This window comes from Polynucleobacter meluiroseus, assembly GCF_900205755.1.
In the GTDB taxonomy this organism is placed as follows: Bacteria; Pseudomonadota; Gammaproteobacteria; order Burkholderiales; family Burkholderiaceae; genus Polynucleobacter; species Polynucleobacter meluiroseus.
Genome location: NZ_OANS01000002.1, coordinates 1 through 115,343, shown reverse-complemented (window position 1 = coordinate 115,343; position 115,343 = coordinate 1). Strand labels below are relative to the sequence as shown.

Genomic DNA, 115,343 nt, shown 5'->3' with positions numbered 1-115,343 from the left:
AAGTTCATCGAACATCACGCGAATATATTGCGCGCGCAAGGGCACATCTACTTGGAGTAATTTTTCAATGGCGAGCACATAAGCGTGCTCATTGACCATCATTGAAACGTAATCTAAGCGATCCATGTAAGGAACGTTTTGAATCCAAGTACGAGTCTCTGCTAATTTTTCAGTAGCGCGATGCAATAAACCAATATGCGGATCGGCGCGTTGGATCACTTCGCCATCTAGCTCAAGCACTAAACGCAATACGCCGTGCGCCGCAGGATGCTGGGGGCCAAAATTGAGAGTGTAATTTTTAATCTGTGCCATGACTTAGACCGAGCCTCCATATTGCTCTTCCCGCACAATGCGCGGAGTAATTTCACGAGCCTCAATGGTGACTGGCTGATATACGACCCGCTTCAATTCAGGGTCATAACGCATTTCAACATTGCCAGTGATTGGGAAATCTTTTCTAAATGGGTGTCCGATAAAGCCATAGTCCGTCAATAGGCGACGTAGGTCATCATGACCTTCAAACAGAATGCCGTAAAGATCAAAAGCCTCACGCTCAAACCAGTTAGCTGAACTCCAAATGGGGGTAAGCGAAGCCACTAAAGGATAAGTATCCTCAGGAGCAAATACGCGCACGCGCAAGCGCCAGTTGTGCTGCAAAGAAAGTAAATGGGTCACAACAGCAAAGCGCTGTCCATGCCAAGCACCATCACGAAAATCTAAATAATCTACGCCGCATAAATCAATCAATTGCTCAAAAGCCAAAGAAGGATCATTGCGTAACAGCAAAGCAGACTCAAGATACGTATCCGCATTCACAATCACGGTCACCTCACCTAAGGCGACATCAATTGACTGAGCGCGCTTACCCAGTACTTTTTCAAGATTAGCCGCTAACTGAATTAAACGATCTGACATGGTTTAGGCCTTCCGCGCAATCGTGCTGTTACGGGCAATTTTTGATTGCAACTGAATAATTCCGTAAATTAAAGCTTCTGCAGTGGGAGGGCAACCAGGCACATAAATATCAACTGGTACGATGCGGTCGCAACCGCGCACAACGGAATAGGAGTTATGGTAGTAACCGCCGCCATTGGCACAAGAGCCCATAGAAATCACCCAGCGTGGCTCAGGCATTTGATCGTACACCTTACGCAGTGCTGGTGCCATCTTGTTGCACAGAGTGCCGGCGACAATCATCAAATCAGATTGACGGGGGGATGGACGAAACACTACGCCAAAACGATCCAAGTCATAACGTGCGGCGCCAGCATGCATCATTTCAACAGCGCAGCAGGCTAAACCAAACGTCATGGGCCACAAAGAGCCATTACGCGTCCAGTTGATCAACTGATCCGCAGTTGTAGTAACAAATCCTTCTTCGAGAACGCCTTCTAATGCCATAGCTATCACTCCCAGTCGAGAGCGCCCTTTTTCCAGATGTAAATAAATCCCACAATAAATTCCATGAGGAAAATCACCATGGAGGCATAACCAAACCAGCCAATATCACGCAACGCCACACCCCATGGGAATAGGAATGCGGTTTCTAAATCGAAAAGGATAAACAGGATCGCAATGAGGTAGTAGCGCACGTCAAACTTCATGCGCGCATCTTCAAAAGCTTCAAAACCGCACTCGTACGGGGATAGTTTTTCTGCGTCTGGCTTTGAAGGAGCCAAGATCTTCCCAAGGAACATGGGGGCCAAACCCACCCCAATACCTACGAGGATAAAAAGTAAAACAGGAAAGTAATTAGCGAGATTCAAAATAGTCCTGAGTCGTACATTCAATAAATTCTTAAAAGATCCTAATTTTCAATTACTCAACTATTTATGACATTGATACAAGTCAGAAATATGCCACATTTCACAATTTGGTGCCGACGGCGAGACTCGAACTCGCACGACCTAAGTCACTACCCCCTCAAGATAGCGTGTCTACCAATTCCACCACGTCGGCATCTTGTAAAAACATGTTGATTCTACTGCATTGCACATCTTTGTGATTTCAAAAGCTGCGTTTTATGCGCACCTTAAAAATCTGTTTTATTTCGGTACAGCCGGTTTCGTTGGATCCTGCACTGGAGCTGCTGGAGCTGTAGCTGGAGCAACCACGGGAGCAACGGTACCGCTAAGGATTCCAGGGCTCACTTCTTTCTTATTGCCAAGCCAGGTAATTCCTAGCGTGCAAAGAAAAAAGACGCCAGCGAACACTGCAGTGGTGTGAGATAAAAAGTTAGCGGAGCCGCTCGCACCGAACAAACTGCCAGATGAGCCTGAACCAAATGCAGCCCCCATATCGGCGCCCTTACCTTGTTGTAGTAGCACCAACAAAATTACCCCTAAGGCAGCGATTACCTGTAAAACGATCAATAATGTTTTTAACCATTCCATGGTTTATCTCCAAATAAAAACTAAGCCCGAGCAATCGCGAGGAAATCAGAGGGATTTAATGATGCTCCCCCAATTAACCCACCATCAATATCTGGCATTGCAAAAAGTTCTACCGCATTGTCGGGCTTCACGCTCCCGCCATACAAAATTCCCACATGAGAAGCGACATCCACATCGAATTCAGCTAATTGCAAGCGAATCGCATGGTGCATGTCCTGCGCAACTTGCGCACTAGCCACTTTGCCAGTCCCAATGGCCCAAATAGGTTCGTACGCTATTAAACAATCAGCCAATCGATCTTGCAAAACAGCAACCTGTTTGGCAATTTGACCTCGAACCACCTCTTCCTCGCGACCTGAATTACGCTCATCAGCCGTCTCGCCCACGCAAATGACGGGAGTCATGCCGCTGTCCAATACTTGCAAGGCCTTTTCAGCAACCTGCTCATCTACTTCATGATGAAATTGTCGGCGTTCAGAATGCCCCACAATCACATACTTACAGCCTAATTCCTTGAGCATTGACGCTGCAACCTCTCCGGTATGAGCCCCCGAAACATGAGCCGATACATCTTGAGCACCTAAGCTCAAGAAGGCGAGTGAGCAGTCTGCAATCAGCTGACTGCATTGTGCCAAATAAGGTGATGGCACGCATACGGCATATTGCCGACCTGCTGGCATACCCTGCTCCATGCCGCGACAAACGGTTTTGATCCAGTCAGCGTTCTTCGCTAGACTGCCGTTCATTTTCCAATTCCCAATCACAATCAATGGCCGCATGACTATCTCAATACACCCTCATTAGACCGTCAACACAATTTTGCCAACATGCTCAGAAGACTCCATCAAACGATGTGCGTCAGCAGCTTGGTCTAAACCAAAGGTCTGGTAGATCACAGGCTTTAATTTTCCGGCATTGAGCAAAGGCCAAATGCGCTCATATAACTCATGGGTAATTCGCTTTTTGAAGGCTACTGGGCGAGGACGTAAAGTTGAGCCGGTAATCGTTAAACGGCGCCGCAGAATCTGACCGGTATTCACCTCAGCCTTCGATCCTCCCATGATGGCAATAATCACAATACGGCCATCATCAGCCAAGCATTCGATTTCGCGCTGCACATAAGAACCTGTCACCATATCCAGAATGACATTAACGCCTTTACCGCCCGTTGCCTTTTTTACCTCTTCGACAAAATCTTGGGTCTTGTAATTGATTGCGAGATCAGCGCCTAAGGCTAAGCACGCAGCACACTTCTCATCAGTACCGGCAGTGACGAAGACGCGGTGACCCAAGGCCTTGGCAATCAAAATCGCAGTCACCCCAATACCGCTGGAGCCACCTTGCACTAATAGTGTTTCACCTTCAGCAAGCTCACCACGCATAAAGACGTTGCTCCATACGGTATAGAAGGTCTCAGGAAGCGCAGCTGCCTCTAGGTCAGTAAAACCCGTTGGATAAGGTAAACACTGCGCAATAGGAGCGGTACACAACTCTGCATACCCGCCACCTTGCACTAAGGCACAAACTTTATCGCCCACCTTGAGACCGAGTTCATTATCAGGATGTGATAAATCGCCGCCAACAATTTCACCAGCAACTTCAAGGCCGGGAATATCGGATGCGCCAGCAGGCACTGGATAGTGCCCCTTACGTTGCAGAACATCCGGACGATTAATCCCAGCTGCAAGGACTTTGATCAAGACCTCGCCCGTTCCAGCAGCCGGAGCGACTGGGTCGGGTCGAGTACCTGGCACCAACATTTCTGGTGGGCCAAATTCTTTGATTTCCATTACACGCATGAAAACGATCTCGCTAAGGTGGTGGTTAAGCTTGCCTTGTCAGTCTCTTAAGCGGTTTCATCAGTTGTTGGTGCAGCTGGAGCTGGAGTTTCAGCCACAACTTGTTCAGTCGCCTCTGCTGGGCCAGCTAAAGGAGCGATCGTGCCGCCCTCATCTGCCATGGCAGCTTTAAGGGATAAACGCAAACGACCGCGCTCATCTGCAGCCAATAACTTCACACGCACAACTTGACCTTCTTGCAAATAATCTTTGACTTCTTTCACACGCTCATTGGAAATTTCTGAGATGTGTAAGAGGCCATCTTTACCTGGCAGAATATTTACCAAAGCGCCGAACTCTAACAACTTCACTACCGGGCCTTCGTAGATCTTGCCTACTTCAGCTTCAGCTGTAATGCCTTCGATGCGGGCTTTTGCTTCAGCCATACCTTCAGCACTAGTTGAGGCGATGGTAACAGTGCCGTCATCTTTAATATCGATACTGCAACCAGTTTCTTTGGTCAAGGCCTGAATGGTAGCGCCGCCCTTACCGATCACTTCACGGATCTTGTCTGGATGAATCTTGAAGGAAACCATGCGGGGTGCGTGTGCAGACAGTTCAGTACGCACAGAACCCATTGCCTCTTGCATATTGCTCAAAATATGCAAACGCCCTTCTTTAGCTTGAGCCAATGCTACTTGCATAATTTCTTTAGTAATGCCCTGAACCTTGATATCCATTTGCAAAGCAGTAATACCATTAGCAGTACCGGCTACCTTAAAGTCCATATCGCCTAAGTGATCTTCATCACCCAAGATATCAGTCAGAACAGCAAAACGATTGCCATCCAAAATCAAGCCCATTGCCACGCCAGCTACGTGTGCCTTGATTGGTACGCCTGCATCCATCATGGCCAAACAACCGCCACAGACAGAAGCCATAGAGGAAGAACCATTGGACTCGGTAATTTCAGAAACAACCCGAATACTGTAAGCAAAATCTTCAGCGCTTGGCAGTACAGGAATTAAAGCGCGCTTCGCTAAACGACCGTGGCCGATTTCGCGACGCTTTGGGCTACCTACACGGCCAGTTTCGCCAGTGGCAAAAGGAGGCATGTTGTAGTGGAACATAAAGCGATCACGGTACTCACCTTCGAGGGCATCAATAATCTGCTCATCACGGGCGGTACCCAAAGTAGCGATGACCATAGCTTGGGTCTCGCCACGAGTAAATAAAGCAGAACCGTGGGTGCGTGGCAATACGCCGTTACGAATTTCAATTGGACGAACAGTGCGGGTATCGCGACCATCAATGCGTGGCTCACCATTCAAAATCTGGCTACGAACAATCTTGGCTTCGATTTCGAACAAGATATCGTTCACGGCAACGCCATCAACTTCACCTTCTTCTGACAACTTTGCCATCACTGTTTTAGTAATTTCTTTGAGCTTGTCTGAACGAGCCCCTTTTTGGCGAATCTGATACGCCTCACGCAATGGCGCTTCAGCCAAGGCAGTTACCTTTGCAATAAATGGCTCATCTTTGGCAGCGGCAGTCCAGTCCCACTCAGGCTTACCAGCCTGCGCAACCAAATCATTGATTGCATTAATAGCCGTTTGCATTTGCTCATGGCCATAAACCACTGCGCCCAACATGATTTCTTCAGACAATTGATTGGCTTCTGACTCCACCATCAATACCGCCGCTTGTGTACCAGCAACAATCAGATCGAGCTCGCTAGTCACTTGCTCTGAACGGGTTGGGTTCAAGAGGTATTGACCGTCGGTATAGCCCACACGAGCCGCGCCAACTGGTCCGCTAAATGGAATGCCAGAGATCGCTAAAGCAGCGGACGCAGCAATCAAGGCTGGGATGTCTGCAGGAACGTCTGGGTTGATAGAAAGCACATGCACCACAACCTGAACTTCATTCAAAAAGCCTTCAGGAAACAATGGGCGTAATGGACGATCGATCAAACGGGAAATCAAAGTTTCACCTTCTGATGGACGACCTTCGCGACGGAAGAAACCGCCAGGAATTTTTCCTGCAGCATAGGTTTTTTCGAGGTAGTCAACTGTCAATGGGAAAAACGATTGGCCTGGTTTAGCTGACTTAGAGGCAACTACAGTGCCCAACACCACGGTGTCATCGACATTCACAATCACTGCACCGCCGGCTTGACGGGCAACTTCGCCCGTTTCCAAAGTTACCTGATGATTGCCCCATTGAAACGTTTTTACTGCTTTATTAAACATCGTCATTCTGATCTTCTCCAAATTGTCTACGCAGACTCCACATGGAGTTCACGCTTGCCGTGGGATAAAGCAGTGTCACGGCAACACTGGAGCGAGGGAAGATTACAAGGGATGCCATTCCAGTGAATCTCTGAAATGAACTTCAGAAACCCATTGGAATGACACGATCCCCTACACAAATAATCTTGAAACGCTCAAATAAACATGCCATCTTTAGGGAATTGAGTCAGAAAAGAATCAATCCACATCAAGATGGCATTGCAGTACAAATGAATTACTTACGGAGACCTAATTTCTCAATCAAGGCGCGATAGCGACCCAAATCTTTACCCTTGAGGTAATCCAAGAGACGACGACGGCGTGAAACCATCTTCAACAAGCCACGACGGCTGTGATGATCTTTCGCATTCACCTTGAAATGGGGGGTTAATTCATTGATACGGGCTGTAAGCAAAGAAACTTGAACTTCGGGGCTACCCGTATCATTTTCGCTACGTGCATTGTCTTTGACGATTTCCGCCGTTTTAATATCAGCTACTGCCATTTTCATACTCCTTACTTGCGAACACATGAGCTTTCACCCAATTTGTGTCGTGCATACGTTAACAAAACAAAAAAGCTTTATAAATCAAAGCCATTGAATTGTAGCAGACCTTAGGGCAATTCCTTAGAACTGACAGTGAAATTTGCTATTCTGTGGGTATATCAACCGCACGCTTTAAAGCCCAATTCCCATGAAACCCTTCCTACGCCTATTCATTACCACTATTTGCCTCTTTTTCTGCCTAAACCAGACAGCTTTGGCGCAACTTTCCTCCGTTTTTGGGCCGGATAAGACTGTCGCTCAACAGCGCCAAGCGATTCTCGATAAGAGCGAGTCGATTTTGAAGCAGCTCTATCAGGCGCAGCCTAAATCAAAGGACTTAATCGCAAAGTCTGCTGGTTATGCCACTTTTAGTAACTTCGGCATGAAAATTCTCATTGCTGGAGGCGGAACTGGCTCTGGGGTGGTTGTCAATAAACGCACCGGCAAGAAAGTCTACATGGATATGGCCGAGGTTCAAGCGGGACTTGGCTTTGGCATTAAATCCTTCCAAAACATCTTTGTTTTTCAAAACGAGGCTGCCATGAATGAGTTCATTAACTCTGGCTGGACCTTTGGAGGCCAGGTGACCGCAGCTGCCAAATATGAATCTGATGGCGAAGCCTTTCAAGATGCCACCGTGGTCTCTGCCGGCGTCTTGATGTACCAACTCACCGATTCGGGCCTCGCCGCAGAAATCACCGGCAAAGGCACTCGGTACTACAAAGACACCGACCTGAATAAATAAATCCCCTTGATGTGACGCCCTAAATACAGCTTAGGGTGTCATCTGGGCATTCATTTTGGCTAAGCTAGGATCGTGCAATTTATTCAAGGCCGATAAATAGGCTTTTGCTGAAGCGGCAATGATGTCTGGATCGGTCCCTACGCCATTTACAATTCGACCGCCCTTTGTCAATCTGACGGTAACTTCACCTTGTGACTGCGTGCCAGAGGTGATTGCATTGACAGAGTAAAGTAATTGTTCAGCGCCGCTTTTAGCAATCAACTCGATCGCGTTGAGGCTGGCGTCGACAGGCCCATTTCCGTCTGCCTCAGAAGTCACTTCCTTATCCCCCATGCGAAACGTCACGCGGGAAGTGGGCCGCTCGCCCGTTTCTGAATGCTGGCTCATGGAGAGGAAATGGTAATGCTCGCCCTCTTCCGCTGCCGCAGAATCGGACATAATCGCAATGATGTCCTCATCAAAGATTTCTGCCTTCTGATCCGCCAAGGTTTTGAATCGAACAAAGGCCTCATTTAAATCAACCTCTGTCTCAATCGCAATACCCAATTCATGCAAGCGTTGCTTAAAAGCATTGCGGCCTGAAAGTTTGCCGAGCACGATTTTATTGGTAGACCAGCCCACATCTTCTGCGCGCATGATTTCATAAGTCTCGCGATTTTTTAAGATGCCGTCTTGATGAATTCCAGACGCATGCGCAAAGGCGTTGGCACCTACGACTGCTTTATTGGGTTGCACAACAAAGCCAGTAATTTGCGAAACCAATTTTGATGCCGGCACAATTTGAGTCGCATCAATACCGCAGGTTAAATCAAAATAATCCTTACGAGTCCGCAAGGCCATGACGATTTCTTCCAAGGCAGTATTGCCGGCTCGTTCGCCCAAACCATTAATAGTGCACTCGATCTGACGAGCACCGCCAATTTTGACTCCAGCCAAGGAATTCGCTACCGCCATCCCTAAGTCGTTATGGCAATGCACTGACCAAATTGCCTTATCGGAATTTGGTACACGGGTACGTAAGGTATGGATGAATTGACCGTAGAGTTCGGGGGTTCCATAGCCTACGGTATCGGGAATATTGATCGTGGTCGCTCCTTCATTAATTGCCGCTTCCACTACGCGACTTAAGAAGTCCATTTCTGAGCGATAGCCATCCTCAGCCGAGAATTCAATATCATCGGCCAAGTTTCTGGCAAAGCGCACCGATCTTTTAGTCTGCTCCAAGACCTCTTCTGGAGACATGCGCAACTTCACGGCCATGTGCAATGGGCTGGTAGCCAAAAAGGCGTGAATACGCTTAGCTTTTGCTGCCTTCAAGGCATCAGCAGCACGGGTAATATCTTTTTCATTGGCACGGGCAAGCGAGCAAACAACAGAATCTTTAATGGCGGCTGCTACAGCAGAAATCGCCTGAAAGTCTCCCTCAGAGCTGGCTGCAAAACCCGCTTCAATCACGTCTACCTTAAGGCGCTCTAATTGACGGGCGATGCGGACTTTTTCATCCTTGGTCATCGAGGCGCCAGGAGACTGCTCACCATCACGTAAGGTGGTATCAAAAATGATTACTTTGTCACTCATCACTATTCTCCAATTCAATAAAGCGAAATTAGTATTTCAATTCAATATTTCTAACATCTTAAAAGCAAAAACCCCAGCAAATTGCTGGGGCTGGTATGAAGTGGTTAATGAATCAATCTTTTTTCATCAACTCAGGCCTTACCCGCCCCAAGCTTTAGGCCTAGCGCTAGTAGCAGTAAAGCAAGAAGGGGTGTAGTACGCATCAACATGACTTCAATATAACCTAAATTTTCTAAATTAGCTTAAACGGCGGCTTCTTAAATACTCCCAAGCCCAAATAACATACCCAGAAATGGCGTACACCACAAATACGCCAAATAAGGTGAGAGGTGGATTGGTGGAAATTAAGACAAAGATCATTAACATCAATACCGTTACCCCAAATGGGACGCGGTAGCGCACATTCAAGGCTTTGCCGCTATAAAAACGGGCGTTGGAAACCATCGTGAGGCCAGCATAAACGGCAATAAAAAACATAATCCAAGGAATGGCGGTATCGCGCACGGGGAGCTTATTGTCGTCCGCCAGCCAAATAAAGCCAGCCATCAATGCGCCTGCAGCAGGACTAGGTAAGCCCTGAAAGAACTTCTTATCCACCACCGAGGTATTTACATTAAAGCGCGCTAAACGTAAAGCGGCGCCAGCACAATAAGTAAATGCGGCTAACCACCCCCACTTACCTAAGTCCTTTAGGGCCCACTCGTAAGCCACTAAGGCAGGGGCAACGCCAAAGGACACCATATCGGCTAAAGAGTCATACTGCTCGCCGAAGGCGCTTTGGGTATTGGTCATACGCGCAATGCGGCCGTCCATACCGTCTAAAACCAAGGAGGCAAAGATTGCAATGGCGGCGATTTCAAACTGGTGGTTCATTGCATTCACAATCGCAAAGAATCCACTAAACAAGGCCGCTGTAGTAAATGCGTTGGGCAAGAGATAAATACCTCTATTGCGGTGACGCGGCTTTTGCGGGGCTATTTCCTCGACTTCATAGTCGATGGGATCGCCAAACTCTTGCGCCCAATCACTTTGGGTGCGGTCCTTTCGAACGCTGGGCAAACGACTGCGATCAATGCGGCCACGACGACGAAAGGTGGTCATAGCGCCTCCCCGTAAATGCGGTGCATTAATCTAAACCCGGTATGCGGGCTAAAGCGGTGTTGGTAGCAAATACCTTATCACCCACACTGACCAGTGGTTCAGCGGTCAAAGGTAAATACACATCCACCCGCGATCCAAAGCGAATAAATCCATAGCGCTCACCCGCTTTAAGGCGATCGCCCACATGAATGTAGCAAAGGATTCGTCTAGCAATTAAGCCTGCTACTTGAACTAAGGTAATGGTCTGGCCGTTAGAGTCAATCACCACGGCATTACGTTCGTTTTCAGTAGAAGCTTTATCCAGATCAGCGTTCACAAACTTGCCCGGAAAATACTGAATCTCTTTCACAAGACCATTAACCGCACTGCGATTGGAATGCACATTAAAGACATTCATGAACACACTGATTTTCAATGCTTCACGCTCGGCGTAAGGGTCATTTGTGACTTCCACAACGACAATGCGGCCATCAGCTGGGGAGAGTATTAAATCGCGCCCCATAGGTGCAATGCGCTGCGGATCACGAAAGAACTGCAGAACAAAAATAAAGATAATCCACAGTGGCCAAGACCAAACTAATCCACCAAAAAATTGGACGAGCAAGGTAAGTGCCCCCACCATAGCCAAATACGGCCATCCCTCTTTAGCTATTATGGGGTGCGGATACATCATCTCTGTTCTGAGCCTTATTCAATAAATGCGATTGTGATTACGCTTCAGTATTTATTAGTTTTTCGTTTGATCAACTAATTTATTTTTTGCAATCCAAGGCATCATGGCACGCAATTTAGCGCCAACGACTTCGATGTCATGCTCTGCATTTAAACGACGGCGAGAAATCAAGGTAGGTGCACCGGCTTTATTTTCCAAAATGAAGCTCTTGGCATACTCACCAGTTTGAATGTCTTTCAAACACTGACGCATTGCATTCTTGGTTTCTTCAGTCACAATGCGTGGGCCAGTTACATACTCACCATACTCAGCGTTGTTTGAGATGGAATAGTTCATATTGGCAATACCACCCTCGTAGATTAAGTCTACGATCAACTTGAGCTCATGCAAGCACTCGAAGTAAGCCATTTCTGGCGCATAACCAGCTTCTACCAAAGTCTCAAAGCCGGCTTTAATCAATTCCACAGCGCCACCACACAGAACAGCTTGCTCACCGAACAAGTCCGTTTCAGTTTCTTCACGGAAATTGGTTTCGATGATGCCGGCACGACCACCGCCGTTAGCTGTTGCATAAGACAAAGCCAAGTCGCGCGCTGCGCCAGACTGGTCTTGATACACAGCAATTAAATGCGGTACACCACCACCTTGCGCGTAAGTACCGCGAACAGTATGACCGGGTGCTTTTGGTGCAATCATGATGACATCTAAGTCAGCACGTGGCTGAACTTGGCCGTAATGCACATTAAAGCCATGCGCAAATGCGAGGGCCGCGCCCTGCTTAATATTGCCATGCACTTCTGACTTGTAGACATCTGCAATTTGCTCATCAGGCAAGAGCATCATGACGATATCAGCGTCTTTTACAGCCTCAGCTACTTCTTTAACATTCAAGCCAGCATTTGCTGCTTTACTCCAGGAGGCACCATTCTTACGCAAGCCAACAGTGACATTCACACCAGAATCTTTGAGATTCAATGCATGTGCGTGACCTTGTGAACCGTAACCGATGATGGTTACTTTTTTGCCTTTAATGAGGGATAAATCTGCGTCTTTGTCGTAAAAAACTTTCATGCTCTTTCCTTGTATTGAAATAGATAGTTAATGCTGTAATACGTCAGTAAAAAAATTACACCTTCAAGATACGTTCACCGCGACCGATTCCAGAACCGCCCGAACGCACGGTTTCCAGTATGCAGGTACGATCAATCGAATCAATAAAGGCATCCAATTTGGCACCATCACCTGTCAGCTCAATGGTGTAACTCTTATCAGTCACATCGATAATGCGTCCGCGGAAAATGTCCGTAGTGCGCTTGAGTTCTTCACGCTCTTTACCAACAGCACGCACCTTGATCATCATTAGCTCACGCTCAATGTGCGGACCTTCAGTCAAGTCAAATACCTTCACCACTTCAACTAAGCGGTTCAAATGTTTGGTAATTTGCTCGATCACATCTTCCGACGCGACCGTCACGATGGTGATGCGCGATAAGGAAGAATCTTCAGTAGGTGCAACGCTTAAAGTTTCAATGTTGTAGCCGCGCGCCGAGAAAAGCCCAACTACCCGAGATAAAGCACCAGGTTCGTTCTCAATGAGAACAGAAATAATATGTCGCATCAGAGTTCCTCGCTACCCAACAGCATTTCGGTAATGCCCTTACCCGCCTGCACCATTGGCCACACGTTTTCTTCGGGATCGGTCTGAAAGTCCATAAACACAGTCCGATCTTTTAACCGAATCGATTCCTTCAGGGCATCTTCGACATCCGATTTCTTCTCAATCTTCATGCCAACGTGACCATAGGCTTCTGCCAATTTCACAAAATCAGGCAATGAATCCATGTAAGAGCTCGAGTAACGTTTGTTATACGTCAATTCCTGCCACTGACGCACCATGCCCAAGTAACGATTGTTCAATGACACAATCTTGACCGGCGTATTGTATTGCTTGCAAGTAGAGAGCTCTTGAATACACATTTGGATTGAGCCTTCGCCAGTAATGGCAAAAACATCTTTATCCGGAAAGGCCTTCTTAATACCCATGGCATAAGGCAAGCCCACGCCCATTGTGCCTAGCCCGCCTGAATTAATCCAACGACGAGGCTTATCAAACTTGTAGAACTGAGCTGCCCACATTTGATGCTGTCCAACATCGGATGTGATGAAGGCATCACCATGCGTTAACTCCCACAGTTTTTGCACAACATATTGTGGCTTGACGATTTGCGACTGCTCGTCATACTTCAAGCAATCTTTTTTACGCCATTCATTAATTTGGTCCCACCAAGCTGCCAATTTGGCATCATTTTTACGTGGTTCGGCTACTTTGAGTTGCGCAGTCATCTCAAGCAATACTTCTTTGAGATTGCCTACGATTGGCACATCCACCTTCACCCGTTTTGAAATCACTGAGGGGTCGATATCAATATGAATAATCTTGCGGGGATGGCTAGCAAAGTGCTGGGTATTGCCAATGACACGGTCATCAAAGCGTGCGCCAATCGCGATCAACACATCACTGTGTTGCATCGCCATATTGGCTTCATACGTGCCATGCATACCGAGCATGCCCACAAACTGAGGACTTGTACCGGGGAAGCCGCCTAAGCCCATGAGCGTGTTAGTCACTGGATAACCCAGTAGATCGGCAAATTCTTTTAATTCAGCAGCGGCATCCGCCAAGATCACACCACCACCGGTGTAAATATAAGGGCGCTCTGCTTCTTGAAGTAAAGCAACTGCCTTGCGGATCTGACCGCTATGCCCTTTGACTACAGGGCTGTAAGAACGCATCTCCAAGGTTTCGGGATACACAAAAGGTGCTTTCGCTGCCGATACGTCCTTAGGAATATCGACCAATACGGGTCCAGGACGGCCGGTACGGGCAATATGAAACGCTTTTTTCAGAACTAATGGCAGATCGCGCACATCCTTGACTAAGAAGTTGTGCTTCACCACTGGACGGGTAATACCTACAGTGTCTGCCTCTTGAAACGCATCTTCACCAATGGCATAGGTTGGCACATTGCCACTAATAATGACCATGGGAATTGAGTCTGAGTAAGCAGTAGCAATGCCGGTGACGGCATTGGTAACGCCCGGTCCCGAGGTGACCAAAGCGACACCTACCTTACCAGTAGCACGAGCATAGCCATCGGCTGCATGAACGGCTGCTTGTTCATGGCGCACCAAAATGTGCTCAAACTTATCTTGCTTAAAGATTTCATCGTAGATGAACAGAACGGATCCGCCTGGATATCCCCAGACAAATTCAACCTCTTCAGCGTGCAAGGCGTGCACGAGCATCTCTGCACCGATCATTTCGGGAGGTGCTTTTACTGAACTAGGGGGTGTTGTTTCTTTGCTAGCTTTGCTAACTAAAAATTCGGCGCTGCTTGTATTCATTTTCTTTCGTCCTTTGCAATTTTCGGCAAAAAATTGTTTGGTCTGTTCTGTCTCCTGCTTGTGGCCTGAGTTCGAACGGCGCTGCTACCGGAAAAAACCACTTCTTGAATGAAATTCTTGGTAGTAAGCCTGCCATTCTATAGCAATCCCCTAAAATAGACCAAATGCATCCCAATCAGGTCTAATAGAGCACATGGCATCAGCCCAAGAACTATCTGACTTTTTGAGCAGTATTGAGCGGCGCGCCTTTAAGCAGGCAGTCTATGCCGTCCGTGACGACGACGCGGCGATGGATATCGTGCAAGATGCCATGATCAAGTTGGCCGAAAAATATGGTGACCGCCCCGCTGCTGAGTTACCGCTGGTATTTACTCGAATCTTACAAAATCGTATCCATGATTGGTTTAGACGGCAAAAAGTTCGCAATACCTGGGTCAGCCTGTTTTCCAGCATGGGCAAGAAATCCGATGAAGGCGATGATTTTGACCCTCTAGAGTCCCTAGCGGCGCCAGAGGATAGCGAAATTCACCAAGATGGGGCATTTAAACTAGAGCGGACTCAGCTTTTAGAGGCTTTGGAGTCTGAAATATCAAAATTGCCAGCTCGTCAACGAGAAGCCTTCCTGATGCGTTATTGGGATGAGCTCAGTATTACTGAAACCGCCCTAGCAATGAGTTGCAGCGAAGGAAGTGTCAAAACGCACTGCTCAAGAGCCACTCAGGCTTTGGCTAAAGCATTGAAATTAAAGGGAATTACGCTGTGAATACGAAAAACGAAGATCAATTCAGCCCGTCTGCTGCCAACCAATTTGGTTTGGCCGCCGCTGCCCTGCTTCGCCAAGGCAGCCAATCCCTGCCTCCTCAAATCAAGGATCGTCTTTACGCGGCTCGTTTAAAGGCCCTTTCCCTCAAAAAACCTGAAAAAGCCTTTGTTCACAGTTTTTCCTTGGCAAATGCGCCTCGCTTTGGTGGGAGTTTTTTCCGGACAGGCTCCCTATGGGACACCTTTGGTTGGTTAGCTCCCTTGGTGGTCTTAGTATTTGGCTTAGTCGGCATCGCTCAATGGCAAGCAGACTCACGCATTAACGACATCGCTGAAGTGGATGCCGCCCTATTGACCGATGATGTTCCGCCAGATGCGTATGCGGATAGTGGCTTTTTGCAATTTCTCAAAAACGGCTCAAGTATTGATGGGAATTCAAGCCCTAGTCACACTCTAGACGCTTCGCCTCGCAGTACTAGCTAAGTGCGAGTCAGTTAAGCCTACATATGCAAAAACTGTCAATGCGCTCTATTGGGCTTGCCACATTCAGTTTTTGCTTATTTTTAGCAACCTTGACTGGGTTTGTAGCAAGCGCTCAAGCCCAAACTGCAACACCTTCTCATAGCAAGCCCACGGGCATGCCCGTGAAAACCCCTGACGGCACCTGGGAGGGGCTGAGTCCCAGCCAACAGAAGATTTTGTCCCCACTTGAAAGTGATTGGGATTACACACCTCCTGAAAGTCGCAAGAAATGGATTCAGGTAGCCAACCTTTACCCCAAGATGACTGGCGCAGAACAAGAACGCCTGCAATCTAGAATGGTTGCTTGGGCTAAGCTGCCGCAGAGGGATCGACGGGTAGCGCGTGAAAATTACTTAAGCAGTCTAAAGTTTCCTGCCGATAAAAAAGCCGAAGCATGGAGTGCCTACCAAAAGCTCAGCGACGAGGAAAAAAAGAAGCTCGCCGAAGCTGAAGTCGGCAAGAAAAAACCGACTGCAGCCAATGCGCCCACGATGCAACAACACCGCATCAATCCAACGATGACCTCGCAATTGCCCGCGCGCGTTCCGAAGGGATCGACCCCACCTGAAAATATTCCAGTACCGCCTCCCACAAGCACTTCAGATAACCCTGACAGCGCTTCCTCCTCGAACTAAATAGGGTATGACCCCAGCAGAATTCAATGCATTGCCCGCACCCCTATTTTGGCGGCGCGTTGCCTGCGCACTCTATGAGCAACTAGTGTTATTGGGCGTCATTGCGCTGTGCTTTTTACTACCAAACCTTGCCTTAGGCATGCTATTTGGCTTAGCTTTGCCTAGCTGGCTTAGCTTTTGTTATCTTTACGCGGTGCTAGGCATTTACTTTGTTTGGTACTGGACTAAGTCCGGCCAGACGCTGGCCATGCAAACCTGGAACCTGCGGATCATCGGGCCAGGTGGATTTAATCTGACGCGCAGATTAGCGCTGCGTCGTTACCTTCTGGGTTCATTATGGATTTTGCCCTGTATCGGCCTACAAGCGATCCTGCACCTAAAAGAATGGCAGATCATTGAAATGCTCTTTGTCACCTCTTTATTTTTTTGGCCGCTGAGCATCTTCATTGATCCTAAGCCTACTGGCTTGCGCCAAGACGTACCAGATCGGATTGCTGGCACCCGCATTGTGCAAATTCCTAAGAGCCTTGTAACGCTTTCTTAAGCGGCGTTAAATCTCTCGAAGACAGGTCACTGCGGTGGCATTTTGAATTTTTCGTTGGAAATAATAGCCCGCAAGAAGACAAGCTACTACCCCTAAAACTACGCCTAAGAAAAGTGCTTTGAAAAACGCCATGAATTCTATTTCGAGGACGTAACGACCTAAGGCCCACGCCGCACCGCCAGCGGCAAGACCTGCCAAGCTTCCCGCCATGAGGCCAATCATCACAAGCTCTGCATTGGCAATCTGTGACAAAGTTTTACGGGAGGCACCAATAGCCTTTAATAAAGCAGCATTACGAAAGCGCTCATCCTGCGTAGCAGAAATGGATGTCACCAATACCAAGGTGGCCGCCACGATCGTAAATGCAAACAACAGACCTAGCGCCGAAGCCAAATGATTTAGCACCTCCTGAATTTGCTGCAGAGAGGCAGCAACATCTACAACGGTCAAATTAGGATACGCCTGCGTCAACTCAAAATCTAAGGTCGCTTGTTGAGGGGCTTGATAGTAAGCAGTGATCCAAGACTGCGGCAGTGTTTGTAATTGCGCAGGAGGCATGATGACAAAGAAGTTCACGCGCATTGATCCCCAGTCGAGTTTACGCAGTGAAGTTACAGGCGCAGAGATTTTTTCTCCTGCTACCTCGAACGTCATGACATCACCCAATTGAAGTTTGAGTGTTTTGGCAACGCCTGTTTCTAAAGAAATTTGTGGCTTACCCCCCTCGAGCCAATGACCTGCAGTAATGCGATTACCAGGGGGTAACTGCTGCGCATACGATAGATTGAATTCGCGGTCAATTAAGCGCTGGGCATTGTCATCCGCGTAATCTTGCGGGGTGATATTGCGCTGGTTGACTGCAATCAAGCGGCCACGAATCATCGGATAGAAACTCGGGTTCTCAATGGCAGCAGCAAGCAAGGTTTGAGTAATCCCCTGCTTTTGATCTGCTTGAACGTTAATCATGAATCGATTAGGTGCATTAGCAGGAATGCTTCCTTGCCAAGTCATCAGCAGATCTTGGCGCAATAAGAAAATGAGTAAGAACGCCATAATGGCGATGCCCAACGCAGTGACTTGAATAATCACAAATGAAGCCCTGCGCGCTTGCAGAATCAGCGCAAACCTCACCGCAAAATGCTGCACATGTAAGCGGCTCAATAAACGCAAAGCCAACCAGGCTAATCCAGAAAATAATAGTACTGCCGCTCCAAAAACCAAACCCACCCAAGCGGCCAAGCGCCAATCACGCGCAGCAATCAAAATTAAAACAGCACAAGTAGCGATACCGAATACGGCAACCCAGATTGCCTTAATAGATACACCATCAAATTCTTTACGCACTAAACGAATGGGTGATACCGTCACTAAACTCATTAAAGCCGGCCCAGCAAAACCCACTAGGAGGCACCAGGAAAATAAAGTGCTCCAGACAATGGGCCAAAGAGAAGCTGACGGTAAGGACGCGATGATTAAATTGCCTAATAAACGGATCAGTATTTCTTGGGCAACATAACCAAGCGCCACCCCAGATAGAGCAGCTACCACCCCTAAGCACGCCAAAGTGTTAATTTGTCGCCTCAAAATAGCTTGTTGGCTGGCACCGAAGCATTTCATCACTGCGCACACGTCAGCCTGCTTTAAAACATAGCGCCGCGCGGATAAAGCAATGGCAACTGCTGCCACCATTGCGGTGAGCAAGGCTACTAAAGATAAAAAATGATCAGCTCGCTCTAACGTTTTGCGCATCAGGGGCTGGGCATTTTCTAAAGTCTCAATCCGTAAACCGCGCAGACCTTCAGATTCAATGACTTGCTTAGCCCATTGCGCATAATCTTGAATTGCTTCATCAGGACCCGCTAACAATAAGCGATAGGTGACCCGACTTCCAAAACCGATTAAACCAGTAGAGGCCAAGTCCTCATCAGACATCATCACGCGTGGCGCAAAATTCATGAAGCCTGCGCCCCGATCAAGCTCTCTAATTAAGACCCCATTAATTAAAAAAACTTGGGTGCCTAAACTAATGCGATCGCCCACATGGGCATGCAAGCTATCCAGTAAGCTCGGCTCAACCCATACAGCCCCCTTGGACGGACCGCGAGAACTCAGTTGCGCTCCCGCTCCAGACATGGCATCCACAGACAATTTGCCACGTAATGGGTAGTTGCTGCTAACGGCTTTAAGTGAACTGAGTTTGCTATGCGAGCCAACCGTGGCCATGCTGGGGAAAACAACTGTTTGGGCTATTTGCAATTGGCGCTTTTGCGCCTCAGCCAAAAAACGGGGTGGCAGCACTTGATCACTGACTAACAATAAATCAGCAGCTAACAATTGGCGCGCATCGAACTGAAAAGCCCGTTGCAAACGATCCGTTAAAAAATTGACACTAGCCAGTGCGGTGACCGATAAAGTCAGCGCGACAAACAGCCAAATCAACTCGCTAGAGCGCAGATCCCGTTTGAATTGTCTGTAAAAGCGAATGAGCACCTGACTTAAATCGCTTGTATTTGACCGCCGTCGACACGAATGACTGAACCAGTAATAAATGAGGCCGCTTGACTCGCCAAAAAGGCTGCCGTGTCACCGTACTCTTGAGGGTCGCCATAGCGCCCCATCGGGATTTGTTTCAGACTCGACTGCACTACAGCGTCGTAACTAATGCCCTCTCGTTGCGCCCTTGCTTCATCTAATTGACGTAAGCGATCTGTCGCTACACGGCCAGGCATGATGACATTTACGGTAATTCCGTCTGGGGCTACTTCAGCAGACAAGGTTTTAGACCAAGCTAATAAAGCCGCTCTTAAAGTGTTAGATATGGCTAAGTTTTTAATTGGGGCAATGGCACCGGAAGTCGTACTCGTAATAATCCGTCCCCAACCCCGCTGCCGCATACCAGGCAATACTCGATCTGTAATGCTAATTAAAGATAAGACCATATCGTTAAAACTTTTTTGCCACAACGCTGGGTCTTGGCCAGCTGCAGGCGTGGGTGGTGGTCCACCGGTGTTATTGATCAGAATATCAATTGGTCCAAGCTCTTGCTCAACCCTAGTAATCATTTGGTCGATGGCTGATTTGTCTGCCAGATCCCAAGTCAAGGCCAAAGCGCTCCCCCCAGCCGCCTCGATCAATTTCACGGATTGTTGCAGACCGTCCGCATTGCGCCCGGTCACGGCTACCTTCACCCCTTCCCGCGCCAAAGCGACCGCGATTGCCTGTCCTAATCCGCGGCTCGAAGCCAACACCAATGCAACCTTACCCTGTATTCCTAAATCCATAACTTACTTAATACCCGTTGTTGAGCTTATTTAATTTAACTTTAATCTAACTGCAATTTTTGCGTTGCCACGACTTCTTTGTAGATCGCGTACTCTGCAGCAATTTCTTTTGTAAAAGCTTCTGGCCCATTGACGTTAATCAAGGAACCAGTATCTTCAATTCGTCTGCGTATGGCGGGCTCAGCAACCGCTTTTTGAAGGCTGGTATAGATCTTTTCCACCACGTCTTTGGGCATCCCAGCGGGACCAATCAGACCATAGTACGCCATCCGATTGACTGGCGCCAAACCGACTTCGGCGAAGGTTGGTACGTTTGGCAATTGCGTCAAACGCTTAGGCGCTGCCACAACAATTGGAATGAGCTTGCCGTCTTTAATAAAGGGAAGAGCCGACGGCAAATTATCAAAAATCATAGGGACTTGACCGCCAACCGTATCCGCTAAAGCCGGGCCACCGCCTCGATAGGGAATGTGCACTAAGTACACCCCCGCTAAACTTTTAAATAATTCTGTCTGCAGATGACCAATACCACCCGTGCCTGAGCTAGCATATGAATATTGACCAGGGTGTGCTTTTAACTCGGCCAAGAAGGTTTTGTAATCCTTTGCCGGAAAGGCAGGGTTAACGGCAATCACATTCGGGGTAGCAGCAATATTACTAATGGCTGTGAGATCCTTCAATGGGTCGTAGCCGGTCTTTGGGTTAATTGCAGGGTTGGCAGCAGTGGCGGATACGGTCGCCATGCCAATGGTATAGCCATCCTTAGATGCGCGAATGACTTCAGTGGTACCTACCGTGCCACCACCACCAGGCTTGTTTTCCACAATCACCGGTTGGCCAAGTTGCCGACCAAGTCCATCCGCCACAGAGCGCGCAATGATATCCGTGCTACCGCCTGGGGCAAACGGCACAATGAGGCGTATAGGCTTAGTTGGATAGGTTTGCGCAATGACTGGCAAACAAACGCTCAGACCGAGCAGCACAACGAAGATCTGGGATGCATCTCCGCACAAAATACGACGAGTAAACCATTTCATAATTAACTTCCCATAGGAGGTGGCAGGTGCGCTGTGTACTTGTATAGATCTACTTCGTATTGTTTCAGGATCTCTGCTAAAGCTTCCTGCTGACCCAAAACAAGCGCTGCTGGACTATTGTCCCTCAAGGTGACGCGCTTGGAATAGCGGTTTACCCCAATAATCGGATTCGTTTTTGCGCCGTTTGTCGCCGTCAGAAAAAACTCTACGGTAACCACAGCCTCAGGGCGCACGCGATAGTCCCCATAAAACTCCTCAACCGATGCCTGTAGGGTGTAATAAGGGAAGAAGCTATTGCCCTCCCCTACCGTCATCGCAAATATGTTCGCATTATTCACCCACTGACGGGTTGCATTAGCGACCATCTGGTTAGGCAAAACAGAATACACATTATAAAAATCTTTGACATAGCGTTGATCACCTAAACGGTAGACTAAAGATTTGCCATCGAAAGGTGGAGTCACAGCAACCGCCCCCATCTTTAACCAAATGTCCGTTCTGGGCTTAAAAGGGGTGCCCGCTCTTTGAGGCGCCACCAACCAACTTTCGGGCTCAACTGCAGGTCGCGTAGGCAAGGAACAGGCGTTCAGAAGTAGTAGAAGTGCAAGGCCTAGCAGTGGCTTTAAACTCAATTTCGTTTTCATCATGGACGTGCTCATTTTTGCTCCCCATTCATTGGTGGCGTAATCCGAGGGGGCGGCTCGCCCCAGATCAAACTTGCAGGAGATTGGCTAGCAACCCGAGTTAATTCATTTAATTGCTCGGTAGCTAATTTAATGTTCTCCATGCTCGCTGTCGTGTCGCCCTGAACAGAGCCCAGGGTCTGGCGTAAAGTAACCATCGTGGCTATAAGTTCACGCATCAATATATTTAACTCACCTTTGTCAGTCACTTTCGCAATGCGATCAAGCAAGACATTTAAGTCACGCACTGATTGAATGATGCCTTGATTGTTCTGCCCGTCGCCAGCCATCACCTGATTCAGGTTGCTTAATAAAGTATCAAACTTTTTTTGCGTCCCGGCTAAATCTGCATCGCCCAGTGAGGCAACAATTTTTTGAATGCCTGAAATAATTTCATCCGCTTGATTGGGCAACGAAGGAATCACTGGATAGTCTGCGTTCCAATCGTAAGCTAAGGGTTGGTATGTTGCGATACTAGATTTTCCCGCAAAATCGAATTCAATATAATTGACGCCTGTAATACCCATCGATTTAATGCGTGCGCGTAAGCCATCGCTAATATATTTGCTGAGATGCTCTTCCTCTACTTTGGAAGCAAAAATCTGCATCCGCACCACCACATATTCATGCCGACTTGCCATTGGGACATCCCGCTCATAGATGTTTCCGGATAAGCCAATAGATTTCACCTGACCAATCTTGACGCCCCGAAAGCGCACTGCTGCGCCAGTGTCCAGGCCTGTAACCGATTGCTTAATGTACGTTTCCACAATGAATGAAGATTTAAATAACTGGCCGGAACCAAAAATTAAAATCACGGCGATCAATGCGCCAATGGCACCCAGTACAAATAGGCCAAGGCGGAAATAATTCGGATTGGAGTTATTACTCATGCTGCTTCCTTGCTCATGATGCGATTAAAGAATTGATGCACTCTAGGATCTTGACTGGTATCTCTTAATGCCTTGGGATCGCCTTGAGCGATGATGCCCTTAGCCCCTTTATCCAACATGATGACGGTATCGGCAATGGCATAAATACTCGCTAGCTCATGCGAAACAATGACAAAGGTAAATCCTAAATTTTTAGATAAATCTAAGATGGTGCGATCTAAATCCGCAGAAGTAATCGGGTCAAGTCCCGCAGAAGGTTCATCTAAAAACAAAATTTTTGGATCTAAGGCCATGGCTCGTGCAATAGCTGCCCTTTTTTGCATGCCGCCACTGATTTCACTCGGCATATAACTCTCATACGGTAAGAGTCCAACCAAATCCAATTTGCAACGTGCCAGTAAATTCATTTGGTCTTTAGTGAGTTGGGTGTACTCCTCCATGAATAGCGTCACGTTATCCAACAAATTCATGGAACCAAATAAAGCACCCTCTTGGTACATCACACCAAAACTCGTCATGATGCGTTGGCGCTCAGCACCCACTGCCTTTGTAATATTTTGGCCTTCAATCAGCACATCGCCTGCAATGGGTTGATATAAACCAAATAAGTTTTTTAGCAGGCTGGACTTCCCGCAACCCGAACCACCGAGAATGACGAAGATCTCTCCACTGGTCACCGAGAAATTCAAATTCTGCAACAAAATCTGATCGCCGTATCCAATCGTGAGATTTTCTACATCAATGGCGGTGCTAATAGGATTCAGGGTATTGGCGGTGTTCATCAAAAGCCTGTTATGTAAGAAATATAAGCAAAGATGCCGTCCACCAACACAATCATCACAATACTGCTGACCACGGCTCGGGTTGCTGAAATACCCACCGCCGCTGCGCCAGTGCCAGTCTGCATGCCCCGTAAGCAACCCATTGCAGAAACCACAACACCAAATAAGGTGGCCTTCACTAAGCCAGAGAAGACGTCTTCTAGACCCACCGCCTCCAACATCCCGTTATAGAAATTAATAAAGGGAACACCGTAGAGCAACATCGTGCACATGGATGCAAAAATACTCACCACGTCAGCGAAAAGAGCAAGGATGGGCATAACCAAAATTCCTGCCAGTACCCTGGGCACTACCAAAAACCGAATGGGGCTCAGCCCGCCCGTGATTAAGGCATCCACTTCACTGTTGACGGTCATGGTGCCAATCTCAGCAGCAAAGGCGGCAGATGAGCGTCCAGCGAGCAAGATCGCCGTAATTAATGGGCCCATCTCGCGCACAATACCTAAAGCAGCCAAAGGTCCTACAAAAGACACTGCCCCAAACTGCTCCATACCTATGGCAGCCTGAAACGACAAAATAACGCCAATTAAAAAGGAGACTAGCCCAACGATGGGCAAGGCAGCAATACCTGCCTGAACAGCTGCATTAACAAAGTCACCCCAACGCACCTGCTTTATATGTAATAGAGACCAAAATAAATCAGCCCCAAGATGCCCCGTAAAGCTCACCAAACCATACGCGTCATCGAGTAAATTTTGGGTCGCCATCCCAGTACTCACAATAAAGCTGCGCTTAGGTTTATTCGTGGGCGTAGGGAAAAGCTGATTAATCGGCTCAAACTCTTTCAAGAGCGGCCCATACTTGGGATCTAGCCCCTGAATCTCAAATTGACCCCCTGCTTTTTTTTGCGCTTCCTCTACATCGATGAGAAATGCAATGCCGGCTCCATCTAAGAAGCTCACTTTGGAGGCGTCAAACACGAGTGACTGGTCGTTACTGCCACCTTGCTCAAGCCAAAGCGCTTGCTTCTGAATAATATCCGTCCAAACTCCTGCCAGGGTATAGACATTAATCTGCCCGCTCAAGGCAACTTGAGCTTGCTTTGAGTCCTTTTGCTGCCAGACGGCAACTGGGGCTGATTGAGCCTGTATTGAAGGGTCCTGACGTACCATAGGGGAACTATAAGGGATCTTTCAAGGGACGCCTTAAAAAGCCCCAAGAGAAAGAAAAAGAGATGGGGAGATAGAGCCTTGGCTGACCGCGCCTAGGCTCAGGCTTATTAAACTGCAATGATGCAATTTGCGTTATTTGGTTACCTAGGGGCTGCCAGAACAAACTGGTTCTCCGCATTGGACAGAATTACTCTACATATCCCATAGGTATGCCGTATTTATAGTGGGTCAATATGACTAAGCGGTGACATTTTTTATAACTACTCAAGCCAAAGTCTCTTGTAAATTCTTCATATACCTCGCTAAGACTTTGTATTACATGGTGAATCTATTTTTCTTCTTTCATAATAAAAAAACCGCTCACGAGCGGCTAATTTTATTGCACCAAGTTGGGATGCTTAATCAAGCGCTAGAGGCGGTGTTTTCTCCAAAGCCCAAAGCCACCTTAACTTTTTCCAGCTCTACATCTAGCGCAGAGATATTGTCAATCAGCTTGACCTTAAGCTCAGGAATACCCGCAGCAAAAACTTTGCCATCGTATAACCGCAAGGGGGAGTTCGGGAAACGCCGCGCTGTAATTGGGCGGATTCCCAGTAAGTGAATTTCTCGATGCCGTGGGTCTTTCTGAATCCGCCCCCAAAGCTCCTCTACCGCACTTCTTCCACCTTCTAGTAACTGCCCGAAGTGGCCGTTCTCGTAAAACAATACGCTGGTGAGCTGGTGCGCAACATTCCAGCGATACGACGATTCACTCAGTCTCATGAGACCAAGCGTGCCGATATCGTTACTAGATACGCTGCGATAACTCAGCTCTACTAAGCCGTTTTCAAGCATGCATCAAATAGCTGCTGATGTCACACTCAAAAAGTTGCACGATATTGGCTTGAGCTCAAGCAGTAAGGTTTGCGTCCGGGTTCTTTTGCAACTCGGTCAATAGATTGTCTTTCAGGATCACCTTTCCGTCCTTATAAGAAGCGAAGGGGAGATTTTGATAAGGATATCCTTTGTCGCTAGCATGTAATTCATAGACGATATCTAATAAACGAAGTGATTTGTCTGCGTATATGTCCGCGAATGTTTCTGCCTGATTCATGGTTCGTCCTATTTGATTGCACACACTACTAAGTGACTCAATCTTAAGAACGGCTCAGCATTCGGTCTGTCTGTTAACGAACAGAAAAAGCAAAAGCCAACCGAGGGTGGCTTTCATGATGCAGACTAGACTAGAGAAAACGTCAACTCTATATTTAAGTGTTAGGTTGCTTAACAATCCGCAAATAAGGCTTCAGCGCTTTCCATCCATCGGGGAACATTGTTTTTGCTTCTTCATCAGAAACAGAACCAGCAATGATGACATCGTCGCCATTAATCCAGTTCACTGGTGTGGCTACCTTATGACCCGCAGTCAATTGAATGGAATCCAAGACGCGAATAATTTCATTGAAGTTACGACCAGTTGTCATTGGATAGGTCATCATCAGTTTGATTTTTTTATCTGGTCCAATAATAAATACTGATCTCACAGTAGCATTAGTTGCTGCGGTTCTGCCATCAGCTGCCACGTCGCCTGCAGGCAACATGTTGTACAGCTTCGCTACAGCTAAATCGGTGTCGCCGATCATGGGATATTTAACAGCGTAGCCTTGGGTCTCTTCAATATCTTTGGCCCAATTGCTGTGATTCTCTACTGGATCAATGGAGAGTCCAATAAGCTTCGTATTACGCTTAGTGAATTCTTCTTCAATTTTGGCCATGTAGCCCAATTCCGTTGTACAAACCGGCGTGAAATCTTTTGGATGAGAAAACAAGATTGCGTAATGGTCGCCAATCCATTGATGGAAATCGATCTCACCTTGAGTTGTCTTAGCCGTAAAGTTAGGCGCAATATCATTGATTCTGAGGGACATTTCTACTCCTATGGGTTTTGCTGAACGATTACTCTACTACAAAAAAAGGGGCCTAATGAAGATCACTTTATACAGAAAAATACTTCCTTATGGCGATCTAGGCCATAAAAGGTAAGGGCCTCCGAGTGGAGGCCCTTATAGTTGGTGCGGCTGGCAGGAATTGAACCCACGACCCCTTGGTTCGTAGCCCCTACATCGGAGTGGCATAATATCTATATAAATCAATGAGTTACAGACTTGAGATTGTGCAATAGAATTGAGTGCTGATCGCCTGTAACTCCTTGTTTATATTGGTTTGGCATAAGTTCTATTGCACAAATTTAGGGTCGAATTTTCTCACTGCCTTCGAGTAAGTGATTGCCGGATTTAAGAATAATTTTCAGCTTCAATCTCGCCATTAATCTCTTCGACAAATCACAGGTGCGTTGGACTCCTTTGAGTCTCAAAGCGATCTGTCGGCCTGCTTAATTAAGGATGACCGTGTCCGACCCAAAGCAGTCAGTGACTCAAACTCAAAACTACCTTTGATTTTTATTCGGAAAATACCACTTCCCATTGCGAATCGGCAAGAAGCTGCCATCATCAACACCTACTTCTTGTGCAATTAAATCATTGGTCAACTTATTCATCGCCATAATGAGTTCAGCATTCTGCTTAGGATTCATTGCCAAATTATTCATTTCAGCTGGATCATTTTGTAAATCAAAGAGTTCCAAATCATTGTTAGCTATCAACTCCTCAAAAGTAGTTGGCGTATTAAATTTCAATGGTGAGAAATAACGAGAAAAACGATAGCGCCCATTTGATGCACTTCTCATCGCTGAGCGTGTTGAGAAATTTGGCTCATTGACTGTCAGAAGCTTTATTTCCTCTTGGGTTGGCACATGGCCACTAAACATCCAAGGGTATGTTCTTCTAGCCCACTTTACATCAACAAAAGAGAGCATGTTGAAGTTATATAGTGCGCCCGGTCTGAGGGACTCGAGATCAGCCTTCTCAGGATTTTTTAATAGCGGCACTAAATCCCGACCTGGAAGACCATCCGCTGCCTTTTTCCTGGAGGCAGCATCTTTACCAGTTAATGAAATAATTGTTGTAGCCAAATCTACTTGTGATGTGACCGCTTTGCATTCCTTGCCACCGGGGTAAGCCGGATGAATAATCATGAGCGGCAAATGATTTTGCTCTTTGTAGGCTGTAGTTCCTTTGCCCCGCATTTGATGGGAACCACCTAATTCACCATGATCGGCAGTAAAAATAACGATAGTGTTATCTTCCATTCCACTATCTTTAAGCCCCTTCATGACAGCAGCCACATTTTCATCGCTATCACGAATGCAATTGAAATAATAGTTCAGCAAAGATCTCCAGCGCCGATCTTCATTTGGCCAATTGCCACAGACTGCATTCCAGGCTTCCTGATAAATCTTATGAGCAGCAGGTCGACCAGGCGCATCTAATGCCTGCTTGCGGCTTTCTGGTAACGGGTAACTATCCCAAGTCGCCTTGTATAAATCATCTGTTGGCGCTCTTGGCACTGGAATAGCAGCGCTATTTTGTTGTTGAGTTTCATTGGGCAAGTCAGAGTTGTAATATGCAACATCATGAGGATTCACAATATTGACAGCTAAATACCAGGGCTGTTTTTTTGCTTTTAATTTCTGTCCTTGATTGCGAAGCCATGCTACAGCAGAGGCAACGTTAGCTTTATCAAAGGTATAACCGCCCCACTCTTTATCGCAAATATCTCCAAAACCTAAAAAGTCATGAAAGCCATATCCTTCAATGATCTTGCGGTAAGTATCTAGTGGCGCATTGTAAGCATGCTTGGCTTGATCCATGTTGTAAGAAAGATGCCACTTACCTTGATAAGCGGGATAATAACCGAGCTCATTGAGACGATGCCCAATGGTTTTTACTTTTGAAGATAAATCAGGTTGCCATAAAAAATTAAGGTTATCAAATATTCCAGAATGTTGAATATGTTGACCCGTATATATCACTGAACGTGCTGAAGAGCATTGAACTGATGCATTTTGATGATTAACAAATGTTATCGCTTTCTTTTTAATAGCTTCTCTAGCGGGAACTGGAATCGGCCACTTATTAAAGAAATGCTCCTGGTCCACCAAAACAAAGAGAATGTTGTAACCAGCTGGAGCATCAACCTGAGGAAGCTTATTGGAGCTGGATTGAGCCTGTGCATTTTGTACACCGGCAGGCAAGAGCGTACTACCTATAACGGCCGCTCCTGATGTTAGTAAATCACGGCGAGACTGATTTTTTGGTTCAATGTTAGATGGAGTTTTCAAATTGATTCTTCATTGTTTTATTATTAGAAGTAATAATATCAGGTCCATATGAAAGTTTCCTGGTTACTTGCACTCCTTTAGGGCAGTGAAAAATCAGATTTTTTGACTAGACCTCATCGGCCAGTCAGGCCTTTGGCCTGCCCAGCACGATTCGAACGTGCGACTACGCCTCAGAGGGGAGCTAGCTCTTTCCATAGGCCGCTATTGGCCGAACTGAGACGGTCAATGACCCCAAAATCTCTTTCTTTGAATGTCTGAAATGGTCCGAGAAGCAGACAAATACTCTAATTGGCCAAATAATTCAGTAGTACAAGCAAACAGTGGATTTCGAAGAATAGGCCCTTATAGAATATGGCCTAGCTGGCGGTAATATAAACTCAAATACTCATTCAGTAGTACAAATGTAGTTCAGTAGTACAAATAGAAAGGGCCTCCCGTTAGGGAGGCCCTTATGTAGCTTGGTGCGGCTGGCAGGAATTGAACCCACGACCCCTTGGTTCGTAGCCAATACGTCTGATTGATACTTTACCTATATAAATCAATAGCTTATAGGAAATAATTTGCATAACAGGATTGATGCTTTGGAGCTCCTAAACTATTTGGGGCTAAAAAATAAAATCACAAACGTTCCTATAAGGAACATTGCAACTATTAAATATAGCCACTAAATCAGCATACTTCTAGCATCAGAAGAAATCAGGTCAGAAATGGGTTTAAATCATCGTCGTAAGTAATTTTTGATTAATTTCAAATAGCTTCATGAGTACTGATTAAGCTGCTTTGGTATTAAGCCAGCCCACAAGCACCTGAACTGCATCACTACTGGTACCTTGCCACCGCTCTGGATCTACCCTGGGGTCGCCAATCACACTGATCAGTTTTGCACTCATTGCTGCCTTCAAATCCTCTGGCGGCTTTACCCCTTTCCAGGCTAACAGCAAAGCATCATTAAATAGCGCCTGAACCTGGGGATAGCGAAATTGATTTTGGCTGTCTATACCCCAATCAAAGACCAGATGGATATAGTCTGTTTGCCGTCTTTTTTCTGTTGGAAATTTAAGCAGTTCAATAAAAGCGGCGTGAGCAAAAGCAGTACCTGTAAATCCAGGCCATAGATCAAATTGATTGATCCACCCCATTAACCCTCTTTTTGTTTTGAGGATGGACTCTGCAATGAAACGCGGCCCCTCGGATGCATTCAATAAATTTAAATCATGGGTCAACGATTTCAGTGGAGAGCCTAATTTAATAGCGCTACTGGTAAAAAAAAGTTGTGCTGTCTGAGCCAGCTTTTTAAATACAGGGTCATTAGGCTTAAAGTGATAGAGGTAAACATAGAATAAGGGCTCAGCCCACTTCATTGCCCTTTTGGCAATCTTGAGAGAGCGCGGAAGATGGATCTCAAAGTACTCACTTAAGTAATCCGTGCGCGCAGATAAACTACGTTCTGGCTCAAGCCAAATAGCATAGGGAAAATAACGCCAATAGCGTTGGTCAACTTGATGCCCTGATAGCTGTGCCAATGAGAAACGAATAAAAGTACGCTCACCAACCGCAAAAATATCCGGCGGCAAACCTATTTTTTCAATTGATATCGATTCTGAGGAGATTTTTTGCGCAGCACTTGCTAGCAGAGGAAAATCTTCTGGTAGCGTTGCTAGGTTCATTTTGGCGCTGTAATAGGTTTGCTGTTAGGACTTTGTATTACATTCGCTCCAGGCGTCACAACAGCCGCAGCAGCGGTTGGAGCACCAGCAGCATCTAAAGCCTCTCTAGCTGCTTTACCTTTTATGGAGTCGGGCTTAAATGCCAAAATGAAGCGCAACTCAACTCGCCGGCTTTTTTCTGCATCCTCTAAACCAAAACTTTTGATTACGCGCTTATCAGCATAAGAGCTAATGCCAAAGACGTCTAACTTACGTTCATTTTGATAGGACTGGGGCTTGCCTTCGGTCAGAACTTCATAAACCGCACGGGCACGATCTAAACCCAGGTGCCAATTAGTGTAGTTGCCTTGTTGAAGGGGCTTAGAGTCAGTATGCCCTTCAATAAAAATTGTTTCGATTTCTGCTTGCTCATCATTTGGTGGGCAGTCTAATGGTCTAGAAGCTCTTTCAGAATGAACATAACAAGGCAGAATCTTAATCAAGGACTCTCTAGCTTTTTTTAATGTTTGAGTTGAATTTTCATTCAAAACTGCACTATTAAATCCAAATAAAGCATCAGCCGGAAGGCCTATAACCCCGGATTGCGGATCAATCACCACATTTAAGCCAGCTTCCTTAAACTTTTGCCCAATGATCAGTACCGCGCTTGCGAGTGGGTCGTTAACGCTTTCTCCTCTTTGAATCGAATCGACCCTTTGAGAAAGCATTACTACCATGATGATAAAAACAAACAATAGACCTATCATCAAATCACTTGCAGAAGCGAGATAGCCCGCTTCCTCAACCTTTTCAGATTGTTTATTGTGGCTAGACGGTAAAAAAATCATAGTGATGTTTTAGTCTCGGCGAAGATATCCAATTAACTCTTGGGAAGTGACTCAACAAAGTCATCCATCGTTTGCTCTAAGGTTGTGATGGTTGTATGAATAGAAGAAATAGCCTGAGCCAGTTTTTCATCTAATTTAAAATGTAACTGCACCACCTTATTAGAATAATCCGACACACCACTAGTCAAATGATTGACGGTTTGATCAATAGAGGTCTTGGTTGATTCAAACTCAATCCTCAAAGAACTGAGCGCCGCACGAGAAGCATCGGTGCCTAGTTTAATTTCATTAACAGCGTCTTTGAGAGCACTGGACATGGCAGAAATGCCAACACCAAACTCTTTACTGATGACTTCTTGTGAAGCTACTGTCGTATCTAAACTGCGGGCTATTAAGCCTAGTGACTCCGTACTCGATTGAATTTTTTGCACAAAGGAATCAACATTAACAATCACCTTGTCGATGCCGTTGACTGAACCAATCAATCCACCCAAGACAAACTCTAATTTAGTAGCGCCTTCGCTAGTGAAGTCTTTTGCTCTTTGGAGCCCAGACTCTAAGCCAAGCATGGTTTCATTGGTTTTGGTAACCGTCTTTTCTAAGGCGCTTATGGCACTACCAAAAGAATCTCCTGCTTGGGCAAGAGAGACTCCAGCCCCTACTCCAGCAGTATTGAGTTTTTCAGTCACCTCTACTAAGGTTTTTCTGAACTGCTCCATCTCTTTTGCGGAGTCACCTTTAATCGCCTCTAAGAATTTCTCCATAATGTTTTTAAGAGCTTCTTCATTAATACGGCTGATACGCTCGGTTAATTTATCGAAAGCATCAATGAGTTTTACGCTAAGGTCATTAAATAAAGGCTCGAGTGCATTGCCGATCGCCTTGGATATGGATAGCGCAAAGTCCGTTTCAAATCGTTTTAATTGATTTACTTGCTCATGGTTTTGCGACAGCATTTCATGGAACATGCCAAGTTGCGCTTGGATAACTGCTTGCGGACCATTATCGGGAACAATTGCCCTGAGCTGAGCCTGCAATTCATCTATAGCAGTTTCCAATTTTTCAAGTGTAAGCTTAGCAGCCCAGTTCCAAACTAGGGAAGTTAACAAACCAGCAATCGAGGTAATAAACTTGCCGCCCGCTGTAGCAATCAAACCCTTAAGGGCGGCATCACGAGACTCTTGGTTACCACTCATAGACTGACCAGCATCATTTAATGCTAATGCCAGAAATATAAAAGTAAACATCAAACCTACACCGATCAAAATATTCGGCATAGTTTCATACAATGAGAGATTAATTTTTCCAGCTAGTATATTTCTAGCAGTCCAAATATCAGAATACGGTTTAAGACAGTATTGCTTAGACCCAGAATCCCCTCGAATGTCGATGAGATTTCTTTTGCTCTCTTGGAGTAAATCAATGATTCGAGCATTGGTAGTCGACCCGATAGCTGCCGTAAAAATATCCCCGCCTGCTGCCTCTTTACCATTGAGCTCACCGCAAAGGTCTTTAATTTGAGCGCTCGATTGGTAAATAACTTTTGACCAAGACCAATACAAAAAAGCGGCAACAAGAAGAATTCCAATTGCAATGCCAATGGGTAGATATAGATTGACTGGAGTTTGCATGTTTTAGCGGAAATAAAATGAATAAGAAAATGGTGAAAGAATGATTTTTCGGGGAAATTGAAGTTTATATTGCCTAATTCTATACATCAGACGCCCTTACAGACACGTTTCATCACAACCAAGCCTAAAGTGCCTTCTGCTACAGGGGCAAAGGGGTATGGTTGCTTATCTTGATAGGCTACATTGCCCTCGCCCATTGGTTCAGAGAACCATTTAGTAGACAGTGCTCTTTGAAGCTCTTTCTTGCAGTTGTACTCTATGTAAGTTCTAAAGGATTGATAAGGATGCCTATCTTTATCAACGACTAATTCTTTAGCTTCATTGACCAAAACTTTAACCTTCACCAAGCCTTTATTTCTTTGAATTGCCTGGGCATCTATGTACACAGAAATATCTTGATTGGCCGTCACTTTAGTCCAATCAGCATACGCCTGACTAGTAAATAAGATTGCCCAAAGTAAAACAATTGGTTTAATCATTTAGCAATCTTTCTGCTAGGCGATTGCGGATTGCAGTGACGATACTAGTGATATCGGTGATAGAGGGCATTCTTATCAACTTAGGAAAAATGAATATATGGGCTGAGTACCCGATACCCGATGCCGAGGACCGCAAGCAAAATTAGTAAAAAGACAATACGCTTGAAGACTGATTTAGGTCCAGTGGCATAGGTCACCTCAATGCCTTGGATTGGCAATTGCATAGAGGTTTTCTTGCCAATAATCTTTTGAATCAAGCTGGGCTTTTCAAACTTGATCTCGTTGATCATTTTTTGCGCCAGCATGGCTTCGATCTCATTGAATTCTTTTTGCTCTCTTGAGACTTGAATATCTCCATCGAGCATTGTTTCGCTTGCATCAAAAGCTTGCTCTTCGGGTAGCCCCAGAATTTTGGCTACCTTTTTAGCGCTCGAATATTTGATGTCTGGGGAATAGAATGCGCCCTGCTCATTGCCTTCGATTTGCCGAATTTGGCTGTTGGAAAGAATCGCTTTATTTGCTAATTCCTCAATAGATAAACCCTGCTTTTCCCTGGCGTCCCTAAAGCGCTCACCCACTATTTTAGGTAATAGATTTTTCTGCTTGTCGGACACCAAATCTCCTTAAAGGGTGAGCAAAAAAATCGACTGCTTGCCCAGCGCACAATAGCAACACTAATCAATATTGAATCATTTTTTAGATGCTACAGACCATGAGAAGTAGGCCTTGAAAACAATAGCCAACTAAACATTGCCTATAATAAACATGAACTTAGGATAGTGTATACACTAATTGTCACAATGCAAGTATTTCAATTCCATGACAATTTTTTTAACCAATCTAACCCAGATCTGTAAGAGCTGGGCGGAACCCGTTAGCGCTCTTGACCCACATCGCCTGATTGGCCCTTAGGCCAATTCTTCATTCGGTGAATCTGCAGCATCCCAAACGTCCTCTTCTGGTGCAAACTGGGTTTGAGCCACAAAGTTTTTAATCGCCAATAGGGAATCTTGAGCAACATCGTCTAGGCTTACCGTCTTCAACTCATCAGAGCACAGATGACGGCACTTCTCCAAATCACCTACTTCTGCAGCCTCAGCCAGTGAAAGCAATTGCCCCAAAATACCGGAGCGGTCGACAATGGCATCTACGACAACGCTGGGAAGGTTAAAGTGAGAAAGTAATTCGCGAGCCGGCTCGTCAAAAAGATTATCAATTAAGGATAGCCCGCCAACCAAGAAGGCTAAATCACTAGAACCCAAGCCTCCACCCGCCCCCAATTTGGTTGACAGAGATTCCATAAAGAAAGCTCGGACACAAACAAGCTGCAATAAAGGTGTGGCATCTAAGGCTACTTTTGCCTTGGTATCGGCATAGAGCAGGAGTTGGGTCCATCGCGTAATGCGCTTAATGCCTGAAATTACAGCAGCATCACGAATATTCTCCGGCTTTTCACGCTTTCTCCGTGAGTCAATCTCAGCGATCACCATGAGGTGTTTAGAAACTACCGGATTAGCCTCCACTGCAGTTACCAATTCTTTTAACTCAGGGGAAGATAGTAGCAAAGTTAATAACTCTAATAACTTACGATATTCATCACCGCGATGCAATGACAGTTCAGGATCAGATTTAACAAAGTAAAAACCTTCAAACGCATCGCATCCAATATCGCGCGCATGATGGTATTCTTCTGGGGTATGTACGTTGGACGCAATAATTTGCAATGTTTTGCTACCATCTTTGGATTTTTCATCGCGTGGCAAAGGAATGCCTTTACAGTAATCAATCAGGCTGAATGGTTTAGTGACCTTTTGAAGATCTAACTTCACATAACGAAACTTTGTCAAAATATCATCCAGGCCATCAAAGACTTCAGTCAAACCCGTTAATACGAATTTGTAACCTACGCTTCGCAGTCTTTCAAGCTTTTCTATAATTTCAGGAACCCTAGGTTCTCCAGAATCCTCAAAATCTTTTTTAGCTTCAGCATTGGTCTCGAGATCTTGTTCAGCCTCTTTAGCAATTGCAGCTTCAGCTTCAATCGCGCCTAGAATTTCTGCAAGATCAATTTGCAAGGGAAATTTTATTGCCGGAAATCCGCGCAACTCATCACCCAATTGATCGGCACGAATATTAATAAAACCTAAATGTTGACCCAGGGATTGAGTAACCCCTTTTGTCTTTAGGGAGTAGAGGATTTCAGATAGAGTTACCTGAGTCACCTCCTTACCATCGTCATCCCTGAGATTGGCATCGGTCACCTCCTCTGGGTAATTCACTTCGGCTTTGGGATCCTCGGCTAAGCGCTTAGCAATTTGCACCATAACATCATTACGGTCGTTCAGTCGTTTAGCTTTAAGCGTGGTACCTGGTCGAAAGAAAAGCTCATATCCAATGATCGTCTGCTCTCTATTAATGATAGGCTCACGTCCAAGATAAGGATTTTCTGGCACAATTTTTTCAGGACCTCTAGGTGCCTGAATCGGTGCAGCTACGGATTTTTTCTTAAAGAGTGCCATGGCTAAGAGAATGGAAAAAACAGGTCAAGGACGTCCGCAATTTTACTGTATTTGATCTGATGCAGCCTCGCGCTCGCTTTCATGGAGCTCTAATGCAAAAACCTGACCGTCTTTTAAGCTCTAAAACACCCCAAATTCAGAAATCTGCATTAATCATAAAATACAGAATAGAATATTTCGAGTATTAAACACTGACTGTAAATGAAAGAACTTCAATGAAAAAATTCACTGCAATCATCCTGTGTTGCATTAGCTCTGTAGCAATGGCCAATTGGCTCGAGCTTGGAAGCAATGATACTGCCGTTGTAAAGGTAGATACCAGCACTATTAAACGAAACCCATACTCAATCGAAGCATGGGTTTTATTTGACCTTAAAAAACCAATGCAAATTTTTGAGGGCGATAGAGACGTATATTCTGGGGTGGCCTACTATGAATATGATTGCACCGAAAACAAAGCGCGTTTTTTAGAGAAATATGCCTACACTGAAAAAAATGGCCAGGGCGATCGCATCTTTTCATCTAACAAGCCAGAGAATTGGCTCAGTATTCCACCTAATGTACTCAATTTTAAAGTCTTCACTTATTTATGCAGACCCAAATAAGCCGCAAGGCTTATTTCGACAGTTTTTACTTACGGCGCTCTTTCACTATTACTAAATCAAAACTGAAGGTTGAGCCCCGCCCTTCGGTACTATCAATATTTAAAGTACTGCCCATCAACTCCAAAATTCGGTTGCTAATAGTTAACCCCAGTCCAGTGCCTCCAAAACGTCGTGATATAGAGCCATCAGCCTGAGAAAAGGGATCTAATATTTGCTGTTGAGATTCTGGAGAGATGCCTATTCCCGTATCTTTAACAGAAAAATGTAAGGTGAAGATGGAGTTTTCTAGCTTGACTTTCTGAATTGAAAGGTCTACCGAGCCATGTTCTGTGAACTTAATCGCATTACCAATGAGATTGTTAATCACCAGGCTGAGATAGAAAAAATCACCGATTAGTTGTGTGTTGGGTTCTAAGTCGCAAAAAAGATTGAATTGCAAACCCTTCGCTTTAGCATTTTCTAAAAATAGACTACGCACCCTGACAAAGAGATCTTCAATTGAAAATGGCGCAGCATTGATACGCGCCTTATTCGCCTCTAATTTAGAGAAGTCGAGGATATCATTGACAATCTCAAGTAATAATTTGGCTGAAGATTCGATTCCCAGCAGATATTCACGCACCACTGGGCTTAAGGGCTCATACAAGGCCAAGGTAGACAGGCCAATAATGCCTGTCATCGGCGTACGAATCTCATGAGACATGTTCATTAAAAACTGTGTTTTCACATTGAGCGCAGCTTCAGCATCTACCTTAGCGCTGATGAGGTCAGTAATATCCCAATTAGTACCGACCATTCGGAGCGGTTTATTGTCCTCATCTCTCTCAACAGTCGCTAGACCTCTGATGACACGAACACTTCCATCTGGCCACAGGATTCTGAATTGAGTATTAAATTCACTAGCACCTTCAAGAGCTTTGGTTATAGCCGATTCAGCTGCGTCTCGATCTTGAGGATGAAGAGCGCTAGCCCAGCCATCATATGAACCATTAAATTGGTCTCGCGTGATGCCATACAATTTACACATTTGGTCATCCCAAACCAAACGATTATTGAAGAAGTCAAAATCCCAAATACCAACAGAGCCTGCTCGAGCCGCCAACTGCAGGCGATTATTCGTTTCAAATATCACTTTTTCAGCTAATTTACGCTCTGTAATATCCCGCTGAATTGAAACCCAATATGTAAAAGTGCCCGCTTCATTGGCAATGGGAATAATATTCAGCTCCTGCCAAAACTCTTCACCATTTTTTTTATAATTTAATATTTCTTCGCGTACATGCTTCCACTCGCCAAGGGCTTTGAAAATCCTACTCTTGGTTTCTGGGTCGGATCTTGGGCCCTGAAGCATTCGAGGATTTTTCCCCAACACGTCGCTAAGTGAATAACCGGTCTCTCGAATGAAGGCCTCGTTTACATAAACAATGCGTGGCTCTTGATGGTCGTTTGGAACATCGGTTATGACAACAATATCATTGGCATTAGCAATGACTACCCCAGCTAGCTTCAAGAATTCATCTTGTCCAATCACGGAGAAAGACTCATCATTCCCCGACTGCGCTAGCTGCCCCTGAATGCCTGGGGAGTGATTGGTATTCGTCATATGCCCAAATTATAGAATTAACTGAATAATTAGCAACGCTTGATTCTTAGGTAAAAAATCAAAACTAGGTCGAAATATTGGCTTATGCAACAGGATTTTCTAGTGTGGATGCGATAGTGCTCAGAAAATCTCTAAAACCGATCGGTTTTTCTATAAGGGCATTAAAACCGGCATCCATAATGGCCTGCTTGTCTTCTTGCATAACAGAAGCTGTAAAAGCAATGACGGGAATGGCGGCGTAACGATCATCGGCGCGCATAAACTTCAAACAATCAAAGCCGCTCATACCGGGCATTTGAATATCCATCAAGATGAGATCTGGTACCTGCTTTAGAAGTTGTCCTTGTAAATCCTCACCACACTCTATTTCACTAGTCTCATAACCAGAGGATTGCAAAATATCCTTTGCTAGAGCTGAATTAAGAATGCTGTCATCGACAATCAATATATGGGTCAATCTGCACCCCCCTTATCAACCTTGGGGATAAAGATTGTGAAGCATGTACCCTCACCTAATGCTGAATCCAGTTTAAGCCAGCCACCTTGAAGATCTATTAGACGTTTAACGATTGCTAAGCCCAGGCCAGTTCCCTCTAATTTTCTGGTGTAGTTATTTTCTACCTGCTTAAATTCTTCGAAAATTCTCTCTTGATCTTTTGGATCAATCCCTATTCCCGAATCCTTGACAAGGATCTTAACGCCAGCTTCAGTACTTTCAGCCTGAACTCTGATCTCACCACCCTCTGGTGTGAATTTGACAGCATTAGTCAGTAAATTCAGGAGTATTTGTTTCATTTTTCGCTCATCGGCATAGATGAGATTTTCGCCTTCACTGATGTACACATGAAGCTTTAATTTATTTTTCTTAACTCGCTCAGATACGATGGCAACACAAGATTGAATAACTTTATTCAGAGAAATAACTTCTCTGAATACATTGACTTCACCAGATTCAATTTTGGAGAGATCTAAGATATCGTTGATTAAATCGAGCAAATGTTTACCTGAGTTGAAAATATTTTTTACATATTCTGTCTGCTTAGCATTTATTTCACCAAAAATCTTTTCTTTCAGAAGCTCTGAAAATCCAATAATGGAATTGAGCGGTGTTCTGAGTTCATGTGACATATTGGCTAAAAATTCAGATTTATGTCGATTAGCACTTTCTAACAAGAGATTGCTTTCTTGCAAACGGGCTTGATTTTTCTCAAGTTCTAAAGTGCGGTCACGTACCTTATTATCAAGCTCCATATTCTGCTTCTCAATAATTAATTGAGACTCTCTTAATGCACTCTCAGTCTTGCTAATTTGCACTAGCTCATTATGGATTTGCTCGTTACGATTCAGAATCATTTTGATAAAAATAAATAGCAAGACTAAATTCAAAATTGCAATAAGCCATATCGCATAAAGCGACCGTAGCCAACTATTGAGGTAAATGTTATCTGCAACTACTGGCGTAACAATGAATGGGAAATTAGTTACTTTTCTGGGGGCAACAATACGAGTTTCAGATAGACCGTCCTGAATAGCTCTTGGAGTACTAACCTCTGCAACAGCATGATCAATATTCTGATCTGACATCAGTTTCTTGATACTACTAGACAAAATCTTCTGACCAATTAAATCTTCCTTAAAAGGATAGGCAGTCATTAAAGAAAAATCATTTCGATATAAGGAAACGGAGGCGCCCTCACCTAGATTACTAATTACTTTTTTATAAAATTCAGAAAAGTTTGCTGCTGAAACACCAACTTGTAGGGTTCCCAAGAACTCACCAGCTGGGGTTTGAAGTCTTTTGGCAATATAAAATACCCACTGGCCAGTGCCCTTATTTTTAACTGGCAAACTAAAAAAATTCGTACTTAACGCGTGATCTCTGTGTTCTGTAAAATAATCTCGCTCGGATAAATTAATCGGTGGTGGCGGATAGGATCTTGAAAAATTAACTAAACGCCCATCTTCCAAAGCGATAGACGCCACATCAATCAAGGGGTTTGAGGCAATCTTTTCAGCAAGCAGCTGATGCACTGCTTTTTGAGCAGCGTACTTCTTAAAAGCGGATTCACTCGAAAAGCTGCTCTGCGGTAGCGCGTTGTAAATACTATTCAGTGCAACTTCTGCAGAAATAAACGTTTGCGCAGCGTGCTCAGATAACGTAAACGAAACATTATCTGTCTGCTTCTTCCAATCCGATTCAGCATTGAACTTCAAGAAAAAACTAGCGGCAATAGCTATCGCAACAACCAATAGGCCCAACGCAACACCTGAGGCGATAATAATTAAACGATTATTTTTCAATGGGGTGTTCGCAATTTAGAAAGATTTCCAGCCCTAAGCCTTAGCTTCCAAAGTGGGCTTGTAGCTCTTGCTCTACTACCAGTGCAAGATCTCGGAGATGATCCAACTCTTTTTCTGAAAAATTTCTTGGCTCAATATCAATGATGCAAAGAGTACCAACCGCCAAACCACCTGGTAAATGCAATGGAATACCCGCATAAAAACGAAGAAATGGTTTTCCAGTCACTAGTGGGTTATCTTTAAAGCGGCTATCTTCTAGCGCATTAGGAATCAGAAAAATACCCTTACCTAAAATAGCATGTCCACAAAAAGAAATATCACGTGGCGTTTCTGAGGCATCCAAACCGCAGCTTGACTTAAACCACTGCCGATCTTTATCTACTAAAGAAACCAAGGCAATTGGTACATTAAATACAGAGCGTGCTAGTTTGGTAACGCGATCAAAACGCTCTTCAGGCTCAGTATCCAGAATCTCAAGTTGGCGTAATCCCGCCAGTCTTTCTGATTCATTAATTGGGTTTTCAGGTTTCTGCATCTATTAACTCCTAATCAAGCGGATTGAAGTGAATTTTTACTGTGCAATTTTGAATGCCTCAATGGACTTATCGATATCTTTAAACATAATTGAGCCACGGGGTTTAGCACCAGAATCTGCATTTAAGCGTGACTGAGTTCGCACATCCATCAAAATTTCTCCAGCCTTAGCTTCACGGCATAGCCTTGAAACAATTTCAGTGACTGCACCAATTGCGGTATAGTCTTCACGCCCCTCAAAACCCATCATACCCAAGGTAGCAAATCCAGTGGCAACACCAATCCCAAGTGACAAAGATGGGTTATAGCCTTTTTGACTCCAGCGAACTTTGAGATTGGCGAAAGCTGTTTGAAACCGTTTTGCCAGGTTAATAGCCTGCATTGGAGCGTTATCAACCGGTATCGGGTCATTAAAAAAGATCACGATTTCGTCGCAAGAAAAACGCTGCACAGTGCCATTAAATTGACTAATGAGTTTTCCAAGAATTTGATGAAACTCGCTCAGAATGATCATGACTTCTTCTGGCTCTCTATCCATCACCAAATTACCAAAGCCACGCAACTCAAAAAATGCAATGGTGATTTCTTTGCGATGAGGTTGCAGGAGACCCTCTTGTTTATCAGCAACAATCTTGGTGGCAACATCAGCAGGCAAAGATCGTTTGAGCTTATTAAGACTCTCAATTTCCTCAACTTGTTGGGCAACCTTTTTTTCTAGGTCTTGATTCAGTTGTAACAACTCTTTATTTTTATCGGCAATTTCCTTTTGAAGGCCGGCGATACGCAGCAAAGAATCTACTCGCGCTAACAGTTCTGCCTGATTAATTGGCTTACTTAAAAAGTCATCTGCGCCAGCCTCTATTCCTTTGACTTTTTCACTGGAAGGATCCAGCGCTGTGAGCATAACTACTGGTAGTAATGCAGTTTGTGGTTTTTGACGAATGGCCTGACACACCTCATATCCGGACATCTCAGGCATCATGACATCTAGCACCACGAGATCAGGCATAGACTCTTCGATAGATTTGAGGGCTTCGGCGCCACTAGCAGCTGTTTTAACAGCATAGTCACGACTCTCTAATACAGCCTTTAATAGATCAATATTTTCAGCGGTATCGTCAACAATTAAGATGTTTGTGGGTTTCATGGCTTAGTGACTGATTTATATAGGTATTTTTGATAAATTAAGAGATTTCCGCATTATTCTATTATATTATCCTTAGGGCACTCTTGAATGTTAAAAGGTCGAACCAATCTGGTTACTGGAGATCACATGGAAAAAGTATTTTTGATCCGCGCAGAGTGGGATAACGATGCGAGCATTTGGTCCGCCACCTCCGATGATGTATTGGGATTGGCAACTGAGGCTGACTCTATTGACATCCTCTTTAATAAGCTCTCTTCCATGGTTCCAGAGTTAATACTTTTAAATAAACTTACGGAACAGCCTGAAATTGTGTATGAAGTGCTAGCCCGTAAGTCGTCAGTAGCTCACATACCAACTGAGGCTTAATCATGGCAAAAGTGATCGGGTCTTATCGTGGTAACTCTTTTTCTACAGATTTACTAGTCATACTCAAAGAAGCTGGTTGTAACTATCATGCGCCAGCCCACCGGGGCAATCACGACATTTGGTTCTCACCAATTACAGGGATCTACTTTCCGTTCGATAGTAAAATCCTCTCGCACCACACTGCTAATGCCATTCTCAAGATCGCAGGCCTGCCCGAACAGTTTGAGGCCCATCAAGATGAAGAAGCGGAAGAAAATGCCGGTAAGTAATTACCTAAAGATCGACAGAATGGAAGCAGAGGCTGTATTCATCTGCGCAACTACCTGAAAATCTAGACTTTGTTGGGTACTCAGAGCCTGCAGACTTGCTTGCAAGGCTGTCAAATCAATGTTCTGAATTGCATCTACTGTTTTCTGCGAGCTTGTCGCTAATTTTGTACTTTTATCAAGAGCGCCGTTCAGATCCGTACTCGCAGCCGACAAAGATGCTTGGGTAGATGAGATCTCTGAAATGAATTGATTGATCAAAGCAATCGCCTTAGGCGCATTGTCTTGACCCGAAACCATTTGACTAGCAGTAACAGTAGCCATCGGCCCGTAGGCTGTTCCAGTTAAGGTCAAGGTACTTCGAGTACTTTCGCCAGTAAATCCACCAACAAATGTCCCGCCGAAAACCCCGAGATTTATACCTGGATCTCTACCTGTAGTAATTTTACTAGCAAATATCGAAGCCACTTCAGAGGCAGTTAAGTTGGTATTGGCCGTAAGCGTCAACCCACCAATCGTGGCGCTATCGCCAGAATTAAGATCGCGAAGAGTAACCGCCTGTTTAGCGTAGACACCCAACACACCATTAGAGCCTACAGCTTGAGTAGTGACATTAGACGAAGATATGGCGACTCTAGGAATCACACTGCCGCTCACGCTCACTGTACTCATCGGTCCAAATGAAGTGCCGGTTAAAGTCAATGCATTTCCCGTACTAGAACCACGAAAACCACCGATAAATATACCGGTAAAGATTCCATCGCTAGCCGATGGATCGCTTGGTGATGCAGCAGTCTTATTTGCAAAAATAGTCGCAACCTGGGCCGCCGTTAGATCAGCTGCGGCCGTAAATATTAACCCACCAATCGTGGCACTATCACCAGCGTTTAGAGCATTCAGACTGACTGTTTGCTGTGCGTAGACACCTGCAGTTCCATTAGAACCTGCGGCTTGAGTAGTGACATTAGACGAAGATATGGCGACTCTAGGAGTCACACTGCCGCTCACGCTCACTGTACTCATCGGTCCAAATGAAGTGCCGGTTAAAGTCAATGCATTTCCCGTACTAGAACCACGAAAACCACCGATAAATATACCGGTAAAGATTCCATCGCTAGCCGATGGATCGCTTGGTGATGCAGCAGTCTTATTTGCAAAAATAGTCGCAACCTGGGCCGCCGTTAGATCAGCTGCGGCCGTAAATATTAACCCACCAATCGTGGCACTATCACCAGCGTTTAGAGCATTCAGACTGACTGTTTGCTGTGCGTAGACACCTGCAGTTCCATTAGAACCTGCGGCTTGAGTAGTGACATTAGACGAAGATATGGCGACTCTAGGAGTCACACTGCCGCTCACGCTCACTGTACTCATCGGTCCAAATGAAGTGCCGGTTAAAGTCAATGCATTTCCCGTACTAGCGCCATTAAAACCAGTTAATGAGCCCACAAAGGATCCCTCTGCATTAAGGGGATCATGCGGACTGCTAGCAGCAGTCTTATCTGCAAACATTTGTGCTACTTCAGTTGCAGTCAAATCCTTAGCAGCCGTAAATGTTAATCCGCCAATCGTGGCACTATCACCAGCGTTTAGAGCATTCAGACTGACTGTTTGCTGTGCGTAGACACCTGTGATACCTGCAAAACCAGCGGCTACAGTTGTAACGTTAGATGACGACAAATAAGCATTACTCGATGGAATGCTACTTGAACTTCCACTAACTGAAATTGCGCCTTGTGGTCCGTAATAAGTACCGGTGATTGATAAAGAACCACTTGATATAGATCCTGGGGCAAAGTTTGCAGAAAATGAGCCGCCAAAATATCCGCCTGCAGGTGAGCTGGTATTACTAGTCATCCGCGCAGAGAAATTATTTGCCACTGTAGCTGCATTCACGAAAGTATTGGCGTAAAAGGTAAGGCCACCAACAGTAACGCTCTCACCAGGAAACAGATCATGAAACTGCACAGTTTGCTGCGCATAAGCGCCGGCTTGACTTGCAGTTCCGACAGAAATTGTTGTCACATCAGACGCGCTCAGCGCACTATTACCACTACCTCCGGTCACAGTTCCAGATGCGGGTAGCAAATCTCTGGGGCCTGGACTAGAAGCATTTGCAGACAGTTGTCCAAGGGTTACGTTGTAGTTATTTAAAGAGAATTGCGAGCCATAAGTAAAACTAGTGCCACCAAAGGAGCCAGCACTTGAAGGTGGATCTGAGTTGTATTGCTGTTTATTTAAAAATGCAATCGCCACATCTCTTGCCGTCATATTTGAATTTGCGGTAAGAGTAAGACCTCCTAAAGTTTCAGTCTCGCCAGCAGATAAGGCCCTCATCTGAATCAACTGCTGAGCATAGTTGCCTGAGCTAGAGTAATTGCCTGTCACAGAAATAGACACATCTGAAGACTGGATAATGGTTGGGCTTACAGTTCTACCGCTAACCTCCATTGTTCTCGCACCATTTGAAGTTCCGTTGAGAGATAGATTTCCCATCCCAGATGATGTTGCAGCAAATCCACCCGAGAACGCATTCAAAAATGTCCCTGAAGAACTATCTGTATTCGAATTAATTTTGGCTGCAAAAATATCGGCAACTTGAGTTGCCGTTACATTTGAGCTCGCTGTAAATGTAAGACCTCCAACTGTAGCAGTTTCTCCCGCTGCCAAGGAATGCAATACAACTGAAAACTGGGCTGCTAAAGAAGGGCTTCCGGCAGCAATAATGGTTATGTCACTTGCACTTAATGCAGGTCTAATAGAAGAAGACAAGGTAGAGCTTACGACAATTGCGCTCATCGGCCCTACTGCATTTCCATTAAGCGTAAAAGTACCGTTGCTATTGTCAACAGCGCTAAAACCACCTATAAAGCTACTCGTAAAATTACCGCCTGCTGGAGTACTGCTTGGGCTATTGATCTTTTGTGCAAAGGCTGCTGCCACTTGCGCTGCTGTTAAGCCAGTGGTGGCAGTTAGTATTAGGCCACCGACAGTAGCAGTATCACCAGGCGCCATAGCATTTAAGCGAATGGTTTGTTGTGCATAAGATGGTGCCACATAGGCCACCCCAGTGCGGTTGCTAGCAACATTCGCAGAAGTGATCGCTGTTGTTGCGCTTGTAATATTACCGCCAACCCCAATCGAGTTTGGACCGGTTGCCGTTGCAGTAAAGGTCACGGCATTTCCAGAGCCCGGGCTCGTTAGGTTATAACCACCTTGAAAGTTATTGGTAAAGTTACCAGCAGCGCTATTGCTGCTATTTGCAATCTTTTGATAAAAAATGCTGGCAACCTGTGACGCCGTTAAATCACTATTTGCAGTAAAAGTTAGCCCACCTACAGTAGCACTATCCCCTCCAGCCAAACCATTAAAGCTGATGGTTTGCTGAGCATTAGTAGGCGCTACATAGGTCACTCCAGAGATGTTGCTAGTGATATTGCTGCTAGTAATTGGAGATGTTGCGCTCGTAATGTTGCCACTGACTGCAACTGGATTTCGAAAGCCTAAAGGATTACTCGTCAATCTAACTGAACCATTGGCAAGGTCAGTAGCATCAAGGCCGCCTATAAAACTATTCGAAAAATTACCACCTGCTGGAGTGCTACTGGGGGTAGTGATCTTTTGAGTAAAGGCTGCTGCCACTTGCGCTGCACTTAAATCGCTAGCAGCAGTGAATGTTAAGCCACCTACAGTCGCGCTGTCACCTCTCGCTAAACCATTAAAACTAATAGTTTGTTGTGCATTAGTAGGGGCTACATAAGCTACTCCAGGGATGTTAATGGTAATGTTGCCACTAGTAATTGGAGATGTTGCACTAGCAATGTTACCGCTAACGGAAATAGATTGTGGTCCAGCGATCGATCCCGTAAGGATCACTATGCCACTACCATTATCAGCAGCAGTAAAGCTACTTGTAAAACTATTCGCAAAGCTACCGCCTGCAGGAGTACTGCTTGGGTTATTGATCTTTTGTGTAAAGGCTGCTGCCACTTGCGCCGCCGTTAAATCTCGAGTGGCTGTAAAAGTGAGCCCGCCTACAGTTGCACTATCGCCATTTGCCAAACCATTAAAGGTAATCGTTTGTTGTGCGCTAGTGGGGGCACTAACAGTAGGTACACCATCTACTATTGTAGTTGGCGTTAAATTTTGAGAAGCTACAGCAAAAGTAATGGCATTCAGAGCCGCTTGTAGGCGGGTGATATCTATACCCTGAATGACAGTAGTTTGGTTATTCACACCATCGGTACCGCTCACTACTGATAATGTCTGGTTACCAGTAAGTAAATTATTGCCATTTAAGCTAGTTGTCGCAGCAATTTGTCCAATTTGTTTATTAAGGCTAGCAAATTCAGCAAACAAATTACTCTGATCAACGGAGTTAAATAAACCATTAGACACTTGCGTGGCCAAACCTTGCATTTGGGACAAAATCGATGAGATTGAACTTAAGCCTGTTTGTGTAATATCGATGATGTTGTTGGCATTAGTAATATTGCCTTGAACAGCATCTTGGCTAGTGGCCTGATTAGATAATCTAGCAACGACACTAGCATCTTGTTTTGAGAGAGGCTGTTTACCGTTGGCAATCTGTGTTTGCGTTTTATCAAGACGTGCCTGAACATCATTGACTGCACTTTGCAGACTAGATGCTAAGGAAGTGATTGAATTATTCATACAAACTAAAAAACACAATAAAATTAATGGCTTAGGTTACTAAGCCATATTAATTAATTACTGTTTTTTTAATGGCTAGAAAAAAGGCATTTAATAGCCTTAATTCCTAGACTCCGCTAGAAATAGCGTCTGGAAAGAGATTTATAACAGGATAAAACTGATTTGAATGATGGGCTTTGAAAGCTTAGGCAGCAAGTAATAATTTCTTATTCTTCTGATACTTGCCCGCTCTTGAGGGCACATTACACAGATTGCACTCATATTCTTCATGTAAGTCATACACATCAACAACAAACTTCCCTTTACAGCATGAACAAGTTTCAGTTTTCAGGAGTTTTTGCTCTACAAAACGAATCAGAGTCCACGCACGGATCAAACTGATGACTGGCTCATCGCTGACAGGATGGTCGTCAGCCTGCTCAATGATGTGATATTGCTCAAGATAAAGCTGATAAGACTTAATTAACGCCTGAATACCAGTAACACCAGTATTTTCTTTTAGGAAATTGTAGATATTGAGAAATAAGGAGGAATGAATATTCGGTTGCCAGGTCAAAAACCAGTCAGTTGAAAATGGCAACATCCCTTTTGGAGGCGAGATACCTTTCAATTCCTTATAAAGCTTAGTCAAACGCTCGCGTGATAAAGAAGTATGCGACTCCAGCAACTGCAGGCGAGCACCTAAATTAATTAACTGAATTGCTAACTGAAGCTGCTCGGTCTCACCAACGATGCTTTTAACTTTCATGATCTAAATTCCGCTTTCTTTATGGGTATTGCAGAAATTAGGCAATAGCTTCGGCTTTTTGGCCGGCCATCAAAATTGAGCTGTGGACGATGGATTGGGATAAACCCTTAGTATTCTTGGTCAACATACCCAACATAGCAGCATCATCAAAGCGAAAGCGCATCAGCATCATGTTGGAGCTGGCCAACTTGATCAGCTGAGAATTACTTAAATCCCCAATTAAATCAGCGATATCTTGACTCACACCAAGGCGGAAAACAGCTTGATCCTTGTCTGCTTGAATCATCTGTTGAGCCAGCATTAAATAATTCAGATTCGCTTCACGAATTTCTGTCATAATGCTTTCTTGTGATTTATCAATCAGTTGCATGTTCTATCTCACTTAATTTATGCGATTTAGTACTTTCGCGATGAATGTAGTTTGCCCGACCCATTTTTTTTCTAAATGAGATAAATGCTACAAATTTAGTAGGCAAAATACTTACAAAATGAATAAAATGTTTTTGTGTTGCTGATAAAACAGTCTCAAAATTACTTATTAGAGCCAGGTAATCAGCGAAGAAAAGCCATTCGAATGGTTAGCAGAAGCCCGATTTATAAGGCTTAAGCGTAAATGGAGACCAGATTTTGTATACGCCGCGAAGCTTCCAAAAATTAGGCAATGCAATGAGCTTGACTCCGCCCTCATCCCACCCTACTGCTCTCTCACTCAATTTAGATATTAAGATTTCTTGTGCTCAGTTCACAGAATTTAGAGCAAAACTGTGGCTATAAACAACACAAGCTCTATGGGGAGCCAAACAAATGGCTGCCACCCGGTATTAGCAACGGCTCAAGTACTCATTGTTGAAGACAACCTTATTAATCAGGTTGTCATTAAGCAATTTCTGGTGCGCGCTGGCGCGCGTATCGACGTGGCTAACAATGGACAAGATGCGCTAGAGCTCTTAAAGACCAAACAATACGACGCAGTGTTGATGGATATTCAGATGCCAGTATTAGATGGCTTACAAGCTTGCAAGCAAATTCGCGAACAAGCGCATTTGAAGTCTTTACCCATCATTGGGCTTAGTGCAGGTGTATTCGCCGATGAAATTCAACAGTGCTTTGATTATGGAATGAACGACTTTATTAGTAAGCCCATCGATCCAAACAGACTATATCAAACAGTGGTCAATTGCATTTTGCAATTACGACCCCTTCGCGAGCATCTGAAATCAACCAATACAGATATTACCGATCCCCAAAAGCTATCCGATACAGTACTAAAGGACTTGCCCGGCTTTAACATCAATAAAATTGCATTATTGATGAATGATGTTGCTTTGACTTTCAAGCTACTGAACCTATTTGTAGTGGATTGCAGGGATTGCAGCGTAGGCCTGCAAAATGAAGTTGCAATGAATGATTTCCAGGCAGCACAAAAAAGGATTCATGCATTTAAGGGGTCTGCATGCACCATTGGAGCCGATGCAGTATTTGCCGCAGCACAGTTTCTAGATGCAGACTTAAGACTCGGCCAGCTCCATGCTGAAAACTATCATGATTTTTTAGAGGTACTTGCAGAGGCTAGGATTCATTTAAAACAATATCTTGATAAGTACGAATCACATCATCACAAGCAAAGCACTCAACAAAGTCATCAAGATAGGCCGCTGCAAGATCTTGTCATTCTGTTAACTGAAGACAATGCTATTGCACAAGAAGCGCTAAAGGAATTCTTAGAAATTTTTGGCGCGCGTATCGACGTAGCAAACAATGGACAAGATGCGCTAGAACTCTTAAAGACCAAACAATACGACGCAGTGCTGATGGATATTCAGATGCCAGTATTAGATGGCTTACAAGCCTGCAAGCAAATTCGGGAACAAGCACATTTGAAGTCTTTACCCATCATTGGGCTTAGCGCCAAAGTGTGTGCAGATACCTCTCAGCAATGCCTTGATCATGGAATGAATGGCTGTATTTCTAAAACAGTAGATCCTAAAGAGCTAGTAAATCAAATCACTCAATGGATTAGATAGTATTGCTACTTGTCGAGTCTTAATTTACCGCCACTACAAGAATAGTTCAACTCTCGCACAATCGCAGCGCTAATAATTTGATTGCTGGGATCAATGGCTTTGACATTAATCACTAGCTTGTTGGGCAAATTGAGGTAAGTTCCAACAATCACTTGACTAGCTCCAACCTTCGTATTGCCAGCCTGACCAATCTTGCGAGTTAAAGACACAATGCCGGTATCGCTGATACGAATATCTTTACCAAACTCTACTTGCACTACCTTCTTCCCGGGTATGCGCGCAAGATAACTCCGCATCATCTCGCTCATGACTAGGACATTAGGCTCTGTTTTGAGTGTGTTGACATTGACAAAATCAGCCACGAGTAGCACACCGTACTCATCTGGGCCATTGGGATCAAATTTAGGTAATGAGGTATTGAGCTCAGTTGCCATTCCCGATACCAGCACAGTTAAATCCGTTGCTTGCAGCTTGTCTTCAAAGGTCAGGCACTGTGCATCACTACGACTAGTGGTACCGCAAGCGGTGAGCCCTAAAAGCCCAATTAGCAAAACAATAGCTAAAGGAAAGTAGGCTGAGCGAGAAGTAGGACGAATAGACATATCGATTCAGAATATCAATAAAAGTCGTATTCTACTAGTGGGGACTAGTACGATTAATTAGCAAGGTTTAAGACTGGCATAGCTGGTGGTCTTGGAGGGCCATTCAGCAAATGCGAGATAAGACGATCTTGAGGTAACTTCACTTGTGCTGTGGATACCACTGCACCACTGGTGACTTGAATCATTCTGACATTCAGAATGAGTCCCTCAGCGGTGTTCACATATGTGCCAGTAATAATGCTACCGGTTTGTGCTGGCGGCTTCAGTTGCTTGACATCCCTACTCAGAGAAAACTCGCCGCTAGCTTCAATCAGGATATTTTTTCTGAAAGTGATGTCTGTAACAGACCAATTTCTCAATTGCATTTCATGCATCAAGTTTTGCGCCAAGAGCCGGCCTAGCTGAGAAGTCTCATTCAAAGTACTGAGATCAACAAAATCTGTTACTACCAATGCACGGCTTCTCATTTCCGGGGAAAGATTACGCTCTAACTGCTCAGCGATAAACATCGAGGCTATATTTAAGGCACCAGAAGATGAGGTGCTTGGAATGAGGGAAATGGTCTCATAACGAAATGGATAAGGTGAAACAGTCTTCTCTAGACTTGCTTGTGTCTGGGCGTGCGCACCCAAGGAAAATACTGCGGAAAACATGGCGCATGTGCTTGCAGCGCGAACTAAGAATACGAGAGGATTCAAATGCAATTTCATTGGGGTACCGCTCTTGAGCTCACTGCCTCGGTTGGCATCACCTTGCCCAGCTTCGTATCACTCTCAGGAACCCGGACACGGTAGCTCACTGGAAAATCACTAGATATACCAGGTTGAATAATCATCACTGAGTAGTAAGGCTGAGCATTGCAATTTTCACAATTGACTGCATAGGGCGAGCTCGCAGAAGTACATCCTGAACAAATCAGAAGACTCGCAATCAATAATGAAAGATAATTTAAACGCAACATATCCCTAGCCCGTAAACCCTTAACTGCCTCACTTGAATAATTCAATACCCACAAACGTTTTAATGCAGCCCGCTTGAATGGATTCTTATGCTTTCTTTATCCCTTTACGGCTCAAAATTGCAATTGATGAGGATTTACTCAAATGATTTTTAAAAACTGAAGTTTTGATGGCAAAGTATTTTGGCTTTAGCAAGGCTCCGCCCGCTCTCATTGCCCTACTTGTTCAGGGTATTGCTTTTGTTTTGGCTTCCACCTTATGCTGGCTGTTAATCCAACTGGGCTTTCATTTCTATAAATGGCTACCCGCCCTGGCATGCTTATTAATAACGCAAGGTATATGTGCCTATTTTTTAAGCGCTCAATTTAAAATGGCTCACTGGTGGCGCTATATCCACCTTGTTTTCCCGCTAGCTATTTGGGTGGCATTAGAACTACACATTCCCACGAGCTACTTTGTAGTGGGCTTCATCCTGACTGGGGCCCTCTTTTGGTCGGTTTTTATCACTCAAGTACCTTTTTATCCCTCCAAACCCGAAGTTTGGACTGCAGTTTCTGAACTTTTACCAGGTAAAAAACTCAGAATTCTGGAAATTGGCAGCGGTCTGGGTAATTTTGCAATCCGCATAGCCCAATTGCGCCCAGAATCTCAGGTTGAGGGCATTGAGATAGCACCTTTGCCCTGGCTTATAAGTGTTGTACAAGCCAAATTCTTGACTTCTAGGGTTCGCTTTCGTCTAGGCAACTATGAAAAAGTGAATTTTTCCGACTATGACCTGATTTTTGCCTATCTTTCTCCTGCAGCGATGCCCGAACTCTGGGACAAGGCCCTTCTGGAGATGAATAGCGAAAGTCTCTTAATTAGCCATGAATTTCCCGTCCCTGGCATTGATGAATCACAGAAAATGCGCTTTAGCTCAGACCAGCGTGAATGCTTTGTCTATTTCATTGGCCAATATCGCCCTACTTAACGGGAAGACAGGCACCATAATCATGCTTTATTCAGGCAATTAAATGTCGTAATTACAGGTATTCTTCTGATATTCAGGCAAAAAGGGGCTCATTGTGTTTGTCATCATTGGTTATGTAGTCGTTATTTTCTCAGTCTTCGGTGGATTTGCGATGGCCGGCGGACATCTCGCAGCCCTCCTCCAGCCAATCGAATTATTGATGATTGGGGGCGCTGCATTTGGTGCTTTTTTGGTCGGCAATGACATGAAAACCATTAAAGCAACAGTGAAAGCTTTGCCAACTGTGATTGCTCCATCGAGCTACAGCAAAGCCCTCTATTTAGATTTGCTGGCAATGATGTTTGAGTTTTTGACCAAGATTCGTAAAGACGGCATGATGGCCATCGAAAAAGACGTTGAGAATCCAGAGAACAGCGCCATCTTCACCAAATACCCAAAGATTATGAAAGACCATCATTTGATGGACTTTTTATGCGATTACTTACGCATGATGCTCTCAGGCAATATGGAGCCGTTTCAAATTGAAAACCTCATGGATGTGGATATTGAGACACATCACAATGAAGGACATGCGGTGTGTCATGCAGTTGCAAAAATGGCTGACGGTATGCCAGCCTTTGGTATTGTGGCCGCCGTGATGGGTGTGGTCCACACAATGTCCTCAGTTGGACAAGTTTCGAACAATGAGTTGGGCGTCATGATTGCACATGCGCTAGTGGGAACCTTCTTGGGTATTTTGCTTTGCTATGGATTCGTTGGCCCATTAGCTACCATCCTAGAACAAAAACTGAATGAATCCTCTAAGATGCTACAGACTGCTAAGATCATTTTGCTTGCCAGCTTAAATGGTTATGCGCCAACGATTGCAGTAGAGTTTGGACGTAAGGTATTAAATTCTACTGAGCGCCCTGAGTTTCTGGAACTCGAAGAATATATTAAAGGCGCCAAGACGCGTTAATCCATGGCTACTAAAGAAGAAAAGCCTCTCATTGTTGTAAAACGCATTAAAAAAGTGGCTGGTGGGGCACACGGAGGTGCATGGAAGATTGCTTATGCAGACTTCGTAACCGCCATGATGGCCTTCTTCCTTTTGATGTGGCTTCTAGCGTCCGTCTCCAAGGAGGACTTAAAGGGTATTTCTGAATACTTCAAGATGCCGATTGAAAAAATCGTATCTACCGGACCTAGCACTACTGGTTCAAGCGGTATTTTCGTTGGTGGCGGTAAAGATCTGACGCGTAAAGACGGTGAAGTTTCTAAAGCAGATGACAACAGCGATAAATCTCCGCAAAAGATGCTGGATGAGGAGGGCCTCAAGCAACTGAAAACCAAAGTGGAATCTGTTATTCAAGATAACCCACAACTGCAAAGCTTGAAAAAACAAATTCTCATTGATATTACTGATGACGGTTTACGCATTCAGATTGTGGATAACCTGAAAAGACCCATGTTTGCCTTATCCGATGATGAACTCCAGCCTTATGCGCGGGAGATTATGAAAACAATTGGCAAGTCACTCAATGGTGTTGAGAACAAACTTACTTTGTCTGGTCACACCGATGCATTGCCCTTCCCTAATAAAGAAAAGTCTTATAGCAACTGGGAACTGTCTGCCGACAGAGCGAATGCTGCCAGGCGAGAATTGGTTAATGGCGGTATGGACGAAACTAAATTACTCCAAGTGATTGGTCTTTCTTCTGCAGTTTTATATGACAAGACAGATCCACTAAACCCCATTAATCGCCGCATCTCCATTATTGTGATGAACAAAAAAGCGCAAGAGCGCATAGAGAAAAATATGTCCATTGAAGCTGGTAATGCTGAAGGGGTACAAAAAGGTATACAAGCTTCAGGCCCTAAAAGCGCCCCAACTTCAGCCCCTGAGGCAAAGCCAACCACTAAGGTAGACGCCAAGCCAGATGTGAAGCCAGCCGCTAAGACAGAAGTTAAACCCTGAGGCTTTGCCACTTCAATTGAGTTATTTACCCTTCCGTTTATTTGTAATAATGTAAATCATGATCAAACTCAATACCGGACTTTCGAAACTTCCTTACTTGCCAGTCAAGGTTAGCCTGCTCGGCATGTTATTGACCGCGCTTGTTATGGCAGGCTTGCTCTTAATCAATACCCAAAGCTGGACTCCAGAATTCAAGATAACTTTAAAGTCGTCAAGCTCTTCATCATCAACAAACACTGCATCTGAATCACCAAAAGCGGATACGCCTGCACCTGTTGATTTAAATAAGCTCAAAGAGCTGATTGCACAAAATCGTATCTTCTTAAATACCGCATACGCAGAGAAAAAATCTCCTGATCCCGTCTCAGAGGAAGTGCGTAATCTAGCGGAACGCGTCACTCAAGATCTTGCACAGATGAATGCTATGTGGCAGTCCTTCTTAGCGCAGCCTTTAAGCGCTGAAGAAAAAACGGTAGCAAGCCAATTTACAAGCGATTTTGACAAGCTGGTTAACCAATCTATCAAACCTGCCGTTGACCTTTTGCAAGTCAATTATTTATCGCAAGCTAGCGCATTACTCGCTCGCACTCAAGGCTTGCAAACGCAAGTGATGACAGATCTAGATGCCCTTATCAAGGCACAAGCGAGCGCAAAACTAATTGCCTTACAAAAGAAAAGTGTTACTGAAGTGAATCCTGCAGCCCCTTCGGTTCCCGTAACTTCTGTAAGTGAGCCAGCCAATGGGCCAAAAGAAGCTTCCTTAGATACTCCCTCAGCAAAATCAAGCGCCCCCTCTTCCAACAACAGCTTGCCAACGGACAAGCTGATGATTATTGCTGTCGGCATGCTAATCATGCTGAGCCTGGCTGCTCAAATCTCTCGAACTCTCAAACATAGTTTAGGCGCTAGTCCTGAAGAATTAACGAAGGCTGCAGGCTATATCGCTAGCGGCCAATTAGATTACCGCATTGCATTGAGTGCAGGTGATCATAGCAGTGCAATGGCAGCTATCAAGGCGATTCAGGGCGAGTGGAAGCAATTCATGCTAGATACCAGCATTTTGAATACCGCCCTGCAAGACGGCAAGCTTTTAGGTCGTCGAGATGCAGATCAACATCGTGGCGCTTTTTATGAGTTCGCTCAAGAACTCAACACTACTATTGATCTGGCAATGCAAAAAGGTCAAGCATCTGAATCTGCGCAGCGCACTATTGAGCAAGCACTCCAAAAAGCTTTAGCGCAAGCTCAAACCATTCCAGCAGCGTTGCAAAACCATGATCTAAGTAAACGGCTATCCGTTGATAGCGAACTGGAAGAAGTCAATTTACTCAACAAGACCATGAATCAACTGCTCGATAAGATGGAAGAGTTCAGTAGTATTGCCCAAGTTCAAGGGGTAGAAATTCAGAAGCTAGCTAAGGAATTAACGCTTTACCATGCAAGCCTGATCAAAGGCGCACAAGAGCAGGCTCAAGTCTTGCAAACCTCCAACCTGAAGATGCAAGGTTTGGGTGAAAGCACCAAACAAAATGCTGAAAACGCTAAGCAAGTTCGGCTCATGGCAGTATCCAGTACTGAAATGGCTAACGCCCTAAGTACCGAAGTAGCGCAAGCAGGCATTCCTTCTGAGAAAATAGATGGCATTAATAAGGTCGTTGAGCGTATTGCCAGCTCCACGCAATATGTTGCTGATATGAGCGCCAACATTACGACCGCCTCTTTAGATCAGAGCCTGAACCTCTACGAGGTGAATGGCGCCGTATCCCAGGTCGAAAAAATAGCCCAGAAAAATGTCGAAACCATGAAAGATACGGCTCTCAGCGGGGAAATGCTCTTGCAACATGCCAATGCTTTAGCCGAGACTTTTGGTCATTTGATAGTTTCAGCACCTCAAAATACCCCCGTCAAGACTGCTTCACTTGATGCGCCAAAGAGTCCAGAACTTGAAAATCCCGCAGCAAATCCTGCTGAAAAAGACCCTGACTGGAAGCTGTTTTAAGCCTCATTTAAGGTCGTCGCTATACCCAACAGTCACTCTAAATCCGATGTTTTTGGCCTTCCATTGCCAATAAACTGGGTTTTAGAAGCTTGAATTAAGGGGGGTTCACCCCCCTTTTCCAGCAATTCATTTAAGCCCCGCTCGCTGAAAATCATTTATCAGCAATTTAATCCCTTTTTAAGGTTTAGCGGTGGCAGAAGAAAGCGATTTAGAAAAATCAGAACAGGCCTCGTCGACGCGACTAGAAAAAGCGTACGAAGAGGGTGACGTTCCTCGCTCCAAGGAATTGGCGACTTGCGTCTTGCTGTTTACTGCCGGCATGTCAGTCTGGGGGTTGGGTTATCACCTTAACTCCGCCTTAAAAGATCTACTCAGTAGTGGACTAACTTTTGATAGCAAATTGGCATTCAATCCAGAAGCTGGTCTTAGCCGCACATCAGACCAGGTAATTGACTTATTAATCGCCTTTGCACCGCTTGGCTTTGCACTAATGATTGCCGCCCTTGCAGCGCCAGTATTGGTTGGCGGCTGGAACTTTAGCACTCAATTACTCACGCCCAATTTAGAAAGACTTGATCCCATCAAAGGTATGGGCAATCTCTTTTCTAAAAACTCCTTAGTGGAGCTCGTTAAATCCATTGCCAAGGCAACACTCATTGGTGTGGTGGCTTACTTTGTGATTTCTGCGGATTTTCCTCAACTCATTACCCTATCCCTGGTTCCAGTTGAAGTAGGTCTTGCAAAGACTGGCTTATTTCTTGTCAAGGCATTCATTTTTATTGTGGGTGCTTTGGTAGTCATCGCTTTAGTGGATGTGCCCTATCAACTCTATCGCTATGCTGAAAAGCACAAGATGAGCCGCCAAGAATTAAAACAGGAATCTAAAGAAGGTAACGGTAACCCTGAAATCAAAGCCAAGATTCGCCAACAACAAAGAGAGATGTCACGTCGCCGCATGATGTCGAATGTACAAAAGGCAGATGTCATTATCACCAACCCTACGCACTACTCTGTTGCCATTCAATATAAAGAAGGCGATATGCGAGCTCCGATGCTCCTAGCTAAAGGGACAGATACCTTGGCATTACGTATTCGAGAAATTGCTAAAGAGCATGAAATTTTGATATTGGAATCACCTAAACTTGCGCGTGCTATTTACGCTAATACTGAACTTGATGCAGAAATACCAGAATCTCTATACCTTGCTGTTGCTGAGATTTTGGCCTTTGTATTCCAAGTCAAGAACTTCAACGGTCGCAGCGGCGCTTACCCAACTCAACCACACAATATTGTTGTGCCAGATGAATTAGATCCGTTATCTAACACTAAGCAACTTGAGCTTGCATCATGAACTTCACACAATTTTTAGAATCTCTTAAAAACCTCAATAGCAAGACGATTGCGGGTCCTATCATCATCGTGATGTTACTGGCCATGATGATTTTGCCGATTCCGGCAATTGGCTTGGATCTCTTATTCACCTTCAATATTGCCCTGTCCATCTTGGTTTTGATGATCGGACTGCAAACTGCTAAGCCGCTGGATTTTTTAGCCTTTCCGACAGTACTTTTAGTCACCACGATGCTACGTTTGAGCTTAAACGTAGCCTCTACCCGCTTAGTATTAACGGAAGGCCATACAGGCCCTGCTGCGGCTGGTAAGGTCATCGAAGCTTTTGGACACTTCCTGATTGGCGGTAACTACGCTGTTGGTATTGTGGTTTTTATCATCTTGACCATCATTAACTTTACAGTAGTAACTAAAGGTGCTGGCCGTATTGCTGAAGTGGGCGCCCGTTTTACCTTAGATGCGATGCCCGGTAAGCAGATGGCAATTGATGCCGATCTCAATGCAGGCTTAATCGGTCAAGATGAGGCGCGTAGCCGCCGTGCAGAAATTGGTCAAGAAGCTGAATTTTATGGCGCCATGGATGGTGCCTCGAAATATGTTCGTGGCGATGCGATTGCCGGCATTCTAGTCATCGTCATTAATATTCTGGGCGGTCTGATTGTCGGTATGCTCCAGCATGATTTAAGCTTTAATGAAGCGGTTAAAAATTACACCTTACTAGCTATTGGTGATGGCTTAGTAGCCCAAATTCCATCGCTCATCATTTCAGTTGCGGCCGGTATTGTTGTATCACGCGTTGCGAATAATCAAGATATTGGCACGCAGTTAACCAAGCAACTCTTTACCAATCCGAAGATTCTTAATATCACGGCCATTATCATTGGTGGCATGGGCCTCATTCCCGGCATGCCGAATTTGGCCTTCCTGTTACTTGCAGCCACCCTTGCCGGTATTGCCTATTCCTTAAAGAATCAAAGTAAAAAATTGCTGGAGTCAGAGGCAAATGCAAGTCAAGAAGTGGCTCAAGAGTCTATTGATGCCACTTGGGATGATGTCATGCCAGTCGATGCATTGGGTCTTGAGGTAGGCTTTCGCCTAGTTCCTTTGGTTGATTCACGTCACGGTGGTGATCTCATTAAACGCATTAAGGCACTACGTAAAAAGTTTGCACAAGATGTGGGTTTTTTAACTCCACCTGTGCATATTTGCGACAACCTGGATCTCAAGCCATCTGCCTATGTCATTAAGCTTAAGGGCGTAGAGGTTGCCAAAGGAGAATCCCACTACGGTCAATTTTTAGCCATTAATCCTGGTAACGTGACTGGTGAACTACCAGGCCCGGTGACTTCTGATCCTGCATTTGATTTACCTGCAATCTGGATTGATAATTCACTACGCGAAGACGCCCAAAGTAAAGGCTATACCGTAGTCGATGCAAGTACAGTAATTGCTACTCACCTCAATCATGTGATTGGTATGCATGCCTCAGAATTACTGGGACATCAAGAGGTTCAGCAATTAGTCACTCTACTTGCTAAAGAATCGCCAAAATTAGTTGAAGACCTCATTCCCAAGTTGCTGACGACATCAGTAGTACAAAAAGTACTGCAAAATCTTTTGGTTGAAGGTGTCACGATCCGCGATATGCACACCATCATGGAAACGCTCATTGAATATGCTCCCCATACACAAGATCCCGCCGATCTGACTGCAAAAGTCAGAATCAAATTGGGTCGCGCAATTACGCAACAGCTCTTCCCTCATAGCAATGAGATGTCGGTGATTTCATTAGAAAACAACCTTGAGCGTTTATTGATGCAAGCAGTGACTGGCTCTGGCGAAAACAGCTCAATTGAGCCTGGCATTGCTAAAACCCTTGCCAACGAAGCGAATGAAGCAGCTAAAGCACAAGAGAGAAACGGACATTCCCCAGTATTGCTCGTTGCCTCACCCTTACGCGCGACCTTAGCCAAATTTTTGAAGAGAGTTACGCCTAATCTACGCGTGCTCTCTCATGAAGAATTACCCGATTCTAAAACTATCCGTGTTGCCAACTTAATTGGAGGTTCAGTATGACCATGAAAAAATTTCTAGCCAAAACGACTCGTCAGGCTTTGATGCAAGTCAAAGCAGAGCTTGGTGAAGACGCTACCATTATTTCTAATCGCTCGATTAACGGCTGGACAGAAATTTTGGCGCGCAGTGAATCGAGCGTTCTTCCTGGCTCAAACCTGCTGGGCAGCGTGTCTACCGCTAAGGAACAAGCGGAAAAAGCCTTACAGGCCAAAAAGGTACAAGCTACTGTCGATTTACTCAATGGTAGATCTAGTTCTAAGGTAGCTGCCCCTGTTGTCGAGTTGACTACTACTCATGTAGAAGTCATAGCGCCTAAGGAGCAGCCCGTTGAGATCATCAATCATCCTCAGATTCAGGGGATGCTTAAAGAAATGCGCGAAATGCGCAATCAGTTCCAGGCACAACTGGAGACTCTCTCTAATAGCACTCTTGAGTTCAGCCCTAATAAACGGGATTTGATGAGTCAATTTTTATCTGCTGGCTTTAATCTAGATCTGGCTAAACGCGTGATTAGCAAACTCCCTTCCGATTTTTCTTCTAAAGAAGCCAAGCCTTGGGCAATGAATTTACTGGCTAAGAATATGCAGGCCCTAGAAAATGAAGCGGAAATCATGAACCAACATGGTATTTATGCTTTGCTTGGGCCTACTGGTGTCGGCAAAACTACGACGATTGCCAAAATTGCCTCACGCTTTGTCCTTAAACATGGCAATCAAGACATTGCCTTGGTAAGCACTGATACTTATCGTATTGGCGGTCATGAGCAATTGCGTATTTATGGCAAGATTTTGGGTGTTGAAGTGTTTGCCGCAAAAGATGCTCAAGAATTGCAACAGACCCTTGAGAAATTACAAGACAAGAAGCTCGTCCTCATCGATATGGCTGGTTTAAGCCAAAAAGACAAGATGGTTAGTAGTCAGCTTGATATGCTGTGCGAGGCATCACGTGATATCAAAAAAATCATTTGCCTAAATGCTAGTGGCACCTTGGATACGCTCAATAATGTGAGCAAGGCGTTTGCTGGCAGAGGTTTGGATGGCTGCATTATCACTAAAGTAGATGAAGCAATTGGTTTGGGCGGCGTTATTAATGTGGTTCTGCAAAATAAACTGAAAGTCCTGTATCTCACCAATGGTCAACGTGTTCCAGAAGACATTACTCTAGTCGATAAAATCGCTTTGATTGAAGAGGCTTTCAAACAAGAAGACTCTAGTGATCACCTCTCGATTGTCAGACCAGAAGACTTGCCTGCTTTTTTCAGCAAATCTACAGAGATAACCCAAGGGCATGTTCAATATGCTTAATCCACGCGATCAAGCAGAAGGTCTTAGGCGAATTTTGATGCCTACCAAGGCTTGCCCAATTAAAACCTTAAGTACAAAACTAGCCCAAGGCAAAGGTCAACTCCTCCAAGATCTGACCAAGGATATCGGTGGCCGCGATATCCACTTTATCGACATGAGCCTAGACCAGGCTCAGGAGCTCCCCTTGGCGCTCTTGAATCAACACGAAATCGTACTCAAATTGGCGCAAAGCTCTGAGTCTATAAAGCGGGCTTTTGGAATCATTAAATTGCTGGCCAAAAGTCCTGAAAACCGGGTTTTTGGCATCATCGTCAGCGCCCAAAATGCGGAGACAGTAAAGACGGTTTTTCGTAACTTAAAGCATGCCAGCCGGACTTTTTCACAGATTCAACTGGAACTCATTGGTTTTAGTACACTTAATAACAATTGGGTAAGTCCTGTAGTTTTTGACTCATACCCAGCAATGACGCAAACGATCACTAGAGACCCTATTTTTACCTCACAATTTGGTATAGCCCCTACTCAATAAGATCATGTACAAGGCCGACGGAAAAACAGACCAGAAAGAAACCCTGGTCCACCAATACGCCGACCTGGTCAAAAAAATGGCTTATCAAATCAAGGCCAAGTTGCCGGCTAGCGTTGAGGCAGATGATTTGATCCAAGCAGGCATGATGGGTTTACTAGATGCCGCCGGTAAGTACCAAGATAACCAAGGCGCCCAGTTCAAGACCTATGCGACTCAACGTATTCATGGCGCCATCATGGATGAACTTCGCAGTGCCGACTGGTTGCCGCGCAATATTCGCAAACAGATGCGTGATGTTGAAAAAGCGATTGCCAGCTTACAACATAGTCTTGGCAGAGCCCCCTCCGAAAGCGAAGTAGCTAAAAAGCTCAAGATCGACATTGCCGATTATTTCCAGATTCTGACTGACTGTGGTGGACACCAGCTAATCTACTTTGAAGATGTTCATAAGAATGAAGAAGAAGATCACTTTCTCGATCGCTTTATTCAGAATAATAAAAGTGATGTCATCAACGGCCTGCTGTCTAGGGACTTTAAAGAGGCTCTGAGAGAGTCGATTGATGCCTTGCCAGAACGTGAAAAAATGTTGATGGGTTTGTATTACGAACAAGAACTGAACTTAAAAGAAATTGGCGCTGTGATGAGCGTCACCGAATCTCGTGTTTCCCAAATGCATAGCCAAGCAGTCGCTCGGATACGCGCAACCTTAAAAGAGAAATTATGGACTGGGCCAGCCTAGGCGGTATTGCACTTGCACTAATCGGAATTTTGATTGGTCAATCGATTGATGGCGGCAGAATAGGCTCACTCCTGCAGCCCTCAGCCTTTTTCATTGTGACCTTTGGTACATTTGGCGCAGTCTTACTGCAGAGTCGCCCCGTGAACTTTCGCAGTGGCATTGCCAAACTCAAATATGTCTTTGTTGAACCTGTTGATCAACGTACGGCTTTGGCTATGGAGATTTCACACTGGAGCATGGTGGTCAGAAAAGAAGGTGTCTTAAAGCTCGAGAACTTTATGGTTGAGACTCCCGATCCTTTTGTTAAGAAGATCCTACGTTTAGCGATTGATGGTGCGCCACCGCAAACCATTAAAGAAATCGGTGCTAATGATATTTACCAATACGAACTTCATGAGCGTAATGCCATCAAGATTTGGGACTCTGCTGGTGGTTATGCGCCTACGATTGGCATTTTGGCTGCAGTTATGGGTCTAATCCATGTGATGGAAAACCTCTCTGACCCAACCTTACTGGGAAGCGGTATTGCCATTGCCTTCGTTGCGACGATTTATGGCGTGGGTTTGGCCAACCTGGTTTTCATTCCGATTGCCAACAAGCTCAAAACGCTATTACAGCTTGAAGTTTCCAAATACGAGATGCTTGTTGAGTCTTTAGCATCCATAGCTTATGGCGAACACACCAAGGTGATAGAGGACCGTTTGTCTGGATACCTCCTTTAAAAACCCACCCCTCAAGCGACGTAAGCGCCCAGAAGATCACGAACACCATGATCGCTGGTTGGTGTCCTATGCCGACTTCATTACCCTACTCTTTGCGTTTTTTGTCGTGATGTATGCCAGCTCCAGCATTAATGAAAAAAAGTATGACGCCTTATCTAATTCTCTAATATCCGCCTTTGCACCATTGCAAGCCACCGAAGGGGATAACAAGATAGCTAGCAAAATGAAGTCTAACGGCGATATTGCAGGGACTCAAACTGACGCAAGCCCTATCCTCATTGACCCCTTGGGTCTAATTAGACTCAAACGTGATATGGCCTTTATCAAGCGCGAGAAGATGAATCGGGTTGAAAAAGACCTAACTAAGGCCTTAAAACCACTGATAGAAGACGGCAAAATCGGAGTAATGCAAACCTCTAAAGGGGTGCGTATTGACATCATTGATAGTTATTTATTTAGCCCCGGCTCAGCTAGCGTCACTAGCCCTGCTGCGCTCAATACGCTTGCACAAATTACCCCCATTCTGGCCAAAAGTGATCAAGCAATTGATATTGAAGGTCATACCGATAACCAACCCATCAATACCAAAGCCTTTAACTCCAACTGGGAGCTCTCCGCTATCAGGGCTACTACTGTTCTGAATATCTTGAATCAAAAAGGCATTAGCGAATCACGTTTAAGTGCAACCGGTTTTGGTTCATCCAGACCTATAGATTCAAATGACACTGCGGTAGGGAAAGCAAAAAATAGAAGGGTTTCTATTTTGCTATTGAACGATTCTGTCCAACAACCCGGTTCCGATATTGCACCAGCTAAGTTAGTGCAACCAGCGGTGCAGCCCCAGAATCAGCCTATGGAAACGAAGAGTCAATAAAATTGATTTGAGTGCCGTCTGTAACCAACTAAACACACTGACGCTATAATCTCACCCTATGTCATTCCTTGATCTACTCGGCCCCCTCCTCTTTATTATCCTGATCATTATGGTGATCGGGATTGCTGCTTTCGTGGTCAAGTTGAGTGATGCGATTGATAAGCAAGAAAAAGTCATTAAAACTTTATTTAGAATCATTGAAGAAAATCAGGCTGAAGCCCGCAATGCAATTGATGCTTTTGAATCGACCCGCGAAAAAGTGGTCAGTGTCAGCACCCGCGTAGAAAGTGTCGAGTTTGAACTCAAGGGCATGCGGGATAAAATGAAAGAAGTGGCTTTAAAAAAATAGCTTGGATGTTAGCTATTTATTTTAAATATTCAGCCGCAATCAGCTAACTCACATTACCAAAACTTGATAGGCAATAAGTAGCCGTCAATCTCTCTGCTGAGGGCTTGTTTTGATGAATCCGTAGTGATTTTTTCTTTGACCAAATGAATCATCATATCAATCACGAGTACTCTAACCTCATCTGGGTGCCAAACATTCATACGATCTGTGAATGAGGACAAAAAATTCTTGCCATTCAGACCGCGTAAACCAGGGTGCAAGCTTTCTGAGAGTTCGATAGTCGTAGCCAGAGATTGCATGGCATTACGGTTGCCAGAAAACTGAGTATTAAAGGTTCTGCATAATCTTTCAATTAGCTCGGATTCGGTTAAGGCAGCCATACAGGGTCCAGTTTTAATAGTTTTGAATACAATACATCTCAATAGTCATGGCATTATGACATCCTCTAAAATGAAGCGGTATCCTGGTACGTTATAGCCCAAATCCCTTGAAAACCAATACCTCCAAAATCAGAGTAGCCGACAAAAGAGCTGCCCGACTGCTGTGTCAGGCTTTTAATGACGGCATGCGCAGTGGGGCTGAATATACAGTCGCTTTAGTGAGGATGATAGATGGTCAAAAGAGTCAAATTCCAGAACTAAGATCCCTTGACTCTAAAAGCGTCCTAGCCGCCTCGAATCTGCAAGTGAACGTCATGTTTCCTCATGAATTTCGTAAAAATGCCATTCAAATGATTGTTTTTCTATTATTCAAGCACATCAACCCCAATCTTAGTGGTGCCGATCGCTTCGTAATGGAAGCATTTATAGACGAACAATTAGTACCCCTCAAAGAGTGGGTGCAATAAACCTAGCGGGTTAATTTACCCGAACCCACTAAGAGGGATTGCTCACCCGCTTAATCACACTAGCCAACTTCTTGGCGTAATCCGGATCCGTTGCATACCCCGCTTTTGCCATTGCGTCAGCATAGCTATTAATGTTACCGAGGTTATTAAGAACATTCTGGTAGCGTGGATTACTTGAAATCAAGTTTGCAAAATCTTTAAATGAGTCTGCATAAGAATCGTAGGCTCTGAATTTTTCGACTCTTTGTTGCTTTTCACCATTGATATATTCAGTAGTGACTGCAGAAACAGTTTTACCAGTCCAACTGCCGCCTGCCTTAATGCCAAATAAATTATTACTCTGGGTGCCATCAGCCCCTTTAATTTCTTTCTTACCCCAACCTGTTTCTAAAGCAGCTTGACCCAGCATAAAGTGTGCCGGTAGTCCAGAAGCATTACTAGCCTGCTGTGCATAGCTAGCCATTTTGTTCGTAAAAGAACTAACCGCTTCTTTTAGAGTGCTACCCACAGAAGAGGCCATTGCCTCACCTGCATCTTCTAGCGAAGTAAAGAGTTTGGAGACCTTATCCATGAAAGACGGGCTCGCTTTAGCACTAGACATAGATGCCATTGAGGTATAGGCAGCCACTTTTGAACTAGTATTGGGATCAAAGCGATTCAGACCTAAAGCTTTGGAGGTAATAGGCTCATCCCCTGGCTTCAGTGAATCCGTTGGAATGCCCGCAGACTTACTCAATTGCTTCACCAATACATCAGCCAAGCCAATACCTTTGCCCGATGAGAGTTTTTGGCTCAACTGCTGATCAAACATCGAAGTGTAGAGTTTGTTTTGCTCAGTATTAAAAGGGCCGTCCTGTGGACTGGCTTCACGCATACTTTTGAGCATCATATTGATAAAGATCGCCTCAAATTGCTTAGCAACGCCTTTGATAGCCTCAGGGGAGTTCTCTTTGGCAGATTTTTTGAGACTAGATAGGCTATTAGTATCCAATGCCAGTTGATTGCTGACATCAGACGCTGAAATAGAGTTACTAGGCAATGCCATGGTGGTGTTGCTTAAATAATCTCAAGCTCAGCACGTAGCGAACCAGCTGCTTTGATGGCCTGCAAGATGGCGACCAAGTCTTGTGGTGTGGCACCAACGGCATTCAGCCCACGAACTACATCAGATAAGGATGCGCCACCGGCCAACTGGATTACATTGCCTGGATCTTGGTTCAAGCTCACTTGAGATACCTTCGCCTCAACCGTATTGCCCGTATTCGAGAATGCACTTGGCTGACTGATTACTGGTGTTGTACTGATCACCACAGTCAAGTTACCGTGCGCTACTGCACAGTTCTCTAGCTCAACCGTTTGATTAAGCACAATCGAACCTGTTCTTGCGTTAAGAATGACCTTCGCCTCACCCTTGGCTGGAATGACGTCGATACTTTCTAAGGCAGCTAAGAATTGCACTCGATTACCGTTCTCGACAGTATTCGGATCAATTTGAATCACTCTAGAGTCTTGGGCAAAAGCAATGGGCTTGCCAAAACGCTTATTAATGGCCGCAGTCACAATGCTGGCAGTAGAAAAGTCTGAGCTTCTTAACTCAAGACTGACCATTTCCATACCCAATAAATTATTAGGAATGGTTCTTTCAACAGTCGCCCCCGCAGAAATACGACCTGCATTGAGCTGGTTAATGGTTGCGGAGCTACCGTTAGCGGATGCACTTGCGCCACCAATCACGACGTTACCCTGCGACATGGCATAAACCTGTCCATCAGCACCTTTTAGAGGCGTTAATAGGAGTGTGCCGCCACGTAATGTTTTTGCATTACCCATAGCAGAAACAGTCACATCTAAGTTTTGACCAATTTGTGCAAATGGTGGCAAGTTGGCAGTCACGATTACTGCAGCAACGTTCTTCAACTGAATTTGTGAATAAGTACCCGGAGGCAGAGTAACCCCTAAGGACTGCAACATGTTCAAGGTACTCTGGAGGGTGAATGGAGTTTGCGTAGTTTGGTCACCAGTTCCATCTAAACCCACTACCAAGCCATAACCAATTAATTGGTTACTACGAACGCCTTGGATATTTGCTAAATCTTTAATACGTTCTGCATGTGCAGTAGGAGCAATCACCATACTTGCCAAAAATCCAGCGCAAACGACCAAAAACACCACAAGACTTTTTAGCCACTGAGGTGATTTGTCTGCTCTAAACAATGAAAAACGATGGGTTCTGTTTAGCAATAACATAAGCAATTAGAAAGGCAACATGGTTTTGAAAAAACGGGTTACGGAACTCGCCATATAAGAACTATCAATGGTGTTATTGGTACGATACTCAATGCGCGCATCTGCAACGGTATTGGAATCAACAGTATTATTAACAGTAATCATTTTTGGATTAACCGTTCCTGAGAAACGAATAAACTGTGCACCTTCATCAAAGCCGATTTGCTTCTCGCCTGCTACTGTTAAGTACCCATTAGGTGATACTTCGAGCACAGTTGCTGCAATGCTGCCTGTAAAAGTATTGTCTTGCTGCCCCCCGCCCTTGTTCTCATTTGAAAGACCATTAGCCCAGCTCCAAGTTGGACTGACCGTATTACCAAACTGGTCTTTTGCAGTAGCAGTAGATGATGCAGTCTTAGATGACAAATTATCTAAAGTCGTTTTACTCTGAGTACTCTCGGCCACCACAATTGTGACAGTGTCGCCTACGGCACGGGCACGATTACCTTCAAAAATGGGTCGATAGCTCCCAGTGCTATAAATAGTTCCAGGAGCAGCTTGTCCAGCGTAAGAACGGGTAGTTCCTGGGCCCGGATTTTGCGTAATTGTCGAGGGCGTTACTGCACAAGCTCCCAAGATTGATAGCGCCGAGATGACACTGATCATCTTGATAGAGGAGGAGCATGACAAAGCGCTCCAGCGAAAATTAAACGGTAAATGCATTTGTATTAACCACCCAATTGAGCTAAACGTTGCAACATCTGATCTGATGTTGTAATCGCCTTACTATTGATTTCATAAGCGCGTTGCGTTTGGATCATATTGACCATTTCTTCAACGACGTTCACGTTAGAAGTTTCCACAAAACCTTGTACCAAAACACCGGTGCCATTGGCGCCAGGGTTCGATGGGTTTGGTGTACCAGAGGCTGCAGTTTCTGCATAGAGGTTCTCACCTTTTGCACTCAAACCTGCTGGATTAATAAAGGTTGCCAACTGAATTTGGCCAATTTGCGTTTGCGCAACAGTATTTGGCAAAGTGACAGAAACCACACCGTCAGCGGCAACAGTCACAGTCTGAGCATTAGCCGGAATTGTAATCGGCGGCTGAATCGTATAACCACTTGAAGTGACCAGCTGACCAGTGCTATTAATCTGGAAGCTGCCATCACGGGTATAATGGGTTGTGCCATCTGGCATCAAGACCTGATAGAAACCGCTACCGTTAATGGCGATATCAGTGTTGTTGCTAGTTTGCTGCAAGTTACCTTGAGTAAAGATGCGCTCAGTAGCTACGGGCTTTACACCGGTACCGATTTGCATACCAGAAGGCAATTGGGTCTGCTGCGATGATTGGGCGCCAGGCTGACGTAGGGTTTGATAGAGCAAATCCTCAAACACCGCACGTGATTTTTTAAAGCCAGATGTACTCACGTTCGCCAAGTTATTGGAGATCACATCCATTTGGGTTTGTTGTGCTTCTAGGCCAGTTTTTGAAATCCAGAGCGAGCGTATCATCTTATTTCCTTTAATTTAGGTGCATCTTGACACATAAAGTCTTAACTTAAATTGAAGAGCTGAGCGGCATGTTGGTCGCTATTCTCAGCATTCTTCATGAGCTGCATTTGAATATCGAAGCTACGGGCCAAAGAAATCATATTGACCATACTATGAATCACGCTCACGTTGCTATCTTCTAAGGCGCCATTGACCACCTTCACAGCGGGGTCTGCTGTAAAGCCAGCGCCAGTAGAAGATTTAAATAGGCCATCGTCTCCACGCACTAAACTTTTTTCATCAGGATTAGAAAGCTTTATGACGTCAATCGGAGTAGAAGGACTTCCACTCACTGCAGGATCCACGCTGGAAATCGTGCCATCAGCACCAATGGAGATATTCACGTTTGGGGGGATGGTAATTGGGCCACCACCACCTAGCACATTGCGTCCACCAGCAGTTTGCAAAATACCATTCTCACTAATCTTGAATGAGCCATTGCGGGTCAAACCTTCTGATCCATCAGGGCGTTGCACACTAAACCAGCCCTTACCTTCAATCGCCACATCCAAGGTGCGACCTGTTTGTTTAATAGCGCCTGGGCTAAAGTCTGTACCGCCAGATGCGTTGACTACAAAAGAGCGCGTATCTAAGCTACCACCCTTAATCGGCACAGATAAGAAGGAATCAATCTGCGCTTTAAATCCGGTAGTCGATACGTTCGCCAAATTATTGGAGTTCGTCGCCTGCTGGTCCAAGATGTGTTGGGCTCCAGTCATTGCGGTATAAATAATACGATCCATAGATTCTCCTTAGCTTTCAGCTCTCATCATCTATCCGTCTTAACCGTTCATACCAATCAGGGTTTGATAGATTTGATTTTCAATTTTGACCACTTGAGCACTGGCTTGATAGGCCTGCTGTGCTGCTAGTAAAGCCACCATGTCTTGTGTTTGATTCTCATTGGACCCCTCAAGTGCAGAACCTTGCATCTTGCTACCAGCCAATTGCACCGTACCTAGCGCAGGTGTACCTGATTTTGAGCTTTGTACCCAAGTATCGTTACCTACCGCTTTTAAACCGGTGTAACTAGGAATAGTGGCCACACCAATTTGCGCAATTTTGCTAGTGAGGCCATCGCTGTAAGTACCAATAATGGTGCCAGTTTCATCAATAGCCATGGTATTTAAATGGGCTACAACTGTTCCAGGAGTCTTAGTCTCGACTAGCGGATTAGATCCTGTCAGGAACCCAGATGCAGTTACATTAATTGTTGGCTGCGACCCAAATCCGGTATAAGTTGCCTGCACCCAACTGGTATTTGCTTGCTGAGCGGGTGTAATATTCTGACCTAAATAGGTTGTCGGAATATTAGCCGGCACTGCAGCGAGCGTGTTGTAATTACTTAATACACCAGCGAATAGGCCAGTACGCACTGGTGCTGCATTAGCAACACTGGGAGTATTTCCATTCGAAGCACTTACTGGTAATTGTATATTGGTAGTGTTATTACTATTGGTAAAAGCAAGAGCGCCATTACTGACTTGTGCGCCGGTAGTATTAACGCCAGTTAAAGTGCCATTAATGACGCCATCAGTCACGCTCACACTATTTTTAACAGTGCCATCCGCTAGACCGGCAAAGGCTGCTGCCACATTCGCTGCTGTTGCGCCTGATGCACCAGCGGTAAATGTCATCCCTGCGACAGTAATGCTCTCATTGGCGGCGAGATTATTAAAGCTCACCGTGTTATTGGCAGGCGTAAATAGTGGGTAATTATTCGTAGCAGAATTGCTAAAGCGAGCTGCAATCGTATCAGGTGTATCACCCGCTTGTAAGCCGCTAAACAAGGATGCAACTTGCGCAGCAGTCAATGTTTTGCCATCGGTATTGGTGTAGCTTAAGCCACCAAAAGTAACCGTGCCATAAGGAGATAGTGGTGAATTAAAGCCAATCGCATCTACCTGATTGGTATTGGCTGAGCCAGGGCGAATATCATTCGGTGCTAATGGCAATTGAATTGCCGTACCAGTGATATCTAAAACCTTAAACCCAGAGCCATTTACTAAAAATCCAGTATCACTCTCGGTAAATTGTCCATTGCGCGTATAAACTGTCTGACCCAAAACAGGATCTTTCAATACAAACATTCCCTGGCCAACAATGGCTGCATTAAGTGGTGCTGTAGTTGTATTAATCGGACCCTGTGTAAAAGACTGCATCACATTGGATGCCAGCACGCCACCACCCGTTTGTACTGGTGATCCAGAATTAGCAGCATTCAGATGGCTTGCGAGTACGTTGGTAAAGTCAACACTCGAAGTCTTAAAACCCACAGTTGCACTGTTGGCAATGTTATTACCTAACACGCTCAAATGTTCTGAGGCCGCATTTAAACCGCTTAATCCTTCGACGAGTGACATGTAAATCCTTTTGTGATGATCAGTATTATTAGTGGATATTTAGCGTGCAAATTAACGAATCTGTGCCACGTTAGAAATATTGGTAGTCGTGTTGTTATCCAACATGATCTGCGTACTAGTATTTGCTGTAGGATTCAGAATGCCAGTAACGCTTGCCACTGTTAAACCAGTTGGGTTCACATTTTGTCCAGCAACGTTAGCTGCTAACTGGAAAGTGTATTTACCATCAGGCAATTGATTGCCAGCAGCATCTTTACCATTCCATGAAAGTGGCACTGTGCCAGCAGGCTCAGCACCATAAGTCAACACATTGACAGTTTGACCAGCAGCATTTAACACATTGACTTTGAGTGAACTTGCGGGTGCGCTCAATTGCACACCAAAGTTTGCTTGACCCTTAGTCAAGTTCAAAGTATTGCCAGGAACCATGACACTCTTACCAACCATACTGGAAGCTTGATAAGCTTCATTGGTTTGCATTTGTGTTAATAGTGAATTCATGGAGCCATTGAGTTTATTCACGCCATCGACTGTTGAAATCTGCGCCATCTGACTTGTCATCTCGGCGCTGTTCATCGGATTGGTTGGATCTTGATATTTCATTTGCGCAACTAACAAGGTCATAAACTGATCCTGTATTTGTGAGGCAGAGCTAGCAGAGGCACTAATCGCTGCACTTGCACTACCAGCGGCACTCGAATTATTAGTCGCACTTGGCAATGTAGTCACGCTGGGATTATTTTGGATAGTAGTCATGGTCTGGTCCTAATTAGTTTTGGCCAATGGTTAAAGTTCTTTGCAACATCGTTTTTGCAGCGTTCATCGTTTCAACGTTGTTTTGATACGAGCGTGATGTAGAGATCATATTCACCATCTCTTGGGTAGCATTCACGTTAGGCATTGCTACCATGCCATCTTTATCGGCTAATGGGTTAGCTGGGTCATACACCATGCGAGCGGGTGTTTGATCTTCAATCACCTTATTGACCTTAACGCCCTGATGACCTGATGTGCCAACCGGTGTTGCTTCGAAGATAACTTGCTTGGCCTTGTAAGGCTGACCACTAGAACTTGTCGCGCTATCCACGTTGGCTAAGTTACTGGCAACGGTATTTAAGCGCTGAGACTGTGCGCTCATCGCTGAACTAGAGATATTAAAAACGTTTTGTAAGGAGGACATAGTTATTCCGTTCTATCTAAATTAATTGCCAGAGTTCAGTGCTGTGGTCATATCTTTAATCTGAGCATTGAGCATCGTGATATTGGCTTCGTAATGAATGGCGTTATCCACGAACGCCGTTCTCTCCACCTCACCATCAACCGAGTTGCCGTCTACACTTCCCTGAATGAGGGGGCGATACAGCAAGTCAGCTTCACTGAGGCCATTGCCGCCCGGAATATGTTGGCCATGAGTAGTAGTAAGCGACATATTGCCGTTGGAACTCACCGCAGCATTATTTGCTGCACTAGCCACATTGGCCTCGAGGGCTTTTTTGAGGGATGCAGCAAAGTCGATATCCCGTGCTTTATAGTTCGGGGTATCTGTATTGGCGATATTGGCCGCTAAAATTTCTTGGCGTTGAGCTCTCACCCGTAGGGCGGTTGCATTAAAATCAAAGAGCGCGTCTAATTTATCCATTTATTTCTCCAATTTCCCTAAAGAAATCCTCAAGTCAGCCGTAATAGGTTATGTAGCATTGCAAATACCTATTAATGGCATTTTCACTAATGTAATTTGCCCGCCCCTTCCTTGATTTGCCAATAAAAGGGGTAATAGTTCGGCTAATTGAGGCATTGACTGGCCCCCAAAATCCTAAAATCATGGTTTCGCCATCCTTTTGGACTGGAATTAAACATGCATTCCTCATACGAAACCCCCTTAGAGTTCAAGAAAACAGCCCAAAAGCCCCTTTTCGGGTCTTTTTTGCAAGGTTTTGAGACCCTGATCATTGGCATCATTGCTAGTGTGTTGATCTCTTTTTTGGTGCTCTACCCCAAAATCAGCTGGGCGCAGGCTCCGGCATCTAATACAGCTGTCAACGCAGGTAATCCCCCTACTTTTCAAAACCTACGCATCATTAATCAAAAGGTGAAAGACTTTTTGACGACCCAAAGTGCTGGTTCCCCAGGCAAGGCGGAAATTACCGTCACCCCAATGGAAGAAGGCACGCAATTGACCTATTGCCCTTCTCCAGAAGCCTTTTTTCCTCCAAATAGCGCTGCTTGGGGCAGAACGACTGTGGGCGTGCGTTGTGGTCAACCTAAACCTTGGACCGTGTATGTCCAAGCGAATGTCAGCATCATTGCCAACTATGTTGTCGCTGGAGCCCCGATTGGCCAAGGTCAAACTATCTCCGCCAATGAATTACAGCTTCAAAAAGGCGATCTAACCATCCTGCCAACCGGCATTTTTACGGAATTTAACCGAGTGATCGGTCAAACCGCCCGAATGTCCTTGGTAGCAGGCACCGTCCTCAAAAAAGAAATGCTCAAAATGCCCCTGATTGTGCAAAAAGGGCAATCTGTGAGGGTTGCTAGTGGCGGCAAGGGATTCTCGATCAGTACCGACGGCCAGGCCTTAAATGAAGCTTCAGAAGGTGAGATAGTCAAAGTTAAAGTCAGTAATGGCAGTGTTGTCACCGGAATTGCCAAAGAAAATGGCATAGTTGAGGTAGGCGGCCAGAGTAAGTAGTCTAAACAGATAATTTATATTCCTCTTACGCGCCAAGGAAAGCCGGATTTAGCTAAAGTTAGGCTAGATAAAGCCGTTAGAGAAGGTGTAGGAAAAGCATCAGAAGAGAAGCAAGTTTTATCGTGTTTTGATAGTTTGATAGAAAACTGAGAAACTAGCAGCACCTAAATTAGGCTAAAGTGTTCCCATGAAAATTAATGATTCTTTGAAGACCGCGCTCAACACCGTAGTGGAAAAACCCGCTGCGAGTGAGAGCAATCCCACTTCAACGATTGGACCTAGCGCTAATTCAGTCAAGCCACCTGCTGCTGACATCACTACACTCTCTAGTCAGTTGCAAGCATTACAAGCGACTATTGCTAATAGCCCAGTGTTTGATTCTAAAAAAGTAGATATGATCCGCAGTGAAATTGAAAGCGGTCAGTTTACAGTTGATACTGGCAAAGTTGCTGATGGCATGATTCATGATGCTGTTGCATTGCTCAAAAAAAATAATTAGACGTGTTACGAATTTTTCGTAACCCACCTAACTAAAGCAATACAACTTAAAGCAATACAACAAAAACCTAGGCAAGATCAGACATCATCATGAGTATTGCCAAAACCAATTTAGTCAATACTTTTACAAACTATGTAAAAGATTTTCAGACAAAAATAAATACGATTAATACGCAGTTAAAGAATGGCAAAGCTACTCTTACAACTGCACAGCAAGACGAAGTCGCCAAACTTTCGACGGCAGCAAAAAGTTATGCAACCCCGCAAGACAGTATTGCGAATGCCCAGAAGACGATTGGTGTAGCGCAAACAGGGATTACTTCTATCTTAAAACTGATGCCTCAGTTGCAACAACTGGCATCTCAGGCCAGTAACCCTACTTTAGGCTCTTCTGATAGTACTAACTACAACTTTCGTTTTCAACAATTAGTCACAGAAATTGGTAAGCTAGCCACTAGTGCCAGTTTAAATGGCACCAACCTGCTCTCCGGTACTGCTGGCATGAATGTCATCATCGGTACCGATAAAACAGCTGCATCACGCTCTTTTATTAATAGTGTCAATATCTACGGCATGATGACTACTGGTCTTATGAGTGGCATCAAACTCGATACACCAGAAAATGCCCAAGCAGCAGTGAATGCTCTCAATAGCGCGCTAGCCCAGATCAATAATGGTCAATCCTTGCTCAAGATGACATCATCTAGGCTGACTGCACAGGCCAATAAACTGACTGGCCTTACTACCACTGCCAATAATTCAATTAACGCGATTCAGAATATTGATCCAGCAAAGCTTAAGGCGCAGCTAGCCCAATTGCAAAGCCAACAAAACGTTGACTATCAATTAATTAGCCAGTTAGACCCAAATGCCTATAAGGCATTGATTGTTGCTAACGCTAAGGCAAACGCCGGATAATCAGCACAAAGCTCGCCATACTTCTTGGTAATTTGCTGCACTTCTTGATTGGTAAAAATCAAGATTTAATTCAAAAGATACTTAAGTTTTACCAAGCTCCTCCGTTAAAGAATATATAGAACGAAGACTTCTTCGGAAGTTTTCAAATAGCTGATGTCATAGTCAGCGCCAAGCTCTGTTGATGTGGTCTACGCACTGCGCACTGATGCTTTTTCGTAAGTTGGTTTGTTGTTATGCATTTCGCGTAACCAGACCGTTTATTGCAATCCATTGTGGATGCATAAATTTAACTAAAGGAAAAGAATCATGCCAATGCCATTATCAGGTTTAGCACAGACCCTATCAAATTCTGTTGCAACAGTTCAATCTCAAATTGTTGATACACAAAACCAATTAGCTGCTGGTGTCAAGACACTTAATCCAGGTCAAGCTGGTGTAGTTACTCGTTTATCAGCTCAAGCTTCAGGCTACGATCAAACTCTAACTAACATTGGTTCTGCACAAAGCGTCATAGCAGTAGCACAATCATCCCTAACCTCTATTTCTCAGATCTTGACCCAAATGCAAGCTTTGGCAAATCAAGCATCTAGTGCAAGTCTTTCTACAAATGATAGAAATAGTATTCAGGCAACTTTTTCTAACTTAGCTAATCAGGTTAAGACATTGGGCACCAGCTCTTCCGTCAATAGTAATAATCTTTTAAATAGTGCAACGGGTATTACAGTTACAACTGGAATTGGCGGTGCTTATTCAGATAACACAAGCGTTTCTGGTGTAGATATTGCAACTTTAGCAACTACAGTTGGCAACCTATTGGTGAATAGCACTTACGCGACTCCAACAGACGTCACAACTGCAAACGTTAAGCAAACAGATACTGTCACCTTTGCTGCAACTCCAACTACTGGTGATACTGTTACTGTATCGGGATTAACATTTACTGTAGGAGCATCGGCCCCGAGCGTAACCGCACTGGCGACCGCTTTTGCTAACTACATCACAGGCGCCAGTACCACATCCACATACGGAACGTTTTCAGGTGCCTCAGTAGCAACAATGCAAGCACTGTATTCAGGCGCAACTTTTGCTGCTGGCGTTTTGACTCTAACTGATGCAGTTGCAGGTACTCAGTCATACACTGTGTCATCCGCTACTGGTAGTCACGTAACTGCTGTTGCTGCTGTTGCGGCAACAGCAGCAGTAAATCAGATCGATGCCGTTACTTTTAGCAGTGCTACCCTTAGTGCAGGCCAGACAGTTTCCATTGATGGACTTGTTTTTACAGCTGGTAACGCAGGTGCGACAGGAACTCAAATCGCTACGGACTACGCAAGCTACATTACATCAGGAACCTCAGTCAAAGGAACGTTTAGCGGTATCACGAGAGCATCAATGCAAGCCTTATATGCAACTGCAACTCAGGCTGGCGCAGTATTAACACTAACAAAAGCAGCTAGCTTGACTGGCGTTCAACCTGCACCAGTCATCATTGATGCTGGAGCGACAAATGCAGCAGCAGCAGTAGCATCTTTAACGACTCAATTGCAGACAGTATCCACAGGTCAGTCTACTTTGGCAGCCTCAGCTACTGGCTTAACTGCTCAGGCTTCCGCTAATAATGCCCTGAAAACAGGCTTGACTAACACAGTAAACTCAATCCAAAACATTGATGCTACTGCAATGCAAGCGAAGTTACAGCAATTGAACAATCAACAATCGATCGATTATTATTTGGTTAGCCAAATGAATACAGAAGCAGCAGCGATTTTGTCGATATTCCGTTGATTTAACTAGTGTTTTAGCTGTTTAAGCTTAGAAAAGCCGGGTAATTCCCGGCTTTTTTAATGGATTCAAAGGGATGATTCCCTTATATAGTTTCCCTAATTATTGATTTTTGTCGTGTATAGGGCCAGGATTTTCAAGAATTTGTACCTGTATTTTACATAAAAAGATTGGATATTTAAGGAAAAAATATCATGAGCAATACTATTACTTCGCTAGCTTCAACACTGACACAGTCTGTTAATGAGGTTCAAAAGGGCATTGTTGAAACACAACAACAACTTGCCTCTGGTAAGGCAACATTGAATGCCGCCGAGACTGGGGTTGTGAGTCGCATGACCGCTCAAGTTGCAGGCTATGGATCAGTTACTAAAAACTTGACTGATGCCGGTAGCGCAGTTGATGTAGCTCAGTCAGCCTTAACGTCAATCTCGACGATTATGAGTCAGCTCAAGGGCTTGGCCACCCAAGCCTCAAGCGCGGGATTTGCCTCTACTGATCGAGATAGCTTAAATCTGACCTTTCAGAACTTAACGAATCAAATACAACAGTTGGTTACTAGTGCTAGCGTGAATGGCGCCAATCTACTCAATACGGATTTTGGTCTACAAGTGACTACTGGTATTGATGGTACCCCAGCTTCTCAAACTCTAATCAATGCGACCAATGTGGGCAATTTGGTTACGGCTCTAAAGCAGCTATTAATTACTGGCATGCAAATTACCGACCAGACCTTTGCAGCCACGAATTTAACTACTCCTGTGAGCACGATTGTTGGATCAGCCATTGGAACAGTAGCTGGAGCTGTAAATAACTCCACCGTAACAGCACCAATCGTAACCTTTCCAGCATCAGGTCTAAAAGCGGGTGATTCTTATTCAATTACGATTAATACACCTTCTCCAGTAACTATTACCCTTGCAGTTACAAGCGATATGACTGCCGCCCAGTTAGCTACTGCTTTTTCAGCTTACATTAGTTCTGGTACAGCAACAACCTATGGAAATTTCACTGGAACCTCCCCAGCTACTACTACGTCAGTCTCTGGCAGCGCGCTTACCCTGACAGCAACTGGTGCAACTTCTGCATCAACTGCCACATTCACAAATCCGGCTAGCAGCCAAACTCAAACGATTACCCTTCCAACTACTAGTATGGCTCAGGGCAACTCTCTAACAATTGGTAATTTAACCTTTACTGCAGGTCCAGGACCAGGCACTACTGCTGCTGGTATATCACCATCGGCAGTTAGCAAGGCATTTGCTAATTACATTAATAATGGCGTTCAACCTGATCCAAGCATTGGAACATTTACCACTACAACAACTGCAGTTACACAAGTTCAAACGATTACATTCCGTGATTTAGCGAGCGGCGATAGCTTCTCCGCAGGCGGCTTAACATTTCTCGCAGGAAGTGGTGGAGCGACTGCAGCTCAACTTTCAACGGCATTTTTGGCCAAAATTGGTAACTCCGCATCGCTGAGTCAATATGGTACTTGGAGTGGCTCCAAAGTAGGCGGCCTTGGCACAGCAGTTAGCGCTGGGGGCTCCACAACATCAATTGCCTGGAGCTATAGTTCGGCTGGTGGTCAGTTAACCAATCTTTTGACTACTGGCACCACATCCACCGGTCTTGCTTCATATACCCTTTCGGGCCAGAGCGCTGTAGCAGTGCCTTCAACTATTACAAAAATTGGTATGAACGCTAATACTGGTACGAAGATTACCGGTGGCTCCGCCTACGGTGTCAGCGCAACTGTTACTTCAAGCAACACATTTAGCCTAACAACAATAGATCCACTAACAACAGGCAGCGCTCCTGGCGGAATTGCCTTGCTGTCTCAAAACAGTAATACCACCACCAGAAATACCTTAACATTCACCAACACTAATTTATTGGCTGGTACTGCCAACTTATTTCCTGGTGACAGCGTCACCATTAATGGGCTCACTTTTACTGCATCACAAACTACAACGCCTCAGCAAGTTTTAGACGCTTTCAAGAATGTGATTAATAGCGGCGATACAGGCAATCTATATGGCACCTTTGCCAATACCGATGTTGGTGGTGGCTCTTTAACTGGTAAGGTTTCTGAATTCACCAATTACTTCACTGCGATTGACTTAGGCAATAACGTTTTAGCAATTGATAACAAGCCTGGCAATACCTCAACTACCCCACCGACGATTGCCTGGAATACCCAAAATGCTGCCATTGCTAATGCCAATAAAGCAACACAAGTGATTACCGGTCAAATTGATACCGTTTCTACTGCACAAGCATCTCTTGCTGCAGCAACAGCTGGTATTCAAGCGCAATTGAAAAATGCAACCAATATCAAGAATGGTATGCAAAAGACAATCGATGCAATTGCCAATATTGATCCGACTGCTTTGCAGGCTAATCTACAACAATTGAATACTCAGCAAAGCGTTGACTACTATTTGGTAAGTCAGATGAATACCGCAGCGGCTGCAATTTTGTCAATATTCCGTTAATTTGAGCCCTGATACCCCTTGATTTGTACTAATGATCATTTCATGATGAGTTCATATAAATCAGAGGGTTTTCAGATAGAATGATTCTAATAAAGAACACGAAATAACGGATAACGAGAGACCATCATGTTTAATAGCAAAAACGCCATTAATGCTTATGTGTCAGTAGATAACAATCTGACTGGTGCTAGCTTTGAAAAACGCTGGTTTGAATCTGTCATCAGCATCATTAAACGCATCATGGCAGGTGAATTCGATCCAGTAACCAATCACAAAAGACTATTAGAAATCGCTGAAGGCTTGCAGTGGGTACAAGAGAATCTCAATGAGAAATTACATTCTCAACACCGCACGATGCTCAAGACGATCTATAGCACCAATATTCAGATTCTCAATGGCGCCATTCAGTCACAGAATTTTGAGTATCTTCCCCTGGTCATTGCATCAATGGAAGTTATCTTAGGCCCTTACAACAAGGGAACGGCTGGAACCATAGCAGCACCAGCTGAGGCTGCAGAGCCAATGAAGCACACTGCTTAATTCTGTAATTCTCCATTCGATTGATATTCAATACACCTAAGCAGTAGCTTAGGTGTATTGCTTTGTGCTATGCATTAATTATCTTGCTCAGTTGTATTGAGTAGACTGCTTTAATAGCGGTACCAGATCATGGCGGATTTTATCTAGTGGCGCATCCCAAACGCCCTGCTGCTCTTGTCGGTAAAGCCTTAAGCTGGGATACCATGGGCTTAAAGTCACCCCAGATAACCAGCGCCATTGTGGCGCTTTAGGTAATAAGACCCAGCAGGGAACATTAATAGAGCCCGCTAAGTCCGCAACGATGTTGTCAGTAGAAATCACTAAATCACATGCACTGACTAGCGATGCTAAGTCATCAAACTCCACTGATTCGTTAACCTGCTTATATCCATAGATCTGAACCATCAACTTGGACTGAAGATCCGCAAGCTCTCGATCAATAATGCCCTGTTGCAAGTGAACAAATTTGATTCCCGGCATATTTAAGGCTGATGCCAACCGGTTCAGTTCAATATTTTTTGATTTGTCGTGCGGATTATCTTCATCCCTCCAAGCAATACCGATGAGTAACTCATCTGACCTCGCTAGCGCCTCTCTAATAGCAGCTCTTTGCTCAAATTTTGGCTTGAGGTACTGAAGTTTGACATTCAGAAAGTCATCTAAATCATTTCTGAATAGGCCGGGTAGATCTCCTAATGCCAGATGGGCATCGTAGAGTGATTCATCTACTGTTTCTGTTGCAGCATAGAAGGTGATTTCTGGCATGGAGCGCTCAAATAACGGAATGAGGCGTTCATCAACTTGCACCAGTAAATTAGGCGCTAATCTTTGCATCTCTAATAGCAAGCCGCCAAAGAGAATGTGCTCGCTAGCGCCCTGCTCTGCCCATACCAATACTCTTTTAGCTGGGCTATCCTTTTGCCATTTTGGATTGCTAGTTTTAAGCGCTTGGGTCTTGAGACCACGACCCTCCCAACGCCAGTGATACATACCCCAACCTGATTGAAAATGGCCATTCAGTAAATGGAGCTTTGCCAGATTATCGCGCGCAGGCCCCAAATGAGGATCTAAAGCGATGGCTTTTTCTTGACTCTCAATGGCTGGGTAAATCAGGTTCAAAGCTTGATAAGTTAGACCTCGATTGACATAAAAGGTAGCGTCCTCTGGGTCAAGCTCAATGGCTGTCTGAAACTCTAGTAAAGCCTGTTCGTGCTGCCCTAACTCTTTAAATAGATTACCGCGGTTTGAATAGAGTTTAGCCATGGTTGGCGCAATACTGATGGCTGCATTAATCGACGCCAGAGCATCCTCTTGGCGCTGCAAATTACGCAATGCCTCAGCCGCGTTAGCATAGGTTGTCCAATTACCTCCTTCAAGCGCAATGGAATGGCGGCAGCACTCTAAGGCTAAGGCATGCTGTCCTAACTTCATCAGTGCATTGGCGGCATTATTAAAGCACTCAGGCATTGTTGAATCGATTTCGAGCGCCTGAGAAAGCAGTTGCACTGCTCTTGAAGGATCTAAATCGGTAATGGCCACTCCCAACATATGTAGGGCGTCAAAATGATTGGGGTCATTTTGAAGAATATCTTCGTAAAGCAATTTTGCTTGCTCTACTTCACCTTGTTGGTGAAGTATGAAGGCTTTTTGGAAGGATGTATTCATATTCTATATTGGGCGATTGCTAATCCGGCTGTTTTAGAGAGGGTGTAATCATTCCGGTAAATCAGCCGCTCTAATTTCCTTCATAACGTCCCTGAAAACACCATCAAATTCTGGAAGAGCACTCATCTGATGCGCTAGGCGACCTGTCCAGTTACGCTTTAGTCGCTCGCTTTTAACAGCAATTGCTTGCTCAAGGCCATTTACAAATCTATTACGATGCGCCAACTTGCGCTCTAGTTCGGGGCGCAACTCTTGAAGCACAATTGAATACTCTCCAAATAAATGCCAAAGGTCATAAAGATCTCTAGGTTCATTTCTAGCCCGATCACTTAGTGCCGCGACCTTTTCAATCACAATTTCTTCAATGGCATATACATTTAGCATTGATCCTCGTGGGATCTTCGAATGCATCATAGGTTTGGAAAATAGGCTTACTTTCTGTGGTGAAACAAAACACCTCATTAATCGTGATGTCTACCTTGACATCATTTGATGCTGGCAACGGCCCTTGATATTTGAGGTAAAAAGTATAGCTATTTTGGTGGCTTGCCCGATCTTCTCTATCGAACTCTATCTTTAATCCACACTCTCTATATACGTTATGAAATATCTCATTTAAGCCAACTAATATTTCTGAAAACTCAATAGGTTTCGTTAAAGTGAAATCCAGGTCTTCTGAAAAGCGATAGTGGTCAATCCAGCAACGTCGAAGCGCTGTTCCACCCTTAAAGATCAATACCTTACCCAAAGGGTGATTGGCAAGTCCAGTCAAAAACCAAGCCAATACATAGTCACGCTCAATCACGGACTCGGGAACACGTTTACCCCCCTCTCTTAATAATTGATTGGAGATCAGGGAAATATTTCTTTGCGGAATCATTATCCAAACCTCACAGTTTCAAGCTCTTCTTGACTCACATTAAGTTGTAATTTCCACCTAGAAAGAAAGGGTCCTTCAGGAGGCAATTGTGGATCTAGGAGCTGATAGGTTGCACTTAAGTGCTTTTGTAATTCTTGCAACATATTTTCATCTGCCAACCCATATCCCTCCAATAGATATCCGAGGCGCCGGATTACCGCACCTACGCCGAGCTCTTGAGCATATGCAATGAGAGTTCTAACATTAATCGCCTCTTTTTGCATCCATAAACCCCTAGCCACCTCAGTAATTCCTCCAACATACTCTGGGTGCTTTAAGCCATCAATCAGCGTTCTTTCTAAATCACTGATGAATACAAAGCGCTCTTTATCTACCCAGTATTTCTCTATCCCAAAGACCTGTTCATCCCTTATATTTACAAACTTGAAGTCATATCCTCCAACAGTCTGAGGACGTAAACGCTTAGTTGATGAAACATATGTAGTGAATATTGGCTGTGTGACCATCCGATGCAACTCGAATGCAGTTCCATACGATAAAAAATAAGGCGCCATCCCTACAATCTCTCTCGCGATAATATAAGGACTATCGATATGCTCCGACACATCCCCCAACTCAAAAGGCACCAAGTTGAATAGACCGGGCTTTAGTCGCGTAACGAGCCCGCGTTGCTGCGCTTTGTGCAATAAGTTACTTACCGCAACTGGCGATAGTCCCGTATATTTAACGGCGTCAGCTACCCTAAACGTCATGAGTCCTTTTTCATATAGGTGCGTAATTAATCCTGCCATACGAGAACCTAGGGTTTTAGATGATTTATTATAATTTATGTTCATTTTATATACCATAAAGATATAATTAGCACATTAAATATAACATTATTTGATCTAGTTAGCACTACTTTTGAGCATGGGGCGTACTGAGATGGCACCTAAAACGACCATTTAACTTATTAATCGAATTCACTAGATCTCCAAGTAAGCTTTTTCCAAGAACGGTATCACCTTCAATAAAGGCAGACATTGTCTCTTGGAATAGAGCCTCTCTAAAAGCAGGATCACGCTCAACCCGAGCTGTTACTGTATCTTGAAATAACTTCGTTAATGGCATTGTTATTTTCTTTTTTCTTTTAGATCGCTAACCTGAACTACTAAGGCCCAAGATGAGCTCAGGCAAATACCACGCTAGTGTGGCCATCAACTTGCGAACGTGATCCTCTGCGGATCACAATTTGCACATCTCTACCTAAACGATTAAGACATTCGAGCATTTTGGTTTCGCTAATACCTCTAAATTGACCGCGAAGTAAGCCGGAGAGTTTCGGTTGGGTCAGCCCCAAAAGCTCAGCAGCCTCAACTTGAGTCAGACGGCGCTGCTTGATAATTTCCCCAATCTTATAAGCTAGGCGAGCTTTAACCAACATTTCTTCTACCTGGCTATCACCCAGGTCAGCATAGACATTGCCGCTGCTGTTTTCAACTTTGGTCATACTCTATTTCCTTTTAGCATGTTCTTGAGCAACTTTTAGACGCTCATGAATTAAATCCATATCCGGTTTTAGAGTAGCAATACCGCTAGTCGATTTCTTTTGAAAACAATACAACGATCTTAAGTAATTCGACATGTCCATATAATACCTATATAGGTATAAAGTAAAATATCTTTTAAACCTTAATCCCTATAAGCGTCCGGGATTTGTAATATTGCAACCACCTTTAATTTGCCTAAAAATAACTAAGCCAATTCTTACCTCAACTTCAACATATTTTTACTAGCCTCAATCCCCTGCTCAATCACGATTTGATAAGGAGCGGCTAAGGTAGGCAGCATCAACATAATCACCAAAAATCCTACTAGCAGAGTGAGCGGAAAGCCAATACCAAAAATATTAAGCTGGGGTGAGGATCTAGTCAAAATACCTAAGGCAAGGTTGGTAATGAGTAAAGTCGCCACAATGGGTAGTGAGAGTTGCAAAGCGATGCTAAACAGTTTAGCGCCCCACAGAGCAATCATCATGCCATCTATCATATGGGCTTGCGTAGTGACAGGAAAGTCATAGAAGCTCTGTAGTAATGCAGAAATCATGATCAAGTGACCATTCATACTTAGGAATACTAAGAGCGCCAAGATACCCATCAGTTGGCTGATCACTACCGTTGTACCGCCTGACTGAGGGTCGTAATTGGTAGCAAATCCAAAGCCCATGGTCATACCACTCACCTGACCCGCAAACTCAATCGCACTAAAGATAAGCTGCGCCATAAAACCAATTGCCAGACCCACAATCAATTGCTCGGCAACAATCAACGCACCGCTCAAGGAGAGTAAATCAATATTCGGCATTGCTGGTGCTGCTGGTGCAATCACCATCGCAAGCAAAATACCCATCGCTACTTTAATCTGCAGTGAGATCGCTTGATTACCAAAAAAGGGGGCGACGGCTACAAAACCTAAAATACGCGTAAGCGGTATTAAGATAGTAACAACCCAAGCTTGGATGAGTTCGCTATTGAGCGTTAGCATGGGTGAGTGTGAACTGTTTTAGCCCATCAAGAGCGAGAAATTACTGAACATACTGCGCATATAGGTCACTAGTACGGAGATCATCCAAGGCCCAGCTATCAGCAGTGTTAACAATATACCCAGCAGTTTTGGAATAAAAGACAAAGTTGCTTCGTTGATTTGTGTTGCTGCCTGAAATACCGAAATGATCAAACCCACCACTAGCGATACTAAGAGCAACGGTGCACCAACCATGAGGGTTGTCTCCATTGCAAGGCGTCCGATATTCATTACTGATTCTGGTGTCATGACTTTTATCCTAGTCTTATTTTTCTATATTTCTATTGTTTACTGCGCAAAACTGGCTGCTAAGGAGCCCAGCAAGAGCTGCCAACCATCTACCAATACAAACAGCATGAGCTTGAACGGTAATGAAATAATTGCTGGTGAGACCATCATCATGCCCATGGCCATCAACACACTGGCAACCACCATATCAATAATCAAAAAGGGTATAAAAATACTAAAGCCAATCTGAAAGCCTGTTTTTAGCTCGCTGGTCATAAAGCTAGGCACCAAAACACTCATCGGAATGTCCTCCGGTGAAGCGACTTTCTTGCCAGACATATTTAAGAACAAAGCCAAATCAGTTTCGCGGGTTTGCTTAAGCATGAAGTCTCGAATCGGTACGGAACCTTTTTCTAGAGCCTGCTGCATGGTGATCTTGTTGTCGTTGAGCGGTTGATACGCCTCGTTATAGACTCGATCGAATACTGGCCCCATCACAAAAAAGGTTAAAAATAAAGCTAAGCCCAATAAGATTTGGTTAGGTGGGGTTGCCTGTGCACCAATAGCCTGACGCAAAAGAGAAAGCACAATAATGATGCGCGTAAAACTGGTCATCATTAATAAAACGGTTGGTAAAAAAGATAAGGAAGTGAGCAGAATCAGAGTCTGCAGACTCAAGCTGTAGTTTTGGCTACCACCAGGCCCAGCGGAGCTAGATAAAACATTTAGAGATGAATTATTCGCTGCATAACTTGGAATTGTGTAAAAAATACAAGCCAAGGCAAAACCTAGGCATAGCGCCCAAAAAATTGTCTTTGCATTAAGAGAGATGGGTTTGAATTCTGTTAAATCACTCATTGCCATCACCCACTTTTAAGATTTTTCGTAAAAACCGTTTCACATTCTCTTTATGAAATTTAGTAGCATTGGTTTGTGGTTTAAAGCTGCTTTGCATATTGCGCGGCTCTTCTTGTAATTGAGACGAAGGAGGTGATTGCTCTTCATCAAACTCTGATCTGAATTGAAAACGGGGTTCTGGTTGGCGTTGCGCACGACTGCTCTGCTGAGGGTTTGGCATAGGCTCATCTTCATAGAATGGCGTCTCTTCGTAACCATCACTAAAATCAAGATCCGATACCTTGAAATTAGCCAAGCTATTGACTTGACCTGAGGCCACACCGACAACCACCCAATTGCCACCAATTTCAACAACTACCACACGCTCACGTGGCCCCACACTCACACCGCCAACAATTTTGGCGACGGATTGATTACCGATCTTGGCATGATTAAGTTTTTTCATTGCCCAAGCCAAACCCGCAATCAAGGCTAGTACCAATAGCAAACCCAGGATTACTCTAAAAGGACCACCATCCGACTCTGGAACGCGGGTGACCTGAGCCATTGCTACTTCAGCAAAGAAGAGGCTTGAGAGAATTGTCCAGTAACGTATTTTCAGGATGGTCATCTTGTGCTTTTTTGGCTTATTGAGCTTATTTAAATTAATTGTTTATTGATTTATTTATTTAATTTACGAATGCGCTCAATTGGCGTAATGATTTCAGTCAGGCGAATACCGAACTTTTCATTAATCACCACCACCTCGCCTTTAGCAATCATCGTGCCATTAACCAGAATATCCATCAAATCACCTGATGCGGCATCTAACTCAACGATAGAACCCTGGGTTAACTGCAGAAGTGTCTTAATTGGAATTTTTGTGCGGCCGATTTCCACAGACAACTGGACCGGAATATCTTTAATAAATTCCAAATCCTTTTCCTGTGGCTGGGACTTATCATTCCCTTCCAGCTCATTAAATACTTCGGCGCCCTCTTGATTGCCGGATTCAATTTCATTTGCCATCATTGGCTCCTTTAATATATTCAGATGCGTCGGGTTTTAAGAGTTTTTCAACTCGCAAAGAGTATTGGTTGTTGTATATCCCATAGCGACAGGACAATACAGGTACGTTATCTACTGTCACAGGAATTTCTGCTAAATAAGATAAGGGGATAACGTCGCCATTCTTTAAGGCAATGATTTCTTCCATCAACATGGTTTTATTGCCCAAATTAGCAACTACCTCCACCTCAACTGCTTGTACCTGCTCTAGCAAGCTCAGTTCCCAGATATGATCATGCTCAGACACCATGCCCTGAGTCTGAGATGTCAGAATATCCATGATGGGTTCGAGCATCATGTAAGGGACACACAGCTCAATCTCGTAATTCGCTTCGCCAATGACGAGTGTGAAAGTGGTGGTTGACATTAACTCGCTAGCCATCGCAATGTTGACGAATGACAAATTCATTTCTGAGCTAACGTGTTCACATTCTATAGGGTACGCTGGGGCCCATGCTTCTTTATAGGAACCAAAGAAGGTTTGTAATAACGTACCTACAATCCGCATCTCAGTAGCCGTAAATTCACGACCTTCGATGGAGACTGGAAAACGTGCGCCACCACCAAAAAGGTTATCAACGGTGTACAACACCAAATTGGGATCCATAATCAATAAACCTGTACCGCGCAGTGGTTTCAGTTTGATCAAATTAATATTACTAGGTTGGCTATGCTTAGCCAGCAACTCGCCATACTTACAGGTTGTAGTTGCGCTTGTTTTTACCTCAATAAGCTGGCCAAATAAATTGGAGGCCGTAATTCGTAGCAAACGGATAAAACGCTCATGTACTGTTTCGATCGTGGGCATACGGCCACGAACCAGGCGCTCTTGGGTGCCTAAATTAAATGCCTTAACTTGTACGCCCTGCAGGCTTTGCTCCTGCACTTGGACATTTTTTTGCTCTTCAGTTAACTCAACGTCTTTTAACAGCTCGTCAAGTTCACCTGCGGTGAGATTTTCATCTGCCATGATGGGCTCGTGCTTACTGAATAATGAAAGAAGTTAAATAGACGCCAGTAATTTTTTGTTCTGACTGACTACCGCTAAAAGGTTTTTGAAGTTCCTCAGTAATTTCAGTGATCAAGGTATTTTTACCTTCGACTGAGGTGATTTCAGAGGCTTTTTTATTGGTGAGAATAAATAAAATACGACTTCTCAACTCTGGCATATGAGCCTTTAAATTGGCGCTCATCTCTTCAGAAGGAACTTGAAGATTTAAAGTCGTTTGCAAATACTGTTGAGGCTCAGTGCTCTCTGGTCGCAAATTCACGGTAAATGCTTCCAAGGGAACAAAAATTTGGAGATCTGGAGTCTTTGGTTTGGAGTCGGCTGCATGAGAGTCGGCCTTCATGACCAAGAAATAGTAGGCTGCTCCACCACCAATAGCCAATGCGAGCACAACGCCTAGGATGATGAATAACATCTTTTTGGATTTAGGCTTCACTGCCTGTTCGTTCTCTGCCATTTACCGCTCCATTGTGAAAATGATTCCTCATTATCGGGGGAAATCATGACACTAGATACTCAGAAAAGAGGTAGAAACACCCCTTATAAAGGCATTTAGATAGTGCTTTTAGGTTTGATTCGGAGGGGTTTACTTTGGAAATCCCAATCCCAAGGGAGGGATTATTCTGAAAAAGCTTATGCCGAAGTAATAAAACTGGCGCCTGGCAAGGCAGCTGGCTGAGCTTGATAAGGGTGTCGTGGCAACATTTGACCTGCGGCGGCAGTCATGCCAGCTAATGAACTCTGGTCAGCTCCGGGTTTACTGCTGCTGAGTAAGCCATGTAAAAGCGTGCTTGCAGCGGCATCACCCAGCTTAGAAAGGCCCAGGGAAGCACCAGGCAAAGCAATTGAACTACCAAGAGATGCAAGCGCAAGACCGCCAGATAGTGTTTTACCCAAAACACTACCTAAACTATCAACAAAGCTAGATGAAGAACCCTCTACAGCGGATGCTTGCCCCCCTTTAGGGCCATGGAATTCAGCAGAAACCCCTTTAGCCAGAAAGCCGGGGTTCAGAGAATTGCCAAAAGAGGTAGGTAAGCCTAAATCAGTCATCGTTCGATTTTATAGGGGGTGCAGAGATTCAATTCGAAGAATAAAGGGATTTTTCGCCCTTAGTTCTGGATTTTGAACCGGTTTCACAGCTTATCCTGCCACTGAATCGGCGAGCCAACATGCTCGTATTCCTCAGTTTTAGGGTTATAAAAGGTCATTGCCCAGCTGGGATACTCACGGGTACTAATTTCACCCTCCTGAATCACGCTTACTAGGGTATGACGGGAATCTTGCTCTATTTTGCTAAACAGCGCTTTGATAGCAGATTCTTCCCCTTCCAGAACCTCCATGAAATTACCGTCTTTAAATACCAACATGCCGGTTATACCGACCTTGGTATTTTCACTACTCATCAGAAAAGCCATATCCAGAAACTTTTCTCGAGTAAAAGTCTCTGTTGCAGAGCTGACATAGATGAGTTGATAAGTGGCCATAAAGAATTACACGAATACACTAACAATGCCATCGTACTGCATCGGCAGACTTGGATCCTGAACTTTCCCGCCCTTCGCCGCTTGCTCATTGAGCAGCTGGCTAAGCGCACTGTGATGCTCAGATGAAAGACTTGAGCCAGACTGATTTTGGGAAGCGAGAACGCTAGCCTGACTTTCTTCATAGCTAGTACCAGTGCAGACATTCGCCTGCTCCAAAATGAGATCAGCTTGGCTCATTGAGCCCCGCAATTGCTCCATACCATCTTGCAAAGCTTGACGCACATCCGCATTGTTCGACACAAAAGTCGCATTGACTTGTTGATCTTTAACGGTAATCACAATTTTTAGAAGTCCAAGATTGTCAGGATTGAGATTTAAAACGGCTAAATGCATATTAGCACCAACCATCAAAATCATTCTCTGGGAGATCTCTTCACTCCACTGTAAGGAACCAAACTGGGCATGGACTTGGCCATGCATCGTATTGGCCTGAATTGGTGCATTACCAAACTCTGATTCGCCACCACTGCTAGCTTGACCACCTTGACCATGATTTTCTGATGCAGAAATTCCGATAGCGGTAATCGCTTCGCTTTCAAGATTTGCGTTCTTCTTGGGCGCTAGCGGATCTTTGCCTGGCATCTCCATTGTCGCGTTCTTGGATAAAGCTTGAGAAGAGCCTAAGCGTCTAGCCTGAGCTTGCAGAATCTCAGCATCAGAAGTGAACCCTGAGCCCTTTGAAATAACGCGCATATTTTTGGCTTGCGCTTGCATTTCCGCCAGTTTGGCAAAAGCAAACTCTGTATGAGCCTGCTTCATGTTTGTGCTTTGCGTTGCTGGTGCTTGAAATGAATTAACTTCGCCTGATTTAGAGATATTCACAAAGGCATCTGCCTGCCTTGCAACCGCAGCCCTTACCTCCTCTTGATGGGGATTATCTTTCGCCTGTAATTTACTGGCTTGGACAATATTAGGCGATAGTAGCTGTGCGGTGTTCACTGTATTTTTAGCGTCTAGCTCTTGAAATACTTTTACTTGAGAAGAAAGTAATTGACTAAAAATAGGTAAAGCTGAAGCGTTGGCAGCATTGGAGTTAGACTGCATTCCAGGCTCCTGCCCAACACTGGTGTTGAGTAAAGATTGCGCTTGAGCTTTGAGATCGATATTCATAGCAGTGTTTTAAGCGCTAGAATTATTGGCAGATAAAAAGCGGCGTTGATTACTGCTGAACTCATCCATTTGCTTTTGCTCGCGTCTAGCTGCCAGCTTTTGCATTTGTAATTGATTTCTTTCAATAATAACTTCGTATGATCTTTTTTTAGCCTGACATTTTTGCCAATAGGCTAAGTGATGCTTAACGATTTCATCATATTGATGAATGGCACTACCCTGACTAACAATCGCTTGGTCTAAATTCTTCAAAAACAGTATGTAATTTTGCAAATCGGTAGCAGTAACACCCTCCAGCGATAACGCATTTCGCTGATCAATATATTCACCACGATAGTTTTGCAAATGCTTTTCTTGATCACGTGCCTGTGCAGCATCCCGATTTGCTTTAGCCAATCTTTCGGCAGCATTATCTAGATTACGTTTAGCAAGTTCTAAGAGGGTATTCATACCATTAAGGATATTCGCCATGATTAACCTTGCTGCGTAATAATCTGATTAAGCTGCTCGATACTTTCTTGGGTGTTGCACTGTGTCGCAAAATCTTGTTGCAAGAAGTTTTCAATACTTATACGTTTCTGAATCGCCTCATCCAAAACAGCATCTGCTCCAGGGACATAAGCACCTACATTAATCAGATCTTGGTTGCGACTGTATTTAGAGCTGAGCTGTTTGAGCTTGCGAGCCGATTGCTGATGCTGAGTATCCACAATACTATGCATCACCCGGCTAATCGACTGCTCAATATCAATCGCTGGATAGTGGCCTGCTTCCGCTAGAGTTCTATCCAGCACAATATGACCATCCAAAATGGCTCGTGCTGAATCAGCAATCGGATCTTGCTGATCATCGCCCTCGGTTAAAACAGTATAAAAGGCAGTAATCGATCCACCGCCGACATCACTGTTACCTGCACGCTCTACCAACTTGGGTAGTTTTGCAAACACTGAAGGCGGATAACCCTTGGTTGCGGGTGGCTCACCTAGAGCTAAAGCAATTTCACGTTGCGCCATAGCAAAACGGGTTAACGAATCCATAATAAGTAAGACATGCTTACCTTGACTGCGGAAGTGTTCCGCAATCGTAGCTGAATAATTAGCGCCTTGTAAACGCATCAAAGGCGATGCATCTGCAGGGGCTGCAACCACTACTGAACGCGCTAGACCAACCTCTCCCAAAATGTGTTCAATAAATTCCTTGACCTCGCGACCACGCTCACCAATCAAACCGACCACGATGACATCAGCATCGGTATAGCGAGCCATCATTCCAAGCAGGACACTTTTACCCACACCAGAGCCCGCAAATAGACCCATCCTTTGACCACGCCCTACTGTGAGCAGACTGTTAATGGCCTTCACACCAACATCCAAAATCGTATCAATGGGTGCGCGCTTTAAAGGATTGATTGGTTCAGATTGCAAAGGAGCAAAATGATCTGCTTGCAGGGGGCCTAAATCATCTAAGGGCACGCCTCCTGCATCGAGAACACGCCCCAGCAGATGATCTCCGACAGGTAAACGGGTAACCCGACTTTCATTCTGTGGGGAATCATCATTGTGATCAAACGGCTTATGAAATTGTGAAGTGCGAATAGGCATTGACTTCAAAATAACTTTAGCAGATGGAGCAATTCCTTCAATACTACTTTGGGGCATCAAAAAAAGGCGCCCATGATCAAAGCCAACCACCTCAGCCTCAACCTGCTGTCCGTCACCCATTGGAATCACACAAACACTCCCAATGGGTAAATATATTCCGCCAGCCTCGATTACTAAACCCGTCACTTTTGTAACGCGTCCAGCAACTTCAACATTATCTACAGTGGAAACTGCACTAGAACAATGACGTAAGTAGTTATTGAGAAGCCCATCTAGATTCAGGTGGGATTGACCAATGCCGAGCAAATCTGTTTGGTTGACAACAGTCATGATTTTTCTGCCAGCCAATCATGATTTTGACCCAAAGAATCACAAATTAGACGCCAGCGGTTCTCATGCGTGGCGTCTACAGTATTACCAGATGTTTCGATGATGCAAGAGCCACGTTCAATGCAAATATCTTCCTCTATTTGCCAATGATTTAATTCTGCTTGGAGATATTTCTGCACAATCTGTACATCTTCAGGATTTAACCTCAGATGGAGTGGCCCTTCGCTATCAATGAGGCTATTAGTGGCCTGTCGCAAAATAGGGAGGATTGCCTCTTGATTAATCTTAAGATGCTCTTTAAGCATTGCTTTGGCGATATCGAGAGATAGCGCTAATACGTCTTCACACAAGACCTTACTTTTTTCCTTGGCAGTATTAGAAAATCCGTTCATGAGATTTTTCAAATCGGCTTGTTCAACTGCCAATTTTTCATTTGCCATATTCATGCCGGCTTCGTGACCACTTTTCATACCTCGGTCATAGCCATCCAAATAGGCTTTATCTAAGATTTCTTTAATTTTCTCAGGAGAGAAGCTAATAGACTGTGAAGTACTAGACTCCGGCTTCACTGCGGGCTTAGTCGGAATGAGATCAGTAAAAAAAGATTCGCCTATTGCTTTAGGCCAAGCACGAGAAGTTTCCATATTAGAGGTAATCCTCACCACCTCCGGCACCCGGCAACATCACCGAGCCATCCTCAATTAAGCCCCTGACCACAATCAGGATTTCTTTTTGTTGCGCTTCAACTTCAGAGAGTTTTACAGGGCCTTTGTTTTCTAAGTCATCGCGCATCATATCGGCTGCACGAGAAGACATATTCTTGAAGATTTTTTCACGCAATTCAGCACTTGCACCTTTGAGGGCTGTAACTAATGCATCTGATTGAACATCGCGCAAGATGGTCTGGATTCCGCGGTCATCAATATTGATAATGTCGTCAAATGTGAACATTTCATCGTTAATCTTTTCTGCAATTTCAATGTCGTATTCTTTGATGCGATCCATTAGAACTTGTTGTGGAGCTTGGCCTATATAGTTCATGATGTCTGCAGCGGCACGAATACCACCAATTTGTTTTTTAGTGGAAGTCTGTGCCCCACTCAATAATCGGGCAAGTACCACATTTAATTCTTGGAGCGCTTGAGGCTTAACTTCCTCTAGGGTAGCTACCCGCAACATTGTATCTTTGCGCAAGTCTTCATTGAACAAGGTCAAAATTTGTGAGGCCTGCTCTGGCTCAAGATGCACCAAAATCGTGGCAATAATTTGTGGATGCTCATAACGAATTATATCGGCGACAGCTGTGGCATCCATCCACTTCAAGTTATCAATACCTTCAGAGTCTTTATTCTCTAAGATACGCTCAAATAAGCCGGAAGCGGTTTCTTGGCCTAAGGCCTGGGTTAGAACATTCCGAGTAAATGAATCAGTATCAATATTAAGAGATGCGCCCTCACCGGCATAACTAAAGAAATCACGTAAGGTGTCAGCTACTGTAGCCTGCTCAACCCTGCGCAGAGTTGTCATGACAGCACTCAGCTTTTGCACGTCTCGTGGCGAGACGTGTTTCATCACTTGAGATGCACCCTCTTCTCCGAGAGCCAGCATCAAAATAGCGGCTTTAAGAACACTGCTCTCGTTTGGATTTGTTGCCATTAGCTATTTCCCACCCAACCAGCAACCACGTCAGCTACTACTTTTGGATTTTCCTTGGCCAAAGCCTGAACGGCCTTGAGGTCCTTTTGATACGGAGTTAATTTTGGTATAGGTCTGCCATTTTCGTCAAGATTATCGTCAAATTCAGCAGGAGCCTCATCTGGCGCCAGTAAATTGGCCAACATCGGTTTGATTGCCTTACGATACATCACAAATAGCACGATCAAGCCTAGAACAATTTGACCAATATTCTTAGCCATTTCAATATTAACCGGGTCTTTCCAGATTGGTAATTCAGATACATCAGCTTCTTTAACTGGGGTAAACGGTGTATTCACCACGCTTACGCTATCACCCCTAGCTTCATTAAAACCCATAGCTTGTTTAGCTAAATCCATAATTTGCTGTTTTTCAGCATCGTTTAAAGGACGTGTCGTTGGTTTACCTTCAGCATCAACGTCAGCTTTATTGTTGACTACGATTGCTACTGAAAGACGCTTCACTCCGCCCATCGATTTTTGGGTAAACAAAATCGTTTTATCAATTTCATAATTCGTAATCGAATTTCTTTGCGTGCTCATCGGATTTTGAGCAGCGCCAGCTGCACCAGCAGCACCTGCACCAGCAGCAGCCCCGCCTGGAGCAGCATTGTTAGTTGTATTTAAAGGTGCAGTTGCATTTGCAGGGGGTTGATTACTCAATGCACCTGGTACGCCACCATTGTTTGAGCCTGAAGGCACAATAGACTCATTAGTCTGCAAGCTACGAATGACAGCAACTTCAGGCTTTTGATTTGGCTTGTAAATTTCATTAGCCTCTTCAGTGTTTGAAAAATCGATTTCTACATTAGCCTCGGCGCGCACATTCTTCTCTCCTACGATTGGAGTAATGATTGCCTGAATTCGCGACACAATATTTTTTTGCAAATCTTCAACATATTTGAGTTGATTTGCATCTAAAGTTTTAGAGCCGCCCTTGTTTACGTCTGAAAGCAAGCTACCATTTTGATCAAGGATATCAACATTGCTAAGGCCTAAATTTGGCACGCTACTAGAAATCAAATGGGCTATTGCACTTACTTGATGTTGATCTAGAGTGCGGCCTTGCATTAATTTCACTAAAACCGATGCCGTTGGTTTTTGCGCATCACGAACAAATACTGATGATTTAGGTATTGCCAGATGCACTCGAGCGCCTTCTACTCCAGAGATCGATTGAATACTACGTTCTAGCTCACCCTCTAAGGCGCGTTGAAAGTTCACCTGCTCTACAAATTGAGAAACTCCAAATTTTTGATTTTCAAGAAGTTCAAAACCCACATTACCGCCCCTAGGTAAGCCCATAGCAGCTAATTTAAGTCGGGTCTGATACACCAAATCTGCTGGTACCAGAATGGAGGAGCCGCCATCAGCTAATTTATAAGGAATATTTTGCTGTTCCAAAACAGCAACAATGGCCCCGCCATCCTTATCATTGAAATTGGAGAACACGACCTTGTATTTAGGTCCCTGACTCCAGATCCAAAAGACCGCCATCACGGCAACAACCGCAGCGATCCCTGCTGATAGAAGCACTTTTTTACTAGTGCCCTGCAAATTTAAGCGCGCTAACAAGCTTTCCATAGCAATTTTCCCAGCTAATTAGTGATATGAAAAGGCAGATTGAAGATCACTCTGGAAACTGATAAGATCGGTTTTTTGCATGATTTCTCCAATACGCCCTAAATAAATATGATGTTTAACCGTCATTATGAATAGGGAAATTTCATTTCAATTGAAGGAATAAGGCCTTTTTTTCCTTCTTATTGCCAAAACTGCTGCTGTTCTTTGCTGATACATTACTTCCATTGTTCAGTTTCAGTGAGGAGTTCCATCATGAGTGTCGGCGCTATAGATTCAGGGCGTATTCAAGCAATGTTGGCCCAATTAAAGGCTGCGTCTTCTGCCGCCCCCGCAAACCTTGCTGCACCAATTCAGGGTCTAGATGGCATTAAAGGTATCACCAACGGGGATGGCCCTAAAACTGCCCCTTCGATTGATTTTGCAACTGCCCTGAGGTCATCACTTGATCAAGTAAACCAACACCAGGCTAAAGCGGTAGAACTGGGGAAAAACTTTGCCTTAGGCGATGACAGCGTCAACCTCTCCGATGTCATGGTGGCCACACAAAAAGCGAGCCTGTCATTTCAAGCCACTGTACAGGTTCGTAATAAGCTCGTATCTGCTTATCACGACATTATGAATATGCAGGTCTAGCGCTCAATCACAACCGCAATAGTGATAATTAGCTAGTAATTTTTTGCTGGGTTACTTCAATCAACTCAGAATGTGAGTATTTGGAACCCACAACGTCGCCCACTAGGTAGACAATCACATCCACTGCAAAGTTTCGTAACTGCGCCCTGCTGGTAAAAGTTTTACCCATGGCTAATAAAGCCAACACCTCCTTAGGATTCACTGATCTGAGCTTGGGGTGTAAAGAATTACACATCTCCATCATGTGCACTAGGGCTTCGCCCGCATTTGCATTTTGCATAAAATGCGCGTTATAAGCAGCGCTCATTTCCAAAATGAGCGTACTTTCAATAGAAACTGACATATTTTCAATTCATGCAATAAAGGTTTGAGACTCAATGACTTACTTAGCTAACGATATTTCAGCAATCCACTGCATTACTGTATCAGGTCATTGCCTAGGCCTGCTTTTCTAGCTGATAAAGCCAAGCCAATATTTCTGCTACGGCTTGGTATAAAGCAGGGGGAATATTCTCATCAAGATCGACCTGCATGAGCAAGCCTACCAGGTCCTTAGATTCATGGATATAAATATGATGCTCTTTAGCCTTGGCAATAATTTGCTCAGCTACAAGGCCCTTACCGCTAGCTAATACCTTTGGTGCAAATTCGCCTTGCTCATATGTCAAGGCTACTGCTTGCTGCAAAATCTTGGCCTTATCCATGGGTAATGACCTCCATTGCTTTGAGCTCTTGGCCATTAGCGTTAAAGGTACTTTTAAGATCTGAGATTTCTTGTCTAAAGAGATTTTCAGTCTGGGGCTTTTCAGCCTTCAGCTGAACATTTAACGCATTGCCACGCAGGGTCAAGCGCGCCTGCACTTTACCCAACTGGGGTAAATCCAATTCAATCACACTGACGATCGCCTTATTAGTATTGTCATCATGGGGCAATGAGGAAGATTGCTCCTGTTCATATGCTACCTGCCAATCCATTAGTTGGCCTGGCCAGACGTTTCCATTCCAGCGGATGGTTTGATTTTCTAAGGCATCTAACTGTTTATTAACGATTTGCGAAGCATTGAAATTAGGGCGATTTTGAGGCTCTTTCATCAAAGCATTTAAAGGCCATTTGCCTTTAGCAAAGTTAGCCAAATGCGATTCATAGAAGAGCCCGCTCATCACGATAGCGTTTTGTAATTGAGCCGCAGTAAGCTGAGAGTTTTGGGGGTTTTGTAGCATAGGAGGCAGCAAACTCTCGACCTTTGAGAGCTGTCCTTGTAACTGCGCTTCATCTTGCAATTGGGCAATCAACAAACTCGTACCGCTCAAAATGACATTTTCAAACGCGGATTGATTGGCACCCGCACTTAATAAGAGAAAGGTAGGGTTTGGATCGCTGCCGAGAAAGCGAAAATGCAGCACATCTCCGACTGCAAAATTATTGCCCAGCTTCATACCAAACACTTGGTCACCAATTTGCACTTCCGCTATTCCAGCAGGATCAAAGGAGATAATTTTTCCGACATACTCCAAGCCAACCCTTAAGGAAGCCTGACTAGACTGCCCTATTCCCGCTGGAGCGACCGTTGGATTGATACCACCAATCGGATTCGTGGGCATACTCTATCTACTTATTTCTTGAAAGACTGACCACTCATGATGTCTGACAAGCGCAACATCCAAGGCTGCATTAAATCCATAATTTCTTTATCGTTTGAGAGGATGGTTTTGAGGCAAGCAATTTTTCGCTCAAGGGCTTCAGGCGTTAGGGGAGCTTGCTCGCCATGTACCGGAATTTGATGAATATAACCCTGACATAGAATTTCTAATTTACCGTAGCCATCCCAATCTTTTTGACGAGCAGCTTGTAGCATCTGCTGACTGATTTCAGTCACAGCTTCATATAGGGAGAGCATATCGCTATTGGGCATTAAATTTTGACTTGTAAAAGCGATTGCTGTGATCGTATGAAAACCTTGTTTATCCAATATAGATACTACAAAACTTTGAGCCCAAACAATTCCAACATAAGACCTGTAAAAGCGGTTTAACTAAATTAATTAAGTGGGCTTCTAGTAACTTTTATACTGCAAAGGCCTGAATTAAGCCAATAAATTGTTTTTAATCGCGTAATGCACTAATTCTGCGTTTGTTTTCATACCCATTTTTTTAAGCGTACGGGTACGGTACATACTGACAGTTTTAGGGGAAAGACTCAACTTTTCGGCAATGGCATTGACGGTAAGGCCGGTAGCGACCATCATCATAAACTGATGCTCACGATCAGATAGACATTGATGTGGATCAGCAGCAGTCTGGGCATCGCCAAAACGCTCTGCCAAAATTTCAGCAACGATTGGGCTGATATATTTTGCGCCAGTAGCAACTCGACGTATCGCCAAGACCAATTCCTGGGTGGACTCGCTTTTGGTAATGTAACCCAAGGCCCCCGCAGACAAGACCCGGGCGGCATATTGCGAAGGTGGGTGCATTGATAGAACCAGAATAGGCAACTTTTGATTATTGCGGCGAATAGATTTAATAACCTCAATGCCATTTCGGTCCTGCAAATCAATATCGAGCACCAAACAGTCGAGCTCAGGGTTATCTGCTAGCTTAATAGCCTCTTTACCAGACTTCGCCTCAGCCACTACCGCTATACCAGGGTGCGTATTGAGCACCTGAATGAGCCCCTCACGGATGATCGCATGATCATCTGCAAGTGCAATACGTAGGTGCTTCATTAATGTCATAAAAGCTGTCTCAATTTAGTTTTATGACATTCTAACGAAATCTATAGAATTGCCGAAAATGACAAATATACCCGTGAATCAGCCCTTCATCGAGCTCATTTGGCGATCAAGCTCGTTCGTCCAGGCAATAGCCTGAAGCTGCAAGTCTGTTAAGGACTGTGCAGAAATTCCCAAATGGCTTCTAGAGGCCTCCATACGGCTAAAGTCAGCCGCCTCAATGGCATCAGTCAAGACCAGCAGTTGACCCAAAATCCCTTCGTGGTGCAAGAGGGCATTTTGTAAATGTTCTGCAAGATGAATGTGCTTGAGGACTTCTTCCATAGTTTGGCCAGTCACCTTATGCGCCAAAGAAAGGAGTCCCACTACAAAAGCCTGGTCACTTAATCCAGGCTGAGTGATATCTTCATGCTGCGAGAGGAGCTCAATTAAGCGGGCACGGTTTACCACTCGGCGCTGCAGCTCTGAAGTAGCTGCATTACCAGCCTCCGTATAAATTAACAGCAGCATCCATTGCAAGAGTTGCTTTTGCCCTAAAGTAACTAATGCCTGACGTACAGAACTAATCTGTAAATGCCCTGCCACACCAACGGAATTTACCAAACGAAACAGGCCTAATGTGAGATCAGGATTAGCCTTAAAAAGAGGCTCTAAAGTCGCAATACCCTCATCTTTAAATAGCAGTCCTACAATCTTCATAAGACTCACCTGCAATGCTTGCGGTTTTTTACTGCGCATCACCAAAGGCTGGGAAAAATAAGGGCCGCTAAATAAGCTAAAGCCCTGCGCTTTACAAGCTGCTAAATCTTCGCCTGTCTTAACTTGCGTTGCCCAAAAAATCGGCTTTGCCAATAAGCGAACACGCTCAATTAAACGTAGAATATCTTCTGGAGAAGTTGTTTTTAAATTTACTTTAATAATGTCAATTAAAGGCAAAATAGAATCAACACCCTCTACCGCCCCCTTTGATTCTGCTGCGTCGCCCAAACTAGAATCTACTAATGCAATCCGAAAACCAGTCGTTTTTAACTCTTGCAAACGTTTAAGCATTTCTGAGTTTAAGGAAACGTCAGGCATGATCTCGAGAATGATGCGCTGAGCAGGAAGAATCTCTAAGGTATTGCTCATGAGCAACTTCTCAGTCACATGAATAAAACCATCAGCAGAACCAAGCACTCCCTCTAAACCAAAATGACTCATCGAATTGACGATCACCTGGGTGCTAGTTGCTAAATCATCAGGACGCCCTTCATCCACGCTTTCACGGGAACGAAAGAGCATTTCATAAGCCATCACCCTACCCGAACTATCGAATACGGAATTGCGCGCAAGAAAAATTTCGGAGGTACTTAAATCCGCAGAAGACGCAGTTGTCGCAATCATATGATCCTTGTTTAAAGGGGCCCCAGTCAGCAAATGGACGGACTTTGGCTATCCTGATAAATAAGCTACCACTTTAGGGGAGTGAGGGGATTTTCAAATTGAAGAATAAAGCGACTTTTTGGCCTTATTCTCAAAATTCCAGGCCTAATCTGAAGCTAAGCCCGATGAGCTTACTATTAAACCTTGATATTGACCAAGGTGCCTGTACCGGAAGCAGCCATTAGTTGAATTGGCATAGGGTCTTTTTTGGCGCCAGGCGCTTTTTCAGTAGGGTTATATTGATCTGTTTGGCCAGTTTTTCTGTACTCATCCAAAGCCAAAGATGCGGACTTGATTTCATCAGAACGGCTTGTTTTAATTGAATTATCAATTTTCTCAAAGAGGGCATCAGGGCTAACGCCACCGCCAACACCACGCAACTCAATTAAGGCCTGTTGAGCAGCAACCACATCACCATTACGCAAAGCAGAAGCCAAAGCGCCCAAGTAACCTTGGCGCGCCTGTGATTCGCTGGCTGATGAATAACTAGAAACAGCAGCAGATGGAGTTATTTGCATATTCATATAAGCTCCTTTAACCTGGCTATCCTTTCAAATCTTTGCAATGAAACCGTGAGGTTTCGACCCGGACCTACATAACTTACAAGCCCTCACCATCTTTAACGGCCCTCAAACTAAAAACTTGAGCCCAATTTCAAGAAATTCTGAATTTTATGATTAATAAATATTAAGCAATTGATTTAATTGACTATTTTTTTATATCTAACTTTCCTAGCTGAGCTGCAATATCCATAGATTCTTGGCTTGCATGCAAAATAGCTTGGATTTTTTTCTTGCTGGCATCTGAACCAGATTCACCAAGAGAGTGCATTAACAGCTCAGCATTTAAGCGAATAGCCAACAAAGGCTGACCCAAGTCATGCAAAAGGGCCTCCATTTGAGTTCTCTGGTCCATTACGCTGTCAATTTTTCCAGCTAAATCTAGTTACAGGTCTTTTTGTTGCCCTGCACCACACAATTTGAGCCGTTGGAATAAATGGTTCGATTGCCGTTTGAAACTGAACTACCGCCAGGAGAATAGTAAGTGGTGGTACCAACTTGGGTTTGGGTAGAGCCGTTTGGGCCATTCATCACAGTAACGGGCTGGTTGCTATTGGGAGCACCCGGAACATTGCCTGCGTCATATGGAACTACGACATAGTTGTTATTGTTACCGTAGCCGTTATTCCCATTATTGCCGCCACGACCAATATCTCTGGCCCCTGCCCCACCAATTTCAGCGGCAAAGCCAGAGGAAGAAATCATGATTAGAGCCACTGGGGCTAGTAAAAGTTTGAGCTTCATCATCCTTATTCCTTTAGATAAACCTAGACCTCTATCCTACTCTCGAACCTGGCTTTGGTCTCTATCCCAAAGTAAATTTAAGCTCTCCAAGTTTTTCCACAACACTAGTAACCACATCGCCTTTTTTCAGCCAAACTTGCTGATCTTTAGGCATATTCGCAATAACGCCCTGGGGAGTGCCGGTGAAAACAATATCGCCTGGCTCAAGCGCCCAGTAGGTGCTGATATAAGCAAGCAGCTTTTGGACATTATGAATAAAGTCTGAAGTATTGGAGTTCTGCCGCATTTCACCGTTTACAAAGGTCTGTATTTGTAAGTTATTTGGGTCACCTACCAAATCAGCGGTCACAAAATGGGGGCCAATGGGTGCGTATTGATCTAGCGTTTTACCAATCATCCATTGCCCACCTGGAAGATCAAGTTGCAAATCACGTGAGGTAAAGTCATTTGCAGTGCAATAGCCAGCAACGTAATTAAGGGCTTCAGACTCAGGAATATTGCGGCCTTTTTTTCCAACCACCACTAAGAGCTCGGTCTCGTAATCCAGCTTATAAGAAACATCGGGTGGTGGGATTTCAAGAACGCAATGATGGGCTGCCAGACTGTTGTCATACTTATTAAACAAGGCAGGAACCGCTGGCTTAGCTACCCCAACCTCTTCTGCATATTGTCGATAATTGATTCCAACACAAATAATTTTTCCAGGATTCTTAAAAAGCCTGCCATACCGAATCTTCGATTCTGTTAAGTAGGGCACCCCGGACTTATCAGCACCAGCCAAGACTTTATTAAATGCAGTGGCGTTCCCCTCTTGTAGCAGTTGATCCAAAGTGTAAGGCGCGGCAATATTCAGCTTCTTAGCAACCGCACGAATATCGATCACCCCTTTTGGGCTGATGACACCCATCGTCTCAGAACCATCACTATTTTTAATGGAGAGGATCTTGGTGTTTTTAACCATGATGTGGGGACCGCTGTAGGCCTCTTGCTCTTTGGCAAACTTAAATCTGCGCGCAGCAGCATCAGAAGAAAATCCCAAAGTTGAGGCTGCCACAATACCCATTCCAGATAAAGAAAAGGTCTTTATAAAGTGGCGACGTGCACTCATATTTGCTCCAGCTTGATTAGTGATTTTGATAGTTTAACGGCTAATTAAGTCACTAATTTAATAACTTAGTTAGTTACTCATCAACCGGAGCTTCTGCCTGTTCCCAAACATCTTCATCCGGAGCCAATTGAGTTTGGGCAACGAATGTTTTAATAGCTAGAAGAGAATCTTGGGCAACATCATCCAAGGTAAGCAATCCCAATTCTCCTGAGCACAGCTGCTGGCATTTTTGTAAATCACCAATTTCAGCAGCTTCAGCAAGAGTTAGCAAACCGCCCAAAACCCCACTTCGATCGGCAATGGCATCCACAACCACACCAGGTAAATTGAATTTAGATAGGATATCTCGGCTAGACTCGTCGAAGAGATTGTCAATCAAGGATAAACCGCCGACTAAGAATGCCAAATCGCTAGAGCCCAAGCCCGCTCCAGCAGGTAATTTGCCAGATGCCAATTCCATAAAGAAAGCTCTGACACAAACCAATTGAAGCAAAGGAGTCGACTCTAGTGAGACCTTAGCCTTACTATCTGCATATAACAATAATTGAGTCCAACGAGTAATACGTTTGACCCCAGAAATCACCGCCGCATCTCGAATATTTTCTGGCTTGGCTCGCTTTCTGCCAGCATCCACTTCCGCAATCACCATTAAATGCTTTGCTACGACTGGGTTCAACTCAATCTCATCGACAAGTTCGTGTAATTCGGGCGATGAAAGCAATAAAGTAAGCAGCTTTAATATTTTGCGATAGTCATCGCCGCGATGCAATGAAAGTTCTGGATCAGGCTTAATAAAATAGAAGCCTTCGTAAGCATCAAAACCCAAGTCACGGGCCTTATAGAAATCTTCTGGGCTCTCTACATGGGTTGCAATCATTTTCATTACAGCACCATCATCGCCAGTCTTTGCGCCCTTCTTCGCAGAAGACTTGGTATCTCTTGGTAAAGGAGTGGCTTTACAGAATTCGATCAGACTTGCCGCATTCTCAACTTGGTGAATATCAAGTTTGACATAACGAAACTTCGGCAAGATATCTTCAAGGCCATCAAACACTTCTGTCAAACCAGTAAGTACAAATTTGTACCCGATGTTCGCTAGCTTTTCGAGCTTTTCTATAATCTCTGGCACCTTAGGCTCATCAGAAGCATCAGGATTTTTGACATCTTTCTTGCTATCCTCTAGATCCTCATCCTCAGAAGCTTCCTTTTGAATTGCCTCCAGGATCTCAGCTAAATCCAATTGCAAAGGAAACTTCACGGCAGGAATACCGCGAAGCTCATCTCCCAATTGATGAGGGTGGATTTTGATAAAGCCAAGATGCTGGCCAAGTGACTGAGCTACACCTTTTGTCTTGAGTGCATAAAGCATCTCACTAAGCGTGACTTCTTTGACTTCATTACCATCGTCATCCCGCAAATTGGCATCCGTAATTTCATCAGGATAAGTGACTTCTGCCTTAGGATCTTCTGCTAGACGCTTAGCAATTTGAGCCAAGACCGCATTGCGTTCGTTAATTCTTTTGGCTTTGAGAGTGGTTCCAGGACGGAAGAAAAGTTCATAACCAATGATGGCTTGGTCACGATCAATAATTAGTTCGCGCCCTAGATAGGAATTTTCCGGGGCTACTTTTTCAGGCTCCCTGGGAGTCTGAACAGGAGTGGGCTGAGTTTTTTTACCAAAGAGTGCCATTTATTTTCTTACTAAAAAGAATTCCCTTCTAGAGAAGTATGTTGAGTGGTTTTAGGTATCCGCATTTTGCGAGCTATCCCATTGTTTAATGTAACGTTCTAAAAATTTGATCTGGCCAGTTCTGTGTTCGAGGGTATCTTTCACCACATCCCCAACAGAAATCACCCCTCTAACCACACCCCCATCTACTACAGGGAGGTGACGAATTCTTTTAGAAATCATGATTTGCATACAGTCACGCAAATCATCTTCATAGCCAACGGAGATTGGATTAGCAGTCATTACATCTTTGACTAATATTTCTTTAGCACTTAGACCAGGAAGTAGCACTTTAATAGCGCAGTCCCCTTGAGAAATAATTCCTACCAACTTTTCTGAATCAATTACCAACACAGAGCGAACCAAATTGTAGCGCATGAGCTCTAATACCTTTACTACATAATCAGAGGACTGAACTGAAATGAGAGTATTCGATTTGTTGGCCAAGCAATTTTTTACTAATGGCATACGATGCTTATCCTTTTATATCTGGAGAGCAATATCAGCGCTGGAACACCCAACAAGTAACAATATTGGTCATTGGTAGATTCTATCTAAGCTATAGTCTTTTTAACATAAAATCAAGCACAACTTGATATAAGGCTATCTTAGCCCCATCAGCATGAATTTATATCAATATTAGGGAAAATCCTAAATACGTTGGGGCGCTTCAAATGCAGTTTTTATAGGCTGCTTATATTTTATTAAGTACGGCTTTTGAACTTTAAGGTCCAGCTATTGCCGTTTTTATCCCAATATTCTCTATAGACTGGGGAGCCCTCTGCCTGACCGATCGGCTGATCAATCACCAGGGTGGATGTTGACTCTGGGGCATAAATTGCCTCAGGCGGTCTAGAAGTTTTTATCTTTAGGCTTTCGGCCCTAAATGCAGCGATTTCGTTGCTGACCTGAGCTGAACGCGCATTCCAATCAGATTTCTTTAGCCATTGAACTGAAGGAGCCACACTCACATGGATTTGGCGTTTTTTAGCTAACTCAATAATTTCTCGGACATCATCGTTGGCAAAAGCAAGGCATCCATCAGAGGCCTTAGGGGCTCTACTGTAAGTGTTTTTGGGCACACCATGCAACCAAATTCCTGAACCGCTAATGTCTAACTTCTTATCGAGCGCATTTGGGAAGCTTAATTCCAGTGCACCAGCCCCAAAGATCGACCTTAATTGCTGCTTAGGGATCTGCATCGTGACAGAGTAGACACCTAAGGGCGACTTAAGATCACCCTCTTTTTTCTTGCCCACACCTAATTTACCGATAGTGACGAAATAATCTTTCTCCCAGACAGGGTCGCCATCTTTATTGCGCAAAAGATAAGCGCGAGAAATGGATGCATCAACCAAAATGACATCTGCATTCTTAGGCATTTTCAGAACCTGGGCTGGACGAAGATCTGTCAAATTAGGGATAACGGAATTTCTTAACTGAAGCTCCGATAATAAATTTTGAGGGGCTTCAACATCCCGTACCTCGCTCATAGACTTATTGGCAATTGCTCCGCCGGTAAGTGCAGTTAGCAATTCAGCACGCATAAATGTTGCCAAACGGAAATTGGGATGCTCAACTTCAGACTTATTTAATAAGTCTAGGGCTTTGTCGAGATTACCATTACGAACCAATTCTTGAGTGGCCTGACGAACAGCGGTATCGCCATTTGCTAAACAAAGCATTGGGGCCGTTAAAAAGCTAGCGATCAATAAGGATTTCAAGCGCAATTGACGTGCTCCGCTATCAAAGTGATTGTTATTTATTAAATTCACGAGCAATCAACCAAGTTCCCTTGTCATTTACCCATTCCAAACACTTCACAGAATTTGTATTGACGTTTGCAGAGTTGTACTTCTGTCTAAAGGTAACAACAATCTTGCCCTTCGATTTAACCACTTTCGTGATGCTAATTTCAACATTGATAGCACCTGGTTTAGCGACCCTTTGCTTCCTTTGCTCATACCACTCTGAATAGGATAAGCCTTTGTCAGGCGAAAAACTCGGCGAGTAATACGCTAAATACGATTTCACGTTTTTACTGGACCATGCCTTAACCCATCCATTCATATTTGCAGTGATGGTTTCAAGCTCTTGCGGAGAAGGTGCAGCATCTTTCTCGACTGCTGCAACCTGAGCTGGTGGTACCTCTGTAACTGGGGTAGCTACAGGGTTTGTCTTGGGCGCCTGAGTAATGGGTGCTGGAGCTGCTGCCGTCACTGTGGGCGTTGGGGGTGCAGGCGCTTTGGGAGCCTGTGCAACGACTACCGGCTTATCCACCAAATCAGTACCGCCACTAGAGCCTGCAAATAGAATGGGTGGTGGAGCCAAATTTTTTTCATTTAAAGCTTTTGCATAGGCCTCAGCTGCCTGAGCTGAATAAATTTTGTGCAAACTTCTGAATGCAGGCGACGCAGTATTGAGGGATGTTTCTAAAACCTTGCGCGCCTGATCTTTTTTATCCATCCCCCACAAGGCAACTGCATAATTATTGGCCAATAGAAGATTTGTGCGGTCTTTTTCGTAATAAGGCTCTAAAAGATTAGCAGCCTCTTGCCAGCGCCCTAACATTAATAAAGCGGAAGCTTTCGTGTTGGCATAGTCAACCGGGGATAAATCCTTCTTAAGCGCATCCGCTTGCGCAAGGGCTGCTTTTGAATCGCCTTTTAAGAGAAGATTTTCTACAGGCTGTGGAGAGACATAAGCAAATGCAGGAGCAATGCTTACAAAAAACAATAAAAGGGCACCCTGAAAAGATTTCGTGAGTTTGTGCTCTAGGTACAATTTTCTAGGTAAGCGAATTTCAGTCAAAATGGATGGCATCAAGGGAAATGGGGCAAATAAATCCGCTAATTTTAGCATTTTTGCAAAAACTATCAATGCAAACAGTCTTTTAGAGCGCTCTGACCCAATCTGCCCCCTCATATAAGCCTTTAAATTTTTGCTCCATAAAGGGGCATTTTTAGTCACTTATTGTAAGAATTTCTCTGTCTTTTCAAAAGCCAGCAAGACGAGCATCATCGGTCAAGAACTACATTAAAATAGACTTTTTTTGATAACCTTGCAAATAAACTTAGCATCTAAGGCCCGCAATTACGTGAAATACCTTATCGCCATCCTCCTTTTATCCACACAATTGGTTTTTGCTCAAAATGCTGAGAGCGAGAAGCAAGGGGTTGTTGGGATTCGCTACACCAAAAACGCCGATGGAATGATCGTCATTAAGCATGTCGAGGACAACTCGCCAGCAGCGCAGGCAGGCATTCAAGTCAATGACATCATGATTAGCGTCGATGGATCAAGCCTTAAAGGAATGGATCCAGGCAATATTAAGAATATGCTTCGTGGCAAAGTTGGCAGCACTGCCGAGATCAAGCTAGAGAACCCTCAAACCAAGAATGAATATTCCGTTAGAGTAGTGCGCAAGATTGTCCGCTTTGGGGCTAATGATGGCTCAAAAGATTCACTTAACAAAACTACTGTAGTTGAGGCAAGCAATGCGGATAAAAGTGAGGCAGCCATCAAAGCGCCACCTCCTAAAGCTACCGTCAAGCCAACTGAAAAAATTCCAGCAACCACCACTCCATTGGCTGCAACAGCGACTGCAACACAAAATACCCCTACTTTTAACTCAGAGAAAGCCTCTGCAAACCCTTCCAGTGACTCCAAATACTTTGTTCAAACTGGGGCTTTTTTCACAAAAGAGATTGCTAATGATCAGGTTGCGGCCTTTAATCAAAAGGGCTATACAAGTTTTGTTGATCCTGCAAAAATTAATGGTAGCAATGTGTTCCGCGTGCGCATTGGGCCCTTGCCAACACAACTGAGTGCTGAAGCAATCTCTAAAAAACTCGCTAGCCAAGGCATTAGCGCCTCAATCATCGAGGCCTCGAAGAACTGAGCGTTTGTAATATGAAAACTACGTATCCATTTAAGACAATAGCGAGTGACGCTATAGCAAAGCAAGCAAGCTAAGCCCCTCCTTTATTTCAAACATCGAATTACATTATGCAAATCATCTGGATTTCAGGGGCAACCTCCCACTGTAGAAAATTTAATATTACCAAGACCCAGTTAACACGCTTTGCTGCTGCGCTCGGTATTCTGTTCATCATGCTTGGGAGCGCTGTTTATTTCTTGGGCTTTAGGGTCGCCATCAAATTTGATCCCGGCATGGCACGCGATATGGGTGGTGTCATTACCTCAGAAGAGCTTTATCACCTTGAAGACGAATATCGCGAAAAACTTGCCAAGCTCCAGGGCAACCTAAAGGCGATGGACCATAAAATTGACGCCCTAAGCAAGATTAACGAACAGTATGCTGCGCTAGCAACACCACTCCCTTTAAAGGAAAAGCGCAAAGATAAGGATAGCGAAGCGAGCGCAGGCAAAGGCGGCCCCTATCTACCCCTTCTCCCTTATCAAGTGAATTTTTACGAAAACGCTGGCCTTAGAGTTGATCTTAGTAAAACCCTAGAGACCACGGTGAGTCTTAATCAGAAAATACAATCCCTAAAAGAGGTTTGGCTTGAGAGGTATGAACGCTTAATTCCCCTGCCTACAAAACCACCCTTAGCCGCTGGCTATGGCTTAAGTAGCAATTTCGGCGCACGTATCGATCCGATCACCAACAATCCCGCCTTTCACCCTGGCATTGATTTCAATGCAAAACCCGGCACTCAAGTTTTGGCTGCAGGTAATGGCACCGTCATTAGGGCAAAGCAGGATCCAGAACTGGGAAACGTGATTGAAATAAAACATACTGAGGGCTTCACTAGTCTGTATGCTCATTGCCAAAAGCTACTAGTAAACCAAGGTGACATCGTCGTTCGCGGTCAACTCATTGCAGAGGTCGGTAATACTGGCCGCTCTACAGGGCCACATTTACATTTCAGCATTTATAAGAACGGCACACTACTCAACCCAATGGATGTCTTGGCTTTCACTAAGCCAGCAGCAGCTAAAGAGAACTAAGAAGAAATTCCTGCGTCTTGCTTGATCTTATTGATAGTATCTTGCAGTTGCGTAGCTGAGTCGGGGCTAGAGTTTGGCTCTGCCCTTTTCGAGATCATTTGACCATTGAGTGTGGCACCTGGCTCAATGCCGATGGTGTCATACGTTACATCCCCATGAACATTGGCGGTTGTATGCAATTCCACTCTTTCATGGGCATAAGTGTTTCCATTCACCATGCCAGCAACGAGAATTCGGAATGCAAAGATATCACCATGCACCTCACCACCTTTACCGATAGCTATGGTGATTCTTTGGCCAGCACGCTCCTCGATATTGCCGAAAATCTTGCCATCTACTCGCACACTTTCAGAAACAATTAAGGAGCCATGAAATTCCGTAGCGCTCCCAATGATGGTTCCAAAAGATTCAATCAGCGGTTCAGAAAACTTGTGTTCATTATTCTTTTTACCGAACATCATCGCACCTCGTTAATTTTGCTTGATCAGAAAGGCAGGAATTGATGAAGAATTATTATCAATCAACTCGCTAGACTTCAGTGCACGAGTTTGAGAACGAGCTTGCATGCCTAATAATTTTTTATTTTGACGGTAGCGATCTAATATCAAAATACCCTTACCTAAACCAGAATAAATGGCGCCCAATTTAGAAGCAGGTGCTTCACGCTCACGCTTTTTATCTAAAATCTGTTGGGCCACAAACTCCCCAAAGCGGCAAAAGTAATTTGAGATAGTGGCATTGCTGGAGACGCAGAAAAAATCTTCATAAACAAAGTTATCAATATCATTAGCACGCAATACAGGAGGGGTGACGTAACACATTTTCAGTGAAGCAAGATTTGTAGAAATACTGGTTTCTGCAAAATTCGTTTCAACTCTACTAGGAACTGCCATGATTGCTTGTTTATTTTTCGCAATAAAAGGTGTGTTGCGCAATACATATTCCAAAATAAATATTTCGGTACTAGCTAATTCAAATTTCGAAGTTGAAGTTGGAACCAAGATGACATCGAAATCATGCATGAAATTCTCTGCCATATTTGGCGTCCAAGTAAGGTCCGAAATGCTGACATCAAAACCTGTTGAAAATTTACGCAAAGAAGATCTGGCGCTCAATAGTGTCATGCCAGCACTTTGATAAGACATCTCAGCTCGAAAAGTCTCAATACCAATATTAGGAGCCTTTTTAATCCAGGCAGAAGATGAACTTTGCTCGTCGTAATCAATCAATGAAATTTTCAAGCCCTTTTGAAGAGCTAGGTATGCAGCAAGATTGGCGGCAATCGTGCTTTTACCAACCCCACCCTTACGGTTTGTGACGAGTACTTTTATTGTTTCCATGACAATCTCTTGCTCTGCTTTGCTGAAATAGGATATTTATCCTATTGCTATGCATCACAATTTGCAACAAATTTCATAAAAATTAAGGTATTGCAGATCACTCTTCAATTTAAAAACTAACATTAGGAAGGATAGCCGTTGGAAATGTCATCAATATCCTTACATTTATAGACTCAACAGGATGTTGACACAGTTAAAACAAATTAGCTTATATTGCCTCTGATAAAAGACTGTTCCTGCTGACTAATGGGGTCTACAAAATATATCTCATTAGAAATGGTGACGTTTGTACAGCACCTACAAGAGCTCTCCGGTGGCAAACCAGCAGGCTTCAAATTATGTATTGGACACCCCTGGGAATGGTTCGCCATCGTAAAGGCTATGATCAAGACACAAATTTATTTTTTTGCACCAAAGGCAATCTACTGTACAAAAGGTAAGGGCCCCCGATAGGAGGCCCTTATAGTTGGTGCGGCTGGCAGGAATTGAACCCACGACCCCTTGGTTCGTAGCCCATACGTTGGAGTGGCATAATATCTATATAAATCAATGAGTTACAGACTTGAAATTGTGCAATAGAATCGAGTGCTGATCGCTTGTAACCCCTTGTTTATATTGGTTTGGCATAAGTTCTATTGCACAAATTTAGAGTCGAATTTTCTCACCGCCTTCGAGTAAGTAATTGCCGGATTTAAGACTAATTTTCAGCTTCAATCTCGCCATTAATCTCTTCTATGAATCACAGGTGCGTTGGACTCCTTTGAGTCTCAAAGCGGTCTGTCGGCCTGCTTAATTAAGGATGACCGTGTCCGACCCAAAGCAGACATCAAACTAAAAAACCACCCGAAGATGGTTTTAGTATTTCTTGGTAGCCTAGGGCGGAATCGAACCACCGACACAAGGATTTTCAAATATCCTCCGATAGACCGCTTTCGCTTTGATTTCAAGGGCTTGAGTCACCAGTCTCGACTTGTCAAAAAATTGTGCGTCCTTGTGCTGGTCAAATTTGGCAATGAAATCAGAATCTTGCGAGGGGCAATTTTTCTGTGCGTACAGATTGTGTTGCCATACCCCACCAGTCAACGACCATAGTGTCTAGTAATGTCATTTAAAACGACATGGAATACCAACTTCTCCAATTGAGAGTCATTCTCAATTGTATGCTAAGATGAGAACAATTCTCATTAAGCATATTTGGCATTTCTGATGTTTTTCTCATTCAATACAAACCGCACAGCCTTTATAGGCCTAATTAGTGCCCTTTATTTGGGGGCTCTTTCTTGTACTGTAAGAGCAGAGGCGCCAGTTACTGACATGCCCACTGTTTTGGCTGAATCGCCCGTAAGTGACTCACCTAAGGTTGATAGCTCAGTTTCTGTAGAAGGCGAAACTGAGCAGTGGAGTGTTCATGGGCAATCCACTTATATCGTTCAACAGAAAAATAATTTCAAATCGCCTTACTACGGACAAAACAGCCTTCTCAATAAATCTGAAGGCGGTGGTGGCAAGAGCTACACATTAAGTGCTACAGCGTTCTTAGGGGCAAGACTTTGGGAAGGCGCTGAAGTTTATTGGAACCCAGAGATGTTCGAGGGAACACCTTTTAATGGACAGCTTCTTGGTCTGGGCGGATTTCAGAATGGTGAATTACAAAAGGGCGCATATGCTCCGCCTATTTACTACACGGCTCGCGCGTTTATTCGTCAAACCTTTGGCTTAGGCGGCGGCAAAGAGCATATTGATGGTGGGCCTAATCAGCTTGCGGGCAATCTCGATAAAAATAGAATCGTGGTGACCTACGGTAAGTTCGCAACATTAGATTTCTTTGATCAAAATAGTTATAGTCACGATCCTCGTACACAGTTTCAGAACTTTGCTCTTTTCTCTATGGGCGCCTATGGATATGCGGCTGATAGCAAAGGCTATACCTATGGTGTTGTAGCAGAGTGGTATCAAGACGACTGGATTTTGAAGGCGGCAAGATTAGCGATGCCAACTATTCCGAATACCGCCCAGCTTGACTACAGCATGAGCCAAGACTACGGCAATCAAATTGAATTAACTCATGAACATGAGCTATGGGGTAAGCCTGGCGCAGTAAGGGCCCTGTATTACCAACAACATGCCTATATGGGCAACTACCAAAATGCGATTAACCAGGCTCAGCAGTCTGGTGGCACTCCTGAGATAACTGGTGTGCGCAAAGCGGCACAGAGTTCGTGGGGCTATGGTTTCAATATTGAGCAGGCCATCAATGATTATGTTGGTGTCTTTGGTCGCTGGAGCTGGAATCCAGGCACAACCGAAGCGCAGACTGTAGACATCAGTAGATCACTATCGGGCGGTGTGAGCATCAAAGGCTCTAGTTGGTCGCGCCCCAAAGATACGGTAGGCATAGGTTATGCGGTCAATGGAATCTCTTCATCGCAGATTGCCTACCTTCAACAAGGCGGTATGGCGGCATTTATTGGTGATGGCGCACTTAGCTATAAGAAAGAACAAATATTGGAAACTTTTTATAGCGCAAAAGTTTACAAGGAGCTGTTCATATCTGCCGACTATCAACGCATTGCTAATCCCGCCTACAACTCAGCTCGTGGTCCAGTTAATTTCTTTGGCTTAAGAGCACATATAGAAATGTAATGTCGTTTTAAACGACATCGACTGACGCAGGGATGAATAGTCGATTTGTCCTTTTAAAGGACGGCTCTTGATGGAGGCATCCGAGACTAATGGTGGCTAAGCCTGCCAGCCATAAAAGAAAATAGCCCAACAAGTAGGCTATTGAGATTCTTGGTGGCCCGGGGCGGAATCGACCAGGGCCTAGGATGTCTAATCCACTTTAAATACTTACTTCATATGACCCTCATGGCTTGCTGGCATTTCATGATTCATCTCCATTGAATGCGGGGCTTGGTATCCCAATATCGCAGGATCAAGCATTCCTGAAATCATGGCGATGTGTCCAAATACCAAGAACAAGGCAACACAGAGCGCATGGATCCTTAACTTACCCATTTGATCTAGTGCTCGATTAACTAACCCTAGTTCTTGTAGGGCAATCCAAACTAATGGCAATCCTGCGATGACATAAGTGCTAACAGCGATTACATCAATCACTGTTCTCCACTCACCCGCTTTGGTAATAGGAATTACCGCATTAGTCATGATGTAGTAAATGATGCCGATAAAGTAAAG

122 protein-coding genes, 1 tRNA gene and 1 pseudogene (1 of these 124 running past the window's edge) are annotated in these 115,343 nt (G+C 44.4%); 32 read left to right on the top strand and 92 right to left on the bottom strand.

Going from position 1 to position 115,343, the window contains the following annotated elements; translation table 11 throughout:
* The 10 genes from CP950_RS03805 to rpsO form a co-directional block, all read right to left on the bottom strand.
* Positions 1–312, bottom strand: the 5' portion of a protein-coding gene (locus CP950_RS03805) for an NADH-quinone oxidoreductase subunit D (protein ID WP_096672553.1). Its footprint begins 942 nt before the window's first position; the window shows 312 of its 1,254 coding nt (coding positions 1–312); its start codon is at positions 310–312; its stop codon lies off the left edge, out of view.
* Positions 313–315: 3 nt separating this feature from the next.
* Positions 316–915, bottom strand: a complete 600-nt coding sequence (locus tag CP950_RS03800; protein ID WP_096672552.1) for an NADH-quinone oxidoreductase subunit C — start codon at positions 913–915, stop codon at positions 316–318.
* Between the two features lie 3 nt (positions 916–918).
* On the bottom strand, positions 919–1,401 hold the full coding sequence (locus CP950_RS03795) for a NuoB/complex I 20 kDa subunit family protein (RefSeq protein WP_096672551.1): 483 nt from the start codon (positions 1,399–1,401) through the stop codon (positions 919–921).
* Positions 1,402–1,406: 5 nt separating this feature from the next.
* A complete protein-coding gene (locus tag CP950_RS03790; RefSeq protein ID WP_096672550.1) occupies positions 1,407–1,766 on the bottom strand; it encodes an NADH-quinone oxidoreductase subunit A in 360 nt (119 codons plus the stop codon).
* A gap of 108 nt (positions 1,767–1,874) precedes the next feature.
* Positions 1,875–1,959, bottom strand: a tRNA-Leu gene (locus tag CP950_RS03785).
* A gap of 86 nt (positions 1,960–2,045) precedes the next feature.
* Positions 2,046–2,393, bottom strand: a complete 348-nt coding sequence (gene secG, locus CP950_RS03780; protein WP_096672549.1) for a preprotein translocase subunit SecG — start codon at positions 2,391–2,393, stop codon at positions 2,046–2,048.
* A 20-nt stretch (positions 2,394–2,413) separates the two neighbouring features.
* Positions 2,414–3,172 (bottom strand): triose-phosphate isomerase, encoded by a 759-nt coding sequence (tpiA, locus tag CP950_RS03775; RefSeq protein WP_096672548.1) that lies wholly within the window; start codon positions 3,170–3,172, stop codon positions 2,414–2,416.
* A gap of 21 nt (positions 3,173–3,193) precedes the next feature.
* Positions 3,194–4,192, bottom strand: coding sequence for an NAD(P)H-quinone oxidoreductase (locus CP950_RS03770; RefSeq protein WP_096672547.1), 999 nt, complete (start codon positions 4,190–4,192; stop codon positions 3,194–3,196).
* Between the two features lie 47 nt (positions 4,193–4,239).
* Complete coding sequence (gene pnp / locus CP950_RS03765) at positions 4,240–6,432, bottom strand: polyribonucleotide nucleotidyltransferase (protein WP_096672546.1); 2,193 nt, start codon at positions 6,430–6,432, stop codon at positions 4,240–4,242.
* A 268-nt stretch (positions 6,433–6,700) separates the two neighbouring features.
* Entirely contained in the window at positions 6,701–6,970 is a 270-nt protein-coding gene (gene rpsO, locus CP950_RS03760; protein ID WP_096673063.1) for a 30S ribosomal protein S15, read from the bottom strand.
* A 190-nt stretch (positions 6,971–7,160) separates the two neighbouring features.
* Here rpsO and CP950_RS03755 point away from each other — a divergent pair, with 190 nt between their 5' ends.
* Positions 7,161–7,757: a lipid-binding SYLF domain-containing protein gene (locus tag CP950_RS03755; protein WP_096672545.1), complete on the top strand. Its 597-nt coding sequence runs from the start codon at positions 7,161–7,163 to the stop codon at positions 7,755–7,757.
* Positions 7,758–7,787: 30 nt separating this feature from the next.
* Here the strand turns inward: CP950_RS03755 and CP950_RS03750 are convergent, their stop codons facing one another.
* The 6 genes from CP950_RS03750 to CP950_RS03720 form a co-directional block, all read right to left on the bottom strand.
* On the bottom strand, positions 7,788–9,335 hold the full coding sequence (locus tag CP950_RS03750; protein WP_096672544.1) for a 2-isopropylmalate synthase: 1,548 nt from the start codon (positions 9,333–9,335) through the stop codon (positions 7,788–7,790).
* Between the two features lie 237 nt (positions 9,336–9,572).
* Positions 9,573–10,436 (bottom strand): CDP-diacylglycerol--serine O-phosphatidyltransferase, encoded by an 864-nt coding sequence (pssA, locus tag CP950_RS03740; RefSeq protein ID WP_096672542.1) that lies wholly within the window; start codon positions 10,434–10,436, stop codon positions 9,573–9,575.
* Positions 10,437–10,461: 25 nt separating this feature from the next.
* A complete protein-coding gene (locus tag CP950_RS03735; protein ID WP_096672541.1) occupies positions 10,462–11,109 on the bottom strand; it encodes a phosphatidylserine decarboxylase in 648 nt (215 codons plus the stop codon).
* A 54-nt stretch (positions 11,110–11,163) separates the two neighbouring features.
* Positions 11,164–12,180: a ketol-acid reductoisomerase gene (gene ilvC / locus CP950_RS03730; protein ID WP_096672540.1), complete on the bottom strand. Its 1,017-nt coding sequence runs from the start codon at positions 12,178–12,180 to the stop codon at positions 11,164–11,166.
* A 55-nt stretch (positions 12,181–12,235) separates the two neighbouring features.
* Positions 12,236–12,727 (bottom strand): acetolactate synthase small subunit, encoded by a 492-nt coding sequence (gene ilvN, locus CP950_RS03725; protein ID WP_096672539.1) that lies wholly within the window; start codon positions 12,725–12,727, stop codon positions 12,236–12,238.
* Positions 12,727–14,514 (bottom strand): acetolactate synthase 3 catalytic subunit, encoded by a 1,788-nt coding sequence (locus CP950_RS03720; RefSeq protein ID WP_096672538.1) that lies wholly within the window; start codon positions 14,512–14,514, stop codon positions 12,727–12,729. The genes ilvN and CP950_RS03720 overlap by 1 nt, the downstream gene beginning before the upstream one ends.
* Positions 14,515–14,707: 193 nt before the next feature.
* On the opposite strand from CP950_RS03720, the gene CP950_RS03715 reads away from it, so the two are divergent.
* The 4 genes from CP950_RS03715 to CP950_RS03700 are packed head-to-tail and all read left to right on the top strand — an operon-like array spanning position 14,708 to position 16,977.
* Positions 14,708–15,277, top strand: coding sequence for an RNA polymerase sigma factor (locus CP950_RS03715; protein ID WP_096672537.1), 570 nt, complete (start codon positions 14,708–14,710; stop codon positions 15,275–15,277).
* Positions 15,274–15,759: a DUF3619 family protein gene (locus CP950_RS03710; protein ID WP_096672536.1), complete on the top strand. Its 486-nt coding sequence runs from the start codon at positions 15,274–15,276 to the stop codon at positions 15,757–15,759. Before CP950_RS03715 ends, CP950_RS03710 begins: the two co-directional genes overlap by 4 nt.
* A gap of 23 nt (positions 15,760–15,782) precedes the next feature.
* The gene (locus tag CP950_RS03705; RefSeq protein ID WP_207760203.1) at positions 15,783–16,433 is read left to right on the top strand and encodes a DUF3106 domain-containing protein; all 651 of its coding nucleotides are present in this window, start codon (positions 15,783–15,785) and stop codon (positions 16,431–16,433) included.
* Between the two features lie 7 nt (positions 16,434–16,440).
* Complete coding sequence (locus CP950_RS03700; protein ID WP_096672535.1) at positions 16,441–16,977, top strand: RDD family protein; 537 nt, start codon at positions 16,441–16,443, stop codon at positions 16,975–16,977.
* 6 nt (positions 16,978–16,983) lie between these two features.
* Here CP950_RS03700 and CP950_RS03695 read toward each other — a convergent pair whose 3' ends face one another.
* The 17 genes from CP950_RS03695 to CP950_RS03615 form a co-directional block, all read right to left on the bottom strand.
* Positions 16,984–19,416, bottom strand: a complete 2,433-nt coding sequence (locus CP950_RS03695) for an ABC transporter permease (RefSeq protein WP_243391913.1) — start codon at positions 19,414–19,416, stop codon at positions 16,984–16,986.
* A gap of 56 nt (positions 19,417–19,472) precedes the next feature.
* Positions 19,473–20,258, bottom strand: coding sequence for an SDR family oxidoreductase (locus CP950_RS03690; protein ID WP_096672533.1), 786 nt, complete (start codon positions 20,256–20,258; stop codon positions 19,473–19,475).
* A gap of 41 nt (positions 20,259–20,299) precedes the next feature.
* On the bottom strand, positions 20,300–21,295 hold the full coding sequence (locus tag CP950_RS03685) for a tripartite tricarboxylate transporter substrate binding protein BugE (RefSeq protein WP_096672532.1): 996 nt from the start codon (positions 21,293–21,295) through the stop codon (positions 20,300–20,302).
* A gap of 2 nt (positions 21,296–21,297) precedes the next feature.
* A complete protein-coding gene (locus CP950_RS03680; protein ID WP_096672531.1) occupies positions 21,298–21,954 on the bottom strand; it encodes a PqiC family protein in 657 nt (218 codons plus the stop codon).
* Complete coding sequence (locus CP950_RS03675) at positions 21,951–22,871, bottom strand: MlaD family protein (protein ID WP_096672530.1); 921 nt, start codon at positions 22,869–22,871, stop codon at positions 21,951–21,953. Before CP950_RS03675 ends, CP950_RS03680 begins: the two co-directional genes overlap by 4 nt.
* Complete coding sequence (locus CP950_RS03670) at positions 22,868–23,653, bottom strand: ABC transporter ATP-binding protein (RefSeq protein ID WP_207760202.1); 786 nt, start codon at positions 23,651–23,653, stop codon at positions 22,868–22,870. The genes CP950_RS03675 and CP950_RS03670 overlap by 4 nt, the downstream gene beginning before the upstream one ends.
* Positions 23,653–24,825: an ABC transporter permease gene (locus CP950_RS03665; RefSeq protein ID WP_096672529.1), complete on the bottom strand. Its 1,173-nt coding sequence runs from the start codon at positions 24,823–24,825 to the stop codon at positions 23,653–23,655. The genes CP950_RS03670 and CP950_RS03665 overlap by 1 nt, the downstream gene beginning before the upstream one ends.
* A gap of 402 nt (positions 24,826–25,227) precedes the next feature.
* Positions 25,228–25,659: a BLUF domain-containing protein gene (locus tag CP950_RS03660; protein WP_096672528.1), complete on the bottom strand. Its 432-nt coding sequence runs from the start codon at positions 25,657–25,659 to the stop codon at positions 25,228–25,230.
* 55 nt (positions 25,660–25,714) lie between these two features.
* A complete protein-coding gene (locus tag CP950_RS03655) occupies positions 25,715–25,918 on the bottom strand; it encodes a hypothetical protein (protein ID WP_096672527.1) in 204 nt (67 codons plus the stop codon).
* Positions 25,919–26,072: 154 nt separating this feature from the next.
* Positions 26,073–26,732 carry a peroxiredoxin gene (locus tag CP950_RS03650; protein WP_096672526.1) on the bottom strand — a complete coding sequence of 220 codons (660 nt, stop codon included), beginning with the start codon at positions 26,730–26,732 and terminating at the stop codon, positions 26,073–26,075.
* A gap of 518 nt (positions 26,733–27,250) precedes the next feature.
* A complete protein-coding gene (locus CP950_RS03645) occupies positions 27,251–29,044 on the bottom strand; it encodes a sulfatase family protein (protein WP_207760201.1) in 1,794 nt (597 codons plus the stop codon).
* Positions 29,045–29,814: 770 nt separating this feature from the next.
* Positions 29,815–30,711, bottom strand: a complete 897-nt coding sequence (locus tag CP950_RS03640) for an EH signature domain-containing protein (RefSeq protein WP_096672525.1) — start codon at positions 30,709–30,711, stop codon at positions 29,815–29,817.
* Positions 30,708–31,538 carry an OmpA/MotB family protein gene (locus CP950_RS03635; protein WP_096672524.1) on the bottom strand — a complete coding sequence of 277 codons (831 nt, stop codon included), beginning with the start codon at positions 31,536–31,538 and terminating at the stop codon, positions 30,708–30,710. The genes CP950_RS03640 and CP950_RS03635 overlap by 4 nt, the downstream gene beginning before the upstream one ends.
* 32 nt (positions 31,539–31,570) lie before the next feature.
* Complete coding sequence (locus CP950_RS03630) at positions 31,571–33,169, bottom strand: hypothetical protein (protein ID WP_096672523.1); 1,599 nt, start codon at positions 33,167–33,169, stop codon at positions 31,571–31,573.
* Positions 33,170–33,255: 86 nt separating this feature from the next.
* Entirely contained in the window at positions 33,256–33,648 is a 393-nt protein-coding gene (locus tag CP950_RS03625) for a surface-adhesin E family protein (protein WP_096672522.1), read from the bottom strand.
* 80 nt (positions 33,649–33,728) lie between these two features.
* On the bottom strand, positions 33,729–34,262 hold the full coding sequence (locus tag CP950_RS03620) for a helix-turn-helix domain-containing protein (protein WP_158525985.1): 534 nt from the start codon (positions 34,260–34,262) through the stop codon (positions 33,729–33,731).
* Positions 34,263–34,556: 294 nt separating this feature from the next.
* Complete coding sequence (locus CP950_RS03615) at positions 34,557–36,167, bottom strand: EAL and HDOD domain-containing protein (protein WP_096672520.1); 1,611 nt, start codon at positions 36,165–36,167, stop codon at positions 34,557–34,559.
* Positions 36,168–36,382: 215 nt separating this feature from the next.
* Between CP950_RS03615 and CP950_RS03610 the strand changes: the two genes are divergently transcribed.
* On the top strand, positions 36,383–36,772 hold the full coding sequence (locus CP950_RS03610) for a surface-adhesin E family protein (RefSeq protein ID WP_096672519.1): 390 nt from the start codon (positions 36,383–36,385) through the stop codon (positions 36,770–36,772).
* A 25-nt stretch (positions 36,773–36,797) separates the two neighbouring features.
* Here the strand turns inward: CP950_RS03610 and CP950_RS03605 are convergent, their stop codons facing one another.
* The 5 genes from CP950_RS03605 to CP950_RS03585 all read right to left on the bottom strand — a co-directional run bounded on the left by CP950_RS03605 (position 36,798) and on the right by CP950_RS03585 (position 42,357).
* On the bottom strand, positions 36,798–38,375 hold the full coding sequence (locus CP950_RS03605; RefSeq protein WP_096672518.1) for a PAS domain-containing protein: 1,578 nt from the start codon (positions 38,373–38,375) through the stop codon (positions 36,798–36,800).
* An 82-nt stretch (positions 38,376–38,457) separates the two neighbouring features.
* Entirely contained in the window at positions 38,458–38,832 is a 375-nt protein-coding gene (locus CP950_RS03600; protein WP_096672517.1) for a response regulator, read from the bottom strand.
* Positions 38,829–40,676 carry a sensor histidine kinase gene (locus tag CP950_RS03595; RefSeq protein ID WP_096672516.1) on the bottom strand — a complete coding sequence of 616 codons (1,848 nt, stop codon included), beginning with the start codon at positions 40,674–40,676 and terminating at the stop codon, positions 38,829–38,831. The genes CP950_RS03600 and CP950_RS03595 overlap by 4 nt, the downstream gene beginning before the upstream one ends.
* A gap of 40 nt (positions 40,677–40,716) precedes the next feature.
* Positions 40,717–41,211, bottom strand: coding sequence for a GAF domain-containing protein (locus tag CP950_RS03590; RefSeq protein ID WP_096672515.1), 495 nt, complete (start codon positions 41,209–41,211; stop codon positions 40,717–40,719).
* 36 nt (positions 41,212–41,247) lie between these two features.
* Positions 41,248–42,357, bottom strand: a complete 1,110-nt coding sequence (locus tag CP950_RS03585) for a response regulator (protein ID WP_096672514.1) — start codon at positions 42,355–42,357, stop codon at positions 41,248–41,250.
* A gap of 126 nt (positions 42,358–42,483) precedes the next feature.
* On the opposite strand from CP950_RS03585, the gene CP950_RS03580 reads away from it, so the two are divergent.
* Positions 42,484–42,723, top strand: coding sequence for a DUF1902 domain-containing protein (locus CP950_RS03580; RefSeq protein WP_096673055.1), 240 nt, complete (start codon positions 42,484–42,486; stop codon positions 42,721–42,723).
* A 2-nt stretch (positions 42,724–42,725) separates the two neighbouring features.
* The gene (locus CP950_RS03575) at positions 42,726–42,992 is read left to right on the top strand and encodes a type II toxin-antitoxin system HicA family toxin (RefSeq protein WP_096672513.1); all 267 of its coding nucleotides are present in this window, start codon (positions 42,726–42,728) and stop codon (positions 42,990–42,992) included.
* Here CP950_RS03575 and CP950_RS03570 read toward each other — a convergent pair whose 3' ends face one another.
* From CP950_RS03570 to flhD, 3 genes are all read right to left on the bottom strand, one after another.
* Positions 42,993–47,663 (bottom strand): beta strand repeat-containing protein, encoded by a 4,671-nt coding sequence (locus CP950_RS03570; RefSeq protein WP_096672512.1) that lies wholly within the window; start codon positions 47,661–47,663, stop codon positions 42,993–42,995.
* 184 nt (positions 47,664–47,847) lie between these two features.
* Entirely contained in the window at positions 47,848–48,411 is a 564-nt protein-coding gene (flhC, locus tag CP950_RS03565; protein ID WP_096672511.1) for a flagellar transcriptional regulator FlhC, read from the bottom strand.
* A gap of 37 nt (positions 48,412–48,448) precedes the next feature.
* Positions 48,449–48,781: a flagellar transcriptional regulator FlhD gene (gene flhD, locus CP950_RS03560; protein ID WP_096672510.1), complete on the bottom strand. Its 333-nt coding sequence runs from the start codon at positions 48,779–48,781 to the stop codon at positions 48,449–48,451.
* 418 nt (positions 48,782–49,199) lie between these two features.
* On the opposite strand from flhD, the gene CP950_RS03555 reads away from it, so the two are divergent.
* On the top strand, positions 49,200–50,435 hold the full coding sequence (locus CP950_RS03555; RefSeq protein ID WP_096672509.1) for a response regulator: 1,236 nt from the start codon (positions 49,200–49,202) through the stop codon (positions 50,433–50,435).
* Positions 50,436–50,440: 5 nt separating this feature from the next.
* Here CP950_RS03555 and CP950_RS03550 read toward each other — a convergent pair whose 3' ends face one another.
* The 3 genes from CP950_RS03550 to CP950_RS03540 are packed head-to-tail and all read right to left on the bottom strand — an operon-like array spanning position 50,441 to position 51,998.
* The gene (locus tag CP950_RS03550) at positions 50,441–51,037 is read right to left on the bottom strand and encodes a FlgO family outer membrane protein (RefSeq protein ID WP_096672508.1); all 597 of its coding nucleotides are present in this window, start codon (positions 51,035–51,037) and stop codon (positions 50,441–50,443) included.
* Between the two features lie 53 nt (positions 51,038–51,090).
* Positions 51,091–51,747 carry a FlgO family outer membrane protein gene (locus tag CP950_RS03545; RefSeq protein WP_096672507.1) on the bottom strand — a complete coding sequence of 219 codons (657 nt, stop codon included), beginning with the start codon at positions 51,745–51,747 and terminating at the stop codon, positions 51,091–51,093.
* Complete coding sequence (locus CP950_RS03540) at positions 51,744–51,998, bottom strand: hypothetical protein (RefSeq protein ID WP_096672506.1); 255 nt, start codon at positions 51,996–51,998, stop codon at positions 51,744–51,746. The genes CP950_RS03545 and CP950_RS03540 overlap by 4 nt, the downstream gene beginning before the upstream one ends.
* 167 nt (positions 51,999–52,165) lie before the next feature.
* Between CP950_RS03540 and CP950_RS03535 the strand changes: the two genes are divergently transcribed.
* The 12 genes from CP950_RS03535 to CP950_RS03480 all read left to right on the top strand — a co-directional run bounded on the left by CP950_RS03535 (position 52,166) and on the right by CP950_RS03480 (position 64,865).
* The gene (locus tag CP950_RS03535) at positions 52,166–52,966 is read left to right on the top strand and encodes a class I SAM-dependent methyltransferase (protein ID WP_096672505.1); all 801 of its coding nucleotides are present in this window, start codon (positions 52,166–52,168) and stop codon (positions 52,964–52,966) included.
* Positions 52,967–53,060: 94 nt separating this feature from the next.
* Positions 53,061–53,924, top strand: coding sequence for a flagellar motor stator protein MotA (gene motA / locus CP950_RS03530; protein WP_096672504.1), 864 nt, complete (start codon positions 53,061–53,063; stop codon positions 53,922–53,924).
* Between the two features lie 3 nt (positions 53,925–53,927).
* The gene (gene motB / locus CP950_RS03525) at positions 53,928–54,923 is read left to right on the top strand and encodes a flagellar motor protein MotB (protein ID WP_096672503.1); all 996 of its coding nucleotides are present in this window, start codon (positions 53,928–53,930) and stop codon (positions 54,921–54,923) included.
* A gap of 58 nt (positions 54,924–54,981) precedes the next feature.
* On the top strand, positions 54,982–56,922 hold the full coding sequence (locus CP950_RS03520) for a Tar ligand binding domain-containing protein (protein ID WP_096672502.1): 1,941 nt from the start codon (positions 54,982–54,984) through the stop codon (positions 56,920–56,922).
* Between the two features lie 190 nt (positions 56,923–57,112).
* Positions 57,113–58,273, top strand: coding sequence for a flagellar biosynthesis protein FlhB (gene flhB, locus CP950_RS03515; protein ID WP_096672501.1), 1,161 nt, complete (start codon positions 57,113–57,115; stop codon positions 58,271–58,273).
* On the top strand, positions 58,270–60,348 hold the full coding sequence (gene flhA / locus CP950_RS03510) for a flagellar biosynthesis protein FlhA (RefSeq protein WP_096672500.1): 2,079 nt from the start codon (positions 58,270–58,272) through the stop codon (positions 60,346–60,348). The genes flhB and flhA overlap by 4 nt, the downstream gene beginning before the upstream one ends.
* Positions 60,345–61,652: a flagellar biosynthesis GTPase FlhF gene (flhF, locus tag CP950_RS03505; RefSeq protein WP_096672499.1), complete on the top strand. Its 1,308-nt coding sequence runs from the start codon at positions 60,345–60,347 to the stop codon at positions 61,650–61,652. The genes flhA and flhF overlap by 4 nt, the downstream gene beginning before the upstream one ends.
* Positions 61,645–62,181 carry a hypothetical protein gene (locus CP950_RS03500; RefSeq protein ID WP_096672498.1) on the top strand — a complete coding sequence of 179 codons (537 nt, stop codon included), beginning with the start codon at positions 61,645–61,647 and terminating at the stop codon, positions 62,179–62,181. The genes flhF and CP950_RS03500 overlap by 8 nt, the downstream gene beginning before the upstream one ends.
* A gap of 4 nt (positions 62,182–62,185) precedes the next feature.
* Positions 62,186–62,920, top strand: coding sequence for an RNA polymerase sigma factor FliA (locus tag CP950_RS03495; RefSeq protein WP_096672497.1), 735 nt, complete (start codon positions 62,186–62,188; stop codon positions 62,918–62,920).
* Complete coding sequence (locus tag CP950_RS03490; protein ID WP_096672496.1) at positions 62,902–63,642, top strand: flagellar motor protein; 741 nt, start codon at positions 62,902–62,904, stop codon at positions 63,640–63,642. Before CP950_RS03495 ends, CP950_RS03490 begins: the two co-directional genes overlap by 19 nt.
* Positions 63,626–64,516, top strand: a complete 891-nt coding sequence (locus CP950_RS03485; RefSeq protein ID WP_096672495.1) for a flagellar motor protein MotB — start codon at positions 63,626–63,628, stop codon at positions 64,514–64,516. Before CP950_RS03490 ends, CP950_RS03485 begins: the two co-directional genes overlap by 17 nt.
* A gap of 58 nt (positions 64,517–64,574) precedes the next feature.
* A complete protein-coding gene (locus CP950_RS03480) occupies positions 64,575–64,865 on the top strand; it encodes a hypothetical protein (protein ID WP_096672494.1) in 291 nt (96 codons plus the stop codon).
* Between the two features lie 53 nt (positions 64,866–64,918).
* Here CP950_RS03480 and CP950_RS03475 read toward each other — a convergent pair whose 3' ends face one another.
* Positions 64,919–65,245, bottom strand: a complete 327-nt coding sequence (locus CP950_RS03475) for a hypothetical protein (protein WP_096672493.1) — start codon at positions 65,243–65,245, stop codon at positions 64,919–64,921.
* Between the two features lie 107 nt (positions 65,246–65,352).
* On the opposite strand from CP950_RS03475, the gene CP950_RS03470 reads away from it, so the two are divergent.
* Positions 65,353–65,712: a hypothetical protein gene (locus CP950_RS03470; protein ID WP_096672492.1), complete on the top strand. Its 360-nt coding sequence runs from the start codon at positions 65,353–65,355 to the stop codon at positions 65,710–65,712.
* Between the two features lie 28 nt (positions 65,713–65,740).
* On the opposite strand, the gene flgJ is transcribed toward CP950_RS03470, so the two are convergent.
* The 9 genes from flgJ to flgB form a co-directional block, all read right to left on the bottom strand.
* Positions 65,741–66,757, bottom strand: a complete 1,017-nt coding sequence (gene flgJ, locus CP950_RS03465) for a flagellar assembly peptidoglycan hydrolase FlgJ (protein WP_207760200.1) — start codon at positions 66,755–66,757, stop codon at positions 65,741–65,743.
* 11 nt (positions 66,758–66,768) lie between these two features.
* Positions 66,769–67,845 carry a flagellar basal body P-ring protein FlgI gene (locus CP950_RS03460; protein ID WP_243391924.1) on the bottom strand — a complete coding sequence of 359 codons (1,077 nt, stop codon included), beginning with the start codon at positions 67,843–67,845 and terminating at the stop codon, positions 66,769–66,771.
* Between the two features lie 120 nt (positions 67,846–67,965).
* Positions 67,966–68,661 carry a flagellar basal body L-ring protein FlgH gene (locus tag CP950_RS03455; RefSeq protein WP_096672490.1) on the bottom strand — a complete coding sequence of 232 codons (696 nt, stop codon included), beginning with the start codon at positions 68,659–68,661 and terminating at the stop codon, positions 67,966–67,968.
* 5 nt (positions 68,662–68,666) lie between these two features.
* Positions 68,667–69,455, bottom strand: a complete 789-nt coding sequence (gene flgG / locus CP950_RS03450) for a flagellar basal-body rod protein FlgG (protein ID WP_096672489.1) — start codon at positions 69,453–69,455, stop codon at positions 68,667–68,669.
* 41 nt (positions 69,456–69,496) lie between these two features.
* Positions 69,497–70,237, bottom strand: a complete 741-nt coding sequence (flgF, locus tag CP950_RS03445) for a flagellar basal-body rod protein FlgF (protein WP_096672488.1) — start codon at positions 70,235–70,237, stop codon at positions 69,497–69,499.
* A 39-nt stretch (positions 70,238–70,276) separates the two neighbouring features.
* Positions 70,277–71,857 carry a flagellar hook-basal body complex protein gene (locus tag CP950_RS03440; protein WP_096672487.1) on the bottom strand — a complete coding sequence of 527 codons (1,581 nt, stop codon included), beginning with the start codon at positions 71,855–71,857 and terminating at the stop codon, positions 70,277–70,279.
* Positions 71,858–71,908: 51 nt separating this feature from the next.
* Positions 71,909–72,613 carry a flagellar hook assembly protein FlgD gene (locus tag CP950_RS03435; protein ID WP_096672486.1) on the bottom strand — a complete coding sequence of 235 codons (705 nt, stop codon included), beginning with the start codon at positions 72,611–72,613 and terminating at the stop codon, positions 71,909–71,911.
* Positions 72,614–72,626: 13 nt separating this feature from the next.
* Positions 72,627–73,037, bottom strand: a complete 411-nt coding sequence (gene flgC / locus CP950_RS03430; RefSeq protein WP_096672485.1) for a flagellar basal body rod protein FlgC — start codon at positions 73,035–73,037, stop codon at positions 72,627–72,629.
* A 21-nt stretch (positions 73,038–73,058) separates the two neighbouring features.
* Complete coding sequence (flgB, locus tag CP950_RS03425) at positions 73,059–73,496, bottom strand: flagellar basal body rod protein FlgB (RefSeq protein WP_096672484.1); 438 nt, start codon at positions 73,494–73,496, stop codon at positions 73,059–73,061.
* A gap of 216 nt (positions 73,497–73,712) precedes the next feature.
* Between flgB and flgA the strand changes: the two genes are divergently transcribed.
* The 6 genes from flgA (at position 73,713) to CP950_RS03395 (ending at position 80,788) form a co-directional block, all read left to right on the top strand.
* Entirely contained in the window at positions 73,713–74,549 is an 837-nt protein-coding gene (gene flgA / locus CP950_RS03420; RefSeq protein WP_096672483.1) for a flagellar basal body P-ring formation chaperone FlgA, read from the top strand.
* 187 nt (positions 74,550–74,736) lie between these two features.
* Positions 74,737–75,048 (top strand): flagellar biosynthesis anti-sigma factor FlgM, encoded by a 312-nt coding sequence (gene flgM / locus CP950_RS03415; RefSeq protein WP_096672482.1) that lies wholly within the window; start codon positions 74,737–74,739, stop codon positions 75,046–75,048.
* Positions 75,049–75,137: 89 nt separating this feature from the next.
* On the top strand, positions 75,138–75,965 hold the full coding sequence (locus tag CP950_RS03410; protein ID WP_096672481.1) for a flagellin N-terminal helical domain-containing protein: 828 nt from the start codon (positions 75,138–75,140) through the stop codon (positions 75,963–75,965).
* A gap of 306 nt (positions 75,966–76,271) precedes the next feature.
* A complete protein-coding gene (locus CP950_RS03405) occupies positions 76,272–77,750 on the top strand; it encodes a flagellin N-terminal helical domain-containing protein (protein WP_096672480.1) in 1,479 nt (492 codons plus the stop codon).
* Between the two features lie 191 nt (positions 77,751–77,941).
* Complete coding sequence (locus CP950_RS03400) at positions 77,942–80,248, top strand: flagellin (RefSeq protein ID WP_096672479.1); 2,307 nt, start codon at positions 77,942–77,944, stop codon at positions 80,246–80,248.
* Between the two features lie 126 nt (positions 80,249–80,374).
* Positions 80,375–80,788 (top strand): hypothetical protein, encoded by a 414-nt coding sequence (locus CP950_RS03395; protein WP_096672478.1) that lies wholly within the window; start codon positions 80,375–80,377, stop codon positions 80,786–80,788.
* 87 nt (positions 80,789–80,875) lie between these two features.
* Here the strand turns inward: CP950_RS03395 and CP950_RS03390 are convergent, their stop codons facing one another.
* The 21 genes and pseudogenes from CP950_RS03390 to fliF form a co-directional block, all read right to left on the bottom strand.
* Entirely contained in the window at positions 80,876–82,453 is a 1,578-nt protein-coding gene (locus CP950_RS03390) for a tetratricopeptide repeat protein (protein ID WP_096672477.1), read from the bottom strand.
* Between the two features lie 48 nt (positions 82,454–82,501).
* Positions 82,502–82,837 carry a nucleotidyl transferase AbiEii/AbiGii toxin family protein gene (locus CP950_RS10115; RefSeq protein ID WP_207760199.1) on the bottom strand — a complete coding sequence of 112 codons (336 nt, stop codon included), beginning with the start codon at positions 82,835–82,837 and terminating at the stop codon, positions 82,502–82,504.
* On the bottom strand, positions 82,815–83,333 hold the full coding sequence (locus CP950_RS10110; RefSeq protein ID WP_207760198.1) for a nucleotidyl transferase AbiEii/AbiGii toxin family protein: 519 nt from the start codon (positions 83,331–83,333) through the stop codon (positions 82,815–82,817). Before CP950_RS10110 ends, CP950_RS10115 begins: the two co-directional genes overlap by 23 nt.
* Positions 83,333–84,169 carry a type IV toxin-antitoxin system AbiEi family antitoxin domain-containing protein gene (locus CP950_RS03380; RefSeq protein ID WP_096672476.1) on the bottom strand — a complete coding sequence of 279 codons (837 nt, stop codon included), beginning with the start codon at positions 84,167–84,169 and terminating at the stop codon, positions 83,333–83,335. The genes CP950_RS10110 and CP950_RS03380 overlap by 1 nt, the downstream gene beginning before the upstream one ends.
* 61 nt (positions 84,170–84,230) lie before the next feature.
* Positions 84,231–84,443 carry a hypothetical protein gene (locus CP950_RS03375; RefSeq protein WP_096672475.1) on the bottom strand — a complete coding sequence of 71 codons (213 nt, stop codon included), beginning with the start codon at positions 84,441–84,443 and terminating at the stop codon, positions 84,231–84,233.
* Between the two features lie 58 nt (positions 84,444–84,501).
* Positions 84,502–84,822 carry a helix-turn-helix domain-containing protein gene (locus tag CP950_RS03370; RefSeq protein ID WP_096672474.1) on the bottom strand — a complete coding sequence of 107 codons (321 nt, stop codon included), beginning with the start codon at positions 84,820–84,822 and terminating at the stop codon, positions 84,502–84,504.
* Between the two features lie 257 nt (positions 84,823–85,079).
* Positions 85,080–85,856, bottom strand: a complete 777-nt coding sequence (gene fliR, locus CP950_RS03360; protein WP_096672473.1) for a flagellar biosynthetic protein FliR — start codon at positions 85,854–85,856, stop codon at positions 85,080–85,082.
* Positions 85,857–85,874: 18 nt separating this feature from the next.
* A complete protein-coding gene (gene fliQ / locus CP950_RS03355; protein WP_096672472.1) occupies positions 85,875–86,144 on the bottom strand; it encodes a flagellar biosynthesis protein FliQ in 270 nt (89 codons plus the stop codon).
* A 39-nt stretch (positions 86,145–86,183) separates the two neighbouring features.
* Positions 86,184–86,981: a flagellar type III secretion system pore protein FliP gene (gene fliP, locus CP950_RS03350; RefSeq protein WP_096672471.1), complete on the bottom strand. Its 798-nt coding sequence runs from the start codon at positions 86,979–86,981 to the stop codon at positions 86,184–86,186.
* Positions 86,974–87,591, bottom strand: coding sequence for a flagellar biosynthetic protein FliO (gene fliO / locus CP950_RS03345; protein WP_096672470.1), 618 nt, complete (start codon positions 87,589–87,591; stop codon positions 86,974–86,976). The genes fliP and fliO overlap by 8 nt, the downstream gene beginning before the upstream one ends.
* A gap of 50 nt (positions 87,592–87,641) precedes the next feature.
* Positions 87,642–87,890, bottom strand: a pseudogene (gene fliN, locus CP950_RS03340) (flagellar motor switch protein FliN); the annotation flags it as partial.
* An 88-nt stretch (positions 87,891–87,978) separates the two neighbouring features.
* Complete coding sequence (gene fliM / locus CP950_RS03335; protein ID WP_096672468.1) at positions 87,979–88,998, bottom strand: flagellar motor switch protein FliM; 1,020 nt, start codon at positions 88,996–88,998, stop codon at positions 87,979–87,981.
* A 13-nt stretch (positions 88,999–89,011) separates the two neighbouring features.
* Positions 89,012–89,494, bottom strand: a complete 483-nt coding sequence (gene fliL / locus CP950_RS03330) for a flagellar basal body-associated protein FliL (RefSeq protein ID WP_096672467.1) — start codon at positions 89,492–89,494, stop codon at positions 89,012–89,014.
* A gap of 176 nt (positions 89,495–89,670) precedes the next feature.
* Positions 89,671–90,090, bottom strand: coding sequence for a hypothetical protein (locus CP950_RS03325; RefSeq protein WP_096672466.1), 420 nt, complete (start codon positions 90,088–90,090; stop codon positions 89,671–89,673).
* Positions 90,091–90,173: 83 nt separating this feature from the next.
* Positions 90,174–90,524: a BLUF domain-containing protein gene (locus tag CP950_RS03320; protein ID WP_096672465.1), complete on the bottom strand. Its 351-nt coding sequence runs from the start codon at positions 90,522–90,524 to the stop codon at positions 90,174–90,176.
* A gap of 6 nt (positions 90,525–90,530) precedes the next feature.
* The gene (locus CP950_RS03315; RefSeq protein WP_096672464.1) at positions 90,531–91,694 is read right to left on the bottom strand and encodes a flagellar hook-length control protein FliK; all 1,164 of its coding nucleotides are present in this window, start codon (positions 91,692–91,694) and stop codon (positions 90,531–90,533) included.
* A 9-nt stretch (positions 91,695–91,703) separates the two neighbouring features.
* The gene (gene fliJ / locus CP950_RS03310; RefSeq protein WP_096672463.1) at positions 91,704–92,165 is read right to left on the bottom strand and encodes a flagellar export protein FliJ; all 462 of its coding nucleotides are present in this window, start codon (positions 92,163–92,165) and stop codon (positions 91,704–91,706) included.
* Positions 92,166–92,167: 2 nt separating this feature from the next.
* The gene (gene fliI, locus CP950_RS03305) at positions 92,168–93,625 is read right to left on the bottom strand and encodes a flagellar protein export ATPase FliI (RefSeq protein WP_096672462.1); all 1,458 of its coding nucleotides are present in this window, start codon (positions 93,623–93,625) and stop codon (positions 92,168–92,170) included.
* Positions 93,622–94,269: a FliH/SctL family protein gene (locus tag CP950_RS03300; RefSeq protein WP_096672461.1), complete on the bottom strand. Its 648-nt coding sequence runs from the start codon at positions 94,267–94,269 to the stop codon at positions 93,622–93,624. The genes fliI and CP950_RS03300 overlap by 4 nt, the downstream gene beginning before the upstream one ends.
* A gap of 1 nt (position 94,270) precedes the next feature.
* Positions 94,271–95,281: a flagellar motor switch protein FliG gene (gene fliG, locus CP950_RS03295; protein WP_096672460.1), complete on the bottom strand. Its 1,011-nt coding sequence runs from the start codon at positions 95,279–95,281 to the stop codon at positions 94,271–94,273.
* The gene (fliF, locus tag CP950_RS03290) at positions 95,281–96,903 is read right to left on the bottom strand and encodes a flagellar basal-body MS-ring/collar protein FliF (RefSeq protein ID WP_096672459.1); all 1,623 of its coding nucleotides are present in this window, start codon (positions 96,901–96,903) and stop codon (positions 95,281–95,283) included. Before fliF ends, fliG begins: the two co-directional genes overlap by 1 nt.
* A 252-nt stretch (positions 96,904–97,155) precedes the next feature.
* Here fliF and fliE point away from each other — a divergent pair, with 252 nt between their 5' ends.
* On the top strand, positions 97,156–97,536 hold the full coding sequence (gene fliE / locus CP950_RS03285; protein WP_096672458.1) for a flagellar hook-basal body complex protein FliE: 381 nt from the start codon (positions 97,156–97,158) through the stop codon (positions 97,534–97,536).
* A 28-nt stretch (positions 97,537–97,564) separates the two neighbouring features.
* Here fliE and CP950_RS03280 read toward each other — a convergent pair whose 3' ends face one another.
* From CP950_RS03280 to CP950_RS03215, 14 genes are all read right to left on the bottom strand, one after another.
* Positions 97,565–97,879, bottom strand: a complete 315-nt coding sequence (locus tag CP950_RS03280; protein WP_096672457.1) for a hypothetical protein — start codon at positions 97,877–97,879, stop codon at positions 97,565–97,567.
* A gap of 94 nt (positions 97,880–97,973) precedes the next feature.
* Positions 97,974–98,240 carry an EscU/YscU/HrcU family type III secretion system export apparatus switch protein gene (locus CP950_RS03275; protein WP_096672456.1) on the bottom strand — a complete coding sequence of 89 codons (267 nt, stop codon included), beginning with the start codon at positions 98,238–98,240 and terminating at the stop codon, positions 97,974–97,976.
* A complete protein-coding gene (gene fliK, locus CP950_RS03270; RefSeq protein ID WP_096672455.1) occupies positions 98,233–99,138 on the bottom strand; it encodes a flagellar hook-length control protein FliK in 906 nt (301 codons plus the stop codon). The genes CP950_RS03275 and fliK overlap by 8 nt, the downstream gene beginning before the upstream one ends.
* An 11-nt stretch (positions 99,139–99,149) precedes the next feature.
* Positions 99,150–99,434: a flagellar protein FliT gene (locus CP950_RS03265; RefSeq protein ID WP_207760197.1), complete on the bottom strand. Its 285-nt coding sequence runs from the start codon at positions 99,432–99,434 to the stop codon at positions 99,150–99,152.
* A gap of 186 nt (positions 99,435–99,620) precedes the next feature.
* Positions 99,621–100,262, bottom strand: coding sequence for a response regulator transcription factor (locus CP950_RS03260; RefSeq protein WP_336437093.1), 642 nt, complete (start codon positions 100,260–100,262; stop codon positions 99,621–99,623).
* 87 nt (positions 100,263–100,349) lie between these two features.
* Positions 100,350–101,651, bottom strand: coding sequence for an EAL and HDOD domain-containing protein (locus CP950_RS03255; RefSeq protein ID WP_096672452.1), 1,302 nt, complete (start codon positions 101,649–101,651; stop codon positions 100,350–100,352).
* Positions 101,652–101,827: 176 nt separating this feature from the next.
* Positions 101,828–102,214, bottom strand: a complete 387-nt coding sequence (locus tag CP950_RS03250; protein WP_096672451.1) for a hypothetical protein — start codon at positions 102,212–102,214, stop codon at positions 101,828–101,830.
* 184 nt (positions 102,215–102,398) lie between these two features.
* Entirely contained in the window at positions 102,399–102,605 is a 207-nt protein-coding gene (locus CP950_RS03245; RefSeq protein WP_133092080.1) for a hypothetical protein, read from the bottom strand.
* Positions 102,606–102,631: 26 nt separating this feature from the next.
* Positions 102,632–102,997 carry a hypothetical protein gene (locus tag CP950_RS03240; protein ID WP_096672449.1) on the bottom strand — a complete coding sequence of 122 codons (366 nt, stop codon included), beginning with the start codon at positions 102,995–102,997 and terminating at the stop codon, positions 102,632–102,634.
* A 58-nt stretch (positions 102,998–103,055) separates the two neighbouring features.
* Positions 103,056–104,102, bottom strand: coding sequence for a fumarylacetoacetate hydrolase family protein (locus CP950_RS03235; protein ID WP_165766405.1), 1,047 nt, complete (start codon positions 104,100–104,102; stop codon positions 103,056–103,058).
* A 73-nt stretch (positions 104,103–104,175) separates the two neighbouring features.
* Complete coding sequence (locus CP950_RS03230) at positions 104,176–105,792, bottom strand: EAL and HDOD domain-containing protein (protein ID WP_096672448.1); 1,617 nt, start codon at positions 105,790–105,792, stop codon at positions 104,176–104,178.
* Between the two features lie 51 nt (positions 105,793–105,843).
* Positions 105,844–106,299, bottom strand: coding sequence for a CBS domain-containing protein (locus CP950_RS03225; RefSeq protein WP_096672447.1), 456 nt, complete (start codon positions 106,297–106,299; stop codon positions 105,844–105,846).
* Positions 106,300–106,535: 236 nt separating this feature from the next.
* The gene (locus CP950_RS03220; protein ID WP_096672446.1) at positions 106,536–107,606 is read right to left on the bottom strand and encodes a L,D-transpeptidase family protein; all 1,071 of its coding nucleotides are present in this window, start codon (positions 107,604–107,606) and stop codon (positions 106,536–106,538) included.
* Complete coding sequence (locus CP950_RS03215; protein WP_165766404.1) at positions 107,590–108,693, bottom strand: tetratricopeptide repeat protein; 1,104 nt, start codon at positions 108,691–108,693, stop codon at positions 107,590–107,592. The genes CP950_RS03220 and CP950_RS03215 overlap by 17 nt, the downstream gene beginning before the upstream one ends.
* 235 nt (positions 108,694–108,928) lie before the next feature.
* Between CP950_RS03215 and CP950_RS03210 the strand changes: the two genes are divergently transcribed.
* Complete coding sequence (locus CP950_RS03210) at positions 108,929–109,732, top strand: SPOR domain-containing protein (protein ID WP_165766403.1); 804 nt, start codon at positions 108,929–108,931, stop codon at positions 109,730–109,732.
* Positions 109,733–109,839: 107 nt separating this feature from the next.
* Positions 109,840–110,805: a M23 family metallopeptidase gene (locus CP950_RS03205; RefSeq protein WP_096672443.1), complete on the top strand. Its 966-nt coding sequence runs from the start codon at positions 109,840–109,842 to the stop codon at positions 110,803–110,805.
* On the opposite strand, the gene CP950_RS03200 is transcribed toward CP950_RS03205, so the two are convergent.
* Positions 110,802–111,266, bottom strand: a complete 465-nt coding sequence (locus CP950_RS03200; RefSeq protein ID WP_096672442.1) for a bactofilin family protein — start codon at positions 111,264–111,266, stop codon at positions 110,802–110,804. The two genes, CP950_RS03205 and CP950_RS03200, sit on opposite strands and share 4 nt — an antisense overlap.
* 9 nt (positions 111,267–111,275) lie before the next feature.
* The gene (locus tag CP950_RS03195; RefSeq protein ID WP_096672441.1) at positions 111,276–112,145 is read right to left on the bottom strand and encodes a nucleotide-binding protein; all 870 of its coding nucleotides are present in this window, start codon (positions 112,143–112,145) and stop codon (positions 111,276–111,278) included.
* Between the two features lie 1,314 nt (positions 112,146–113,459).
* Between CP950_RS03195 and CP950_RS03180 the strand changes: the two genes are divergently transcribed.
* Positions 113,460–114,788: a carbohydrate porin gene (locus CP950_RS03180; protein WP_096673049.1), complete on the top strand. Its 1,329-nt coding sequence runs from the start codon at positions 113,460–113,462 to the stop codon at positions 114,786–114,788.
* Positions 114,789–114,995: 207 nt separating this feature from the next.
* Here CP950_RS03180 and CP950_RS09925 read toward each other — a convergent pair.
* The coding region (locus tag CP950_RS09925) for a DUF6803 family protein (protein ID WP_207760196.1) at positions 114,996–115,343 on the bottom strand (348 nt) is incomplete at its 5' end.

Excerpts from the sequence above, each read along its gene's own strand:
- CP950_RS03800 (WP_096672552.1), bottom strand. The coding sequence starts at position 915 with ATGTCAGATCGTTTAATTCAGTTAGCGGCTAATCTTGAAAAAGTACTG.
- CP950_RS03795 (WP_096672551.1), bottom strand. The coding sequence starts at position 1,401 with ATGGCATTAGAAGGCGTTCTCGAAGAAGGATTTGTTACTACAACTGCG.
- secG (WP_096672549.1), bottom strand. The coding sequence starts at position 2,393 with ATGGAATGGTTAAAAACATTATTGATCGTTTTACAGGTAATCGCTGCC.
- tpiA (WP_096672548.1), bottom strand. The coding sequence starts at position 3,172 with ATGCGGCCATTGATTGTGATTGGGAATTGGAAAATGAACGGCAGTCTA.
- CP950_RS03770 (WP_096672547.1), bottom strand. The coding sequence starts at position 4,192 with ATGCGTGTAATGGAAATCAAAGAATTTGGCCCACCAGAAATGTTGGTG.
- pnp (WP_096672546.1), bottom strand. The coding sequence starts at position 6,432 with ATGACGATGTTTAATAAAGCAGTAAAAACGTTTCAATGGGGCAATCAT.
- rpsO (WP_096673063.1), bottom strand. The coding sequence starts at position 6,970 with ATGGCAGTAGCTGATATTAAAACGGCGGAAATCGTCAAAGACAATGCA.
- CP950_RS03755 (WP_096672545.1), top strand. The coding sequence starts at position 7,161 with ATGAAACCCTTCCTACGCCTATTCATTACCACTATTTGCCTCTTTTTC.
- CP950_RS03750 (WP_096672544.1), bottom strand. The coding sequence starts at position 9,335 with ATGAGTGACAAAGTAATCATTTTTGATACCACCTTACGTGATGGTGAG.
- pssA (WP_096672542.1), bottom strand. The coding sequence starts at position 10,436 with ATGACCACCTTTCGTCGTCGTGGCCGCATTGATCGCAGTCGTTTGCCC.
- CP950_RS03735 (WP_096672541.1), bottom strand. The coding sequence starts at position 11,109 with ATGATGTATCCGCACCCCATAATAGCTAAAGAGGGATGGCCGTATTTG.
- ilvC (WP_096672540.1), bottom strand. The coding sequence starts at position 12,180 with ATGAAAGTTTTTTACGACAAAGACGCAGATTTATCCCTCATTAAAGGC.
- ilvN (WP_096672539.1), bottom strand. The coding sequence starts at position 12,727 with ATGCGACATATTATTTCTGTTCTCATTGAGAACGAACCTGGTGCTTTA.
- CP950_RS03720 (WP_096672538.1), bottom strand. The coding sequence starts at position 14,514 with ATGAATACAAGCAGCGCCGAATTTTTAGTTAGCAAAGCTAGCAAAGAA.
- CP950_RS03715 (WP_096672537.1), top strand. The coding sequence starts at position 14,708 with ATGGCATCAGCCCAAGAACTATCTGACTTTTTGAGCAGTATTGAGCGG.
- CP950_RS03705 (WP_207760203.1), top strand. The coding sequence starts at position 15,783 with ATGCAAAAACTGTCAATGCGCTCTATTGGGCTTGCCACATTCAGTTTT.
- CP950_RS03700 (WP_096672535.1), top strand. The coding sequence starts at position 16,441 with ATGACCCCAGCAGAATTCAATGCATTGCCCGCACCCCTATTTTGGCGG.
- CP950_RS03690 (WP_096672533.1), bottom strand. The coding sequence starts at position 20,258 with ATGGATTTAGGAATACAGGGTAAGGTTGCATTGGTGTTGGCTTCGAGC.
- CP950_RS03685 (WP_096672532.1), bottom strand. The coding sequence starts at position 21,295 with ATGAAATGGTTTACTCGTCGTATTTTGTGCGGAGATGCATCCCAGATC.
- CP950_RS03680 (WP_096672531.1), bottom strand. The coding sequence starts at position 21,954 with ATGAGCACGTCCATGATGAAAACGAAATTGAGTTTAAAGCCACTGCTA.
- CP950_RS03675 (WP_096672530.1), bottom strand. The coding sequence starts at position 22,871 with ATGAGTAATAACTCCAATCCGAATTATTTCCGCCTTGGCCTATTTGTA.
- CP950_RS03670 (WP_207760202.1), bottom strand. The coding sequence starts at position 23,653 with ATGAACACCGCCAATACCCTGAATCCTATTAGCACCGCCATTGATGTA.
- CP950_RS03665 (WP_096672529.1), bottom strand. The coding sequence starts at position 24,825 with ATGGTACGTCAGGACCCTTCAATACAGGCTCAATCAGCCCCAGTTGCC.
- CP950_RS03660 (WP_096672528.1), bottom strand. The coding sequence starts at position 25,659 with ATGCTTGAAAACGGCTTAGTAGAGCTGAGTTATCGCAGCGTATCTAGT.
- CP950_RS03655 (WP_096672527.1), bottom strand. The coding sequence starts at position 25,918 with ATGAATCAGGCAGAAACATTCGCGGACATATACGCAGACAAATCACTT.
- CP950_RS03650 (WP_096672526.1), bottom strand. The coding sequence starts at position 26,732 with ATGTCCCTCAGAATCAATGATATTGCGCCTAACTTTACGGCTAAGACA.
- CP950_RS03640 (WP_096672525.1), bottom strand. The coding sequence starts at position 30,711 with ATGAACCTAGCAACGCTACCAGAAGATTTTCCTCTGCTAGCAAGTGCT.
- CP950_RS03635 (WP_096672524.1), bottom strand. The coding sequence starts at position 31,538 with ATGATTTTTTTACCGTCTAGCCACAATAAACAATCTGAAAAGGTTGAG.
- CP950_RS03630 (WP_096672523.1), bottom strand. The coding sequence starts at position 33,169 with ATGCAAACTCCAGTCAATCTATATCTACCCATTGGCATTGCAATTGGA.
- CP950_RS03625 (WP_096672522.1), bottom strand. The coding sequence starts at position 33,648 with ATGATTAAACCAATTGTTTTACTTTGGGCAATCTTATTTACTAGTCAG.
- CP950_RS03615 (WP_096672520.1), bottom strand. The coding sequence starts at position 36,167 with ATGGCACTCTTTAAGAAAAAATCCGTAGCTGCACCGATTCAGGCACCT.
- CP950_RS03610 (WP_096672519.1), top strand. The coding sequence starts at position 36,383 with ATGAAAAAATTCACTGCAATCATCCTGTGTTGCATTAGCTCTGTAGCA.
- CP950_RS03605 (WP_096672518.1), bottom strand. The coding sequence starts at position 38,375 with ATGACGAATACCAATCACTCCCCAGGCATTCAGGGGCAGCTAGCGCAG.
- CP950_RS03590 (WP_096672515.1), bottom strand. The coding sequence starts at position 41,211 with ATGCAGAAACCTGAAAACCCAATTAATGAATCAGAAAGACTGGCGGGA.
- CP950_RS03585 (WP_096672514.1), bottom strand. The coding sequence starts at position 42,357 with ATGAAACCCACAAACATCTTAATTGTTGACGATACCGCTGAAAATATT.
- CP950_RS03580 (WP_096673055.1), top strand. The coding sequence starts at position 42,484 with ATGGAAAAAGTATTTTTGATCCGCGCAGAGTGGGATAACGATGCGAGC.
- CP950_RS03575 (WP_096672513.1), top strand. The coding sequence starts at position 42,726 with ATGGCAAAAGTGATCGGGTCTTATCGTGGTAACTCTTTTTCTACAGAT.
- CP950_RS03570 (WP_096672512.1), bottom strand. The coding sequence starts at position 47,663 with ATGAATAATTCAATCACTTCCTTAGCATCTAGTCTGCAAAGTGCAGTC.
- flhC (WP_096672511.1), bottom strand. The coding sequence starts at position 48,411 with ATGAAAGTTAAAAGCATCGTTGGTGAGACCGAGCAGCTTCAGTTAGCA.
- flhD (WP_096672510.1), bottom strand. The coding sequence starts at position 48,781 with ATGCAACTGATTGATAAATCACAAGAAAGCATTATGACAGAAATTCGT.
- CP950_RS03555 (WP_096672509.1), top strand. The coding sequence starts at position 49,200 with ATGGGGAGCCAAACAAATGGCTGCCACCCGGTATTAGCAACGGCTCAA.
- CP950_RS03550 (WP_096672508.1), bottom strand. The coding sequence starts at position 51,037 with ATGTCTATTCGTCCTACTTCTCGCTCAGCCTACTTTCCTTTAGCTATT.
- CP950_RS03545 (WP_096672507.1), bottom strand. The coding sequence starts at position 51,747 with ATGAAATTGCATTTGAATCCTCTCGTATTCTTAGTTCGCGCTGCAAGC.
- CP950_RS03540 (WP_096672506.1), bottom strand. The coding sequence starts at position 51,998 with ATGTTGCGTTTAAATTATCTTTCATTATTGATTGCGAGTCTTCTGATT.
- CP950_RS03535 (WP_096672505.1), top strand. The coding sequence starts at position 52,166 with ATGGCAAAGTATTTTGGCTTTAGCAAGGCTCCGCCCGCTCTCATTGCC.
- motB (WP_096672503.1), top strand. The coding sequence starts at position 53,928 with ATGGCTACTAAAGAAGAAAAGCCTCTCATTGTTGTAAAACGCATTAAA.
- CP950_RS03520 (WP_096672502.1), top strand. The coding sequence starts at position 54,982 with ATGATCAAACTCAATACCGGACTTTCGAAACTTCCTTACTTGCCAGTC.
- flhA (WP_096672500.1), top strand. The coding sequence starts at position 58,270 with ATGAACTTCACACAATTTTTAGAATCTCTTAAAAACCTCAATAGCAAG.
- flhF (WP_096672499.1), top strand. The coding sequence starts at position 60,345 with ATGACCATGAAAAAATTTCTAGCCAAAACGACTCGTCAGGCTTTGATG.
- CP950_RS03500 (WP_096672498.1), top strand. The coding sequence starts at position 61,645 with ATGCTTAATCCACGCGATCAAGCAGAAGGTCTTAGGCGAATTTTGATG.
- CP950_RS03495 (WP_096672497.1), top strand. The coding sequence starts at position 62,186 with ATGTACAAGGCCGACGGAAAAACAGACCAGAAAGAAACCCTGGTCCAC.
- CP950_RS03490 (WP_096672496.1), top strand. The coding sequence starts at position 62,902 with ATGGACTGGGCCAGCCTAGGCGGTATTGCACTTGCACTAATCGGAATT.
- CP950_RS03480 (WP_096672494.1), top strand. The coding sequence starts at position 64,575 with ATGTCATTCCTTGATCTACTCGGCCCCCTCCTCTTTATTATCCTGATC.
- CP950_RS03475 (WP_096672493.1), bottom strand. The coding sequence starts at position 65,245 with ATGGCTGCCTTAACCGAATCCGAGCTAATTGAAAGATTATGCAGAACC.
- flgJ (WP_207760200.1), bottom strand. The coding sequence starts at position 66,757 with ATGGCATTGCCTAGTAACTCTATTTCAGCGTCTGATGTCAGCAATCAA.
- CP950_RS03460 (WP_243391924.1), bottom strand. The coding sequence starts at position 67,845 with ATGGTGATTGCTCCTACTGCACATGCAGAACGTATTAAAGATTTAGCA.
- CP950_RS03455 (WP_096672490.1), bottom strand. The coding sequence starts at position 68,661 with ATGCATTTACCGTTTAATTTTCGCTGGAGCGCTTTGTCATGCTCCTCC.
- flgG (WP_096672489.1), bottom strand. The coding sequence starts at position 69,455 with ATGATACGCTCGCTCTGGATTTCAAAAACTGGCCTAGAAGCACAACAA.
- flgF (WP_096672488.1), bottom strand. The coding sequence starts at position 70,237 with ATGGATCGTATTATTTATACCGCAATGACTGGAGCCCAACACATCTTG.
- CP950_RS03440 (WP_096672487.1), bottom strand. The coding sequence starts at position 71,857 with ATGTCACTCGTCGAAGGATTAAGCGGTTTAAATGCGGCCTCAGAACAT.
- CP950_RS03435 (WP_096672486.1), bottom strand. The coding sequence starts at position 72,613 with ATGACTACTATCCAAAATAATCCCAGCGTGACTACATTGCCAAGTGCG.
- flgC (WP_096672485.1), bottom strand. The coding sequence starts at position 73,037 with ATGTCCTCCTTACAAAACGTTTTTAATATCTCTAGTTCAGCGATGAGC.
- flgB (WP_096672484.1), bottom strand. The coding sequence starts at position 73,496 with ATGGATAAATTAGACGCGCTCTTTGATTTTAATGCAACCGCCCTACGG.
- flgA (WP_096672483.1), top strand. The coding sequence starts at position 73,713 with ATGCATTCCTCATACGAAACCCCCTTAGAGTTCAAGAAAACAGCCCAA.
- flgM (WP_096672482.1), top strand. The coding sequence starts at position 74,737 with ATGAAAATTAATGATTCTTTGAAGACCGCGCTCAACACCGTAGTGGAA.
- CP950_RS03410 (WP_096672481.1), top strand. The coding sequence starts at position 75,138 with ATGAGTATTGCCAAAACCAATTTAGTCAATACTTTTACAAACTATGTA.
- CP950_RS03405 (WP_096672480.1), top strand. The coding sequence starts at position 76,272 with ATGCCAATGCCATTATCAGGTTTAGCACAGACCCTATCAAATTCTGTT.
- CP950_RS03400 (WP_096672479.1), top strand. The coding sequence starts at position 77,942 with ATGAGCAATACTATTACTTCGCTAGCTTCAACACTGACACAGTCTGTT.
- CP950_RS03395 (WP_096672478.1), top strand. The coding sequence starts at position 80,375 with ATGTTTAATAGCAAAAACGCCATTAATGCTTATGTGTCAGTAGATAAC.
- CP950_RS03390 (WP_096672477.1), bottom strand. The coding sequence starts at position 82,453 with ATGAATACATCCTTCCAAAAAGCCTTCATACTTCACCAACAAGGTGAA.
- CP950_RS10115 (WP_207760199.1), bottom strand. The coding sequence starts at position 82,837 with ATGCTAAATGTATATGCCATTGAAGAAATTGTGATTGAAAAGGTCGCG.
- CP950_RS10110 (WP_207760198.1), bottom strand. The coding sequence starts at position 83,333 with ATGATTCCGCAAAGAAATATTTCCCTGATCTCCAATCAATTATTAAGA.
- CP950_RS03380 (WP_096672476.1), bottom strand. The coding sequence starts at position 84,169 with ATGAACATAAATTATAATAAATCATCTAAAACCCTAGGTTCTCGTATG.
- CP950_RS03375 (WP_096672475.1), bottom strand. The coding sequence starts at position 84,443 with ATGCCATTAACGAAGTTATTTCAAGATACAGTAACAGCTCGGGTTGAG.
- CP950_RS03370 (WP_096672474.1), bottom strand. The coding sequence starts at position 84,822 with ATGACCAAAGTTGAAAACAGCAGCGGCAATGTCTATGCTGACCTGGGT.
- fliR (WP_096672473.1), bottom strand. The coding sequence starts at position 85,856 with ATGCTAACGCTCAATAGCGAACTCATCCAAGCTTGGGTTGTTACTATC.
- fliQ (WP_096672472.1), bottom strand. The coding sequence starts at position 86,144 with ATGACACCAGAATCAGTAATGAATATCGGACGCCTTGCAATGGAGACA.
- fliP (WP_096672471.1), bottom strand. The coding sequence starts at position 86,981 with ATGAGTGATTTAACAGAATTCAAACCCATCTCTCTTAATGCAAAGACA.
- fliO (WP_096672470.1), bottom strand. The coding sequence starts at position 87,591 with ATGACCATCCTGAAAATACGTTACTGGACAATTCTCTCAAGCCTCTTC.
- fliM (WP_096672468.1), bottom strand. The coding sequence starts at position 88,998 with ATGGCAGATGAAAATCTCACCGCAGGTGAACTTGACGAGCTGTTAAAA.
- fliL (WP_096672467.1), bottom strand. The coding sequence starts at position 89,494 with ATGGCAGAGAACGAACAGGCAGTGAAGCCTAAATCCAAAAAGATGTTA.
- CP950_RS03325 (WP_096672466.1), bottom strand. The coding sequence starts at position 90,090 with ATGACTGATTTAGGCTTACCTACCTCTTTTGGCAATTCTCTGAACCCC.
- CP950_RS03320 (WP_096672465.1), bottom strand. The coding sequence starts at position 90,524 with ATGGCCACTTATCAACTCATCTATGTCAGCTCTGCAACAGAGACTTTT.
- CP950_RS03315 (WP_096672464.1), bottom strand. The coding sequence starts at position 91,694 with ATGAATATCGATCTCAAAGCTCAAGCGCAATCTTTACTCAACACCAGT.
- fliJ (WP_096672463.1), bottom strand. The coding sequence starts at position 92,165 with ATGGCGAATATCCTTAATGGTATGAATACCCTCTTAGAACTTGCTAAA.
- fliI (WP_096672462.1), bottom strand. The coding sequence starts at position 93,625 with ATGACTGTTGTCAACCAAACAGATTTGCTCGGCATTGGTCAATCCCAC.
- CP950_RS03300 (WP_096672461.1), bottom strand. The coding sequence starts at position 94,269 with ATGGAAACTTCTCGTGCTTGGCCTAAAGCAATAGGCGAATCTTTTTTT.
- fliG (WP_096672460.1), bottom strand. The coding sequence starts at position 95,281 with ATGGCAACAAATCCAAACGAGAGCAGTGTTCTTAAAGCCGCTATTTTG.
- fliF (WP_096672459.1), bottom strand. The coding sequence starts at position 96,903 with ATGGAAAGCTTGTTAGCGCGCTTAAATTTGCAGGGCACTAGTAAAAAA.
- fliE (WP_096672458.1), top strand. The coding sequence starts at position 97,156 with ATGAGTGTCGGCGCTATAGATTCAGGGCGTATTCAAGCAATGTTGGCC.
- CP950_RS03280 (WP_096672457.1), bottom strand. The coding sequence starts at position 97,879 with ATGTCAGTTTCTATTGAAAGTACGCTCATTTTGGAAATGAGCGCTGCT.
- CP950_RS03275 (WP_096672456.1), bottom strand. The coding sequence starts at position 98,240 with ATGGATAAGGCCAAGATTTTGCAGCAAGCAGTAGCCTTGACATATGAG.
- fliK (WP_096672455.1), bottom strand. The coding sequence starts at position 99,138 with ATGCCCACGAATCCGATTGGTGGTATCAATCCAACGGTCGCTCCAGCG.
- CP950_RS03265 (WP_207760197.1), bottom strand. The coding sequence starts at position 99,434 with ATGCTCTCCCTATATGAAGCTGTGACTGAAATCAGTCAGCAGATGCTA.
- CP950_RS03260 (WP_336437093.1), bottom strand. The coding sequence starts at position 100,262 with ATGAAGCACCTACGTATTGCACTTGCAGATGATCATGCGATCATCCGT.
- CP950_RS03255 (WP_096672452.1), bottom strand. The coding sequence starts at position 101,651 with ATGATTGCGACAACTGCGTCTTCTGCGGATTTAAGTACCTCCGAAATT.
- CP950_RS03250 (WP_096672451.1), bottom strand. The coding sequence starts at position 102,214 with ATGAATATGCAAATAACTCCATCTGCTGCTGTTTCTAGTTATTCATCA.
- CP950_RS03245 (WP_133092080.1), bottom strand. The coding sequence starts at position 102,605 with ATGGACCAGAGAACTCAAATGGAGGCCCTTTTGCATGACTTGGGTCAG.
- CP950_RS03240 (WP_096672449.1), bottom strand. The coding sequence starts at position 102,997 with ATGATGAAGCTCAAACTTTTACTAGCCCCAGTGGCTCTAATCATGATT.
- CP950_RS03235 (WP_165766405.1), bottom strand. The coding sequence starts at position 104,102 with ATGAGTGCACGTCGCCACTTTATAAAGACCTTTTCTTTATCTGGAATG.
- CP950_RS03230 (WP_096672448.1), bottom strand. The coding sequence starts at position 105,792 with ATGGCACTCTTTGGTAAAAAAACTCAGCCCACTCCTGTTCAGACTCCC.
- CP950_RS03225 (WP_096672447.1), bottom strand. The coding sequence starts at position 106,299 with ATGCCATTAGTAAAAAATTGCTTGGCCAACAAATCGAATACTCTCATT.
- CP950_RS03215 (WP_165766404.1), bottom strand. The coding sequence starts at position 108,693 with ATGCTAAAATTAGCGGATTTATTTGCCCCATTTCCCTTGATGCCATCC.
- CP950_RS03205 (WP_096672443.1), top strand. The coding sequence starts at position 109,840 with ATGCAAATCATCTGGATTTCAGGGGCAACCTCCCACTGTAGAAAATTT.
- CP950_RS03200 (WP_096672442.1), bottom strand. The coding sequence starts at position 111,266 with ATGATGTTCGGTAAAAAGAATAATGAACACAAGTTTTCTGAACCGCTG.
- CP950_RS03195 (WP_096672441.1), bottom strand. The coding sequence starts at position 112,145 with ATGGAAACAATAAAAGTACTCGTCACAAACCGTAAGGGTGGGGTTGGT.
- CP950_RS03180 (WP_096673049.1), top strand. The coding sequence starts at position 113,460 with ATGCCCACTGTTTTGGCTGAATCGCCCGTAAGTGACTCACCTAAGGTT.